Origin of the sequence: Blautia massiliensis (ex Durand et al. 2017), assembly GCF_051861785.1 — a bacterium.
GTDB lineage: Bacteria > Bacillota > Clostridia > Lachnospirales > Lachnospiraceae > Blautia_A > Blautia_A luti_A.
Window position 1 is genome coordinate 57672 of sequence record NZ_CP146725.1, and the last position, 115343, is coordinate 173014.

The 115343-nt window shown below is 44.0% G+C and carries 112 protein-coding genes and 4 pseudogenes; 40 read left to right on the forward strand and 76 right to left on the reverse strand.

The window, feature by feature from the left end; genetic code table 11:
* The first annotated feature begins 443 nt into the window (after nt 1-443).
* From V9W66_RS00360 to V9W66_RS00440, 17 genes are all read left to right on the forward strand, one after another.
* The gene (locus V9W66_RS00360; RefSeq protein ID WP_005422911.1) at nt 444-641 is read left to right on the forward strand and encodes a helix-turn-helix domain-containing protein; all 198 of its coding nucleotides are present in this window, start codon (nt 444-446) and stop codon (nt 639-641) included.
* Nucleotides 642-711: 70 nt separating this feature from the next.
* Nucleotides 712-1989, forward strand: a complete 1278-nt coding sequence (locus tag V9W66_RS00365; RefSeq protein ID WP_144094333.1) for a tyrosine-type recombinase/integrase — start codon at nt 712-714, stop codon at nt 1987-1989.
* A 168-nt stretch (nt 1990-2157) separates the two neighbouring features.
* On the forward strand, nt 2158-4776 hold the full coding sequence (mutS, locus tag V9W66_RS00370) for a DNA mismatch repair protein MutS (protein WP_144094336.1): 2619 nt from the start codon (nt 2158-2160) through the stop codon (nt 4774-4776).
* A gap of 5 nt (nt 4777-4781) precedes the next feature.
* Entirely contained in the window at nt 4782-6896 is a 2115-nt protein-coding gene (gene mutL, locus V9W66_RS00375; protein WP_144100651.1) for a DNA mismatch repair endonuclease MutL, read from the forward strand.
* Nucleotides 6897-6923: 27 nt separating this feature from the next.
* Complete coding sequence (miaA, locus tag V9W66_RS00380; RefSeq protein WP_144094332.1) at nt 6924-7877, forward strand: tRNA (adenosine(37)-N6)-dimethylallyltransferase MiaA; 954 nt, start codon at nt 6924-6926, stop codon at nt 7875-7877.
* Between the two features lie 21 nt (nt 7878-7898).
* Nucleotides 7899-9173 carry an aminotransferase class I/II-fold pyridoxal phosphate-dependent enzyme gene (locus tag V9W66_RS00385; RefSeq protein WP_015525116.1) on the forward strand — a complete coding sequence of 425 codons (1275 nt, stop codon included), beginning with the start codon at nt 7899-7901 and terminating at the stop codon, nt 9171-9173.
* Nucleotides 9170-10375, forward strand: coding sequence for an NAD(P)/FAD-dependent oxidoreductase (locus V9W66_RS00390; protein WP_144094331.1), 1206 nt, complete (start codon nt 9170-9172; stop codon nt 10373-10375). Before V9W66_RS00385 ends, V9W66_RS00390 begins: the two co-directional genes overlap by 4 nt.
* Nucleotides 10372-11973 (forward strand): NAD(P)/FAD-dependent oxidoreductase, encoded by a 1602-nt coding sequence (locus tag V9W66_RS00395; protein WP_144094330.1) that lies wholly within the window; start codon nt 10372-10374, stop codon nt 11971-11973. Before V9W66_RS00390 ends, V9W66_RS00395 begins: the two co-directional genes overlap by 4 nt.
* A 105-nt stretch (nt 11974-12078) precedes the next feature.
* Nucleotides 12079-12786 carry a RadC family protein gene (radC, locus tag V9W66_RS00400; RefSeq protein WP_144094329.1) on the forward strand — a complete coding sequence of 236 codons (708 nt, stop codon included), beginning with the start codon at nt 12079-12081 and terminating at the stop codon, nt 12784-12786.
* A 16-nt stretch (nt 12787-12802) separates the two neighbouring features.
* Nucleotides 12803-13816 carry a rod shape-determining protein gene (locus V9W66_RS00405; RefSeq protein ID WP_144094328.1) on the forward strand — a complete coding sequence of 338 codons (1014 nt, stop codon included), beginning with the start codon at nt 12803-12805 and terminating at the stop codon, nt 13814-13816.
* Nucleotides 13817-13829: 13 nt separating this feature from the next.
* Nucleotides 13830-14726 (forward strand): rod shape-determining protein MreC, encoded by an 897-nt coding sequence (mreC, locus tag V9W66_RS00410; RefSeq protein WP_144094327.1) that lies wholly within the window; start codon nt 13830-13832, stop codon nt 14724-14726.
* Nucleotides 14716-15243, forward strand: a complete 528-nt coding sequence (mreD, locus tag V9W66_RS00415) for a rod shape-determining protein MreD (protein ID WP_021652034.1) — start codon at nt 14716-14718, stop codon at nt 15241-15243. Before mreC ends, mreD begins: the two co-directional genes overlap by 11 nt.
* Complete coding sequence (locus tag V9W66_RS00420; RefSeq protein ID WP_144100653.1) at nt 15228-18125, forward strand: penicillin-binding transpeptidase domain-containing protein; 2898 nt, start codon at nt 15228-15230, stop codon at nt 18123-18125. The genes mreD and V9W66_RS00420 overlap by 16 nt, the downstream gene beginning before the upstream one ends.
* Nucleotides 18126-18182: 57 nt before the next feature.
* Nucleotides 18183-18971 (forward strand): septum site-determining protein MinD, encoded by a 789-nt coding sequence (gene minD / locus V9W66_RS00425; protein WP_015525126.1) that lies wholly within the window; start codon nt 18183-18185, stop codon nt 18969-18971.
* 45 nt (nt 18972-19016) lie between these two features.
* The gene (minE, locus tag V9W66_RS00430) at nt 19017-19256 is read left to right on the forward strand and encodes a cell division topological specificity factor MinE (RefSeq protein WP_144094325.1); all 240 of its coding nucleotides are present in this window, start codon (nt 19017-19019) and stop codon (nt 19254-19256) included.
* Between the two features lie 3 nt (nt 19257-19259).
* Nucleotides 19260-20435, forward strand: a complete 1176-nt coding sequence (locus tag V9W66_RS00435; RefSeq protein WP_144094324.1) for an FtsW/RodA/SpoVE family cell cycle protein — start codon at nt 19260-19262, stop codon at nt 20433-20435.
* Complete coding sequence (locus V9W66_RS00440) at nt 20432-21598, forward strand: D-alanyl-D-alanine carboxypeptidase family protein (RefSeq protein WP_144094323.1); 1167 nt, start codon at nt 20432-20434, stop codon at nt 21596-21598. The genes V9W66_RS00435 and V9W66_RS00440 overlap by 4 nt, the downstream gene beginning before the upstream one ends.
* Nucleotides 21599-21680: 82 nt before the next feature.
* On the opposite strand, the gene V9W66_RS00445 is transcribed toward V9W66_RS00440, so the two are convergent.
* Nucleotides 21681-22169, reverse strand: coding sequence for a hypothetical protein (locus tag V9W66_RS00445; protein WP_144094322.1), 489 nt, complete (start codon nt 22167-22169; stop codon nt 21681-21683).
* Nucleotides 22170-22364: 195 nt separating this feature from the next.
* On the opposite strand from V9W66_RS00445, the gene V9W66_RS00450 reads away from it, so the two are divergent.
* The 6 genes from V9W66_RS00450 to V9W66_RS00475 all read left to right on the forward strand — a co-directional run bounded on the left by V9W66_RS00450 (nt 22365) and on the right by V9W66_RS00475 (nt 28380).
* Nucleotides 22365-22913, forward strand: coding sequence for a hypothetical protein (locus V9W66_RS00450; RefSeq protein ID WP_021652040.1), 549 nt, complete (start codon nt 22365-22367; stop codon nt 22911-22913).
* 42 nt (nt 22914-22955) lie between these two features.
* Nucleotides 22956-24197 carry a DNA polymerase Y family protein gene (locus V9W66_RS00455; protein WP_144094321.1) on the forward strand — a complete coding sequence of 414 codons (1242 nt, stop codon included), beginning with the start codon at nt 22956-22958 and terminating at the stop codon, nt 24195-24197.
* A 128-nt stretch (nt 24198-24325) separates the two neighbouring features.
* Nucleotides 24326-24745: a twitching motility protein PilT gene (locus tag V9W66_RS00460; RefSeq protein WP_144094320.1), complete on the forward strand. Its 420-nt coding sequence runs from the start codon at nt 24326-24328 to the stop codon at nt 24743-24745.
* A gap of 167 nt (nt 24746-24912) precedes the next feature.
* Complete coding sequence (locus V9W66_RS00465) at nt 24913-26145, forward strand: MYG1 family protein (RefSeq protein ID WP_144094319.1); 1233 nt, start codon at nt 24913-24915, stop codon at nt 26143-26145.
* 75 nt (nt 26146-26220) lie between these two features.
* Entirely contained in the window at nt 26221-26451 is a 231-nt protein-coding gene (locus tag V9W66_RS00470) for a hypothetical protein (protein WP_015525138.1), read from the forward strand.
* Nucleotides 26452-26625: 174 nt separating this feature from the next.
* On the forward strand, nt 26626-28380 hold the full coding sequence (locus V9W66_RS00475; RefSeq protein ID WP_144100655.1) for an alpha-amylase family glycosyl hydrolase: 1755 nt from the start codon (nt 26626-26628) through the stop codon (nt 28378-28380).
* A gap of 219 nt (nt 28381-28599) precedes the next feature.
* On the opposite strand, the gene V9W66_RS00480 is transcribed toward V9W66_RS00475, so the two are convergent.
* The gene (locus tag V9W66_RS00480) at nt 28600-29982 is read right to left on the reverse strand and encodes a citrate/2-methylcitrate synthase (protein WP_243121754.1); all 1383 of its coding nucleotides are present in this window, start codon (nt 29980-29982) and stop codon (nt 28600-28602) included.
* A 273-nt stretch (nt 29983-30255) separates the two neighbouring features.
* On the opposite strand from V9W66_RS00480, the pseudogene V9W66_RS00485 reads away from it, so the two are divergent.
* From V9W66_RS00485 to V9W66_RS00495, 3 genes and pseudogenes are all read left to right on the forward strand, one after another.
* Nucleotides 30256-30474, forward strand: a pseudogene (locus tag V9W66_RS00485) (winged helix-turn-helix domain-containing protein); the annotation flags it as partial.
* A gap of 369 nt (nt 30475-30843) precedes the next feature.
* Nucleotides 30844-31674: a rhamnulose-1-phosphate aldolase gene (rhaD, locus tag V9W66_RS00490; RefSeq protein WP_144094317.1), complete on the forward strand. Its 831-nt coding sequence runs from the start codon at nt 30844-30846 to the stop codon at nt 31672-31674.
* Nucleotides 31675-31830: 156 nt separating this feature from the next.
* Nucleotides 31831-32088: a hypothetical protein gene (locus V9W66_RS00495; protein ID WP_144094316.1), complete on the forward strand. Its 258-nt coding sequence runs from the start codon at nt 31831-31833 to the stop codon at nt 32086-32088.
* Nucleotides 32089-32309: 221 nt separating this feature from the next.
* On the opposite strand, the gene V9W66_RS00500 is transcribed toward V9W66_RS00495, so the two are convergent.
* The 11 genes from V9W66_RS00500 to V9W66_RS00550 all read right to left on the reverse strand — a co-directional run bounded on the left by V9W66_RS00500 (nt 32310) and on the right by V9W66_RS00550 (nt 42481).
* Nucleotides 32310-33371: a tyrosine-type recombinase/integrase gene (locus V9W66_RS00500; protein ID WP_144100658.1), complete on the reverse strand. Its 1062-nt coding sequence runs from the start codon at nt 33369-33371 to the stop codon at nt 32310-32312.
* A gap of 135 nt (nt 33372-33506) precedes the next feature.
* Nucleotides 33507-33956 (reverse strand): D-aminoacyl-tRNA deacylase, encoded by a 450-nt coding sequence (dtd, locus tag V9W66_RS00505; RefSeq protein WP_092069999.1) that lies wholly within the window; start codon nt 33954-33956, stop codon nt 33507-33509.
* The gene (locus V9W66_RS00510; protein ID WP_144094314.1) at nt 33953-35380 is read right to left on the reverse strand and encodes an AI-2E family transporter; all 1428 of its coding nucleotides are present in this window, start codon (nt 35378-35380) and stop codon (nt 33953-33955) included. The genes dtd and V9W66_RS00510 overlap by 4 nt, the downstream gene beginning before the upstream one ends.
* 169 nt (nt 35381-35549) lie before the next feature.
* On the reverse strand, nt 35550-36191 hold the full coding sequence (locus V9W66_RS00515; RefSeq protein WP_022427272.1) for an AAA family ATPase: 642 nt from the start codon (nt 36189-36191) through the stop codon (nt 35550-35552).
* 102 nt (nt 36192-36293) lie between these two features.
* Nucleotides 36294-37208: an RluA family pseudouridine synthase gene (locus V9W66_RS00520; protein ID WP_021652059.1), complete on the reverse strand. Its 915-nt coding sequence runs from the start codon at nt 37206-37208 to the stop codon at nt 36294-36296.
* Nucleotides 37209-37258: 50 nt separating this feature from the next.
* The gene (gene lspA / locus V9W66_RS00525) at nt 37259-37729 is read right to left on the reverse strand and encodes a signal peptidase II (RefSeq protein ID WP_330575379.1); all 471 of its coding nucleotides are present in this window, start codon (nt 37727-37729) and stop codon (nt 37259-37261) included.
* 62 nt (nt 37730-37791) lie between these two features.
* Nucleotides 37792-38883, reverse strand: a complete 1092-nt coding sequence (aroB, locus tag V9W66_RS00530) for a 3-dehydroquinate synthase (RefSeq protein ID WP_144094362.1) — start codon at nt 38881-38883, stop codon at nt 37792-37794.
* Between the two features lie 20 nt (nt 38884-38903).
* Complete coding sequence (locus tag V9W66_RS00535) at nt 38904-39656, reverse strand: YlmH/Sll1252 family protein (RefSeq protein ID WP_144094361.1); 753 nt, start codon at nt 39654-39656, stop codon at nt 38904-38906.
* Between the two features lie 4 nt (nt 39657-39660).
* A complete protein-coding gene (locus tag V9W66_RS00540; protein WP_144094360.1) occupies nt 39661-40302 on the reverse strand; it encodes a cell division protein SepF in 642 nt (213 codons plus the stop codon).
* 24 nt (nt 40303-40326) lie between these two features.
* A complete protein-coding gene (locus tag V9W66_RS00545; protein WP_144094359.1) occupies nt 40327-41019 on the reverse strand; it encodes a YggS family pyridoxal phosphate-dependent enzyme in 693 nt (230 codons plus the stop codon).
* A 19-nt stretch (nt 41020-41038) separates the two neighbouring features.
* Nucleotides 41039-42481, reverse strand: a complete 1443-nt coding sequence (locus V9W66_RS00550) for an HlyD family efflux transporter periplasmic adaptor subunit (protein ID WP_144100660.1) — start codon at nt 42479-42481, stop codon at nt 41039-41041.
* Between the two features lie 213 nt (nt 42482-42694).
* On the opposite strand from V9W66_RS00550, the gene lexA reads away from it, so the two are divergent.
* Nucleotides 42695-43315: a transcriptional repressor LexA gene (lexA, locus tag V9W66_RS00555; RefSeq protein WP_015525162.1), complete on the forward strand. Its 621-nt coding sequence runs from the start codon at nt 42695-42697 to the stop codon at nt 43313-43315.
* Nucleotides 43316-43490: 175 nt separating this feature from the next.
* On the opposite strand, the gene rsfS is transcribed toward lexA, so the two are convergent.
* The 17 genes from rsfS to V9W66_RS00640 form a co-directional block, all read right to left on the reverse strand.
* Complete coding sequence (rsfS, locus tag V9W66_RS00560) at nt 43491-43856, reverse strand: ribosome silencing factor (RefSeq protein ID WP_015525163.1); 366 nt, start codon at nt 43854-43856, stop codon at nt 43491-43493.
* Between the two features lie 6 nt (nt 43857-43862).
* On the reverse strand, nt 43863-44477 hold the full coding sequence (gene yqeK, locus V9W66_RS00565) for a bis(5'-nucleosyl)-tetraphosphatase (symmetrical) YqeK (protein ID WP_144094357.1): 615 nt from the start codon (nt 44475-44477) through the stop codon (nt 43863-43865).
* A complete protein-coding gene (nadD, locus tag V9W66_RS00570; RefSeq protein ID WP_144094356.1) occupies nt 44464-45105 on the reverse strand; it encodes a nicotinate-nucleotide adenylyltransferase in 642 nt (213 codons plus the stop codon). The genes yqeK and nadD overlap by 14 nt, the downstream gene beginning before the upstream one ends.
* 16 nt (nt 45106-45121) lie before the next feature.
* Complete coding sequence (yhbY, locus tag V9W66_RS00575; protein WP_144094355.1) at nt 45122-45412, reverse strand: ribosome assembly RNA-binding protein YhbY; 291 nt, start codon at nt 45410-45412, stop codon at nt 45122-45124.
* Nucleotides 45413-45423: 11 nt separating this feature from the next.
* Complete coding sequence (gene obgE / locus V9W66_RS00580; RefSeq protein WP_114001606.1) at nt 45424-46716, reverse strand: GTPase ObgE; 1293 nt, start codon at nt 46714-46716, stop codon at nt 45424-45426.
* A 64-nt stretch (nt 46717-46780) separates the two neighbouring features.
* Nucleotides 46781-47068, reverse strand: a complete 288-nt coding sequence (rpmA, locus tag V9W66_RS00585) for a 50S ribosomal protein L27 (RefSeq protein ID WP_015525168.1) — start codon at nt 47066-47068, stop codon at nt 46781-46783.
* A gap of 5 nt (nt 47069-47073) precedes the next feature.
* The gene (locus V9W66_RS00590) at nt 47074-47394 is read right to left on the reverse strand and encodes a ribosomal-processing cysteine protease Prp (protein WP_015525169.1); all 321 of its coding nucleotides are present in this window, start codon (nt 47392-47394) and stop codon (nt 47074-47076) included.
* Nucleotides 47395-47406: 12 nt separating this feature from the next.
* Nucleotides 47407-47712 carry a 50S ribosomal protein L21 gene (rplU, locus tag V9W66_RS00595; RefSeq protein ID WP_015525170.1) on the reverse strand — a complete coding sequence of 102 codons (306 nt, stop codon included), beginning with the start codon at nt 47710-47712 and terminating at the stop codon, nt 47407-47409.
* A 141-nt stretch (nt 47713-47853) separates the two neighbouring features.
* Nucleotides 47854-49077, reverse strand: a complete 1224-nt coding sequence (locus V9W66_RS00600; RefSeq protein WP_059085871.1) for a ribonuclease E/G — start codon at nt 49075-49077, stop codon at nt 47854-47856.
* Nucleotides 49061-49777, reverse strand: a complete 717-nt coding sequence (locus V9W66_RS00605) for a TIGR03936 family radical SAM-associated protein (protein WP_334292737.1) — start codon at nt 49775-49777, stop codon at nt 49061-49063. Before V9W66_RS00605 ends, V9W66_RS00600 begins: the two co-directional genes overlap by 17 nt.
* Complete coding sequence (locus V9W66_RS00610) at nt 49752-51623, reverse strand: TIGR03960 family B12-binding radical SAM protein (RefSeq protein ID WP_144094354.1); 1872 nt, start codon at nt 51621-51623, stop codon at nt 49752-49754. The genes V9W66_RS00605 and V9W66_RS00610 overlap by 26 nt, the downstream gene beginning before the upstream one ends.
* A gap of 434 nt (nt 51624-52057) precedes the next feature.
* Nucleotides 52058-52948 carry an alpha/beta hydrolase gene (locus V9W66_RS00615; RefSeq protein WP_144094353.1) on the reverse strand — a complete coding sequence of 297 codons (891 nt, stop codon included), beginning with the start codon at nt 52946-52948 and terminating at the stop codon, nt 52058-52060.
* A 32-nt stretch (nt 52949-52980) separates the two neighbouring features.
* Entirely contained in the window at nt 52981-53442 is a 462-nt protein-coding gene (locus V9W66_RS00620) for an NUDIX hydrolase (RefSeq protein ID WP_022427260.1), read from the reverse strand.
* 22 nt (nt 53443-53464) lie between these two features.
* On the reverse strand, nt 53465-54391 hold the full coding sequence (locus V9W66_RS00625) for an AEC family transporter (RefSeq protein ID WP_144094352.1): 927 nt from the start codon (nt 54389-54391) through the stop codon (nt 53465-53467).
* Between the two features lie 39 nt (nt 54392-54430).
* On the reverse strand, nt 54431-55879 hold the full coding sequence (locus V9W66_RS00630; RefSeq protein ID WP_144094351.1) for an ATP-binding protein: 1449 nt from the start codon (nt 55877-55879) through the stop codon (nt 54431-54433).
* Between the two features lie 21 nt (nt 55880-55900).
* Nucleotides 55901-56602 carry a DNA alkylation repair protein gene (locus tag V9W66_RS00635; protein WP_144094350.1) on the reverse strand — a complete coding sequence of 234 codons (702 nt, stop codon included), beginning with the start codon at nt 56600-56602 and terminating at the stop codon, nt 55901-55903.
* On the reverse strand, nt 56599-57915 hold the full coding sequence (locus V9W66_RS00640) for a Na+/H+ antiporter NhaC family protein (protein ID WP_330575378.1): 1317 nt from the start codon (nt 57913-57915) through the stop codon (nt 56599-56601). The genes V9W66_RS00635 and V9W66_RS00640 overlap by 4 nt, the downstream gene beginning before the upstream one ends.
* Before the next feature lie 314 nt (nt 57916-58229).
* On the opposite strand from V9W66_RS00640, the gene V9W66_RS00645 reads away from it, so the two are divergent.
* Entirely contained in the window at nt 58230-59813 is a 1584-nt protein-coding gene (locus V9W66_RS00645) for a glucose-6-phosphate isomerase (RefSeq protein WP_022427255.1), read from the forward strand.
* Between the two features lie 87 nt (nt 59814-59900).
* The gene (locus V9W66_RS00650) at nt 59901-60731 is read left to right on the forward strand and encodes a Cof-type HAD-IIB family hydrolase (protein WP_144094348.1); all 831 of its coding nucleotides are present in this window, start codon (nt 59901-59903) and stop codon (nt 60729-60731) included.
* 96 nt (nt 60732-60827) lie between these two features.
* Here the strand turns inward: V9W66_RS00650 and V9W66_RS00655 are convergent, their stop codons facing one another.
* The 8 genes and pseudogenes from V9W66_RS00655 to V9W66_RS00690 form a co-directional block, all read right to left on the reverse strand.
* A complete protein-coding gene (locus tag V9W66_RS00655) occupies nt 60828-61190 on the reverse strand; it encodes a DUF6935 domain-containing protein (RefSeq protein WP_144094347.1) in 363 nt (120 codons plus the stop codon).
* A gap of 316 nt (nt 61191-61506) precedes the next feature.
* Nucleotides 61507-62763, reverse strand: a complete 1257-nt coding sequence (locus V9W66_RS00660; RefSeq protein WP_144094346.1) for a competence/damage-inducible protein A — start codon at nt 62761-62763, stop codon at nt 61507-61509.
* A 31-nt stretch (nt 62764-62794) separates the two neighbouring features.
* Nucleotides 62795-63334, reverse strand: a complete 540-nt coding sequence (gene pgsA / locus V9W66_RS00665; protein ID WP_015525184.1) for a CDP-diacylglycerol--glycerol-3-phosphate 3-phosphatidyltransferase — start codon at nt 63332-63334, stop codon at nt 62795-62797.
* Nucleotides 63318-64655 carry a 30S ribosomal protein S12 methylthiotransferase RimO gene (gene rimO, locus V9W66_RS00670; RefSeq protein WP_144094345.1) on the reverse strand — a complete coding sequence of 446 codons (1338 nt, stop codon included), beginning with the start codon at nt 64653-64655 and terminating at the stop codon, nt 63318-63320. Before rimO ends, pgsA begins: the two co-directional genes overlap by 17 nt.
* A 100-nt stretch (nt 64656-64755) precedes the next feature.
* Nucleotides 64756-65010: pseudogene (gene rpoZ, locus V9W66_RS00675) on the reverse strand (DNA-directed RNA polymerase subunit omega); the annotation flags it as partial.
* A 53-nt stretch (nt 65011-65063) separates the two neighbouring features.
* Complete coding sequence (gmk, locus tag V9W66_RS00680) at nt 65064-65684, reverse strand: guanylate kinase (RefSeq protein ID WP_144094343.1); 621 nt, start codon at nt 65682-65684, stop codon at nt 65064-65066.
* On the reverse strand, nt 65677-65949 hold the full coding sequence (locus tag V9W66_RS00685; RefSeq protein WP_015525189.1) for a DUF370 domain-containing protein: 273 nt from the start codon (nt 65947-65949) through the stop codon (nt 65677-65679). The genes gmk and V9W66_RS00685 overlap by 8 nt, the downstream gene beginning before the upstream one ends.
* Nucleotides 65950-65993: 44 nt before the next feature.
* Nucleotides 65994-66872 carry a YicC/YloC family endoribonuclease gene (locus V9W66_RS00690; protein WP_144094342.1) on the reverse strand — a complete coding sequence of 293 codons (879 nt, stop codon included), beginning with the start codon at nt 66870-66872 and terminating at the stop codon, nt 65994-65996.
* 149 nt (nt 66873-67021) lie between these two features.
* On the opposite strand from V9W66_RS00690, the gene V9W66_RS00695 reads away from it, so the two are divergent.
* The gene (locus V9W66_RS00695; protein ID WP_144094341.1) at nt 67022-68773 is read left to right on the forward strand and encodes an Rqc2 family fibronectin-binding protein; all 1752 of its coding nucleotides are present in this window, start codon (nt 67022-67024) and stop codon (nt 68771-68773) included.
* Nucleotides 68774-68950: 177 nt separating this feature from the next.
* Here the strand turns inward: V9W66_RS00695 and V9W66_RS00700 are convergent, their stop codons facing one another.
* The 6 genes from V9W66_RS00700 to leuS all read right to left on the reverse strand — a co-directional run bounded on the left by V9W66_RS00700 (nt 68951) and on the right by leuS (nt 76946).
* Nucleotides 68951-70189, reverse strand: coding sequence for an AGE family epimerase/isomerase (locus V9W66_RS00700; protein ID WP_144094340.1), 1239 nt, complete (start codon nt 70187-70189; stop codon nt 68951-68953).
* 169 nt (nt 70190-70358) lie between these two features.
* On the reverse strand, nt 70359-70562 hold the full coding sequence (locus tag V9W66_RS00705) for a hypothetical protein (RefSeq protein WP_144094339.1): 204 nt from the start codon (nt 70560-70562) through the stop codon (nt 70359-70361).
* Between the two features lie 149 nt (nt 70563-70711).
* Nucleotides 70712-71998, reverse strand: a complete 1287-nt coding sequence (locus V9W66_RS00710; protein WP_144094338.1) for a chloride channel protein — start codon at nt 71996-71998, stop codon at nt 70712-70714.
* Nucleotides 71999-72076: 78 nt separating this feature from the next.
* Nucleotides 72077-72733 carry a TVP38/TMEM64 family protein gene (locus tag V9W66_RS00715; RefSeq protein WP_144095730.1) on the reverse strand — a complete coding sequence of 219 codons (657 nt, stop codon included), beginning with the start codon at nt 72731-72733 and terminating at the stop codon, nt 72077-72079.
* A 91-nt stretch (nt 72734-72824) separates the two neighbouring features.
* Nucleotides 72825-74186, reverse strand: coding sequence for a radical SAM protein (locus V9W66_RS00720; RefSeq protein ID WP_144095727.1), 1362 nt, complete (start codon nt 74184-74186; stop codon nt 72825-72827).
* Between the two features lie 342 nt (nt 74187-74528).
* Nucleotides 74529-76946 (reverse strand): leucine--tRNA ligase, encoded by a 2418-nt coding sequence (gene leuS, locus V9W66_RS00725; protein ID WP_144095725.1) that lies wholly within the window; start codon nt 76944-76946, stop codon nt 74529-74531.
* A 249-nt stretch (nt 76947-77195) separates the two neighbouring features.
* On the opposite strand from leuS, the gene V9W66_RS00730 reads away from it, so the two are divergent.
* Nucleotides 77196-78425, forward strand: a complete 1230-nt coding sequence (locus V9W66_RS00730) for a dicarboxylate/amino acid:cation symporter (protein WP_144095724.1) — start codon at nt 77196-77198, stop codon at nt 78423-78425.
* Between the two features lie 217 nt (nt 78426-78642).
* Here V9W66_RS00730 and V9W66_RS00735 read toward each other — a convergent pair whose 3' ends face one another.
* The 6 genes from V9W66_RS00735 to V9W66_RS00760 all read right to left on the reverse strand — a co-directional run bounded on the left by V9W66_RS00735 (nt 78643) and on the right by V9W66_RS00760 (nt 86840).
* Nucleotides 78643-80634, reverse strand: a complete 1992-nt coding sequence (locus tag V9W66_RS00735) for a glycoside hydrolase family 31 protein (RefSeq protein WP_144100662.1) — start codon at nt 80632-80634, stop codon at nt 78643-78645.
* 14 nt (nt 80635-80648) lie between these two features.
* A complete protein-coding gene (locus tag V9W66_RS00740) occupies nt 80649-82325 on the reverse strand; it encodes a glycoside hydrolase family 13 protein (protein WP_144095720.1) in 1677 nt (558 codons plus the stop codon).
* 218 nt (nt 82326-82543) lie between these two features.
* On the reverse strand, nt 82544-83551 hold the full coding sequence (locus V9W66_RS00745; protein ID WP_144095718.1) for a LacI family DNA-binding transcriptional regulator: 1008 nt from the start codon (nt 83549-83551) through the stop codon (nt 82544-82546).
* On the reverse strand, nt 83548-83718 hold the full coding sequence (locus V9W66_RS00750) for a hypothetical protein (protein ID WP_015525206.1): 171 nt from the start codon (nt 83716-83718) through the stop codon (nt 83548-83550). The genes V9W66_RS00745 and V9W66_RS00750 overlap by 4 nt, the downstream gene beginning before the upstream one ends.
* Nucleotides 83719-83877: 159 nt before the next feature.
* Nucleotides 83878-85968: an elongation factor G gene (locus V9W66_RS00755; RefSeq protein WP_144095716.1), complete on the reverse strand. Its 2091-nt coding sequence runs from the start codon at nt 85966-85968 to the stop codon at nt 83878-83880.
* Nucleotides 85969-86117: 149 nt separating this feature from the next.
* The gene (locus V9W66_RS00760; protein WP_144095714.1) at nt 86118-86840 is read right to left on the reverse strand and encodes a phosphatase; all 723 of its coding nucleotides are present in this window, start codon (nt 86838-86840) and stop codon (nt 86118-86120) included.
* A gap of 331 nt (nt 86841-87171) precedes the next feature.
* Between V9W66_RS00760 and V9W66_RS00765 the strand changes: the two genes are divergently transcribed.
* The 3 genes from V9W66_RS00765 to V9W66_RS00775 all read left to right on the forward strand — a co-directional run bounded on the left by V9W66_RS00765 (nt 87172) and on the right by V9W66_RS00775 (nt 90834).
* Nucleotides 87172-88263, forward strand: coding sequence for a prephenate dehydrogenase (locus V9W66_RS00765; RefSeq protein WP_015525209.1), 1092 nt, complete (start codon nt 87172-87174; stop codon nt 88261-88263).
* 71 nt (nt 88264-88334) lie between these two features.
* Nucleotides 88335-89609, forward strand: coding sequence for a 3-phosphoshikimate 1-carboxyvinyltransferase (aroA, locus tag V9W66_RS00770; protein ID WP_144095712.1), 1275 nt, complete (start codon nt 88335-88337; stop codon nt 89607-89609).
* A gap of 238 nt (nt 89610-89847) precedes the next feature.
* Nucleotides 89848-90834 carry a 2-hydroxyacid dehydrogenase gene (locus tag V9W66_RS00775; RefSeq protein WP_144095711.1) on the forward strand — a complete coding sequence of 329 codons (987 nt, stop codon included), beginning with the start codon at nt 89848-89850 and terminating at the stop codon, nt 90832-90834.
* Between the two features lie 82 nt (nt 90835-90916).
* Here the strand turns inward: V9W66_RS00775 and V9W66_RS00780 are convergent, their stop codons facing one another.
* Together V9W66_RS00780 and V9W66_RS00785 are read right to left on the reverse strand one after the other, a co-directional pair.
* Complete coding sequence (locus V9W66_RS00780) at nt 90917-91453, reverse strand: ribonuclease domain-containing protein (RefSeq protein ID WP_144095709.1); 537 nt, start codon at nt 91451-91453, stop codon at nt 90917-90919.
* Between the two features lie 3 nt (nt 91454-91456).
* On the reverse strand, nt 91457-92302 hold the full coding sequence (locus V9W66_RS00785) for a deoxyribonuclease IV (protein WP_144095706.1): 846 nt from the start codon (nt 92300-92302) through the stop codon (nt 91457-91459).
* Between the two features lie 153 nt (nt 92303-92455).
* Between V9W66_RS00785 and V9W66_RS00790 the strand changes: the two genes are divergently transcribed.
* Entirely contained in the window at nt 92456-93772 is a 1317-nt protein-coding gene (locus tag V9W66_RS00790) for a CapA family protein (RefSeq protein WP_144095704.1), read from the forward strand.
* 99 nt (nt 93773-93871) lie between these two features.
* Here V9W66_RS00790 and queA read toward each other — a convergent pair whose 3' ends face one another.
* The 8 genes from queA to V9W66_RS00830 form a co-directional block, all read right to left on the reverse strand.
* On the reverse strand, nt 93872-94897 hold the full coding sequence (gene queA / locus V9W66_RS00795; RefSeq protein WP_144095701.1) for a tRNA preQ1(34) S-adenosylmethionine ribosyltransferase-isomerase QueA: 1026 nt from the start codon (nt 94895-94897) through the stop codon (nt 93872-93874).
* 2 nt (nt 94898-94899) lie between these two features.
* Nucleotides 94900-95652 carry a tRNA (guanosine(37)-N1)-methyltransferase TrmD gene (gene trmD, locus V9W66_RS00800; RefSeq protein WP_015525216.1) on the reverse strand — a complete coding sequence of 251 codons (753 nt, stop codon included), beginning with the start codon at nt 95650-95652 and terminating at the stop codon, nt 94900-94902.
* A complete protein-coding gene (rimM, locus tag V9W66_RS00805; protein WP_059085894.1) occupies nt 95653-96159 on the reverse strand; it encodes a ribosome maturation factor RimM in 507 nt (168 codons plus the stop codon). It abuts the gene before it with no gap.
* A 59-nt stretch (nt 96160-96218) separates the two neighbouring features.
* Nucleotides 96219-96449: a KH domain-containing protein gene (locus tag V9W66_RS00810; RefSeq protein ID WP_015525219.1), complete on the reverse strand. Its 231-nt coding sequence runs from the start codon at nt 96447-96449 to the stop codon at nt 96219-96221.
* 55 nt (nt 96450-96504) lie between these two features.
* Nucleotides 96505-96750: a 30S ribosomal protein S16 gene (rpsP, locus tag V9W66_RS00815; RefSeq protein WP_015525220.1), complete on the reverse strand. Its 246-nt coding sequence runs from the start codon at nt 96748-96750 to the stop codon at nt 96505-96507.
* Nucleotides 96751-96795: 45 nt separating this feature from the next.
* Nucleotides 96796-98148: a signal recognition particle protein gene (gene ffh / locus V9W66_RS00820; RefSeq protein ID WP_144095699.1), complete on the reverse strand. Its 1353-nt coding sequence runs from the start codon at nt 98146-98148 to the stop codon at nt 96796-96798.
* Between the two features lie 3 nt (nt 98149-98151).
* Nucleotides 98152-98475: a YlxM family DNA-binding protein gene (gene ylxM / locus V9W66_RS00825; protein ID WP_015525222.1), complete on the reverse strand. Its 324-nt coding sequence runs from the start codon at nt 98473-98475 to the stop codon at nt 98152-98154.
* A 183-nt stretch (nt 98476-98658) separates the two neighbouring features.
* Complete coding sequence (locus V9W66_RS00830) at nt 98659-99654, reverse strand: uroporphyrinogen decarboxylase family protein (RefSeq protein WP_144095697.1); 996 nt, start codon at nt 99652-99654, stop codon at nt 98659-98661.
* Nucleotides 99655-99853: 199 nt separating this feature from the next.
* Here V9W66_RS00830 and V9W66_RS00835 point away from each other — a divergent pair, with 199 nt between their 5' ends.
* Complete coding sequence (locus V9W66_RS00835; RefSeq protein ID WP_144095695.1) at nt 99854-101392, forward strand: PucR family transcriptional regulator; 1539 nt, start codon at nt 99854-99856, stop codon at nt 101390-101392.
* 23 nt (nt 101393-101415) lie between these two features.
* On the opposite strand, the gene V9W66_RS00840 is transcribed toward V9W66_RS00835, so the two are convergent.
* The gene (locus tag V9W66_RS00840; RefSeq protein ID WP_144095693.1) at nt 101416-102240 is read right to left on the reverse strand and encodes a TrmH family RNA methyltransferase; all 825 of its coding nucleotides are present in this window, start codon (nt 102238-102240) and stop codon (nt 101416-101418) included.
* A 220-nt stretch (nt 102241-102460) separates the two neighbouring features.
* Here V9W66_RS00840 and V9W66_RS00845 point away from each other — a divergent pair, with 220 nt between their 5' ends.
* Nucleotides 102461-102940 (forward strand): helix-turn-helix domain-containing protein, encoded by a 480-nt coding sequence (locus V9W66_RS00845; RefSeq protein WP_144095691.1) that lies wholly within the window; start codon nt 102461-102463, stop codon nt 102938-102940.
* Between the two features lie 49 nt (nt 102941-102989).
* On the opposite strand, the gene V9W66_RS00850 is transcribed toward V9W66_RS00845, so the two are convergent.
* The 14 genes and pseudogenes from V9W66_RS00850 to V9W66_RS00915 form a co-directional block, all read right to left on the reverse strand.
* Nucleotides 102990-104798 carry a Na/Pi cotransporter family protein gene (locus tag V9W66_RS00850; protein WP_144095689.1) on the reverse strand — a complete coding sequence of 603 codons (1809 nt, stop codon included), beginning with the start codon at nt 104796-104798 and terminating at the stop codon, nt 102990-102992.
* A gap of 270 nt (nt 104799-105068) precedes the next feature.
* A complete protein-coding gene (locus V9W66_RS00855) occupies nt 105069-105365 on the reverse strand; it encodes a hypothetical protein (protein ID WP_118514568.1) in 297 nt (98 codons plus the stop codon).
* A gap of 25 nt (nt 105366-105390) precedes the next feature.
* Entirely contained in the window at nt 105391-106500 is a 1110-nt protein-coding gene (locus V9W66_RS00860; protein WP_144095687.1) for a hypothetical protein, read from the reverse strand.
* 34 nt (nt 106501-106534) lie between these two features.
* Nucleotides 106535-107644 (reverse strand): LCP family glycopolymer transferase, encoded by a 1110-nt coding sequence (locus V9W66_RS00865; RefSeq protein ID WP_144095685.1) that lies wholly within the window; start codon nt 107642-107644, stop codon nt 106535-106537.
* Nucleotides 107556-108353, reverse strand: coding sequence for a CpsD/CapB family tyrosine-protein kinase (locus tag V9W66_RS00870; RefSeq protein ID WP_144095683.1), 798 nt, complete (start codon nt 108351-108353; stop codon nt 107556-107558). Before V9W66_RS00870 ends, V9W66_RS00865 begins: the two co-directional genes overlap by 89 nt.
* Nucleotides 108354-108356: 3 nt before the next feature.
* Entirely contained in the window at nt 108357-109103 is a 747-nt protein-coding gene (locus V9W66_RS00875) for a YveK family protein (RefSeq protein WP_144095681.1), read from the reverse strand.
* Between the two features lie 139 nt (nt 109104-109242).
* On the reverse strand, nt 109243-109620 hold the full coding sequence (locus tag V9W66_RS00880; protein WP_144095679.1) for a hypothetical protein: 378 nt from the start codon (nt 109618-109620) through the stop codon (nt 109243-109245).
* A gap of 270 nt (nt 109621-109890) precedes the next feature.
* Entirely contained in the window at nt 109891-110100 is a 210-nt protein-coding gene (locus V9W66_RS00885; protein WP_330575439.1) for a hypothetical protein, read from the reverse strand.
* 25 nt (nt 110101-110125) lie between these two features.
* Nucleotides 110126-110725 (reverse strand): annotated as a pseudogene (locus tag V9W66_RS00890) (5'-nucleotidase C-terminal domain-containing protein); the annotation flags it as partial.
* Between the two features lie 244 nt (nt 110726-110969).
* Nucleotides 110970-111194, reverse strand: a complete 225-nt coding sequence (locus V9W66_RS00895) for a hypothetical protein (protein WP_144095677.1) — start codon at nt 111192-111194, stop codon at nt 110970-110972.
* Between the two features lie 4 nt (nt 111195-111198).
* Nucleotides 111199-111450: a type II toxin-antitoxin system RelE family toxin gene (locus V9W66_RS00900; protein ID WP_144095673.1), complete on the reverse strand. Its 252-nt coding sequence runs from the start codon at nt 111448-111450 to the stop codon at nt 111199-111201.
* 489 nt (nt 111451-111939) lie between these two features.
* Nucleotides 111940-112779, reverse strand: a complete 840-nt coding sequence (locus tag V9W66_RS00905) for a nucleotidyl transferase AbiEii/AbiGii toxin family protein (RefSeq protein ID WP_144095671.1) — start codon at nt 112777-112779, stop codon at nt 111940-111942.
* Between the two features lies 1 nt (nt 112780).
* A complete protein-coding gene (locus V9W66_RS00910) occupies nt 112781-113365 on the reverse strand; it encodes a type IV toxin-antitoxin system AbiEi family antitoxin domain-containing protein (RefSeq protein WP_144095669.1) in 585 nt (194 codons plus the stop codon).
* Between the two features lie 118 nt (nt 113366-113483).
* Entirely contained in the window at nt 113484-113648 is a 165-nt protein-coding gene (locus V9W66_RS00915) for a hypothetical protein (protein WP_173769484.1), read from the reverse strand.
* Nucleotides 113649-113728: 80 nt separating this feature from the next.
* Between V9W66_RS00915 and V9W66_RS00920 the strand changes: the two are divergent.
* From V9W66_RS00920 to V9W66_RS00930, 3 genes and pseudogenes are all read left to right on the forward strand, one after another.
* Nucleotides 113729-113863: pseudogene (locus V9W66_RS00920) on the forward strand (HK97 gp10 family phage protein); the annotation flags it as partial.
* A 9-nt stretch (nt 113864-113872) separates the two neighbouring features.
* The gene (locus V9W66_RS00925; RefSeq protein WP_144095667.1) at nt 113873-114190 is read left to right on the forward strand and encodes a hypothetical protein; all 318 of its coding nucleotides are present in this window, start codon (nt 113873-113875) and stop codon (nt 114188-114190) included.
* Between the two features lie 24 nt (nt 114191-114214).
* Nucleotides 114215-114781 (forward strand): major tail protein, encoded by a 567-nt coding sequence (locus tag V9W66_RS00930; RefSeq protein WP_144095665.1) that lies wholly within the window; start codon nt 114215-114217, stop codon nt 114779-114781.
* Nucleotides 114782-114926: 145 nt separating this feature from the next.
* On the opposite strand, the gene V9W66_RS00935 is transcribed toward V9W66_RS00930, so the two are convergent.
* Nucleotides 114927-115211, reverse strand: a complete 285-nt coding sequence (locus tag V9W66_RS00935) for a hypothetical protein (protein WP_144095663.1) — start codon at nt 115209-115211, stop codon at nt 114927-114929.
* Nucleotides 115212-115343: the final 132 nt, after the last annotated feature.

Here is a 115343-nt window from a genome sequence, read left to right on the forward strand (position 1 = left end):
TTGAGAGATGCAGGGTAAGCGTCCGCGGGAAACCGCACCTTGCAGAATCATAAGGTCAGTAAGAATCAAACGACAAACAAGAGCTGTAGCTTGCGGTAGTTCACTCCATAGGGCACGACCCTGTTAGAAAGCTTGGCAAGCACTCGGTGTATGAACAGGTGGGACGAAGGAAGTTGGGACAGGATCCCATTAGACACGGAAGGTTCACCCTCATAGCTAACAGAGGATTATAGCCTTAAAAAGCCCCATTACCAGGACGCTTTATAAGCTATACCCTTTTATGGCTGTTCAGTACAGGATACGATGACTGTCGTACACCTTTAGCTCTGTTTTGAGAGGTAATATTTAAAGAAAAAGCCCGTAAAATCAATACTTTAGGGCTTGACATTATAGGAAGGAGGAACGGTCAATATCATCTGCCTGCAGATATTGACCGGTTATATATGTTGCGAAAAAAAACACAGCCGGAAGCAAACAACGATAAAATTCTTATATCCGTTAAAGAAGCCTGTGAGCTTACAGGACTTTCTGAGAAAACAATGAGATCATTGATGAATGAAAACTGTTTCATGGTACGGATTGGGCGCAGAACACTGATTGATAAGAAAAAATTTCAAAAATGGATAGATCGGCAGTCTTGAAAGCTTTTTTTTGTTGTGCTAAAATATATATCCAGTGCCATGAATTATCATCAGAAAGGATGGTGGTGTTATGGGCAAAAACTTAAAGGGTAAAGAATTAGGAAAAGGATTATATCAAAGAAAAGATGGACGATATGAGGCCAGAATTTTCGTTCGCGGTACAGGAAAAACGTTTTCAATTTATGGTACAAATTTACAACATCTAAAAAAAGAAAGAAATGCCTACCTTGCTAATGTTTCCCCCGGAATTGCAGGATATGATCCTAGAATTTCTGTTTCAAAGTGGTATGAAAAATGGATGCTTATTTATGTGGTGCATTCTGTTAAAGCAACCACTTTAAGTAACTATGTAAATGGTTTTGAGCGAGTAAGAGAATATATTGGTTACATGAGGTTAATAGAGGTCCGTCCAACACATATTCTTGACATGATAAAGGGACTCGAAGAAGAAGGATATGCACGTACAACGGTAATACAATCATTAAGTGTAGTCCGTCAGCTTTTCAAAAAGGCATATGGTGGGAAAATGATACCCATAGATCCCGTAGCCGATATTAAACTGCCTAAAGAAGAACCGGGTGAAATACCTGATGAGAAGATAATGCAGGAACAAGAAGATGAAAAATGTCTTAGTATATATGACACTCATCGTTTCCTTGAGAGCTGCAAGAATACCCGGTATTATGAACTCTTTTTTATTCTTCTTCATACAGGATTACGTATAGGGGAAGCACTTGCCCTAGAATGGTGTGATCTTGACTTTAAGCATGAAAAGCTTCGTGTATATAAAACCTTAAACAGAGTTACAAAATATTATGATTCGAAAGGAAATGAACTTCCTGAAAGGTATTCTACTATTCAGATTACAACACCAAAGAAAAGTGCCAGCAATAGAAAGGTTCCATTAACGGATGCAGTGATTGCTGCTTTTATGAGCTGGAAGGAAAAACAGGATTGTGATAAAGAAAAACTGGGGAAAAACTGGGGAAAAACAAATATACTTTTAAAAAAATATCCCGGTCTGATTTTTACAACATCTTCAGGAAGAAGTTATCTTCCATCATCAGCTCAAACAGAATGCAGGCGGATTGTTGGGATTGTTAATAAACATGAAATTGCTCTGGCAAAAAAAGAGAACAGAGATCCGAATTTAATGGATGTTCATCCTCATATTTTCCGTCATACTTTTGTAACAAGATGCATTCAATCGGGAATGGATGCCGCTACAGTAAAGAAAATAGCCGGACACTCTGATGAAAAAATGACTAATTATTATACACACATTGAAGAAGAACATATAGATGACGAATACGAACTGTATATTCAAAAATACGGAACAGAAACCTGATTTTGCAAATGGAGATAAAATTTTAAAGAGAGGTTTAAATACTTGAGTATAGACAAAAACACTAACGAGGGAAAAAACTATCGTAATAATGTGGTCAAATCAACATCTGGGACTTCTAAAAGCCGCATAAACACTGGGTTTCCGGAGGATATTAGTGTATTATCACCGATGATGAAAGAATACGTAAAGACCAAAGAAGAGTACAGCGACTGTATCCTCTTTTACCGTCTGGGCGATTTTTATGAAATGTTCTTTGAGGATGCACTGACTGCATCCAGGGAACTGGAAATTACACTTACAGGAAAAGACTGCGGACTGGAAGAGAGAGCGCCCATGTGTGGCGTTCCTTTTCATGCTGCGGAAACTTATATCAACCGGCTGATCGAAAAGGGCTATAAGGTTGCCATCTGCGAACAGGTAGAAGATCCGAAAAAAGCCAAGGGTCTTGTTAAACGAGAGGTTGTCCGCATTGTCACACCGGGAACTACTCTGGATACCATGTCACTGGACGAGTCAAAAAACAATTATCTGATGTCCATTGTCTCCATTGGAGAGCATTTTGGCTGTGCAATTGCAGATATCACAACCGGTGACTGTTTTCTCACAGAACTGGATAAACCACAGAAACTTCTGGATGAGATCAATAAATTCACACCTGCCGAGATCATCTGCAACGACGCCTTTCTTTTAAGCGGTGTGGATGTAGCGGATCTGAAGGGGCGTCTTGGGATCTGTGTATTTGCTCTGGATCCCTGGTACTTTGACGACCAGCTGTGCCAGAAAACCCTGAAAGAGCATTTTCACGTCGGAAATCTGGAAGGTCTCGGGATCGGAGATTATGACAGCGGGATCATTGCTTCCGGTGCACTGTTCCTGTATCTGAAGGAAACACAGAAAACAGCACTTTCCCATATGGCAAGCATCCGCCCTTACTCTGCTGAAAAATATATGCTCATCGACAGCTCCAGCCGTCGTAACCTGGAGCTTGTGGAAACCATGCGCGAAAAGCAGAAAAGAGGTTCTCTTCTCTGGGTTCTGGATAAAACCAAAACTGCCATGGGTGCAAGAACCCTTCGTTCTTATGTGGAGCAGCCTCTGATCGATGCAGAGGAAATCGAAAAGAGACTTGGCGCCCTGGAAGAACTGAACGCAAAACCTATGGATCGTGATGAGATCCGGGAGTACTTAAATCCGATCTACGATCTGGAACGTCTGATAAGCCGTATCAGCTACAAATCTGCCAACCCAAGAGATCTGGTTTCCTTTGCCTCTTCCCTGGAAATGCTGCCTTATATAAAGCAGATCCTTGCAGAATTTAACTCTCCGCTGCTTACGCAGATCAATGAAGACATGGATCCACTTTCAGACATTACCGCTCTGATCCGTAATTCCATTGCTGATGATCCGCCCCTTGCCCAGAAGGACGGCGGTATCATTCGGGAAGGTTATAATGAAGATGTGGATAAATTCCGCCGCTCCCGGACAGATGGAAAGAAGTGGTTATCTGAGCTGGAAGCAAGAGAGCGGGACCGCACCGGTATTAAGAGCCTGAAGATCAAATATAACCGTGTATTCGGCTATTCCCTGGAAGTTACCAACACCTTCAGGGATCTCGTGCCGGAGGACTATATCCGCAAACAGACCCTTACCAACGCAGAGCGTTACATCACCCAGGAGCTGAAGGATCTGGAGGATCTGATCCTTGGAGCGGAAGATAAGCTTTATGCATTGGAATTTGAACTGTTTTCAGATATCCGTGATCAGGTTGGAGCTGAGGTTGTCCGTATCCAGCGTACTGCAAAGGCAGTAGCTGCTCTGGATGTTTTTGCTTCCCTTGCACTGGTTGCACAGAGGAATAACTTTGTCCGGCCCAAGATCAATGAAACCGGCCTCATTGATATCCGAAATGGTCGCCACCCGGTTGTGGAACAGATGATCGAAAACGATATGTTCATTCCAAATGATACGTATCTTGACAACCACAAAAAACGTATCTCCATTATCACAGGACCGAACATGGCCGGAAAATCCACATACATGCGCCAGACAGCATTGATCGTACTGATGGCACAGATCGGAAGCTTTGTTCCTGCGGACAGTGCGAATATCGGTGTGGTTGACCGGATCTTCACCCGTGTGGGAGCATCCGATGACCTTGCAAGCGGACAGAGTACCTTTATGGTGGAGATGACAGAGGTTGCCAACATTCTTCGTAATGCCACTTCCCGAAGTCTTCTGATTCTGGATGAGATCGGACGTGGAACCAGTACCTTTGACGGCCTTTCCATTGCCTGGGCAGTGATCGAACACATCAGCAACACCAAACTCTGCGGCGCCAAGACCTTATTTGCGACCCATTATCATGAGCTTACCGAACTGGAAGGCAAGCTTTCCGGTGTCAACAACTACTGTATCGCTGTCAAGGAAAAAGGCGACGATATCGTATTCCTGCGTAAGATCGTAAAAGGCGGAGCAGATAAAAGCTATGGTATCCAGGTAGCCAAGCTTGCCGGTGTTCCGGATTCCGTGATCCAGCGTGCCAAGGAACTGGTAGAGGAGCTCAGTGATGCAGATATCACTGCAGCTGTAAAAGATCTGACTGCTCCAAAGAAAAAACAGAAGATCACCTATGATCAGTTAGATATGGCACAGATGTCACTGTTTGACACGGTACAGGACAATGATATCATTGAAGAGATCAAAAATCTGGAGATCGGGAATCTGACACCAATGGAAGCTTTGAATATTCTCTATAACCTGCAGAACAAAATTAAGAACCGGTGGTGATACCCTTGAAAAAAATTGCAGTTTTAGACCAGAATACCATTGATAAGATCGCAGCAGGAGAGGTCGTAGAGCGCCCCTCCTCTGTTGTAAAAGAGCTTGTGGAAAATGCCATTGACGCAGGTGCTACCGCTATTACTGTAGAGATCACAGACGGCGGAAAAAAGCTGATCCGTATCACGGACAATGGCTCCGGAATGGATGCAGAGCAGGTTCCGCTTGCTTTTCTCCGCCATGCCACAAGTAAAATTGAAAAAGTAGAAGACCTGACCCACATTGCCTCTCTTGGCTTCCGTGGTGAAGCACTTTCCAGTATTGCCGCCGTCTCCCAGGTGGAGCTGATCACAAAGACTCCTTCCGGGATCAGTGGTACCCGTTATGTGATCGAAGGCGGAAAAGAACAGTCTCTGGAGGAAATGGGGGCACCGGAGGGAACAACATTTCTGATCCGAAACCTCTTTTACAATACACCTGCAAGGAGCAAATTCCTGAAATCCGATATGACAGAAGCCGGTTACATCAATACTCTGATGGAGCAGCTGGCGCTTTCCCATCCGGAAATCTCCTTTAAATATATCCAGAACCGTCAGGTGAAACTTTCCAGTTCCGGAAACTACAGCGTAAAAGATGTGATCTACAGTGTCTACGGCCGGGAGATTGCCAAGGCGCTTCTGGATGTTTCCTACGAAAATGATTTCATGAAGATCGAGGGCTTTGTGGGGAAACCGGAGATTTCCAGAGGAAACCGTACTTTTGAGAATTATTATATCAATGGCCGATATGTAAAAAACAAGATCATTACCAAGGCCATTGAGGACGGATATAAAGGACTTGTCATGCAGCATAAATTTCCGTTTGTCTCACTTCGGATCGAAATGGACGGCAATGACCTGGATGTTAATGTGCATCCCGCAAAGAGAGAAGTGCGTTTTGCCAGAGAAACCGAAGTTTATACGGCCATTTATGAAACTGTCCGCAAGGTATTGACCCACAGAGAACTGATCCCGCAGGTATCTGTTGGAAAAGACGAACCGACATCCCGCACAGAACAGATAAAGCCAGGAAATATTCCGGAGCCTTTTGAAGTAAAACGGCGGCAGGAGATGTACGGTCACCCGAATCGGACGGCAAATATAGCTTCCCATGCTGCACCGACAGCTTCTGAAGTACGTAGTACAGCGCCGGTTCCATCGATACCTTATAATAAGCCAACAAATGGTACCACCTCCTATGGTTCAGATGAAACAGCTCACAATTCTTCAGCTTCTTCTGCAGATAAATACAAACGTGTGGATTCTCTGCGGGAAAATCCCGTATATGGATCGCAGCCTTTCACAAAAGAAGAAGAGGAAATGTTTTCCGGAACATTAAAAGACGGAAGAAATGAAAAATCCGCTGCAGAAACAGCAGATTATGAAGTGATTTCTGAAAAACCTGCTGAATCGGCACTTCCTGATGTAGACAACGAGCCAATCAAATCGCAGGAACAGGAACCGCCAAAACAGCTGGAACTGTTCGAAGAACGGCTTCTTGCTCCTGAATCCAGAAGCCGCCACAGACTGATCGGACAGCTGTTTGATACCTACTGGCTGGTACAGTTTGAGGATAATTTTTATATCATTGATCAGCATGCTGCCCATGAAAAAGTATATTATGAGCGATTTGTAAAGCTGTTTCAGTCCCAGAACATCCAGTCCCAGTATGTAAGTCCCCCACTGATCGTTTCACTCAGCCTTGAGGAGGAGAATCTGCTGAAGGCAAACAAAAAGTATTTCCGGGATTTCGGCTTTGAGATCGAACCCTTTGGCGGAAGGGAGTACAGTATCAGTGCGGTTCCCTCCAGCCTTCTGGGAATGACAGAAGAAGAGCTGTTTCTGGAAATGCTGGACCATCTTACTGCAGACGGTTCCAAGGATGCCTTTGAAATTTTTGCCTCAAGGCTTGCGACCATGGCCTGTAAGGCTGCTGTAAAAGGCAATCATTCCATGTCACCTCAGGAAGCTGACAAGCTGATCGATGAATTATTGACACTGGAAAATCCTTATAACTGTCCTCATGGAAGACCAACGATCATTGCCATGAGTAAGACAGAAATCGAAAAAAAATTCAAACGTATCGTGTAAGATACTTAACATAAACGGAGGAAATATATGAAAAAACCTCTTATCGTGCTTACCGGGCCTACTGCCGTGGGAAAAACAAAGCTTTCCATTGCCCTTGCAAAAGCAGTAAACGGAGAGATCATTTCCGCGGATTCCATGCAGGTTTACCGCCATATAGATATCGGTTCCGCCAAGATCACGCCGGAAGAAATGGATGGCGTCCCACATCATCTGGTGGATGTACTGGAGCCAACAGAAGATTTTAACATTGTCCTTTTTCAGCAGATGGCAAAAGATGCCATGGACAAAATTTATGACAAAGGCCGGATTCCGATCCTGGTAGGCGGCACAGGATTTTATATTCAGTCTGTGACCAGAGATATTGATTTTACCAGTTCCGACCAGGATGAACATTACCGCAGGGAGCTGGAAGAGCTGGCAGAGCAGAAGGGGCCTGCATTTCTCCATGACATGCTTGCCAAGGTCGATCCCAAGTCAGCCGAAGATATCCATGAGAACAATGTCAAGCGGGTGATACGTGCCCTGGAATTTTATAAACAGAACGGTACCAGGATCTCCGAACATAATGAAGAACAGAAGGAGCATACCAGTCCCTATGCACTGGCTTATTTCGTCCTGAACGCACCACGCCCACTTCTCTATGAACGCATTGACACAAGAGTGGACGAAATGCTGAAAAACGGTCTGACAGAAGAAGTTAAAAAGCTTCGGGAGATGGGCTGCCACAGGGGAATGGTTTCCATGCAGGGGCTTGGCTATAAAGAAATCCTGGACTGGATGGACGGAAACTATTCTTATGAGGAAGCCGTAAGGATCCTGAAACGTGACACCAGACGCTTTGCCAAACGTCAGCTTACCTGGTTCCGCAGAGAAGGCGAAGTAACCTGGGTAGATAAACATAACTTTGATTACGATGACGGCAGGATCCTTTCCTACATGCTTTCTGTATGCAGGGAAAAGGGAATCCTCCCTGCCAAATAAAATAAAAAAGGAAAAATGATCATGAAAGAATTATATGCACAGCTTGGAATCTCTTCTGCAGTTTACGATTTCGGTAAATCCGTGGAAGATTCCCTGAAAGAACGTTTTGAGAAATTTGATAAGACTGCAGAATACAACCAGATGAAGGTTATCCGCGCCATGCAGAAGAACCGTGTCAGTGAGGCTTGTTTCGGAGCTTCCTCCGGTTATGGCTACAACGACCTTGGCCGCGAAACTCTGGAGCAGGTCTATGCCGATACCTTCCACACAGAAGCCTGCCTGGTACGCCCGCAGATCACCTGTGGAACTCATGCACTTGCCATTGCTCTCTTCGGAAACCTGCGCCCCGGTGACGAGCTTCTTTCCCCTGTAGGGAAGCCTTACGATACCCTGGAAGAAGTGATCGGTATCCGCCCGTCCAATGGTTCCCTTGCGGAATATGGCGTAAAATATCGTCAGGTGGATCTTCTCGAGGATGGTACCTTTGATTATGAAAACATCAGAAAAGCAGTCAATGAAAAAACAAAGCTGGTAACCATCCAGCGTTCCAAAGGCTATCAGACCCGTCCTTCTTTCTCCGTAAAACAGATCGGTGAGCTGATCTCTTTTGTAAAAAAGATCAAGCCGGATGTGATCTGCATGGTAGATAACTGCTACGGAGAATTCGTAGATACCATCGAGCCCAGTGATGTAGGTGCAGATATCATGGTCGGCTCCCTGATCAAAAATCCAGGTGGCGGCCTTGCTCCTATCGGTGGTTATATCGCAGGAAGAAAAGACTGTGTGGAAAATGCCTCCTACCGTATGACCTGCCCGGGACTGGGCATGGAAGTCGGTGCAACTCTTGGTGTAAACCGTTCTCTGTATCAGGGATTTTTCCTTGCACCGATGATCACCAAAGGAGCTTTAAAGGGCGCTGTTTTTGCAGCGAACATTTACGAAAAGCTTGGTTTCCCGGTAGTTCCCAACAGCACAGAGCCACGTCAGGATATCATCCAGGCGGTCACTCTCGGAACACCGGAGGGTCTTGTAGCATTCTGCCAGGGTATCCAGGCTGCTGCACCGGTAGACAGCTTTGTAACACCGGAGCCGTGGGATATGCCGGGATATGACAGCCAGGTGATCATGGCAGCAGGTGCTTTCATCCAGGGTTCTTCCATCGAGCTTTCTGCCGATGGTCCTATGAAACCGCCTTATGCAGTTTATTTCCAGGGTGGTCTCACCTGGGAGCATGCAAAGCTGGGAATCCTGAAATCTCTTCAGTATATGGTTGATAAGGAACTTGTGAGATTATGAAAAAATCCGAAGGACCGGACTTAAAAAAACAGATCTTTGTCATAGGAGCCGGTGCTTCCGGTCTTATGGCAGCTATTCAGGCTGCTGTATACGGAGCTGCAGTTACGGTTCTGGAACAAAATGACCGTCCCGGCAGAAAAATCTGTGCTACGGGAAACGGCCGTTGTAATATGACGAACCTGAATCAGGATGAAAACGCTTACCGGGGATCTCATCCTGAATTTGCCAAAGATGCCCTGGCACAGTTTCCTGTGGAAAAAACTCTGAAATTCTTTCAGGAACTGGGAATCTGTACCACAGACCGCAGCGGATGGATCTATCCCCGAAGCAACCAGGCACAGAGTGTGGTAGATGTTCTTGTCATGAAGGCACGCAGCCTGAAGGTAAAGCTGAAAACCAATCAGACAGTTACCGGCGTGTCTTTTGCAGACGGACAGTGGAAGATCCATACGGACGGATGGACCTACAGTGGTGATGCCGTGATCCTTGCAAATGGTTCCCGTGCGTCTTCCGTTGCAGGTTCCTGCGAAAGCGGATATGAAATTGCAAAAAGTCTCGGACATCATCTGATCGAACCCCTTCCAGCTTTGACAGCTCTGAAATGTAAGGGAAATTCTTTTTCCGGCTGGAGTGGTGTACGGACAGAAGGGAAGATAACACTTTATATAGACGGCACACCGACAGTCTCCCAGCAGGGAGAGCTGCAGCTTACCGATTACGGTGTATCCGGGATCCCGGTATTCCAGATTTCCCGCTATGCTATCCGTGCCGTCCATGAAAACAAAAATGTGGAGCTTTCCATAAATTTTTTTCCGGAACTGAACCGGAAAGAGCTGGAAGAATACCTGGAGCACAGAAAAGCAGCCTGTCCTTACAAAACAGAAAAGGAACTTCTCATCGGACTTTTTCCTGAAAAACTGATCCGTATTTTATGTGCACAGAAGGATCTTATCCGCGGGATCACCGATTTTCGTCTCCCGGTAAAAAACGGCCTTTCCTTTGAACAGGCACAGGTTTGTTCCGGTGGAGTGGATACGTCTGAAGTTCACAGCAAAACCATGGAGTCCAGACTTCATAAAGGTCTTTATTTTGCCGGAGAGCTCCTTGACATTGACGGTACCTGCGGAGGTTATAACCTGCAGTGGGCGTGGTCAAGCGGAGCTGCCGCCGGTATCTGGGCAGCAAAGGAGGAAGAAAAATGATCCGGATCACACAGCTGAAGCTTCCCATCACTCATACAGAAGAGCAGCTTCACCGAAAAATAGCAAAAATGCTTCGTCTTGGAAATCAGCCGTTCACCTATGAGATCCGAAAACAATCTCTGGATGCCCGGCACAAAGAGGACAAAAAATTTGTCTACACTGTAGATATTAAACTGGATAACGAATCCCGCGTTCTCAAAAAGGTTCACGATAAAAATATTATGTTAACATCTGAGAAAAAATATCATTTTCCCTCATCTGGCTCTGAAACTCTGTCCCATCGTCCTGTAGTGATCGGAAGCGGACCTGCAGGATTATTCTGTGCCTGGTACCTGGCCAAAGCCGGGTACTGTCCACTGGTACTGGAACGGGGAGAAGAAGCAGACAAACGCCAGGAAACCGTGGGAAATTTCTGGAAAAACGGCATCCTGGATCCGGATTCCAATGTACAGTTCGGAGAGGGCGGTGCAGGGACTTTTTCCGATGGAAAGCTGAATACTCTGGTAAAAGATACTTTTGGAAGAGGAAAGGAAGTTCTTTCCCGCTTTGTGGAGGCAGGAGCTCCCTCTGAGATCCTTTACCAGCAAAAGCCTCATCTTGGCACAGATCAGCTTGTAGGTATCGTTCAGTTTATGCGTCATCAGATTGAAGAAATGGGCGGGGAATTCCGTTTTCGTTCCACAGTAACTGATCTGATGATCCGTGACCGGAAGCTTAATGCAGTCATTGTCAATGCAAAAGAGGAAATACCGGCAGAAATCTGCATTCTTGCTCCCGGCCACAGCGCCAGAGATACGTTTGCCATGCTGGAAAAACACAAGATTAACATGGAGCCGAAATCTTTTGCAGTGGGGGTACGTGTGGAACATCCGCAGACCATGATCAACCAGGATCTTTACGGGGAACCGGAAAACGACCGTCTGGGTGCATCCAGCTACAAGGTTACCCATACACTGGAAAACGGACGTGGCGTTTATTCTTTCTGTATGTGTCCCGGCGGATATGTTGTAAATGCATCTTCTGAAGAAGGTATGCTTGCAGTGAATGGTATGAGCTATCAGGCACGTGACAGCCATAATGCCAACAGTGCTATCATCGTTACGGTAAACCCTTCTGATTTTCCTGAAGAGGGAGTTCTCGGCGGAATCGCTCTGCAGCGAAAACTGGAGCGCGCTGCCTGGGAAGCCGGAAACGGAAAAATTCCGGTACAGCTTTTCAAAGATTACTGTACCCATCAGAAAAGTACCAGGCTTGGAGATGTGATCCCCTGTATCAAAGGAGCTTATACACTTACCGATGTCCGCAGTATTTTCCCAAAAGAGATCGGCGATTCCATTGAAGCAGGAATCCATGCTTTTGGAAAAAAGCTTTCCGGTTTTGACCGACCGGATGCATTGCTGGAAGGAGTAGAAAGCCGTACCTCTTCTCCTGTACGGATCGTTCGGGAACCGAAAAAGCTCACTTCCAATATAGAAGGGATCTACCCCTGCGGAGAGGGCGCCGGTTACGCCGGAGGCATTACATCCGCAGCAATGGACGGGATCAAAGTGGCAGAAGCAGTCGCTTCTGTTTATGCCCTGCCTGTAAAAAAAATGTGAAAAAAGTGGAAATTTCCGGGATAGAGTGTACATCCCTGCTTTTTTATGCTAAAATAACTTCTGCAATTTTGCATCCCCTTCTTCGAGAGCGAAAAGGGAAATCATATGAAAGATACTATAATGGAAATGCCAGATTATCAGCGTCCGTATGAAAAATGTCTGCGGGAAGGAGAACAGTCCTTAAGCGATCGAGAGCTTCTTGCCGTGATCCTTCGCTGTGGCGTACAGGGATCCAGTTCCCTGACTCTGGCAGATAAAATCCTGAATTTATCGAAACAGACCGGATACAGTGGCCTGCTTGGACTGTTTCATATTTCCATGCAGGAACTGATGAAGATCCATGGGATCGGTAAAGTAAAAGCCATACAGCTGAAATGTATCGGGGAACTTTCCAAGCGTATGGCAACCGCAGCTGCAAAACCGGAATTGTCTTTTCACCATCCGGTAACCATTGCGAAGTATTATATGGAGCGGCTCCGGCATGAAGAGCAGGAATTGCTTTACTGCATGATGCTGGACGGACATAACCATTTGTCGGGGGAACAGCTTTTAAGCCGCGGTACTGTTAATGCCACACTGATCACACCAAGAGAAGTCTTTGTAGAAGCTGTAAAGTATCGGGCGGTGAACCTGATCCTGGTCCACAATCATCCAGGAGGCGATCCCTCCCCCAGCCAGGCTGATCTGGATGTCACAGAACGGGTTTATCATTGTGGTGAACTCCTCGGCATCCATCTTCTGGATCATATCATCATCGGTGATCACAGGTATGTCAGTTTCCGCGAAAAAGGGATTTTTGATGAATATACTTAAGTGAAGGGACAGATTTATGCTTTTTAGAAATAATTACGGAGTAGACCTTGGAAGCAGCTCTGTAAAAGTCTATTCATTTTTCAGAAACAAAAGTTACATAGAAAAGAACATGGTAGCCTACAGAGGACGCCGGATCCTTGCCATAGGGAACGAAGCTTATGAAATGTTTGAAAAATCACCTGCAGATATTTCCGTAAATTCTCCTATGGCTTTCGGTATGCTGGCAAATCTGGAATTGCAGGAGATCGTCCTTTACAGCATGATAAAAAAAATCGATCATGCATCCGGTCTCGGAGCAGACATGTACTTCTCCGTACCACTTGATATGACTGCTATCGAAAAGAGGGCATACTATCATCTGGTCAATGGTCACTGGCTGCGGAAAAACCGTGTTTTTATGGTGGAGTCCCCTATTGCAGATGCCATTGCCATGGGAATCGACCCTGAAAAGAATCAGGGCAGCATGATCGTAAACATCGGTGCACAGAGTACAGCGTTTTCCATCATAACCGACGGTAAGATCATCATCAGCCGTAAGATCCCCATCGGAGGCAGACAGATGAACGAATCTATCTGCAGCGAGATCCGAAAACATTATAATCTTCAGATTGGAACACGAACTGCAAAACGTCTGAAAGTAGTTATGGGAAGACTGAATGATCAGAAAAAAGAAGCCCGGAAAGTAGTCGGGATCGACAGTATTTCCGGACTTCCACGAGAAGAAGTTATTTCTGCCTACGTTGTTAATGAAGGGATCGCCAACTGTGTGAACCAGATCGCAGCAGAGATGAAATCTTTTCTGGAACGTACCCCGCCACAGATCGCTTATCATATCGCAAAAGAGGGCATTTATCTGACCGGCGGCAGTACACGGCTTCCTTATATAGATAACTATCTGGCTAGCTATACAGGATTTGCCTTTAATCTTTCTGATCTGTATGAAACTTCTGCAGCATATGGCCTTGAAAAGATCATCCGCGACAGAAACCTGCGCAAATGGGCCCAGCCGGTAAAGCAGAAAAAACTGTAAAGGGGCATATATAATGAAAAACATCCGAAAAAAAGTGCGTTTTCATTTTAATTTAAAAAGTAAACATCTTCTGGTAATCATGACACTTTTCTGTGGAAGCTGCATTGTAGCTACAGCAGCCTCCGGAACCTCTTCCGCACCACTTCAGGAGGCAGCCGGTTTTCTTATCGTTCCCTTTGAAAAGGGGATCGCCGGTGTCAGCGATATATTTGGAAATGTAAAAAACAATCTTCGTGATAAACAGGACGTGCTTCAGGAAAACGAAGAGCTGAAAAGTCAGATCAACAGTCTTACGGAACAGAATAACATCCTGATCCAGGACCAGACAGAGCTCACACGCCTGAAGGAACTTTACGATCTTGATCAGGAATATAAAGACTATCCCAAGGTTGCCGCAAGGATAATCTCCAAAGATCCCGGAAACTGGTATGATACCTTTATGATCAACAAAGGCAGTAATAACGGAATCCGGGTTGATAACAACGTGATCGCCGGAAAGGGTCTTGTGGGTATCGTTACAGAAGTGGGACCTTCCTGGGCTACTGTCCGTTCCATCATCGATGACAGCAGCAATGTCAGTGCCATGGCAGTCAGTACTTCCGACAACTGCGTTGTCACCGGAGATCTGAAACTGATCGATGAAGGCAAATTAAGCTTTGAGCAGCTTTACGATCAGGATAACAAGGTAACAGTCGGAGAACGTATTGTCACCTCGAACATCAGTGAAAAATATGTGGAAGGACTGTTTATTGGTTATGTCAGTGAGATCCAGCAGGATCCCAATAACCTGACAAAAACAGGTACGATCGTTACACCGGTTGATTTCGGTCATCTGAAAGATGTATTTGTGATCACCACCAATAAACAGGACGCGATAGACAAATCGGAGGATGCGTCCAATGAAAAATAGGATTATATTATTTATCACTATCATTGTCTGTTTTCTCCTTCAGTGCACAGTAATGGACCGTATTTCCATTGGATCCATCACTCCAAATCTGCTTTTGATCCTGTGTGTATCCATGGGACTTATGCGGGGAAGAAAAGTCGGTCTGTGGACTGGATTTTTTTCCGGGCTTTTTGTCGATCTCTTTTATGGATCATTGTTTGGATTTTATGCACTGATCTATATGTATATAGGTTTTATCAGCGGCTATGCATTCCGCAGTTTTTATGATGATGATCTGAAAGTTCCGCTTTTTCTTGTAGCAGGAACAGATCTTCTTTATAATCTGGCTGTGTATGGCCTCCAGTTTCTGCTCAGAGGCCGTCTTGGATTCTGGACCTACATATACAGGATCATTATCCCCGAGATTGTATATACGGTTTTTCTCACCATCATCGTATACCGGGTATTTTACTGGATCAACTACCACTTAATGGATACTGTAAGGAAAGAAAGTGAGTCTATTTGGGAATTAAAATAAAAAAAATCATTAAAAAAATCCGTCTGAAACGTACTACAGTTCTTGTGATCGTATTTATTTTTCTGTCATCTGTCCTGGTCCGGCAGCTTTTCAGTCTGCAGATCATACAGGGAGAGGATTACATCAGTAAATTTCAGACACGTACCACCAAAACACGCGTGATCAAAAGCACCCGTGGCAATATTTATGACCGTAACGGCACAGTTGTCGCCTCCAATGTACTTGCATATTCTGTCACATTCGAAGATAGCGGTACATACAACAGCACCAGAGAAAAGAATCTGACTCTGAACGGTATCGCCTACCAGATATTACAGATCCTTTCCAAAAACGGGGACAGCTTATCTGATAATTTTCATATTACCGTCAATGATCATGGCGACTATGCTTTTGATGTAGATGAAGGATTTACTCTTAACCGTTTCCGTGCGGATATTTACGGAGAAGCACAGATTGATGATCTCAGTGATGAGCAGAAAAACGCAACCGCAGCCCAGATCATGGATCATCTTACCGGAAGCAGCGGATTTTCTATCGTTCTTTACGGAAAAGATGCCTACACCCCGGAAGAACTTGCCGCACATTCTCTTCCGGAAGAGCTTACCAAACAGGAAATCCTCGAAATTGCGATCATGCGCTATCAGCTGAACACCAACAGTTTCAAGAAATATATGCCGGTGACCATTGCAACAAATGTCAGTGAAAAATCTGTGGCAGCCATAAAAGAAAATCAGGCCGCTCTCCAGGGTATTGACATTGTAGAAGATTCCACCAGAAAATATGTGGACGATGAGAGTATGGCGCCGATCCTCGGTTACACAGGCCAGGCCTCTTCTGAAGAACTGGAAACCCTTCGTAAGGATAATCCTGATTATTCCAATGATGCGGTTGTTGGAAAAGCCGGGATCGAACAGTATATGGAGCTTGAACTTCAGGGAAAAGATGGAGAAGAAACGGTCACCGTTGATAATCTTGGTAAAGTCCTTGATATCGACAATTCCAAAACTGTTGATCCTGTGGCCGGAAACGATGTTTATCTGACCATTGATTCCGACTGGCAGAAGAGTATTTACCAGATCCTGGAACAGCGTGTTGCCGGTATTGTTCTCTCTAAACTGACACCAAATAAAAGCTTTGATTATGAAGCAGAGAAAGATGCAAGTAAGATCACCATCCCAATCTATGATGTATACAATGCACTGATTGCAAACAGTGTGATCGATATCAATAAATTCAGCGATGCAGATGCTTCCGATACAGAAAAAAATTTATACGCCAAATTTCAGCAAAAACAGCAACAGGTTTTTGATACAATAAGTAACAGGCTGACAGGTGACAATCCTCCAGCCTATAAGGATGAAGATACGCAGATGCAGGAATATCTTACCTATATCTGTGATGATCTTCTTACCAATACCCTGAAGGTACTGAAAAGTGATTCCATTGATACCTCAGATGAAACATACAAAGCCTGGAAAAATGACCAGAGTATCAGTCTGAAGGATTATCTGAACTATGCTGCCAGTCAGAACTGGATCGATATTTCCCAGATCTCAACCTCCGGAGAATATCTGGATTCTGAAGAGATCTATCAGGCTCTTACCGCCTATATCATTGATTACCTGAAGACAGATACAGGCTTTTCAAAGCTTCTGTATAAATATATGCTTCAGGAAGACACCATCAGTGGAGAAGATCTGTGTCTTGTTCTCTATGAACAGGGCGTTCTTTCAAAAGAAGACGAACTGTATCAGACAATGGCCTCCGGTGGTCTTGATGCCTACACCTTCATGTATCGCAAGATCGCAAATCTTGAGATCACACCGGCCCAGCTTGCGTTGGCTCCGTGCTCTGCATCTGCGGTGATCACAGATACTACAACCGGAAATGTTCTCGCATGTGTTTCCTATCCGGGATATGATAATAATCGTCTGACCAACAATATGGACACCGATTATTATGCAAAGCTTTCCACAGATCTTTCCAGCCCGTTCTTCAACAAGGCAACACAGCAGAAGACGGCTCCAGGATCTACCTTAAAGATCTTATCTACTGTTGCCGGCATGTCCGAGGGCGTAATAGATGATGGCACATATATTGAATGTACAGGAAGCTTTGACCTTGTAACACCTCCGATCAACTGCTGGAATAAACAGGGCCACGGTTCTCTTGATATCCGTGAGGCCATTGAGCAGTCCTGTAACGTATTTTTCACTACGATCGGTTTCGAACTTGGTAAAGATTCCGAAGGTAATTTTTCTGAAGCCAGAAGTCTTGGAATGCTTCAGAAATATGCTTCCCTCATGGGATTGGATCAGAAAACCGGCATTGAAATTTCCGAGGCTTCTCCGCAGGTTTCTGACAAAAACGCGGTTCCTTCCTATATTGGACAGGGTACCAATACGTTTACGACCAGCCAGCTTGCACGCTATGCGTCAACGATCGCCACTTCCGGTACGATCTACAAGCTTTCCCTTCTGGACCGTGTGACGGATTCCAAAGGAAAACTTGTAAAGGAATATCCTTCCAAAACAGCTGGACAGTTGGATCTTTCCAGCAATATCTGGGATGCCATCCATGACGGTATGTATCGTGTAGTGCAGACTCATGATCAGTTTAACGGACTTGGAGTTGAAGTAGCAGGAAAAACCGGTACTGCCGAGATTGACTATTATCATCCGAACAATGCACTTTTTATCGGATATGCGCCTGTTTCTGATCCCAAGTACGCAATATCTGTACGAATCGCAAACGGATATGCATCCGGTAATGCCTGCCTTGCAGCTAATGATATCTTTAAATACATTTACGGACTTGCAGATGAAAGCACCATTCTCACTGGCTATGCAGCAAGCGATACCAGTAATGTATCGAATGACTAAACAAACTTTATGAGGATACCAGAAGTGTGGAACATTTTATAGGAGGAATCAGAAAACATGAGTGAAGTCATTGTCATTACATCTGGAAAAGGCGGTGTTGGAAAAACCACCACCGTGGCAAATATCGGGACCGGACTGGCTGCCATGGGAAAAAGGGTTGCAGTTGTAGATACCGATATCGGACTCCGAAATCTGGATGTTGTCATGGGACTGGAGAACCGTATTGTTTATAATCTGGTTGATGTGATCAATGGGAGCTGCCGCCTGAAACAGGCACTGATCCGGGATCGTCGGCATTCAGAGCTGTATCTTCTTCCGTCTGCCCAGACCAAGGACAAAACTGCCGTATCTCCGGAACAGATGATCAAGCTTACCGATGATCTCCGGGAAGAATTCGATTATGTCCTTCTGGATTGTCCGGCAGGAATTGAACAGGGATTCAAAAATGCAGTAGCCGGAGCGGACCGTGCACTGGTCGTGACCACACCGGAAGTTTCCGCGATCCGGGATGCAGACCGTATCATCGGGTTGCTGGAGTCCGGAGGACTCCGGGATATCCGGCTGATCATCAACCGGCTTCGACCGGAAATGATCGCCAGAGGTGATATGATGTCCGTAGAAGATGTGTTGGAAATCCTGGCTGTAGATCTGATCGGTGCGATCCTGGATGATGAACAGATCGTGATCTCCACAAATCAGGGAGAACCTTTATCCGGAAAAAATTCCCAGGCAGAAGAAGAGTATCGCAATATCTGCCGGAGGCTTATGGGCGAAGAGGTTCCTTATGTTACTGTGCGTCGAAAAAATGGTGTATTCCACCGTCTTGGCAGCATTTTTCGAAAATAACAGACGCTTTGCTGTCTGACATTTTTCATCACAGGAGGACTGATTATGGGATTTTTCTCCGGGAAAAACCACTCTGCAGGCTATGCACGCGACAGGATGAAGATTCTTCTTGTATCGGAACGCATAGACTGTTCTCCACAGATGATGAAGCTTTTACGGAACGATCTGATACATGCCGTAAAAAAATACGTTGTAATTGATGAACCAGGGGTGACCATACAGATCACACAGGAACCACCTGTTCTGCATGCAGTCATACCCGTACTTAAGAAAAGAGATGCATAATTTATGATTAAACAGTATAAGCTGCGGTTTTACAATTTTCGACTGGTGATCTTTCTCCTAGCAATCAGCTTTATTGGAATTCAGCTTGTAGGAACAGCTGCCGACTACCTTCGCACACGTCAGCTTCTGGGTGTGATCATCGGTATGGTCTTTATGCTGATCCTTTCACTGATGGATTATTCCTGGCTGCTGAATTTTCAATGGATCATGTATGGATTTAATATCGTTATGCTTCTGGCTGTCCGGTTCTTCGGATCCAGCGCCAATGGTGCTGCCAGATGGGTGGATTTAGGTTTTATCCGTTTCCAGCCTACCGAGCTTTCAAAGATCATCATTATCCTGTTTTTTGCCAAATTTTTTATGGATCATGAGGAAGATCTGAATACCTTAAAGACTCTGATACAATCAGCTGTCCTTCTGGTCATCCCACTGATGCTGATCTATGTACAGCCGGATATGAAAAACACCATCACCGTAACAGTCCTGTTCTGTATTCTGATCTACATCGCAGGACTTAGTTATAAGATCATCGGAGGTGTAGCCTTGATCGCGATTCCTCTGGCCATCATCTTTCTGTCCATTATCGTGCAGCCGGATCAGAAACTGATACAGGATTACCAGAGAAACCGTATCATGTCATTCCTGTATCCGGAGAACGAAGAATACGCAGATGATATTGAACAGCAGAACAACTCTAAAACAGCCATCGCCTCCGGAGAGCTTGTGGGACGTGCTTTCAGTAATGACACCAGTGTTACATCCGTAAATGATGGAAACTTTGTTTCTGAGAATCAGACCGACTTTATTTTTGCGGTGGCTGGAGAGCAGTACGGATTTATCGGCTGTACTCTGATCGTACTGCTGCTGTTTCTGATCACCTTTGAATGTATCCGTATGAGCCTGCGGGCCAAGGATCTTGCCGGTAAGATCATATGCTGCGGTGTTGGAAGCATTGTTTCCATACAGAGCTTCATCAACATCTGTGTTGCTACCGGCCTTGCACCAAACACAGGTACTCCGCTTCCTTTTGTAAGCTATGGTCTTACTTCTCTGATCAGTCTGTTTATGGGTATGGGACTTGTTCTCAATGTAGGACTGCAGAGCAGTGCATATAATAAAGAATTACAGAAAAAAGGTCAGAAATCGGATACCTACTTTCGGAAAGAGGAATACTTATGACACGTAAAGAACCTGTAAAAAATCATATGCGTTCTGGCAATCCTTCCAGAGGTCAGGCTTCCCGGGCTGCACATACAGCTTCCAAGGGGACAAAAACAGCTTCCATGCCGTCTGACAGAACTGTTTCTGCCAGACGTAAAGCTCAAAATACCCGGATGAAACGGATGCGTCGTCAAAGGATCCGCAACACCATTTTTCTCCTTCTTCTGCTGATCGTACTATGCACAGCTGGCGGTTTTGGTGTTTACATGCTGAAGGGCGGAGATTTTTCCACTCCTGCAAATTCTTTCAATGCATTCTCCGAATTTGATAATACTCTGACTTCCAAAGAAGAACAGCGCGCGGCAGGTTTCGCCCATGATCTCTGTGTTGTTACAAAAGATGTTGCTCTGGATTCCGTCAGTCTGGATGACAGCCAGTCCGGTGTGCTTCTGAATCTCAGTGATAAAAAGGTACTCTATGCAAAAGGTGCATACAACAAGGTTTATCCTGCCAGCATCACAAAGATCATGACAGCTATGCTTGCACTGAAATATGGAAACATGGACGATACAGTGACGATCTCACAGGAGAATGTTACCCTGGAATCCGGTTCTCAGGTAGCTGGTTTCCAGGCGGGAGATCAGGTTACCATGGATCAGCTTCTTCATTGTCTTCTTGTTTATTCTGCCAATGATGCAGCATCTGCCATTGCGGAACATATAGGTGGATCAACAGATAAATTTGTAGAGATGATGAACAGCTTTGCTGCAGAACTTGGCTGTACAGGAACTCACTTTACCAATCCCCATGGTCTCCAGGACGAAAATCATTATACAACGCCTTATGACATTTATCTGATGCTGAAAGAAGCCTTGAATTATCCGGAGTTTACAGACATCACACAAATGGCATCTTATACAGTTAGCTATAAGCATTCCGATGGCTCCGATGCAAGTGCTACCTTACCCGCTACAGATCATTATCTTACCGGAGAGGCAGCAACTCCTAAGGATGTCACTATCCTTGGAGGAAAAACAGGAACAACCGATAAAGCCGGTAACTGTCTGGCACTTTTAAGCCAGAATGCTTATGGGAAGCCATTTATTTCCATCGTCATGGGTGCGTCCTCAAAGGATGTTCTTTATCAGGAAATGACATCCTTGCTCCAGAACATCAACTGACAGGATTCCATACAAAAAACAAAAAAGCAGATCTGTTTGAATTTCATTTCGCAGATCTGCTTTTTTATTCTTTTTTTTACATTCAGTTAATTTCTACTGTATCATCGGTCTCACTGCTGTCAAGATCCGTATCCGAAGTACCACTGGAATCATTGTCATCGACCACTTCACCGGAGCCACTGTCCGGATCTTCATAATTGCCTGCGTCTTCACCGGTTCCATCTGAAGATGTATCTGAAGTATCTGCTCCATTGGCTTCACTATCCGTATTGCCGTCGTAAGAATTATCACCTGGATCATAAGTCGGCTCTTCCGTGTAGGAATCTCCGTCCCCAGTATCGTCAGAACTCTCGGGCTCACTGCTGTAGCTGTCCTCTGTATAGATTGGAACATCCGCATCAGCAGTTCCCTCTGATGTAGAATCTGTAACAGGCTCCGCCGCATTATTATCCGGAATAGCAGTAAGATGAGAAACCGTTCCATCCTTTGGGACGACGATATAGATTCCCAGCATCACGATACATAATGCCATGGCTATTCCGGCAATCTTCATTTCTTCCATATGTTTCATCGCTGATGATCTCCCTGTCGTTTTTTTGTATTATAGCACAGAATCACTCATATTTGTAAAACAGCCATGTATTTCTTTTGTTTTTCTGTAACAGTTCCCGAAATTTATTTCGCGATCATATAGACACACTTTCTCTGGGTGTTTATAATAAATAATCATATTTATTCATAAGCTTAAAGAAAGGCGTAACATTTTATGGGCGACTGCATTACCACATACACTGGAAAACATTTTGATCCGACACATCCGGACGAAGAGCTGATCTGCATTGAGGACATTGCACACGCACTTTCTCTTCTATGCCGCGGAAATGGTCATGTAAGGACTTTTTTCTCTGTAGGGCAGCACTGCATCCTTTGTGCCAAAGAAGCCGAAGCACGTGGCTATTCCGGCCGTCTTATACTGGCGTCCCTTCTTCACGATGCCAGCGAATGTTATATGTCCGATGTTCCAAGACCATTTAAGAAAAGTCTTCCTGCGTATCGGAAACAGGAGGAAGCTCTTTTAAACATTATCTATCAGAAATATCTGGGATCCGGACTTTCTGCCATAGAAGAGCAGAAACTGAAGGAGATCGACAATGACCTGCTCTGGTATGACCTGAAATATCTTCTGAATGAAACACCGGACACTCCAAAACCGGTTGTCCATGTTCCGATCCAATACCGGCAATACCCTTTTTCACAGGTGGAAGAGGAATATCGGAACCTTTTTGATCAGCTGTCTGCAAAAATCTGTAAATAGATATAACAGACACACTTTATACAATTGAAAGAAGAACCCTATATGGAACGATTGATTTTTCATGTTGATGTAAACAGTGCTTTTCTTTCCTGGGAAGCAGCAAAAAGAGTAAAGATGGGACTTCCAGATCTGAGAGACATCCCTTCCTGTATTGGCGGAGACCCCAGTAAACGTACCGGCATCGTTGTCGCCAAGTCCATTCCTGCAAAAAAATACGGGATCCAGACAGGAGAGCCTATGGCTATGGCTTTTCGCAAATGTCCGAATCTTGTGGCCGTTCCATCTGACTTTGAATTATACGATAAATGTTCCAGAGCCTTCAAAAAAATCTGTGGGTCCTATGCACCGGTAATGGAATCCTTTTCCATTGATGAGGTTTTTCTGGATATGACCGGAACCTCCTATATTTACCCGGATCCGGTGGCAACTGCCCATGAGCTGAAGGATAAGATCCGTACAGAACTCGGCTTTACCGTAAATATCGGCATCTCCACCAATAAACTTCTTGCAAAAATGGCCTCTGATTTCGAAAAGCCAGATAAGGTGCATACTTTATTTCCGGAAGAAATCCCTGTAAAAATGTGGCCTCTTCCAGTGAGAGAGCTTCTTTTTCTTGGCAGATCCTCTGAAAAAAAACTGCAGGACGCAGGGATCAGAACCATCGGAGATCTGGCTCATGAAAAAAAAGCAAAGATGCAGGCACTTCTCGGTGAAAAAGCAGGACAGCAGTTATATCAGTATGCCCGTGGCCTTGATGACTCCCCTGTGAAAGCAAAACCTGATGAAGCAAAAGGATTCAGTCTGGAAACTACATTTAACGATGATCTGGTCTCACTGGAGCAGGCACTTCCGATCCTGCTGGAACAATGCGATATTCTGGCCGCCCGCATGCGCCGCAAAAAGAAAAAATGCACCTGCATTTCTGTAACCTTCCGTACCCTGGATTTTCGAAACAAATCTCATCAGACTAAACTGCCAAATGCCACCGATATCACAGAAGAGATTTACAGAAATGCCCAAAACCTCTTTCAGGAGTCCTGGATGAGACAGCCACTCCGGCTTCTGGGAGTATCACTGACCGGTCTTACGGATGATTCCTTTGAACAGCTGTCCTTTTTTGAGGATACTCACAAGAGGGAACGCCAGCAGAAACTGGATACAGCACTGGATTCCATCCGTCTGAAGTACGGAAACGACAAGGTTACCCGGGCCAGTATCATGAACAGCACTGCCCGGATCGGAAGGAAAGCAAAAGCACAAATGGAAAATGAAAGAGAGCAGTAAAGCTTGATTAAAATTACCAGTTTTTTTTTAAAAGCCCTTGCAATTTTATTCAAAATACACTATAATTTGAATCATATCAACAGCAATTTTATTCAAAATTATTATATGTGTCTAAGGAGGAAAACAGGATGGTTGAACTGATCGTAGGAAAGAAAGGCAAAGGAAAAACAAAAGTACTGTTAGACAAAGTAAACGGAGTTGTTAAGGACGCCAACGGCAGTATTGTTTACTTAGACAAGAGCACCAAGCACATGTATGAGCTGAACAACAAGGTCCGCCTTATCGATGTTTCCGGATTTCCGGTTAAAAATGCGGACGAATTTGTAGGATTTATCTGTGGTATCCTCTCTCAGGATCATGATCTGGAGCAGGTATATCTGGACAGCTTCCTTACAACAGCCAAGCTTGAAGGAAAGGATGCAACCGAAACACTGAATCAGTTAAGTGCCATCGGTGAAACCTTCAAAGTTTCCTTTATTATCAGTATGTCTCTGGATAAAGAAGAAGTTCCGGAAGCATATCAGGATAAAATTATCTGCGCATTATAATAAAATTGAATATGAACGTCCTATTTTGTACATAAAGCATAAAAGAACGTAAATTTTTAAAGGGATCTGTCTTCAGGACGGATTCCTTTTTAACTGTAGGAAATTTTGTTTATTCTTCATTTCTGTGGTATACTGAAGAGCAGAATAAACACACAGGAGCGTTTCATATGAATCATTTACTGGAAAAAATCAAACAAAAAAATGCATCCGCATTCACCCACAGCGGGAAATTTCACGCAGACGATGTTTTTTCTGCCGCTCTGCTTTTATATCTGAATCCCGAGATCACCATCACACGTGGAAACCAGGTTCCTGAAAACTATGAAGGTCTTGTTTTTGATATTGGCAGAGGACAGTATGATCATCATCAGAAAGACAGCCGTATCCGCGATAATGGCGTCCCATATGCGGCCTTCGGCCTTCTCTGGGAGAAGCTTGGACCGGAAATCCTAGGTGAGGAACTGGCACTAAAATTCGATGAATCCTTTGTCCAGCCTCTGGATATCAATGATAATACCGGTGAAAAAAATGAACTTGCCACACTGATCGGCAATTTTAATCCGGGATGGGATTCCAAAAGCAGTAATGACGAAGCCTTTTTCCAGGCAGTCCGTGTGGCAGGCATGATCCTGGAAAATAAATTCGAGCGTTACCTTGGAAATGAACGTGCAGACAGACGGGTGGAAGAAGTTCTTACAGAACATGCTGCTTCCCTCGCTTCGGGCGATACCCCGGCAGAAAATACCAATATCCTTATACTTCCGGAATTTATTCCCTGCCAAAAACGCCTTTCGGAAACCAACATTGCTTTTGTGATCTTTCCGTCCAACCGGGGCGGTTACTGTATCCAGCCACAGAAAAAAGAATATTCCATGAATTACAAATGCAGTTTTCCTTCTTCCTGGCTTGGCCTGGAAGGCGAGGAGTTATCTTTGGTAACCGGTCTTAAAAGTGCAGCCTTTTGTCATAAAGGAGGATTTCTCATGACCTGCGGAACCCTTGAGGATTCTGTTCTTGCCTGCAGGAGCAGTCTTGCCGCCTTCCATGAAGAAGCTGTGATCGTAAGCCTTGGCGGAAATAAAGAAACAGACATGCTGCTTCAAAAGCTTCCGGAGCTTTCTTCTGCCAGGATCGTACATCTGCCGGTTCCCCAATTACCGGAGCTGACTCTGAACGGAATCTACGGAGAACTCTCCATGGAAAAGACAGAATGGAAAAGCTTTATAAAAGACAGGATTAAAGAAATCCTCCGCTGCAAACCGGAAGCAGTTTTTGCAGATAATGCCATGTTTTCCCTGTATCCCATCGTTCATGCTCTGCGAAAAAAACATATTCCCGTTCTTACAGCAGTAGAAAAAGACGGACAGAAGCTTCTGGTACGGATCCCATCCGGCTCTTAAAGATCTTAAACGTGTAATTAATTGTATTTACAGATATATTCACATTGCGTATTTATACAGAAAGAAGGCATGTTTATGCGAGAAGAAAAATTTAAAATGGAAAGACAGGGGCTAATCCAGGTAGGAGATAAAGTAAAGATCTCCGAATTTCTCTCTGCCACGAACTACAGCTATATCATTGAGCCTGCAGTAGCCATGTCCGGCTGCTACAGAAACGCAGACCGCATCAGATCCAAAGAAGGCATCATCAAAAGCATTGAGCATACGCCACGCGGCTTTATAGTTACTGCAGAATTTGACGAATAAACATATGTCCATCAGGTAAGATCCGGCAATTAGCAATATGCCAGATTTTTCGCTGAAAAACTGGCTGATTTATTCTGGATTATATTATAGGAATCTGGTATTATAGAGAAGATATTTGTGTAATTTCTCTAATTATCAGGAAATTGCAAATTTTTAGAACAGAGGTGTAATATTATGAGCTGGTACAACGAAGCAATCTTCTACCATATTTATCCACTTGGACTTACAGGCGCTCCAAAAGAAAATGATTACGGAACTCCTGTACATCGACTGAACACGCTGCTGCCGTGGATCAACCACATCAAAGAGATCGGATGTACTGCCTTATATATAGGGCCACTTTTTGAAAGTGTCGGACATGGCTATGAGACAACCGATTACAAAAAACTGGATTCCCGTCTTGGAACCAATAAAGATCTCACCAATTTTGTAAAAGCCTGCCATGAAAAAGGCATCCGCGTGATCTTTGATGGTGTATTCAACCATACAGGCCGTGATTTCTTCGCTTTTAAGGATATCCAGAAAAACCGTGAGCATTCCCCTTACGTTAACTGGTACTGTAATGTAAATTTCGGCGGAAATACCGAATATAATGACGGCTTTTCCTATGAAAACTGGGGTGGATACAATCTTCTTGTAAAGCTGAATCAACGCAATCCGGAAGTACAGAACTATATCTGTGATGTGATCCGTTTCTGGGTTTCCGAATTTGATATTGATGGAATCCGCCTGGATGCCGCTGATGTTCTGGATTTTGATTTCATGCGTATTCTACGTCATACCGCAGATGAGGTTAAGAAAGACTTCTGGCTTATGGGAGAGGTCATTCACGGAGATTACAGTCGCTGGGTAAACGGACAGACTCTTCACAGTGTAACTAACTATGCCCTTCACAAGGCACTTTACAGCGGACATAATGACCACAACTATTTTGAAATCGCTCATACAGTAAAATATCTTCAGAATATGGGAGATCTGGACCTCTACAATTTCGTGGACAACCATGACGTAGAGCGAATTCATACCAAATTGCAGAACAAAGCACATTTTGCTCCTGTACATGTACTTCTTTATACTTTACCTGGCGTTCCAAGCATTTATTACGGCTCAGAATTCGGTATTGACGGAAAAAAAGAAAAATATTCCGATGCCAGCTTACGTCCGGCACTTGATCTTAACGATTATGCAGATGCTGCAACAAAGAACCCATGTACTGCACTGATCGCAGCCCTCGGAAAGGTCCGCCAGGGAACTCCTGCATTAAGCTACGGTTCCTACGCAGAACTGGCTCTTACAAACCGTCAGTTTGCCTTTGCAAGAGATCTGGAAGGCATACGAGTGATCGTTACTGTGAATAATGATGACAGTGATTCAGAGATGAACCTTCCAACAGGAAGTGCTCCGGAATACGTAGGCGCCCTCACAGGTCAGAAAGTTTCCGCACAGGGCGGACGGATCCATGTCCGTGTTGCAGCAAACAGCGGTGAGATCTGGCTTCCTGCAGGAGATATGCCGGAATATAAGCCGGTTCAGACGAATGTTCCGGAAACTGCCGCAGCAAAAGAGAACGAAAACGCTGCATCTGAGGCAGAAGAGGAGCAGGCGGCTGAAAACAGCACTGTAACAGAAGCTGCCCCGGAAAAAGAAGCTTCAAACGCTGAAAATACAGATAAAGCTTCTGACAATACAGCAAACTCAGCGGATGTTCCGTCAACTCCTGAAGCAGAATCCTCCAATCCACAGGAAACGGAAACGGTCACTGCGCCAAATCCGCACAAAACACCAGAAGAAATGACCGTAGGCGAACTTCAGGCTGCTATCCTTGCAAAAATGGCAGGAAACGGCCCTGTAGACGACCAGATGAAAAAGACCGTATACGACAACATCTGGCATGATTCTCTTGTAAACTGGCTGAAGAGCTTCCGATAGGAAAAGAATAATAAAGTAAGATTCCATAAAAAACAAGGCAATCCGATCATATCTTATGCGGTGAGCCTTGTTTTTTGTGAAAACAGATATTTATTTTACATAATATATATTATGTATAGTTATGATCCTGTTCTTCTGTAATTTAGGAGAACAAAAAAACAGCAGAGATTTCCAACTTAAATAGGTCAGAAATCCCCACTGCTTTTATCATTCTGTTTATTATCTCTCATCAAAAGGTACAAAATCTGCATGATGCCCCACATACTTATAAGCAGGACGGATGATCTTATTGGCACTGATCAGCTCTTCCAGACGATGTGCACTCCAGCCAGGCATACGTGCGATGGCAAAGATCGGAGTAAAAAGTTCTTCCGGAATACCAAGCATTGAGTAAACGAAGCCACTGTAGAAGTCAACATTTGCGCAAACATTTTTGAACAGCTTTCTGTGTTCCATGACCAGTTTTCCGGCAATACCCTCAACCTTATCATAGAGCTTAAATTCATCTGTCATTCCTTTTTCCTCTGCAAGAGCCTGTGCAAAACGCTTCAGGATCACTTCTCGCGGATCGGAGAGTGTATAAACTGCATGTCCCATACCATAGATCAGACCTGCATGATCAAAAGCTTCTTTATTCAGTATTTTCTGCAGATATGCTGTGATCTCCTCATCACTTTCCCAGTCCTTTACATTGGCCTTCAGATCTGTAAACATGTTCTGGACCTTCAGGTTGGCGCCACCATGACGCGGTCCCTTCAGTGAACCGATGGATGCAGAGGTAGAAGAGTAGCTGTCTGTTCCAGAAGATGTTACTACATGTGTGGTAAAAGTAGAGTTATTACCACCGCCGTGCTCTGCATGAAGTACAAGTGCGATATCAAGGACCTTGGCCTCAAGCTCTGTATAATTGCCGTCCGGACGAAGCATCAGAAGGATATTCTCGGCAAGTGAAAGCCCCTTCTGCGGATTGCGGATAAAAAGTGTCTCGTCTTTACGGAAATGACGGTATGCGTGATAGGAGTAAACCGCGATTTCAGGAAGCTTAGCGATCAGTTCCAGAGACTGGCGGAGTACATTCTCCACAGAAATATCTTCCGGGTTATCATCATATGTATAGAGAGCAAGTACGCAGCGCTCCATAGCATTCATAATATTGGCATTGGTTCCCTTCATGACAACATCACGGACAAAACGTCCTCCCAGATCCTCCATGTCAGAAAGAAGCTCAAGAAATCTGGAAAGCTCTTCCCTGCTGGGAAGCTTACCGAAAATCAGAAGATAGATCGTCTCTTCAAAACCAAAACGTCTGTCCTTCAGTCCGTTTACGATATCCTGCACATTGATTCCCCGGTAATACAGTGCACCGTCTGCAGGAATACGTCTGCCATTGACCAGCTTATAGCCGGTAACATCGGAAATCTCAGTAAGCCCTGTGAGAACACCTTTACCTGCGGAATCACGAAGTCCTCTTTTTACATCGTATTCCACATAAAGGTTGGGATCGATGTGATGATTCTCTACCAGTTCCTTTTCAAAGAATTTCATTCTGCCTTTCAGCTGTTCGGAGTCCTCCAGACTCATCATTTCATGCTTTTTTTCCATAATTTTTTCCTCGTTTCCCCATTGTATATTAAAAAACACTGATACAGTTAAGATTGGTTACATCTTTGTAATCAGTGTTCGGGTATGGCATACATCTGTGTTTACCTGGTTAATAATTCTACAGTAAAAGTTCCGAAAATGCAAGAGGGTATTTCTTTTTTTCGTGTATAAATATTCATAATATGACCTATTTCATCTATTATTACATTTATTCATCAAAATCCGTCTGGTTTCCACAACGAATCTATGTTGTGATTATTCCGTAATTTTTCTTCTATCGGAGATACCATTTTGGAGTGCGATTCCCTGACGGTCTCCACCTCCTCGGAAAGTATGGTACTTCCTCAGAAAGAATTCATGCTCTTATATAAGATGGTTTCTTTTCCGGGAAAAATCTTTACCCGGCAACAGCTTATGGATGATATCTGGGGATATGATTCCGCAAGCGATGCCCACACAGTAGACGTCCACATCGGAAGGCTTCGGGAACGGTGATGATCTTTCCCTTGGACTTTCCTGCCATATTGGCCCGGACGGACCGGGAATCGGATGTTCCTGCATGCCTTTATAAAAAAGACTACATTATAAGGCAACATTAAACCACATTTAAATCACATGATATTACCATTGCTCGCTTGTGTTCTCTGTTTTTTATATCTTTTTTATATCTGTTATGCGTGTGGTTTGTTGAATATTTACATGGTTTTTTATACTTTACATGTGGATTTGTTGATATTTTTTTCAAAATCCTCTTTACAATCCACATCATCAGTCATATAATAAAGTCATAAACAACAAGAAACCATATCAAAGCAATTACAATTCAACAACAAACCACATAGAACACGGAGGGAATATATTATGAAAATTCTTGAGTCTAAATTCGTACAGGGCTTTATCAAAATGGCAGATGATGGATATAAGCAGGGATGGCATGAAAGAAACGGCGGAAACTTAAGCTATCGTCTGAAAGCAGAAGAAGTGGAAATGATCCGCCCACGACTGAACGCCCCCGGAGAATGGACCCCCATCGGTGTTGAGGTTCCGGGACTGGCAGGCGAATTTTTTCTGGTAACAGGAAGCGGTAAATATTTCCGTAATATCATCGTTGACCCGGAAGTATGTCTTGCGATCATTGAGCTTGACGAGACAGGAACAAATTACCGTATCCGCTGGGGTCTTGTAGAGGGAGGAAGACCGACCAGCGAGCTCCCGACACATCTTATGAACCATGAAGTAAAGAAAAAGCTTACCAACGGTAAACATCGTGTTATTTACCATGCACATACTACCAATACCATTGCACTTACCTTTGTTCTTCCTCTGGATGACAAAGTATTCACCCGTGAACTCTGGGAATCTGCAACAGAGTGTCCGGTAGTATTTCCGGATGGTGTGGGAGTTATCGGATGGATGGTTCCAGGCGGAAGAGATATCGCTGTCAAAACTGCTGAACTGATGAAAAAATATGATGTGGTTATCTGGGCGCATCATGGTATGTTCTGCTCAGGCGAAGATTTCGACCTGACCTTCGGACTTCTTCATACCGTTGAAAAATCCGCAGAAATCCTGGTTAAGATCTTATCTATGGCTCCACAGAAGCTGCAGACTATCACACCGAATGACTTCCGCGCTCTTGCAAAAGATTTCAAAGTAACTCTGCCGGAAGAATTCCTTTACGAAAAGAAATAAAATCCTTCATATGCAGCAAATCCTATAATCGGTATCTCTATCTGAAACTTTATCGGAAACAACCAAATATTTGCTGATTTTTGCTGATAAATCTGGTATGATAAAAACATATCTGGTTTATCAGCAAATTAATATCAGAAAGGATATGGATAAGATATGGAAGAATTATATAAAGCGATCGAAGAGAAGATCAAGGCAAGCGGATACCCGCGAAAGATTTCCGGAGAGGAAGTTTACGACGACATCTGCGATCAGATCGATGGGAAAGAGAAGGGAAGCTATGTGCTGCTTTCCAAATTTGATGATGATGTGATCTTTGAATATCATATCACAATTATGGACAGTGAATTTAATCTGGGTGTTCTTACCATGCGTACTCCGGAGGGTGTATTTGAGACAGATTTTGATAAATAAGTTAAGTACGGATTTTGATTTTGGGTCATGGATATAATACAGATGTCCACAACCACTGCTTAAAGTTTTTTGAACCCTGCAGGGAATTTGAGGTTTTCCTGATCTGATTAAATATGTAGAGGCAGTTGATTTACATAATTTATATTATGTGAACTAACTACCTCTATATTTATATGCAATGTATGCCAGACGAATCCGTTGCTCCGTAGTCCAATTATTCATCAGTCCTCGCGAAGACGTACTGCCTTGGCCGCCTGACGCCGTCTGGCATCATCCAGAGCCGCATAATGCTTCTTGGTAGTGTTGACATCCTTATGTCCCAAAACATCTGCTACAAGATAAATATCACCGGTTTCCTGGTACAGGGCAGTACCATAGGTGCTGCGAAGCTTATGCGGAGTGATCTTTTTTGTAGTTGTGATCTCCCTGGCATATTTTTTAACCAGATTCTCAATAGCCTGAACACCGATCCGGCGACGTTGGGTAGAATAGAAGAGAGCGTGCTCATGGCCTGCCAGAGGTGTAATATTCTCCCTGACTTCCAGATATTTCTTCAATGCTTTTTCTACTTCAGGCCCAAAGTATACAACCATTTCATTTCCGCCTTTCCGGGTAACTTTGATTCCATTGTTCTTAAAGTCTACATCCTCAACATCCAGTCCGACACATTCCGATACTCGGATCCCGGTACCAAGAAGGAGAGTAACAATAGCAAGGTCTCTGTCCTTCGTTTTTTCATGGTACATCCGTTTCTGCCCGGTCAGCGTATCTCCGCAGTGCTCAATATAATCCAGCAGCATGGCAACCTCATCTGTATCCAGACGAATAATATTCTTTTCATGGATCTTGGGCACATCGATCAGAACAGACGGGTTGGTGGTGATCATTTCATGTTTATAATAATAAGCATAAAAACTTCTTAAAGCAGAAATTTTTCGTTTGACGCCACGTTCACCATTTGTTTCCGTTTTGGAAGAGTCGGCGGATTTATAAACTTTGAGAAATTCTTCATATTCCTCAAGATCAACAGCTTTGATCTGATCCAGAACATCAGTTGTAAAATCCGACATATTTTTGTCTTTAAACATTGGATTCTGATCTAACAGAAACTGAAAAAATATACGAATATCATATGCATAGGAAATTCTGGTCTTGGTTGTAGTCGTTGCATCGATAGCCCGGAAATAATCCCTGCAAAACGGCGGAAGCGTTTTTAAAACCTCACGGAGTTTTAAAGTATTGTCAATGTCATTTTGTTCATGGTAAGTAATTTTGTTATCCATAAAAACTCCTTAATATATAAATTTTACATAATTTGCAGGAAATACCTGAAACACTTGTTAAAAGAAGTGGTTTTACACCCATCTATATCTATACGACAAACCCGAGTTTTTCAAATAGATTGGTAGTGCAAACGGCTACTTCCGTAGATTTTCATCAAAAATAACGGTAAACGGCCCGTCATTTTCCAGAGATACTTTCATATCTGCACCAAAAATTCCATGTTCTACAACCGGAACCTGTTTACTGGCTTCCGAAATAATATATTCATATAATTTATTTGCTTCATCCGGTGCACCGGCTTCTATAAAGCTTGGACGGTTTCCCTTACGGCAGTTTGCATATAAGGTAAACTGTGAAACCAAAAGCAATTCCCCGTTTACATCTGCCAGAGACAAATTGGTCTTTCCATTTTCATCCTCAAAAATACGAAGTCCCAGAAGCTTTTTCAGATACCAGTCTGCATCCTCTTTGGTGTCCTCACGGCCAACGCCGATCAGAACAAGAAACCCTTTTCCGATTTTTCCGACAATTTCTCCGTCTACTTTGACTTCTGCATGATTTACACGCTGAATTACAAATTTCATAACCTGTTCTTCCTCCGTCTCCGTCTGTTTTTCTGCTTCAGTCGAAAGCCTATATATTTCGCCTGAATAAATTTAACTAAAAATGTAAACATTCGTTTAATTTCATCCCAAGCCCCGGACCAGATTCTGTTTTTTTCCGCTTTTACTGTAACTTCCTGTGCTTTTGATACGGATTTTTTCACCGACATTGGCAGGACCTTTCCGGAAACGGGGTCTACACAGTCAATATCTCTATAAAACTCAGCATCTGCAGACATATCTTTTTCATCAAGACTACGTCCGATCAGCTTCCATACGGCAGCATTCAGCACAGCAAATACCGGAACTCCAACGATCATTCCCGGAACTCCAAATAAACCGCCACCGACCATGATTGCAACAATAACCATAAAGCTGGACAGTCCGGTCGAATCACCCAGGATCTTTGGTCCAAGGATATTTCCGTCAAACTGCTGAAGGATCAGAATAAAGATCAGGAAATACAAACTCTGAATGGGATCTACCAGCAAAATAAGAAGAATACATGGAACTGCTCCCAGATATGGCCCGAAAAACGGAATAACATTTGTAACACCGACGATCACACTGACCAGAATCGCATATGGAGTTCCGATGATCGATGTTCCAACATAACACAATACACCGATAATTGCAGAATCCAGGATCTTTCCGCTGATAAATCCACCAAAGGTTTTATGCGTAAAACGCATGGAATGAACAAGAAAGGTTGCCCATTTGGTTGGAAGAACTGCATAAACGGCCATTTTTGCCTTGGCAACAAATCCCTCTTTATCCGCCAGTATATAAAGAGATACGATTGCTCCAATAAGGAAATTCTTCAGAAAAACAAGAAGATCCAGAAAGCTTGCGGATATATTTTTCATCATAAACTGCATCTGGGGAAGGATCGTATTTGTCAGATACTCCTGTAATCTGCTGGAATACTGATTGATCTGGCTGATCATATCCGGATTCAATTTCCATCCCTTTTCCACGACGGAGTTTAACCAGTTTTCCACTACACTTACGTAATGAGGAAAACTGTAGATAATATTCATGATGCTTCGAATCAATTGGGGAAGGATCATCATGACAAGGGCATAAATGACCAGAAACATAAGAAATACAGAAAGGATCACGCAGATCCAGCGTACTACTTTCCTCCCCTTTTTCTGAAGTGCTTTATTCCTTTTTTCAAAAATCGGAAAAATGATCTTCCTCTCCAGAAAATTAACAATGGGGGTTAGCAGATATGCTATGGCAGCTCCGTAAATGATCGGCGCCATAATACCGAAAAATGTTTTAATTCCGGTGATCAGAGATTTCATATGGAAAATCCCGTAATAAAATAAAATACTGGCAGCAATAACCAGAAATACAGTCACACCTAACTGCACATAACGATGGTTCCAACGAATTTTCATAGTAATTTCCTCCACCATGTGATTATAACATAGCAGCTCTGGTTTGTGTCTAAAAAAAGCATAAACATTACTTTTAATAACATATCGGATAAATTCTGCCTGCAGAATTCTCCATTAATACGGAAAACACCCTGCCATAAAAAATGGCAGGGTGTCTGAAATCTGATATTTATTTTTTCAGGCTGTCATAAATGTGAATGGCTTCGATAATTGCCTTCGCAGTTCCATCAATGCCAAGCTTGCTGCTATCCAGACAAAGATTATAGCTGTCCGCAGATCCCCATTTCTTGTTGGTATAATAATTATAGTAGCTGGAACGGCTTTTGTCTGTTTTGTTGATCATGTCCTTGGCCTCTTTGGCATTTTTATTGTATTTCTGAGCAATACGGTTGATACGCCAGTCAAGGTTTGCATGAACAAATACACTGAAACAATCCGGATTATCTGCAAGTGCATAATCCGCACATCTGCCGACCATTACACAGGGACCTTCCGAAGCCAGCTTCTTGATTGCCTCAAACTGTGCAAGAAAAATCTTATGGTTCATAGGCATGTCTGTAAATCCGGCTGAGGAATACCCAAATGAATAAGTATCCATTACAAGAGAATAAAGAAAACTGTTTGTTGGCTTCTCATCATGATGCTCAAACAGCTCCTTGCAGATCCCACTGTCATTGGCTGCGTGCTCCAGCAGCTCTTTATCATAGCATTTGATTCCAAAATATTTAGCAACTTCCTGGCCGATCTGCCTTCCGGCGCTGCCATATTTACGACCGATAGTAATAATAGAACTTGTTGTATTGTTACTCATAACAGCCACATCCTTTCTGCTCAGATTCAGCGAATTTGCAAATATTATCTCCGCTTCCTCTTTAATATAGATATTATACACTATATTTCACAAGTTTTCCAGCTATTTTCGCAATTTTGTCAGCAATTTAACAAAATATTCCGGAAGTGGGGCTGTAAATTCCATATATTCCCCGGTACGTGGATGAACAAATCCAAGGATCATTGCATGAAGTGCCTGTCCCTCCAGATGATAGGGATTTCTGGATGAACCATACACCGTGTCCCCAAGAAGCGGATGTCCGATACTGGCCATGTGCACACGGATCTGGTGGGTACGTCCTGTTTCAAGACGGCATTCCACATACGTGGCCTCGCCAAAACGTTCCAGCACTTTGTAATGTGTTATTGCATCTTTACCATTTTTATGATTGATGGCCATTTTTTTACGATCTGTCGGATGCCGTCCAATAGGTCCCTCTATGGTTCCCTCATCCTCTTTCAGATTTCCCTGCACAACTGCCCGGTAGCGTCTGCGGATACTGTGACATTTCAGCTGTTCTGCCAGATCCCGGTGAGCAATATCATTTTTGCATATCAACAGTGCCCCGGTGGTATCCTTATCAATTCTGTGGACAATTCCAGGCCGCATCACTCCGTTAATACCGGAAAGGCTGTCACCACAATGTGCCATAACTGCATTGACCAGTGTTCCCTGATAATGCCCGGCTGCAGGATGTACAACCATCCCTTTGGGCTTATTAACGATCAGTACATCTTCATCCTCGTAAAGAATATCCAGCGGAATATCCTCCGGAACGATATCCGGCTCACTGGAATCCGGGATCTCCAGATGGATCCTGTCATTTTCACGGACCTTATAATTAGATTTGGCAGCCTTCTCTCCCACGGTAATCTGTCCTTCTTTCAGAAGTTTCTGAAGGAAAGACCTGGAAAGACCGCTGTCTTTCTCAGCAAGATAGCGGTCGATTCGTATACCTGATTCTTCTTTTTCTACTGTATAGTCATATATTTCCATTTATATCTCCTACAAGAACAGACAGATACATGATATATCTCTCTGCCGGATCACTGTTTGATATTCAGAAACGCAAAATCATCATCTCTGTATTTCGTGCATACAAACAGGATCAGAAAAATTCCACTTACAACCACATAAACATCCGCAAGATTAAATACCGGAAAATCGATCAGGGAGAAATAGATAAAATCGATCACATATCCTCTGAAAAAACGATCAATAAAATTTCCCAGTGCACCAGCTGCAAGTACTGTAGCAATGGTGAGCAACGGCAGATAAAACCGCTCTTTTGGAATACGGATCCATGCATAGAGGATCACTCCCAGAAACAGTACACTCACAATGGCAAAAAAGAGTACACTTCCCTGAAATATTCCAAACGCAATTCCCCTGTTTTCCGGATAGAGATAATGAAGTTCAAGTACACCGGGGATCAGCGAAACCGATGGCTGTCCTTTCAGATACAGATATGACAGCCATTTTGCTCCCTGATCTGCAGCCACGAGTAAGATCAGCAAAAAAATGTCCCCCGACATACACTTACTAAAAGACATTTTCTGATGATGGTTAACACGACTGATCATAGAGTTATCTCCTGAATACAGGAAAGCAGTTCTTCATCGGTAACGGTTTTGTCGATAAAGCTTTTTCCGATACCATCCATCAGGATAAACCTGATATGTCCCTGTTCCATTTTTTTGTCTTTCTTTGTTGCGGAAAGAACTTCTTCCGGGATAAGACCATCTACATGCACCGGAAGATCGTAATCCGAACATCCCTGGCAGATTTCCTGATATTCGTCTTTGGTCAGAAGTCCTCGTTTCATGGAAAGATATGCCGCAGCTACCAGTCCGACTCCCACACACTGTCCGTGGAGCAGGGTGAAATTCTTAAGTTTTTCTACTGCATGCCCCACAGTATGTCCCAGGTTAAGAAGCGCACGCTCTCCCTGTTCCTTGGGATCACGCTCCACAACGCCTGCTTTGATCTCGCAGCATCTGCGTACCATTCTGGAAATCTGTTCCATATCCAGCTTTTTGATCTCTTTCTGCTCACAGCATACATAGCGGAAAAAATCCCCATCACAGATCAATCCTGTTTTTAAGATCTCACCCATTCCGCAGGCAAACTGTTCTGCCGGAAGCGAAGAAAGAGTGCTTAGATTCATATATACAAGGCGTGGCTGGTGAAAAGCTCCTACCATGTTTTTGTACTGCTGAAAATCTACGCCGGTTTTTCCGCCAACGCTGCTGTCTACCTGTGCAAGCAGTGTTGTCGGTACCTGAATGAAGTCAATCCCCCTGAGATAAGTTGCCGCGCCAAATCCGGTAAGGTCCCCTACCACACCACCGCCTAATGCAACAAGCAGACTTTTTCGGTCAAGACCATTTTGGATCAGGGCCTGATACAATGCCGAAGCGGTATTAAGGTTTTTGTTTTTTTCTCCTGCCTCAAAGGTGAACACAGAAATATCGGAACTTACCTCACTTAAAACCTGTTTTACAGATTCTTCATACAGTGGTCCCACATTAGAATCTGTTACAATGCAGATTTTTCTGTCAACAAGTCCTTCATCCTTCATAACCTGTGCCAGATTAGAAAAATCTTCTTCAAAACAGATGGGATAATGAAAATCACCTTCTCGTTTTACAAGTAATTTTGATGCTGTCATTGCGTTTTCCTCCTAGCTGTTCAGATATAAAGCAGAATCCGTACCCCAAGACGTCCTTTTTTTGTCTGACGGGATACTCCATCATAAATAAAACGTCCCTTTTTCCGAACGGATATAATGTCTCCCTCTTTGGGCTCATAACCATTGGATGTGATCAGTTTTCCATTTACAAAAACAAGCCCTTCTTCAATACAATGCACAATACTGCTTCTGGAAGTCCCAAAAGCCAGTGCGATCAGAGAATCCAGGCGTACGGACGCACAGGTTCCACTAACTGGTTTCAGTTCCGGCCTCGGAAGATCACCCGGATCTTCTATCTTCGACGCCACAACTGTGGTATGTCTTACACGACACAGATTCTCCAGAAAAAAATCTGTCATCTGACGCAGACAAAAAAAACTCGCAGTATGATCTTCTGTAAGAATATCCCCAACAACACTCCTGTCAACCCCAAGATTCAGGATCGCTCCCAGATAATCCCGATGTGTCAGATCTTCTGAAAATTTCACTGCTTTTGGCTCAAGCCGGATACAATCAATGGGATAATCCCATGTAAAAGCAAGAGCATCAGGGTGAAAGGCTACCATCTGACGCTCTGCATTCTCATATCCGCCAAAACCTTCCGCTGTAACACCCAGCTTATGAAAATTCTGACTGTTTAAAATATTCCGTTCATTTAAATTAAGAAAATCCGTAAATGTGGTAATATCTCTCTGATAGGCCAGATTTGCCAGTTCACGGATTCTCTTAACAAAAAGTTCTTCTTTATCCATGAGGTTAATAACCCACTCTAACAGACGGCACAGAACCGCCAAGGATATTCTGAAGATCACCTGTAATATCTACATTATATGGTCCAAGTACAAAAATATAGCTGGATACCTGCTGAAGGCTTCCTCCAAGTGAATAACATGCACCAGAAGTAAAATCGATGATCCTCTGTGCAAGCTCCACATCGATTCCTTCAAGATTCAGGATCACGGTAGAATTATCGACCAGTGTATCCGCAATTTCTCTTGCTTCCTCCATGGTTGTAGGCTTGATCACACAAACTTCCATATTTGCAGCCTGGGAAGAACGCTTGCTTGTACGCATTGGGGTAATCTTGGAAGAAGGTGCCGGTCTGGAAATACGTTCCTGCCTTACCGGGGCCTTGGCTGCAGCTGTCTTTGCAGATGACTTGGCAACAGGTACCTTAACCGTTTCATCTTCCGGCTCATCCTCCAGAAAATCCTCTTCCTCGTCATTTTTTTTCTTGGAAAATTTCTCAAAAAATTTCTTCTTTGGTTTCTCTTCCATATCATCATCTTCATCGAGGAAATCGTCCTCATCCTCAAGAAGGCTATCATCTAACAATTCGTCATCGTCATAATCGTCGTTCAGTTTGATGGCATCTAAAAACTTGTCTAAAACGCCCATTTTAAATCTCCAATCTTATTAGTCTTATAATGCGTAATTTCTTGCACCAAAAATACCAGTGCCTACACGCACCATCGTAGCGCCCTCCTGCACAGCAACCATGTAATCTCCGGTCATTCCCATACTCAGAACACTCATAGTAACATTATTAATGTTTTTAGCAGCAATGTCAACACTTAATTTCTTAAGTTCACGGAAAATTTCGCGATTTTCCTCTGCATTATCAACATAGGGAGCAATTGTCATGAGCCCCTTTATCTGAATGTGTGAAAAATCTGAGATCTGTTCTATAAGCGGTACAACTTCTTCCGGTTTCAGACCAAATTTACTTTCTTCCTGCGCTACATTTACTTCTATAAGGATCGGAACAATAACCGCTTTTTTCGCTGCTTCTTTTTCAATCGTCTCGGCCAGGCGGAGCGAATCTACAGAATGGATCATTGCAACTTTATCCACAATATATTTTACTTTATTACGCTGAAGATGTCCGATCATATGCCATTTGACATCTGAAGGCATCTGATCATATTTATCCACGATCTCCTGCACTTTGTTCTCTCCAAAGACACGTGCTCCGGCATCATAAGCCTCCTTCAGCATCTCCACCGGTTTGGTTTTGCTTACTGCGATCAGTGTGACTTCCTTCGGATCTCTGTTAATTTTATTGCAGGATTCATTAATATTTTTCTGCACCTGTGCCAAATTTTCCGCTACCATGATATAAATCCTCCTTTAATTAGTAAAGTATATCCTGTTCACTTACTTTATCTGCATTTTTCACAATACGGTCATATCGGACAAGCCCATTATAGGTTTCCTTTGATACAACCGCATATTCCTCATTTTCATCCAGGATCTCGATCCGGCGGAATACCGCATATCCCTGATTGACACAGAAAACTCCCTCCAGAACTTCTGTATCTCCGATGATAAATTTTTCTCCACTATCCGGCTCAACAAGAGCATCGCCTTCTTTAAATTTATTCTTGTCTACGTAATAAATATAGCTTGTTTCCTGTGTTTTTTTGTCTGTGATCTCATCACGGCCATAGATACCGGCACTGACAAAGGTTGTCGTACTGTCGCCTTTTTTATTTCTGCCGGAAAGCATAAATCCGGATTGCTGTGTTTCATCATCCATTGTAAGATATTTGGAAGGTATTGCATAAAACTCCTTCGTTACGATAGAAGATAACGGGATCTTTAAACCTGTCACATTGTTCGTGACAAGTTCTATTTCCAGAAACCGGTCTGACGCATATCGGATCAGTCCCTTATTAAAATCAATCTTACCGTATTTAGCCCCATCGATCTCCATGATCGAAAAGTCTCCTGTCTGCGTCAGATCATCTTTCAGGAACTTGACGCGGATCGATGTACGCTCCTTCAGATTAGCAGCCTGCTTCTCACTTAAAGGGATCAAAAGACTCCAGCGTTCATCTGTAATGATCGTATAAATATCATCTCCGGCCTTTATCTGTCCATCTGTTTTCAGATCCGTTTCCTGATAGGAATTCTGATCAAAATCAGCAGCTGTGACATTATCAACGGTTTTGGTTTCATAGCCATCTGTAGAATACAGGATGATCCCGTCTGTCTGCGCACGGCGGATATTCGGATCACTGGAAACTATTGTTGTAACTGTGGCTTCCTCTCCATCTTCAGACGTCGTGCTTGCAGAAGAAGCTCCCGAACTGTCTGAAGCATACTGAAGGATGCTTCCATTGAGCTGATATTTAAAACTATAAGCACTGTTGAATTTGCTGGGATCAAATCCTTTGGAAAAGCTTTGCATATTACTGCGTATATCCGCCAGCTCCTCTCTGCTCAGAGAGGTTACATTGTCTGCAGATCTTGAACTGTTCAGGCTGTAGACAGCACCGTTGGCATTGATCTTGGTACCTTCCCTTGCGTAATATGTAACGTAACCGCCCGCATCTGCCTGCACTACGTTCTCTGTCATGATCGCCAGCCCTGTGTATGTCTCATTCATGGATAACGGACCGGAGAGAACCTGATAAGATTCCATATGAGAAGCTGTAAGATAAAGAATCACACTAAAGATCATATAGATAAAAATTGCTCCGAACATTACAGTTCCAATGTTCAGACCAAAAATTTTACGAAGCTTTGCTAAGAATCCCGGAGTTTTTCCGGAATGTACTTTATTATCCGGCAAATGAATGCCTCCTTTACATCGTTCATCTCTTAAAGTTCGTTTTATTGTAACATTTTATTTAAATGAATACAAGCTTTAAAACGTGCGAACATACTTTCCGAATATCCGTTTGCCATTTTTTCAAAAGTATGTTATACTATTCAAAATATAATTTCGTGATGCTGTCATATTATGGTCGACAGCAGATAAAACAACCCAGGGAGGTAAGTACACATGACATATGGCAGAATCAGTAAAAAGCAGCAGGAAATACTGGATTATATGAAAAATGAGATCCTTAACAGAGGTTTTCCGCCCTCCGTCCGTGAAATCTGTGAAGCAGTAAACCTGAAATCCACATCTTCCGTTCACTCCCATCTGGAAGCTCTGGAAAAAAACGGATATATCCGCAGAGATGCCACCAAACCCCGTGCGATCGAGATCATTGATGATAATTTCAATCTGGTCCGCCGCGAGGTTGTCAATGTTCCTCTTGTAGGCACTGTTGCTGCCGGACAGCCGATCCTGGCAGTGGAAAATATCGATGCTTACTTTCCGATCCCGGCTGAATATATGCCCAATGAACAAAGTTTCATGCTGACTGTCAAAGGCGACAGTATGATCAATGCAGGTATTTTTGATGGAGATCAGGTTCTTGTAAAGCAGCAGGCAACAGCAGAAAACGGCGACATGGTAGTTGCTCTGATCGATGATTCTGCAACAGTTAAGACTTTCTACAAAGAAAATGGTTATTATCGACTTCAGCCGGAGAACGACAATATGGAACCGATCATCATCACCGGTAATCTGCAGATCCTCGGCAAAGTATTTGGTGTATTTCGTTTCTTTTCATGAAAATATAAACAACAGATCCCAATGTAATGGGATCTAAAAAGAGAGATATCTTTAAGGTAGCTGTACAGCCCCACAAAGATATCTCTCTTTTCTTTTTCAGCAGAAAACTTCTGCTTTTTGATTTCTCCTTATTTAGTTCACATAATATTTTTACAGTAAACCAATATAACAAATTTTACTCATTCTCACCAAGAAATTCTTCCGCATCAAGAATCTTGCCGTCTCTCCAGATCCTCTCAAGATCGTAGAAAAGTCTGTTTTCCTCATCAAAGATATGGATGATCATATCACCGTAATCCATGAGGACCCAGCTGGAGTTTCTGGTTCCCTCGATCTGTTTTGCTTCATATCCGGCACGGCCAAGCATTTCATCTGCATTGTCAACCATTGCCTGTACCTGATTCTGGTTGGAAGCACTCGCGATCACAAAATAATCAGCGATCACGGAAACCTCATGGATATCAATGATCTTGATATCCTTTGCTTTTTTATCATCCAGTGCCTTGCAGGCGATCCGGACCATCTCTTTTTCGATACTCATAGAATTTTAATCCTCCTGTCTGTTGGCTGCATCCTGCATTTTTCTGTCATGGAGTTCTTTATAATAAACATAAGCATCCCTGGTCGTACTGTCGATTTCCTTGGGATTTTCCTCCAGATATTCCAGTGTATCCTTTAAAATCTCATACATACATTCATCCAGATCTTCAAAAGCAATCTTTCGCACCTTCGCAAGATTCGGAGCTTTGTCACGCATTGGTTCAATATAATCTGAAATATATACGATCTTCTCAAGAAGGCTCATTTCCGGTCTTCCTGTTGTATGATAAGTGATCGCTGTCAGGATCTCTTCGTCTTTGATATCATATTTACTGCTGGCCACATAAGCCCCCAGTTTGGCATGAAGAAGAAACGGATAATCCCTTTCAAAATCTGATACCGGAATATCATGCTGGCTGCACAGCTTCAGTTTCTTTTTATTAGGAATACACTTTGCACTGTCATGAAGAAGTCCTGCAGCCTGTGCATCCTCCAGATCATAATCATAAACCATAGCAAGCGCAGCACAAGTGTACATAACCCCCATTGTATGCTCAAATCTGGCCTCATCCAGATATTTGGAAAGTTTCTTTTTTATCTTGATAAAATCATATTTTCCCATCTGAATCATTTCCTTTATAGATATCGTTTTTCTCAATATAGGAAATCACAGGCTGGGGAACATAATAGCGGAGACTCTGCCCGCTTTCATGCCAGGAACGGAGCAGCTCACTGGAAACATCAATATTCATGGTATCCAGTCGAATAAAATTCCCGTTATACTTCTGTGACAGAAGTTGCATCTGCTGATCAAGTTCCTTCAATGGAGTATGATCTCTGGTTGCCACTACCAGTACTGCTTCCTGACAAATGCGTTCCGGTTCCATCCAGGTATCAAAATTAAAAAGCGAATCTGCACCGATGATAAAATAATACTCTGTGTCCGGATTCGCTTTATTCAGCTGTTCCAGAGTCCGGTAAGTATACGTATAGCCTTCCTCATGCATCTCGATCAGAGACAGCTCAAAGTGAGGATTATCCTCTATGGCAAGACGGACCATTTCCGCACGCTGTTCATCTGTCGCTCTGCCCTTCCGGTTCCGTTTATGAGGTGGATTTCCGCAGGGCATGAACAAAACTTTATCAAGCTCAAGCTGTTCATAGGCTTTTTCTCCCAGAATCAAATGCCCCATATGAATGGGATCAAAAGTACCACCCATGATTCCTATTTTTTTTGTTGCTTTGCTCATTTATAACCTCCCGAGATTACGGAAGAATGATTTTTTTCTTGTCCTTTTTACCTTCTCTGTAGAGAACGATCTTTTTACCGATCACCTGTACTACCTGAGATCTTGTTCTCTCTGCAAGAACCTGTGCCATTTCACGTGGATCCTCCAGACAGTTCTGAAGAACGCTGATCTTGATCAGCTCTCTTGCTGCAAGAGTTTCCTCAACAGCAGCGGTATTTTCAGGAGTAAGACCACCCTTGCCAAGCTGAAGGATCGGATCCATTGTCATGGCAAGGCCTTTTAAATATGCTCTCTGCTTACTTGTCATTGTCATACCTCTTATTTATAATAATCAAAATCAAAGCCATACATACGAACCGTATCGCCTTCCTGGATACCGGCTTTTTCCAGTTCCTCCAGGATACCGCCCTCTTTCAGGAATTTCTGGAAGAAGGCAAATCCCTTCTCAGAATCCAGATTTGTATAGCCAAGCATTTTTTCAATCTTAGGACCTTCCACAAGGAATACTTCCGGATCTTCCTCGCTGCGCTCCACAGTAAACGGAAGATTTTCATTTACAAGAACATCTTCCGGGAAGAATTCCTGTTCAAACACTACCGGTTTCATCGGGCTCTTATCCAGAAGCTCTTTCACATGGAAAAGGAGTTCTCTGACACCCTGCCCGGTAACGGCTGAGATTGGATAAACCGAAATACCCTGTGGCTCAAACTCTGCTTTCAGTTGATCAATAGGGCTTTCTTCGCCATCATCAAAAATACAGTCAATCTTGTTGGCTGCGATCACCTGCGGTCTTGCTGCAATTTCCGGATTGTAGGCCTCCAGTTCTTTATTGATCTTGTGGATATCCTCCACTGGATCACGACCTTCTACGGAAGCGGCATCTACAATGTGGATGATAACTCGTGTACGCTCAATATGACGGAGGAATTCATGTCCAAGCCCCACACCTTCCGATGCACCTTCGATCAGTCCCGGGATATCAGCGATAACAAAGCCGCCGTTATCAGTATCTACAACTCCAAGATTCGGACTCAACGTTGTGAAATGATAGTTGGCGATCTTCGGCTGTGCATTTGTCACACGGGAAAGGAAGGTAGATTTACCAACATTCGGAAATCCTACCAGACCAACATCTGCGATTACTTTAAGCTCAAGGAGAACCTCAAGTTCCTGAGCCGGCTGTCCAGGCTGGGCATATTTCGGTACCTGCATGGTAGCTGTTGCATAGTGCTGATTGCCTTTTCCACCACGACCGCCTTTTAATACGATCTGTCTGCGATTCTCACCGGACATATCCGCGATGACCTTGCCGGATTCCGCATCCATGATCACCGTACCTTCCGGAACCTTCAGGACCACATCCTTACCGTCTGCACCATGGCAGCGTTTTTTACCGCCTTCCTGGCCATCCTCAGCTTTATATTTTCTTCTGTGTCTGTAGTCTCCGAGAGTATTCTGGCCCTCGTCGATCTCAAAAATCACATCACCGCCACGGCCACCATCGCCGCCATCCGGCCCGCCATTGGGTACATACAGCTCACGTCGGAAGCTTACATGTCCGTCGCCGCCTTTACCGGAGCGGATAATGATCCTTGCTCTATCTGCAAACATATTACACCTCTATTCCAAAAAAAGGCTCCAAACCGGATCGATTTGAAGCCTTTTACCTATTTCATTACTCTGCGTCTACAGGAACGATAGAAACCTGTTTCTTATCGCGACCTTTTCTTGTGAATCTTACGACTCCGTCTGTAAGTGCAAATAAAGTATAGTCTTTACCGCAGCCTACGTTTTCACCTGGGTGAATCTTGGTTCCGCGCTGTCTGTAAAGAATGTTTCCGGCTTTTACAAACTGTCCGTCTGCTCTTTTCGCACCTAATCTCTTTGACTCGGAATCACGACCGTTCTTTGTAGAACCAACTCCCTTTTTATGTGCGAATAACTGAAGGTTCATCTTCATCATTGTTGTTACACCTCCTTGACTTTTACTGTCAAATATCGATTGTTATAACTACCAGCAATTTCCGTCAGACCGAGAAGTAAGGAATCCATAAGGAGCATCCCCCGTTCAGAAAGATCATTTCTGAAATGAATGGAAACAAATCCATCCTTTTCCTGCACATCAAATTTATCATCTGTGAATTTCTCAAGAGAATTCACCGTGGTAATGATCAGTGCAGATACCGCAGCACAGACAATATCCTGTCCGGCTTCTGCATAACCGGCATGTCCCTTCGAAATAAATTCTTCGTAAGATCCGTTTTTCTTTCTGACTTTAATTGTAATCATGATGACACCAGATTAACCGTTAATCTTTTCGATCTTAACCTTGGTGTACTGCTGTCTGTGTCCGTTTTTCTTGTGATATCCAGTTTTGCGTTTGTATTTGTAAACGATGACCTTGCGATTTTTACCGTTTTCAACTACAGAAGCGGTAACACTGGCATCTTTTACATCCTCGCCAACCTTTAATCCGTCATTGCTGACTGCGATCACGTTGTCAAATGTTACGGTTTCACCAGCTTCTACACCGAGCTTTTCAACTTTAATTACGTCACCCTCGGCAACCTTGTACTGTTTACCACCTGTTGCAATAATTGCGTACATCTGTGGCACCTCCTAATTATTTACTCGCCAAATTCGGTGGCTTCTGTTCTGAAACCGAAGCTCTTTAACCTCTTTGTGCGGCATACTCGATTATCATAACAGTGACATACTGTTATGTCAATAGTTTTTTTGACATTTTTATTATTTTTTTGTAAGCTCCCGAATGTCCTCGATCACCGGACGTCTTACTTTCTTTCTGGTCATTTCCAGGATATGCAATGGTGTGATATCAATAGCCCTGCTCTTTATCGGATCCTTTCTGAGAAGCTTCTGTAAAACATGAAAGAGTTCATCTCTGTGATCCGGATTTTCCATGTTGATAAAATCGATCAGAATAATACCGGAGAGATTACGAAGCCTCAGCTGCCGGCCGATCTCCGCAGCCGCTTCCAGATTGATCTTGCGGAAGGTTTCTTCCATTTTCTTCTTTCCGGTATATTTTCCACTGTTTACATCAATGGACACAAAAGCCTCCGTCTGCTGGATCACCAGAAATCCGCCGCTGTTCAGCCATACTTTTTCTTTCTGGATCGCATCCAGTGCAGTTTCCACTCGATACAGCTTATAAAGCGGAAGAAGTTTGTCCTGATAAAAACGAAGCTTTTCTTTAAGCTCCGGGCTGATCTCTTCCAGATATCCCAGGATCATTTCTCTGATTTCCGGCACATCGGTAATGATCTCATCCAGATCACGACCATAAGCATCCCTTACAGCAGCCACATAAAATGGTTCTGTCTCCAGTACAAGGCTGAAACAGGTACGGTTCCGTCCCTGAACTACGGCTTTATGGTAGCGGCCCTTCAGCCACTCCAGTTCCTTCAGGATCTCTTCTTTGGAAGCGTCTGCGGCATTGGTCCGGACAATGATACCGAATTCCTTATCCGGACGCTCTGCTTCCTCTTTCAGCCATCCGCTGAGGCGATGGCGATCTTCCAGTGCCAGCTTGGAAGACAGACCAAACTTTTTATCGCCTGTAGTGAGAACAAGATATCTTCCCGTAAAATTCAGATTGGATGTCAGTGCCGGAAGTTTTCCCTTCATGGCATCCCTGCTTACCTGAACCAGAAGCTCATCCCCAGGCCGCAACGGTCCGTTTCCTTTTCTTCCTGCGGAAAAAACAGCTCTCTGTGCCTCCGCAAGAGAATAGTAGCATCTCTTTCCAGGCTCGATCTGCACAAAAGCCGCCTGGATATTGGATGCGATATTTTCGACCTGTCCGGTGTATATATTTCCAAGAATGGATTTTTCCTGATCGGATTCCAGTCGGATCTCAACGATCCGTTCCTCCTCCGAAAGAGCCGCTACTGTACAGGGCACACCATGGATCTCCATTCTTGTTATGATCAGTTTACTCAATTTCCTCACCTAATGATTCCAGAGTCACAAAACGTGGGCTTGCATTTTCTCCTTTATCGGCATACATTTCCAGACGTTTCACTGTGAAGGCAAATTCCGGAAGTTCTTCTCCAATCCAGTGGAAAAAGGTGTTTGTTACCATCTCCGGCTTCGTATAATTAGAGCTTGCAGATGCCAGCATATAAAAGAACCCATTCTCTCTTACTTCCATTTTATAGATATTCGGACGAAGATCGATCTCCTTTTCGCTGCGCTTGGTCTGCTTGGTCACTTTGATCTCCGGCTGTGCCAGAAATTCTTTCACACGGCTTTTCCAGTCAATAGAAGGCTCTTTGCCCGGACGGAACTCCACAAGATAATCTGCTGCTGCCACCAGTGCCATCGCTTTACCCGCTTTTCCATCCTCTACCTTGCGGACGCTAACGATATGCATCCCCTCTGCCATCTGTTCCTCCAGACGGGCTGCGATCTCTGCAGTCGGCATATCTTCTGCCATTTCCAGGTCAAAATAATCTCCGAGACTCTCCATCCCCACTCCAAGTGGAACCGCAAAAGACATGATCATATGCGGGCTGTATCCACCGGAAAAAGCTACCGGAAGCTCTGCCCGACGAAGTGCTTTCTGGAAATAACGCATGGTATCCAGATGTCCCACAAACTTCATAGGACCCTCTTTGCTGAATTTAATTCTTACCTTCAAGGCAGACACCTCCCTTAAATTTCATAGCTCCACATGCGGAACATTTCTGACGGCAGTTTTCCGTCACAACACCCTCTTTTGCACGCTGCCATTCACGCTCCAGGAATCTGCGGCTGACACCGGTATCAATGAAATCCCATGGAAGGATCTCATCCAGGCTTCTTTCACGAAGTGTGTAGAATGTCATATCCACTCCGCATTCAGCCATAGCTTCCTTCCAGATATCATAATCAAAATTTTCTGTCCAGGCATCGTAAAGGGCACCTTTTTCATAAGCCTTCAGGATCACATCCGCGCATCGTCTGTCCCCGCGTGCGAGAAATCCTTCCAGAGCTGTTACATCCGGTTCATGCCAGTTATAACGGATACTTCTCTGATTCAGCTGGGCGCGGACTTCATTTTTAACCACCTTGGCTTTTTCCACAAAATCCTGCTCTGTATACATTGGTGCCCACTGAAATGGGGTAAACGGCTTCGGCACAAAGAAAGATGTGCTGACGTTGATCTGAACCTTACCTTTACGCTGTTCTTTCGGAACTACCTCATAATAGGTCTCTGCGATCTTCTGTGCCAGATGAGCAATTCCCTTCATATCGTCTTCTGTTTCTGTGGGAAGACCGAGCATAAAGTAAAGCTTCACCTGATTCCAGCCACCCTTGAATGCTTCGCCCGCACCATGGAGGATCACTTCCTCTGTCAGACCTTTGTTGATAACGTCACGAAGTCGCTGAGAACCGGCCTCCGGAGCAAAAGTCAGGCTGCTTTTCTTTACATCCTGCACTTTACTCATAACATCCAGTGCAAACGCATCGATCCTGAGAGATGGTAAGGAAATATTAACAGCCTTTCCATGAAACTCTTCGATCAGGAAGTTCACCAGTTCTTTCAGCTGGGAATAGTCACTGGAGCTTAAGGAACTAAGGGAAATCTCTTCGTGTCCTGTATTTTTCAGCATGATACGCGCCGATTCCTTCAAAGTCTCCACATCACGTTCACGGGTCGGACGATAGATCATACCTGCCTGGCAGAAACGACAGCCTCGAATGCATCCTCTCTGGATCTCAAGAGTTACACGATCCTGTGTTGCCTTAATGTGAGGAACGACCGGTGCCTCCACAGCACGATATTCCTTTTCCATATCAATGATCAGCTGTTTCTGGACCTTCTCAGGAACATCATCCGCCGTCGGTGCAAAGGATGCGATCGTACCATCTTCTTTATAGGTAACTTCATAGAGAGACGGAACATAAATTCCAGGAATCTTAGCTGCTGCCAGAAGGAAATCTCTCCTGATGCCTCCAGCCTTTTTATTGGCCTTGTATGCATCAAAAAGTGCATCATAAACCGTTTCCCCTTCTCCGATATAAAACATATCAAAAAAAGGTGCCAGCGGCTCCGGATTATACGCACAGGCACCGCCACCGATCACAATAGGGAAATCCTCACCACGGTTTGCGCTTTTCAGCGGAATACCACTGAGATCCAGTACCTGGAGGATATTGGTATAACACATTTCATAACCAAGAGTAATTCCAAGAAAATCAAAATCACGGATCGGCTCCTGGGACTCCAGTGCAAATAACGGGATATTCTGTTCCCTCATCACTTTATCCAGATCCGGCCACGGAGAAAAAAGGCGCTCACACCAAACATCCTCACGCTGGTTGAACATGTTGTAGAGGATCATCATACCGAGGTTGGACATGCCGATTTCGTAGACATCCGGGAAGCACATTGCAAAACGAATTTCTACCTCATTTTTATCTTTCATTACAGAGTTGACTTCGCCGCCAATATAGCGGGCAGCTTTATCAACTTTGAGCAAAATTTCATCACTTAATGCTAATTTTCTCATTCTATTCCTTTCCAAAATTAGTAATATTTCACAAAGAATTTAAAGATATAAAATTCAGTGAAACATCAAAAATGTTTATATTTGTAAGCCAATTCTTGTGTAAAAAGTTGCTATAAAATGGTGCCCAAAACCCCGTTTGGTCAAAAATGGACATTTTTTCAGCTTGCCAACAACAGTTATCATTACCCTCAAACAGTTAATATCCTGCGGATTTTCGCGAACTTATCGTAAAGAAAAATGGCATTTTGTATATTAAAATACAATGCAATGCCAAATATCACTAATAGCACAAAATTGACATACCTTCTCCCTATTATAATCATCTATGGTTAGGATTTCAAGAAAATTGTGTTTTTAACTGTATATAGCGATTGCATCCTTGTGCAGGGAGAATAATCCGGATCCGGACTCCAGTAAGGTTTCCTAGCATTTCATCAGTATTTAAAAAGAAATTCCACCATCTGCGTATTTGCACGTTTACTTTCCTCCATTTCAGGAAAAGTTGTACTAAAAGCATGCGGAAGTTTTTTGTCCACCTCATAATCTTCAAGATGACAGATCACACCGGCTTTTTTTATCGCTTTTGCATACTGTCTGCTGTAATTTCGAAGAGTATCTCCATAAGCTGTGACCAGAAATGACGGTGGCAGGTTTCGGATAATTTCTTTGTTTTCCGGATTTATATATGGATAAAACGAACTCTTTTTCCAGTGTTTCCCGTAAATATAGGAGGGAAGAAAAATCCCTATACTGTCCGGTTTGGTTGTATAATACATTCCACTTGCCAGACCCAGCGCCCGAATTTTCAGATCATTTGGAACAACCTGAAAAGCCTTTGCCAATTCAGGACTTTTTAACATAGTGGCCAGATATACGCACAGGCTCGCCCCTGCACTGGTTCCTGTCATATAAATATGTTCTCCGTCACCATCATAGGTTTCAAAATATCTCTTTGCATTTCTCATTCCTGTCATCAGATCCTTAAGAATCTGCGGAAACAACACTTCCGGTGCAAGCGGATATTCAAATGAGAACACCAAAAAACCTCTCTGACTCATTTCTGCACAGAACAAATGGCCCTCTTCTTTTTTTCCAAGGAGAAAACCGCCTCCGTGCAGGTTAAACATGACTGGAAGTTTTCCTTCATAATTTCGGGGACGGTAAATATCCATGAAATGACAGGGCTTTCCATCTCCCATATAGTCAATGTCACAAATGAGTTCCACATCTTCCGGAAACGGATATTCCGCTTCATGTTTTTTCAGAAAATTATCAAGAAGTTTTTCTTTTTTTGCGGTTTGCTGTGCAATCATTTTATTAAACATGATTTCCCCTCCAGCTATGAAACAATCTACTATTAATACAAATGAATTTTCTTCTCTACAAGTCTGTCACCTTCATACTGCAATTTTACAGAAAAAAAGCGTTTTTCTCCTGAAAGGAGCAAATCAAGAAATACCTGATCCCCCTCCCATGCCGGAAGATTCGGCACCATGGCTTTGTCAACCCAGCAAAGTTCTCCCTCATCACATTCAATCAGTTCTCCTGTATATTCATCGGCCGTGAACACACACATAAGTTCTGATTCGCATTCACTGTTTATAAATGTCACCAGGCCACGGAACTTATAGGAGGTAAGTGTCAGCCCTGTTTCCTCTTTCACCTCACGAACAAGGCATTCTTCCGGAGTTTCCTGACTTTCCACATGCCCGCCAACGCCGATCCATTTGCCCTCATTCATATCATCCTGTTTTTTTACTCTGTGAAGCATCAGGAATTTATCATCGTTTTCTATATAACATAATGTCGTTGTCGTCATTTGATCCCTTCTTTCAGTTCCATCATCCTGCCACTGCCAGTGTGATATAAACCAGGATTGAGACCACACAATACAGAGAATTTGTTGTGGATGCATAGGCACTGCTCTCTTTCTTTCTCAGAAAAGTCTGCATACTGAATGTAGCAGGCGAGGACATATATGTAATAACCGCCAGGTTCAGAAGCCTGGAACCTCCTACCAAATATTTTACTGCCATGAGAACTCCCGCAATCATCACTGCCTGCAAAAGGACTCTCAGCAATATGGTTTTGAGGCAGGGGCTGATAAGTTCCGGCGCAAGTTCCATACTGTACCCAACTACAATAAGAATAATCGGCGTAATGGCCGTTGTCAGAATATTCTCCACACTGAGATAACAATTGCCAAAAGGACTGTCCAGAAGCCGGGTGATCATTCGTGTCAGTCCCACAATAATTCCAAGAACCGTTCCTATAAAAGCAGGGGTTCGCAATGCACTGTAAAACAGGCTTTTTGCATTGATCTTTTCCCCGTTTTCCGTCTGTCCCAACATTCCCATATACACACTGAATCCAAAAAGAAGTCCCGCAATATCCAGCACTGCAATCTGTGAAAGATTTTCGCTGCCACAAAGACTTGTATACAACGGGTAAGCCATCATTCCACCTTCATAGATACAGATCAGAAACGGAAGATATTTCTTATATGGCTCGTCCATAAATCTTTTCATCCAGAATCCTGCCCCAAATGAAATCAAGAGCATCACAAACATGATCAGAACCAGAGTTCCGATCTTTCCACTGTACTCTGCTGTTGCCAGTGCATGAAAAATTGCCACAGGAAGCATAATATTTGTTACCAGTGTTTTCATGTTATTGACACCACTCTGATCTAAAAGTTTCCATTTTCTGCACAGGATTCCAAGAATGATCATCGCCAGTACAGGCAAAACAATCTCCAAAACTTCCATCTCTCTGTCTTCCTCTCCATTGTCTTTAATCTTTTGTTTTTATCTGTTTCTGTGCATCTGCAAAATCTCCATCATCACTTCATATACCGCCATATTCTCTCTCACCACCAGAGCCAGGCTCTCTTTCGCCTGATTCAAAAGATGAAAAAGTTTTCGTACACTGGAATATTTTTCCGCAGAGCACCTGGATCTTAAATATCCTTTTTCGTCGTAATAATACTGTTCATCCAGCAATACAACGATCTTCTCCGCATCTCTCACTGCCTGGATACCAAGCTGTCCAGAACCCTCTGGCATCCGCTGCTGATATCCCTGTCTCGCAAAATCATTCAGAAAATTTTCCACCTCGCGGTCATTATTGGCATACACCACTGCAATATGCGGATACCCTCTGGGGCTTCTTTTTTCCGGCAGGTGCATCATGTTCTGGATAAAAGAGGAAAGTTCCGCATTGGTACGGATCCGGTTTGTCAGATGGAATTTCTGAATTTCCGGCAGCTTTCCCAGTCTCTCCACAATGCTTCGATCCAACTCCTCCGGTGATATCACATCTTCGGAATCACTGGAAAAGATCACAGGCCGGCGCTCACTCCAGGTAAGCAGAACAGACAATTTTTCCGGGGAAAGAAGATGTGATTCATCTACCAGAATACTGCTGTAGCAGCCAAGATCTGTTGACTCTCCCAGCTGATCATCTGCCAGAAAATGTATCCGCCGCAGACGTTCATGAAGAAGCCTCCATTCTTTTCCGCCTTCGCCGCAGTGAACGATACAGACTTTCTGACGCACAGACAGCCTCATTGCAATATCGTAGAGCAGCAGGGTTTTTCCTGTTCCGGGAAGACCACTGAACCAGAAATATCCATTTCTCTCTCCCCGGATCCTCTTCAGGATCTGCCGTTCGATATCCCTCTGCTGAGAAGTAAGGAAATACTCCTTTTTGAGAAAGCGTTCCGGTTCTGTCAAGGGAGAGATCAGGTACAGCTCTGCCTGAAACAGATCTTCAATATCACCACCATAATCCTGACCTTCTTTCTCCAGCGCAGTACAAAGCTTTTCCCAGTCTCCATCCACGATGTGATCATGATTGGTCAGCCTTACCAGACGGTCTTCGCTGCTGATATAGGTATAGGACAGGATCGGTTTCCCAAAAACAGACAGATAATACCGGTTCTGGATCAGCTGTCTTCGAATGGCCTCATCCGATACACTGCCACTTTTCAGTTCAATATTTACGATCTGATCATCCTTGATCTGTAGAAGATCAAACTCCTTTCCAAGCTTCGGGATCTGGAACGAATAAAAAAGCCGGAGCTTATATACCTCTTCCATATGCAGTTCCAGCTGCTTCACCAGTGCTTTCATACTTTCCAGTTCCCACTCTTTGATCCTGAGAAAAAAATCTCTGCCGGAAAGCTGACGTTCCAGCTTCTGGACACATTCCATATTCTGATTTCTTGTAAGTGCATAGATCGATATTGCCTTCATATTTTAACCCTTACCTGCTGTTTATTTCTTTATCCGCAGTGTCCTGAGATGATCCTTCTGCTCCTGTGTGATCCGGTAGCTTTCAATGGATTTCTGGATCGTCTTGTTATGAGTCCAGATATCCATTCTCTGCTCTTCCAGGAATGGAAGGATCTTCTCATACTGTTTTGCCAGCGCTGTAGCAAAATACCAGGCTCGCATCATATTTACATAATATTCTTCCGAGCGGATCGCTGCCACTTTCTCCGGATATTCCGGTTTAAATTCTTCATCCAGATAATGGCGCATCAGCATACTGATCCCGAACCGGATGGTATAAGGCTTATCCGACTCCATCCAGCGATAAATCTCCCGGATAAATATATCACGGTGTTTTTTCATCATATGGAGCGCCAGCAGATCACAGGTCGCCCAGTTATCAATATGCGGAAGAAAACGCTCCAGTTCTCCCAGACATTTATCATAATCTCTGATCTGCTCGATCAGCAGGCCATGGAGATTATTTTCCTCATAATACTGATGAGGAAGAACCTTCAGGAACATTTCGGATCTTTCTGTTTTTCCAAATTCTTTTGCAAATTTCCGGAGTATCGGTGTCCGGATACCGATGATCTTTTCTTTCTCCACAGTCGGAACCAGTCTTGCTTGAAAATCCCGATATCCTGTATCCTGCATTTCAAACAGTCTTTTCCGGACATCCCGGATCATCTCTTCCTGATTCATTTATCATCCCCGCCTTTTACACCAAAGATCGCGATCAGAGAACTCGCAAGCAGAAGCATGGGGTAAAACAGTTTCGGCATGATCTGAAAAGCCGAAAGCTCAAATCCCAGTTCCTTTGCCGCAGAAATGGCAACCAGCATCTGGGCTCCATATGGGATCACCCCCTGGAAAATACAGGAAAATGTATCCAGGATAGAAGCTGTCTTTCTGGAAGTGATCTTATATTCCAGTGCCATTTCCTTTGCAATGGGGTTGGCCATAACAATGGCCACCGTATTATTGGCTGTTGCGATATCCATAGCTCCAACCAGAAGTCCCATACCAAGAAGTCCACCTTTTTTCCCTTTAAAAACTCTCTGTATTCCGGAAAGCAGTGCTTCAAAACCTCCATGCTCCCGGATCAGCGCACACATGGCTGCTACAAGGATAGCCACCATACAGGTCTCGAACATTCCGGAAACACCGGATCCGATATTGGTCAGAAGCTCCACCGGTGTGATATGTCCTCCAAGAAGCATGATAAATGCGCCGGAGATAATTCCGATCAGAAGTACCACAAATACATTGATGCCGATGATCCCGCCGATCAGCACCAGAACATATGGAAAGATCTGTATAAGATGATAATCCTGTACCACTCTTCCCTGGATCTCTGTCTGAAAAGACAGGATAAGGATCAGGATCAGTGTAACAACAGCTGCCGGAAATGCGATCCAGAAATTTTCCCGGAATTTATCTTTCATCTGACAGCCCTGACCGTTGCAGGCTGCGATCGTGGTATCAGAAATAAAAGAAAGGTTGTCACCAAACATGGCTCCTCCCATCACCGATGCCACACAAAATGCCATATCAAAACCGGAAGCTTTGGAAACCGCTACCGCAATAGGGGTAAGAAGCGTGATCGTCCCAACGGAAGTTCCCATAGCCACAGATACGAAGCAGGCAACTACAAACAATACCGCAACAGAAAAACGTGCCGGTATCAGAGAAAGCATACAGTAGGCCACACTTTCTGCACTGCTGCGCCCCACAACACCCACAAAAGAGCCTGCGGTCAGAAAGATCAGAAGCATGGTGATGATATTTTTATCTCCTACTCCTTTTGCCATAAGCTCCAGCTTTCTGTCAAAGCTGATCGTTCTGTTCTGAACACATGCCACCAGGATCGCAGACAGAAAAGCCACAACGATCGGTACATTATAAAATCCCATAGGGATCTTCATCACATACTCAAACAAAATCCCCAGTCCCAGATACAGGACCAGAAAAACACCGATAGGCATCAGTGCGATCACATTTCCTTTTTTCTTCATTTCCTCCATAAAACAATTCCCTTCATCACTTATTATTTTCCCGGCTTTTTTCTCCGGGTGATCTGTTTTCTATCATATCATATTTCCCCATTCCTGTCCTGCTGCTGACGGAAACTTCTTCATATTTCCGTCACGATCCTGTTATCTCTGATATTTTTTACCTTATTTAACAAGATTTTCACCAATTAAATCGTTCCTTCCGTTGAAATCCAGAGCTTTTTTCAGTATAATTGGCTGTAGACAATTGTGAAAAAGATATCCGAAGGATTTATGGTGATATCTCTGATCACAGTCATTAAAGGAGGAATATGATTATGGCAACATGGAAAAATCTGGACACTCTTGCTTCTTACAGCAAACTTAACGGTCTGAAAGATCACGTGAACATTGCAGAGGCAATGTCCGGCGAGCAGGGTGCAGAACGTGTAAAGAAGTACAGCGTACCGATGGCAGCAGGTCTGGCTTACAATTACGCAGCCAAGGAAGTGGACGAGACCGTTCTTGACGCACTTTCCAAACTGGCTGATGAGGCAGAACTGATCGAAAAATTCCAGGAATTATATAACGGCGCAGTGATCAACACAGGCGAGAAACGTATGGTCCTTCATCATCTTGCACGTACACAGCTTGGCGAGCCTGTTGTTGTTGACGGTGTGGACAAGCGAGAATTCTATGTAGCTCAGCAGAAGAAAGCTGCAGATTTTGCAAACAAAGTACATGCAGGTGAGATCACAAATGAAGCCGGTGAGAAATTCACTACGGTTGTACAGATCGGTATCGGCGGAAGTGACCTGGGACCGCGTGCATTATATATCGCACTTGAGAACTGGGCAAAGGCAAACAACACCTTCAAGATGGAAGCAAAATTCATCAGCAACGTTGACCCGGATGATGCAGCTGCTGTTCTTGCATCTGTAGATCTTGCTCACTCTCTTTTCATCGTTGTATCCAAATCCGGTACAACACTTGAAACTCTGACAAATGAGGCATTCGTAAAAGACGCCCTTACAAAAGCGGGCCTGAACCCGTCCAGACATATGCTTGCTGTAACCAGTGAGACCTCTCCTCTTGCAAAGAGTGATGAGTACCTTACCGCTATTTTCATGGACGACTATATCGGCGGACGTTACTCTTCCGTTTCCGGCGTAGGCGGAGCGATCCTTTCCCTTGCATTCGGACCGGAAGTATTCGCAGACATCCTTGACGGAGCTGCCGAGGAGGATAAGCTTGCAACAAATAAGAACATTCTTGAGAACCCGGATATGCTGGATGCCCTGATCGGCGTTTATGAGAGAAATGTACAGGGATATCCTTCTACTGCAGTTTTACCATACTCACAGGCATTAAGCCGCTTCCCTGCTCATCTTCAGCAGTGTGATATGGAGTCTAACGGTAAATCTGTAAACCGCTTTGGTGAGCCGGTGGATTATGTGACCGGACCGGTGATCTTCGGTGAGCCAGGAACCAACGGACAGCACTCCTTCTACCAGCTTCTGCATCAGGGAACCAATATTGTTCCGCTTCAGTTCATCGGCTTTAAGAAGAGCCAGCTTGGTGTTGATGTTGATATCGAGAACAGCACAAGCCAGCAGAAGCTCTGTGCAAACGTTGCAGCACAGATCGTTGCTTTTGCATGCGGAAAAGAAGATGAGAACCTGAACAAAAACTTCAAGGGCGGACGTCCTTCCAGTATCATTGTTGGTGAGGAACTTACACCGAAGTCCCTGGGTGCGCTTCTTGCACACTTTGAGAACAAGATCATGTTCCAGGGCTTTGTATGGAACCTGAACAGCTTTGACCAGGAGGGTGTACAGCTTGGTAAGGTTCTTGCAAAACGTGTTCTCGCTCATGATACAGACGGAGCACTGAAAGTTTACAGTGATCTTCTTGATATCTGATAAACAGATAGGTACCGTCCCGGAAAATGTTTTTTCGGGACGGTTTTTCTGTATATGTGACCTTAACCGGGAAAGGAAATCTTAAATATGCAGCAGATAAAAATGATCGGTCTTGATCTGGACGGAACTCTTCTGAATACAAAAAAAGAACTCACAGAAAATACCAGGCGCATTCTCAGGGAAGCTATTGATGCAGGTATCCTTGTTCTGATGGCTACCGGCCGGCCATATACCGGCATTCCCGCGGAACTGAGAAATTTTCCGGGAATTCACTACGCTCTCACCTCCAACGGAGCCAGAGTCCTTGATACAGACCATAATAAACTTCTTATCGAGCAGCTTCTTCCTATGGAGAGTGCAAAAAAAGCTCTTCGTATCTTTGAAAAATATGATACTTTAAGTGAGATCTATTTTGACGGCCAGGGATATGCAGACGCTGCCAAGCTTGATAATGTAGGAAAATACCATCACGACCCTAATATGTGGAATTATGTCCGTACTACCCGTATCGCGGTTCCGGACATCCAGGATGTCATTACAAAAGAAAACAGAAGCATGGATAAAGTCCAGGCGCTTTTTGCAGACATGGAGGAACGTGCCGCCGCCTGGAGGGAATTAAGCGAACTTAAGGAGCTGGAGCTTGTAGGCTCCTTAAGCTACAATATTGAGATCAACGCCGCCGGTGTCAACAAAGGAACCGCTCTTGTTGCTCTTGGCGAAATGCTGGGAATCTCAAGGGAATCCATTATGGCATGCGGAGACGGTGACAACGATGTCCATCTTCTCCGGGAAGTCGGTTTTGGCGTAGCCATGGCCAATGCACAGCCCCAGGTAAAAGAAGCAGCCGATTATATTACTGTTTCCAATGACGAAGACGGTGTAGCACGCGCCATTGAAAAGTTTGCACTACACCGATGAGATATTCTATTATGTATGCCAAAAAGGAACCGACAGTTTTTACGCTGTCGGTTCCTTTTTTAGAATGGGATTGAATAGCGGTACATTCACATTCGATCAATATTCATAGTTTCCTGCCGGCTGTTTGATCCTGGTAAGAAGATCATGCCAGGACTGATCCCAGATATACCATTTTCCGTTTTTGGAGTGCTTATATGTACAGATCCATCTGGAACTGTCGCTGCCTGCAAAATCAGTAAATGATCTGTAGATCGCAGGAGTGGTCTGAGTCGGTTCAAAATACGGGATATCTTCACTGATGGAATTTCCCTTACCCGGAAGTGTGTCCTGTCTTAACGCAATGGAAATCGGTTTAGACGGAGTATAATTGTTGGCCGGAGTTGCTCTTTTGGTGCGGCGCTGACCGTCACACTTCCAGATGCCATCGTAAAAATAAGGCTGATCAGCAGCACAAAACACAACAGATTTTTTTCTTTTTCATTCTGATTTCCCCCTTTCCGGTAAAACGTATATTTACGTCATATATTGCTTTAATCACATTTTAAAGGAAATCCCTTATAAAAACACTGGCACTTATGATAGTACCCTGGTAAACATGATCGTTTATATTCTTTCATCGCCCATACCGGGGCTTATTGTCAGGAAACAAAAATAAAACAGGACTGATTTTTGATACAGATACTTGAAATCAAAAGTTTCATCTGTTTAAAAATCAGTCCTGTTATATAAAAAATATTATGGTTGATCCGTAATAGCCGGCAGATCAAGGCATTCGCTATCTGCCCATAATGATACAGTCACGTAACATCGCCAGTGCATGCGCTGTAGTCTGCTCGCGGATCCGCATGCGGTTTCCTGTAAAGTGGAACTCTTTGGCAATAGCCTTGCCCTTATAGCAGCAGCCTATAAATACAGTACCAACCGGAGTTTCCTTTGTTCCGCCTCCCGGTCCTGCCAGACCCGTCACGGAAATACTGATGTCTGCTCCGGATGCTTTGCAGGCGCCCTTTGCCATTTCTCTGGCACATTTGGCGGAAACTGCCCCCTGCTCCTTCAGAGTACGCTTCTTCACTCCCAGACATTTATGCTTGGCCTTGTTACTGTAAGTCACAAAGCCATAGCCAAACACCTCAGACGCACCGGATACATTGACAATGCGCTGGGCGATCATACCGCCGGTAAGCGATTCCGCCAGGGAAAGCTTCAGATCTTTCTCTTTCAGAAGATCGATCACCGCTTCCTCCAGTGTCTTGCTCTCATCTGTGGCGAAAACATTCTCTCCAAAACGCTTCTTTAGCTCCTTGACAACCGGTTTGATCAGCTTTCTGCAGGCCTTTTCATTCTCTGCGCTTGCTGTCACACGAAGATGCACTTCACCGGTTTTTGCATAAGGTGCAATGGTAGGATTGGTCTGGCTTTCGATCAGATCCTGGATTTCCTCTGCTACCTGACTCTCACCGATCCCGCTGATCTTTACCATCTGGGACACAATGATCTCCGGCTGGTTTTTCTGCAGATACGGGACAACGTACTCCTCGAACATGGGCTTCAGCTCATTGGGAGGTCCAGGAAGAAGGATCGCGGTTTTTCCTTTTTTCTCAAGGATCAGTCCCGGAGCAGTTCCGTTATGATTGTCAAGAACAATGGCTCCCTCAGGAACCATGGCCTGTTTATAGTTGTTCTTCGTGATACGTCTCTGAGAATTGTTTTTCTCATATTCCTTCAGATATTTATCGATCAGTTTCCTTGAGTGGGAATCTTCCTTAAGAGGCATTCCCATCAGATCCGCAGTTACTTCCTTGGTGATATCATCCTCTGTTGGACCAAGACCTCCGGTAAGGATCACAACATCGGAACGATCCAGTGCAGTACGGATCACGTCACGCATACGGCCTTCATTATCACCTACTACATCCTGATAGTAAACACTTAACCCAAGCAGGGCGCATTTTTCAGAAAGATAGGCGCTGTTGGTATTTACGATATTTCCTAAAAGGATCTCGGTTCCTACGGATATCAGTTCTGTGATCATGAAAAGAAACTCCTTTCGTATACTCTGATCCCTACTCCTGCATGGAAAGGACCTTTCTGTTCTGCATGATATAAGTCAGCAGGGAGATAATGGTCAGTGCAACGGACAGCCAGATAAATATCTGTGTCAGCACTGCAAAAACACCTCCGAAATCCAGCATCAGAAGTATGATCATGATCATCTGGGAAACGGTTTTGAATTTTCCCCAGTAGTTTGCGGCAATGACAATTCCGTTCTCCGCTGCGATCAGACGGAAACCGCTGATGATAAATTCCCGTCCGATGATAATGATCACAACCCATGCCGGAAGCTTGTCAACCTCGATCATGCAGATCATGGCAGAGCATACCAGAAGCTTGTCTGCCAGCGGATCCATAAATTTTCCAAAATTGGTTATCAGGTTATATTTTCTGGCAAGATGACCGTCAAACCAGTCTGTCACACTTGCTGCGACAAAAATCGCAAGACAGATCCAGCGGTTTGCTTCTCCTCCCCAGCCTGTCAGTAAGAAAACTACAAGAAATGGTACAAGTATCATTCTTGCAACTGTAAGTTTATTCGGTGTATTCATCGCTCAGCACTCCTATCAAATCATACTCAAGCGCACCTGTCACACGTACCTTTGCAAAATCACCTGTCATAAGCAGTTCGCCTGTCTGAACGAAAATGTATCCGTCAACCTTCGGTGCATCCCCGTAGGTACGTCCGATATAGGCACTTTCATCTGCAACTTTTCCTTCGATCATAACAAGAAGCTCCTGTCCGATACGGTCCTGGCCTCTGTCATAAGAAATCTCCTGCTGAAGCTCCATCAGCTCGTCTCTGCGTTCTTCCTTCACTTCTTCCGGAACCTGGTCTGCCATCTCTGCTGCCGGGGTATTCTCCTCCGGAGAGTAAGTGAAGACACCGAGACGGTCAAATTCCATCTCATCTACGAACTCCTTCAGTTCTTCATGGTCTTCCTCCGTCTCACCCGGAAATCCGGTGATCAGAGTTGTACGCAGTACGATATCCGGAATCTCCTTACGGAGCTTTCCGACAATATCGATCAGTTCCTGTTTGGAAGTACGGCGGCCCATTCTCTTAAGAATTCGGTCCGATGCGTGCTGGATCGGAATATCCAGATAATGACAGATCTTCTTCTCATCACGAATGGTTTCGATCAGTTCATCGTAAATCTCCTCCGGATAACAGTAAAGGATGCGGATCCAGCGGATACCTCTGATCTCACAGAGCTTCTTTAAAAGAATGTGAAGAGATTTTTTGCCGTAAAGATCTTTTCCGTAAACGGTGGTCTCCTGTGCTACCAGGATCAGCTCTTTCACTCCCTGTTCAGCCATATCCTCTGCCCGGGCAATGAGGCGCTCCATTGGGACGCTTCGAAATTTACCTCTGAGCTTCGGGATGATGCAGTAGGTACAGTGCTTGTCGCAGCCTTCCGCGATCTTCAGGTAGCCGAAATGTCCCCCTGTTGTGAGGACACGTTTGCTTCCTGTATCCGGCAGATAATCAATATCACGGAATTCTTCGAAATGATTTCCGGCTACTGCTTCCTCCAGAGCCTTTACGATGTCGCCGTAGGATGTGGTTCCAAGAACAGCATCGACCTCCGGAACTTCCTCAATGATCTCTTTCTGGTATCGCTGTGCCATACAGCCGGTAACGATCAGTGCATGACAGCTTCCTGTTTTTTTGTACTCTGCCATTTCAAGAATGGTTTCCACACTCTCTTCCTTGGCATCCTTGATAAAACAGCAGGTATTGATCACGATTGCATCTGCCTGTGTTTCATCGTCTGTGATCTCATGACCTCCGGCTGTAAGAAGTCCCAGCATTTCCTCAGAATCCGCCAGGTTCTTGTCACAGCCAAGAGAGATGAATAATATTTTCATAAAATTACTCCGCTTCTGTCTGAGCTGCTTCTGCAGTCTCTGTGCCTTCTGCGGTCTCGCCCTCTGCTGCCTCAAGAGCCTCCTTCTCAGCTTCAAGAGCCTCCAGCTCTTCCTCTTCCTCCTGTCCGGGAAGGATCTTTACTTTGCCCTTGTAAAGCTCATCAATGGCAACGGAAAGCGGTTTCTTTCCTGCTGCCCCCGATACAAGCGGCTCTGCTCCTGCGATCAGCTGGCGGGCACGTTTGCTTGCTGCAAGTACAAGAGAATAACGGCTGTTCAGCACGAGAGCCTCATCGTCGTCCTCGTTGTTTGTGTTGATAGCCTCAATTAATTCTGAATAAGATGGATGTATCATATCTTTTCTCCCTTCTGTAACGGCAGGGCCGTATTTAACTTGTTAATTGGTATTTATAAAAAAGCTTCCGCTTCTTTCTGGATCCTGGATACAAAATCATGATTCCTGGATGTACGCATGCGCTCACACCGGATGGTCTCATGAAGTGTATCAACACATTCCTCCAGATCATCATTGATCAGGAGATAATCATATTTATCCATTCCTCTGGATTCTTCAACCGCTCTTCTGAGACGCCCGTTGATCACATCCAGAGTCTCTGTTCCGCGACCTACCAGACGGTTCTTAAGCTCCTCCATAGACGGCGGACATACAAATACCAGCAGTGTATCCGGAAACTTCTCACGGATCTTCATGGCACCCTGGATCTCGATCTCAAGGAGCACATCTTTCCCTGCGGAAAGCTGCTCCTCTACATATTTGCGGGGTGTGCCATAATAATTCTCCACATACTGTGCATACTCGATCAGTCCGTCTTCCCGGATCAGCTGTTCAAATTCTTCTTTTGTGCGGAAGAAATAAGCCTCTCCGTCCTTCTCACCCGGTCTTGGATTTCTGGTAGTAACAGAAACAGATAATGCATAATTGTCATATTTTTCCATCAGCCGTTTCATGACAGTACCTTTTCCGGAACCGGAAAAGCCCGAAACAACAACTAAAATTCCCTTACTCATTTCCTTCCTCCCTCATTTCCTCTCCATACGCTTCCGAAAATCTCCTGGCAATAGTTTCCGGCTGCAGAGCGGAAAGGACAAGATAATCATCGGAAGTAACGATCACTGCTTTTGTTTTTCTTCCCTGTGTGGCATCGATCAGAGTTCGGGTCCCCTTGACACTCTGTATCATGCGCTTTACAGGAGCGGCATCCGGACTTACCACAGCCACGATCTTGCGTGAATTGACAACATTTCCAAAGCCTACATTAATAAGTTTCGCCATTTACGCTCTCCTTTCTGTCTGTGTACAGCCTGTTTCCTGTCCGGTTACTCGATATTCTGGATCTGCTCACGGATCTTCTCGATCTCTGTCTTCAGATCGATGGCCGCGTTGGATACAATAAGATCATTGGATTTAGACAGGATAGTGTTCGCCTCACGGTTCATCTCCTGTGCCATGAAATCCATCTTACGTCCCACGCCCTCGTTCTCATCCAGGATCTTTCTCATTCCGTGGATGTGGCTTCGAAGACGTACCGTCTCCTCATCATTGCAGATCTTATCTGAAAAAAGTATCACCTCTGCGGCGATCCTGGAATCATCGATCTGGTTATCTTCAAGTAGCTCGTGCATCTTGGCTTCCAGTTTCTCCCGATAAGCCTTCACTACTTCCGGAGAACGTTTTTCCACTACATCGACCTTTGCTTCCAGTCCGTCCAGCTTCCCAAGAAGATCCTGTTTCAGATTAGCACCCTCACGCTGACGGGTCTCCACAAATTTCCGGCAGGCCTCATGAAGCGGACTCTCCAGAAAATTCCAGAGCTCTTCCTCATCCGGAGCCTGCTCTTCCATTGTAAACACATCCGGATATCTGGAAAGTGTGGAAACACGGATATCATTCTCGATCCCCAGTTCCTCACTCATCTGGTTCAGATAGCCCAGATATTCCTTTGCCAGCTCTGCATTGTATTTCAGAGCCATTCCGCCCATTGTATAGTCTTCATAGGTGATGAACACATCGACTTTGCCGCGGCGGATATAAGTCTTCATCACATTTCGGGTCTCTCCCTCAAAATAGCTGAGTCTTTTCGGCATTTTGATGTTCAGATCCAGATATCTGTGATTGACAGATTTCAGTTCAACAGAAACCTTACGCTCTCTGGAAACTGCTTCTGCCCTGCCAAAGCCGGTCATACTTTTTATCATGTTATCCTCCAATACTGCCTCTTAAGTTTATCAGCTGCTGATAAATACAGTAACTGATTGCATACGGATTTATTATAGTTCATTCCAAAACCCTAGTCAAACTCTTTTTTTACTGTTATAATGATTGATGTTGAAATGGAGGTAAAATCATGGCATTTGACGGAATTACAGTTTCTGCTCTCGTGGCAGAGATCGATGATAATTTAAAAGGCGGACGTATCAACAAGATCGCCCAGCCGGAAAACGATGAACTTTTGATCACAGGAAAGGGCGCAAACGGACAGAAACGTCTTCTCTTAAGTGCAAGCGCATCCCTTCCTCTGATCTATTTTACAGATAAGAACCGTATCAGTCCTTTAACCGCGCCGAACTTCTGCATGCTTCTCAGAAAGCACATCGGAAGCGCCCGTATCCTTGATGTGAAGCAGCCTGGAATGGAGCGCGTGGTGGAATTTGAGCTGGAGCATCTTAATGAGCTGGGGGATCCCTGCAGAAAGCGTCTGATCATGGAGCTGATGGGCAAGCACAGCAACATCATCTTCTGTGATGAAAAAGGCATGATCCTGGACAGCATCAAGCATGTTTCTTCCCATATGAGTTCTGTCCGTGAGGTTCTTCCCGGAAGAGAATATTTCATTCCCAATACCAGGGATAAAGAAAATCCGCTGACTGTTTCCGAGGAGGAGTTCACACAGCACATCTGTAAAAAGCCTGTGAATATTTCCAGGGCGCTTTACACTTCACTCACAGGTATGAGCCCGGTAATGGCTGAGGAGATCTGCTACCGTGCATCCATTGACGGGAGCGATGCCGCGCAGTCCCTGGATGAGGCAGCCTGCACCCATCTTTATCATACCTTTCTCCGCCTTATGGAACAGATCCGGAACAGAGAGTTCACCCCGAATATTGTCTACCGCGGAGAGGAGCCTGTGGAATACGGTGTCTTTCCTTATCAGCAGTTTGGCAGTGAATACCGCAGCGAAATCTTTGACAGTGTCTCTGTTATGCTGGAGACCTATTATGCTACCAAAAGTCTGCTGACACGTATCCACCAGAAATCCTCCGATCTTCGCCGTGTAGTACAGACCGCTCTGGAACGTAACCGAAAAAAATACAACATCCAGAAAAAGCAGCTGAATGATACTGCAAAAAAAGATAAATTCAAGGTCTACGGTGAACTGATCAACACCTACGGATACGGGCTTGAGGAAGGCTGCAGATCCTTTAAGGCACTGAACTATTACACCAACGAGGAGATCACTATCCCTCTTGACCCGACACTGACTCCGGCACAGAATTCCAAGAAATATTTTGATAAATACGGAAAGCTGAAGCGTACAGAGGAAGCCGTCACAGAACAGATCACAGATACGAAAAGTGAGATCTCTCATCTGGAATCTATCTCCAATGCTCTGGATATCGCCAGATCTGAAAGTGACCTTTCCCAGATCAAGGAAGAGCTCACTGCGTACGGTTATATCAAACGTCACTACACAAACAAAAAAAGCCAGAAAGCCCAGCCGAAATCCAAACCGCTCCACTACATATCCAGTGACGGTTTTGATATCTATGTGGGAAAAAACAATTTCCAGAATGATGAGCTGACTTTCAAGTTCGCAACCGGAAATGACTGGTGGTTCCATGCAAAGAAAATGGCTGGTTCCCATGTGATCGTCCGCACCAAAGACGGTGAACTTCCGGACCGTACCTTCGAAGAAGCAGGCCGCCTGGCAGCCTGGTACTCCAAAGGACACTCTGCTCCCAAGGTAGAGATTGATTATATCCAGAAAAAGCATGTGAAAAAACCTGCCGGTGCGAAACCCGGTTTCGTTGTTTATTACACCAATTATTCTCTCATGGCTTCTCCGGATATTTCGGATCTGAAAGAGGTTACGGAGTAATAACTATTCAATAAAAAACCTTACTGTGTTCTCGTATTTCTTCAAGACCGGATACCTGTATCTCTGCAAGTATCTGTCCTGAGAAATTTTTCTGTAAACGCAGGAAGGTTTTTTTATTGAACATTCGCACTCCGCTTCGTTACATGCTCACGAACAAAAATCGCAAAACGATTTTGTTCAGATCTCCAGTTTTTTCTTTACTGCCGGTGCAATAGACGTATCTGCTTTATGATATGGGATCAGTGTAGACTGCAGTGCATGGTACAGATCAGATTTTCCGGGCCATACGGTTCCTTTCAGATGATTCTGCTCATCCAGCTGATGAAACCAGGAGCCGTTTTCGTGATCCATGACCACTTCATCCAGGTACTTCATAAACGCAGCATAATCTTTCGCATATTTCTCCTTACCGGTCACCTGATAAAGAACTGCAGAGGTATTGATCGCTTCCGCAAGAGTCCAGTGCATACGGTCATGTACCACCGGTTTGCCATTCCAGTCTGTCGTGTATACAATTCCCGGTACACCATCTGCGTTCCAGCCGTCTTTTATTGCTGTTGTGTAAAGGTTTTCTGCTGCCTGAAGATGTATTTCCAGTTTTTCTTTCTCTTCTCCACAGTTTGCAAGCGTCCACTGTGTGATCAGCCTTGCCCATTCGATTCCATGTCCCGGTGTTGCGCCGTATGGCTTGAACGGATCATCCGGACGGTCACGGTTGCAGTCAAGATCTGCCACCCATTCCCTCGTAAAATGTTCCGGGATCCTCCAGGAGTTATCTTCTGCCCACTGGATCACATGATCAATGATCCTGCCTGCACGAATGTGATATGTTTTATCCCCGGTGACATCTCCTGCTGCCAGAAAAGCCTCTACCGTATGCATATTGGCATTTAATCCCCGGTAATCATCCAGCACGGTAAATTCCGTATTCCAGGTATCGCAGGCCAGCCCCTCCTCTTCATTCCAGAAATGTCGGTCATAAACAGCCAATGCCTCTTCAAGGAGCTCTTTCGCCCCGGGCCTTCCGGCTGTCAGTGCGGAAGATGCAGCCAGGATCACAAATGCATGGGCATAACACTGTTTATTGGGCACAATATCTCCTTCCGGTGTTACACCTGCATACCAGCCACCGTTTTTTTCATCGTGAAGCTCTCCCTTCAGACCTTTCAATGCCATATCCGCAAGCTCTCCGCTTCCCTCATGGCCAAGCATCAGACCCAGACTGTATACATGAGCCATACGACAGGTGATCCAGGTTTCCCGGTTTCTGTCCTTCCATGGTGTTCCGTCGTCCCCCAGATAATAGGAACCTCCATTCGGTGAAGGAAATCGATGTCCGAAATTCAAAAGCTCCTCACAGGATGCTTTCAGGAATTCCCGGTTTTCTTTTGTGCTGATCTCATATTTGCTGTTCATTTCAACCACCCCATCTACTTTTTTCTTTAGGATACCATTCTTTTTTGGAGACTTCAATTCCTTTGGATTCTTTTGACAGATTGACGAAAAAAGGAGAATGCCCTATATGCATTCTCCTCATATCAGATTTCTTAATTCCATTACCGTAACGGTCACAGATAGCCCTGTATTAATCTTCAAAACAGGTGATCACATAACGCTCACTTTCTGTGATCACATCGGAAACATTATCCCTGTCCCAGATCGCATCACTGATGATATCTTTCAGCTTATCATCCATAACGATATTAAAATTCTCCTTGATCACCTGAAACGGGACTCCCTCATTCTCCTGTGCATACTCCATGATAAAATCAAGAATCTTCTCTTCCATACCTTAAACTCTGCCTTTCTGTAAATACTAACGTTTAATATATTACATCAGATTTCCGCAGATGTCCAGATATTTTCCAGCCATGTCCATGCGGTATTCCATAAGATATTATGCCGGTATACACACACCCCTTCACATTTCGTTCTATATCAGAATCTGGTATGTCGGTTCACATATTTTGCTTTATATTTGGAGTACACAATGGTCTGATCCCTGTAAAGGCCATAATATCCCGATGCTGCATAGCTGATAGATACTGCGATCAGATAGAAGGATACTCCCTTAAATCCAAACATTTCAAAAGCGATCAGGATCGAAGTGATCGGACAGTTGGTCACACCGCAGAAAACTGCTGCCATTCCGCAGGCTGCACAGATCGACGGAGAAATTCCCATAAGATTACCCATCACACAGCCAAAGGTAGCTCCAATGCAGAAAGAAGGTACGATCTCTCCCCCGCGGAATCCTGCGCGCATAGTCAGTGCTGTAAGCACCATTTTCCAGAAAAAGGCGAAAGTATCCGCCTGTCCGTTTTCCACCGCTTTTTCAATAAGCTCCGCACCAGCGCCCATATATTCATCTGTTCTCAGAATAAAGGTGACAACAATGACCAGGCAGGCGCCCACTGCAACCCTGACATATTTATTCTTAAACCATCTGCCATAAAGTCCTGCTGCACCATTCAGCGCAATACAGAACATAATGCTGACAACTGCACAGCCCAGAGCGATCACTCCCATTTTCAGGCCAGTTTCCACAGTCAGTGCCGGAATATCCGTCACATGAAAACTTTCCGGTGTGACTCCCATTCCGGCTGCAAATCCGGAAGCGACCAGTGACGCAATCATACACGGCATCAGTGCCGCATAATACATCACGCCCACACTGACCACTTCCAGCGCAAAAACTGCCGCTGACATCGGTGTTCCAAACAGTGCGGAAAACGCCGCGCTCATGCCGCACATGACAATTACATGACGGTCCTCCTCGTCCAGATGGATCCATCTTCCAAGCTGGTTGGCAATACTTCCTCCAAGCTGGATCGCTGCTCCCTCACGTCCCGCAGAACCACCGGTAAGATGAGTCAGCGCCGTTGTGATAAAGATCAGAGGCGCAGATAGGATCGGCACATCATCTCTGGAACGCACGGTAGAAAGAACCTGATTGGTCCCTCCATCCTCTTTTCCAAGCTTCTCATACAAAAATACAATGACAAGTCCGGATAATGGCAGCAAAAGGAAAATCCATTCATGAGCCCTCCGGTAATTGGTCACTGCCTTTAACGTAAAAGAAAACAGTGTGCTGGCAGCTCCTACGATACATCCAGTAATGACAGCAAGAACCAGCCACTTGATCAGATTTGACATATCCAGGCTGATTCTTGCACTGTAATAATATAAATGTTCCTTTAATCTTTTGTTATGATCGATCCCCATGTTCCTTCCCTTCTTTTCTTTACTGTCTGCATTATACTACATTTTTCCTCTCAGTAAAAGCAGGAAGAGAAAGCCCTGTTATTTTTTCTTCCGGGAAATATGCATGTGTATCAGGATCGAGAATACACTGATCATCACAAGAAACACTGCGGAGAGCCAGAATGCCGGAGACTTCGGATTTTTAATATTTGCTCCAAATATTGTAGCGAGAATAACTCCCGGCAACGTTCCAAGCACGCCACCTGCCATATAGGTTCCAAATGGGATCTTTTCAGCTCCGAGAAACAGACTCACAGCATCTCCCGGTAAAAAGTTCAATGTCCGCATAAAAAATGAAATATACAGGGAATTTCCGTTCTGGTAATCTACTACTGTTTTCAGTTTCGGATATTTAGCTGTAAGACTTTCCACCATGGATGCACCTGAGAAACGTCCCATCCAATATGGAAGTGCCAATGTGACTGCTCTTCCCAGAAAGTTCACCAGAAGTGCTGTTCCTGTAGAAAACAGATGCCCTACAGCAAGCTGCAGGATCGCAATTGGAAATATAAAAGAGACACTTTTCACTGCATAAAGCCCAAGCATAAGTAATGCAGCCTTAACAGGTTCCTCCGGTGTATAGCTTAAGATCCTTTCCACAGACAGATCCTCTCTATAACGGATACAGAAAAGGAGAAGCACAAGAAGGAGCACCGCCGGCAGATATTTTCTGATGTTATCAATCATTTTTTTCATGGTCTGATCCCTCCGTTTTCAAAAAAAGAGCACCGGCACCTGTTTCCGGTACCGTGCTCTTTCATAAGTTCTGCTTTTTTAAGTTTCAGGATCAGCAGCCTTTCTTCGCTGCCTTTCGCTCCTGGTCTTCCTTCCACATTTCCTCTGCTACCGGCTTCCAGTTTTCAGCATACCGGTCACATTTCGCACAGAGATGCTCTGCACTCTCCGGTGACTGAAGATCTGTGGAATGTGCTCCGGATTTTTCTACCATTTCTCTCAGCTTCTGCGGATTTTCAAGCATCGGGCATGGACGGTACATATTGTCATTAAACGGCTGTCCGTCATGATATGCCATCATCATCGGAGACTGCAGTGCTTCCAGAAGTGTTTTCTCGCGGATATTGGAATCAGAATAATGGATAAACACACATGGATCGATATCGCCGTTTGCATTGATATGCAGATAGCGACGGCCGCCTGCAATACATCCTCCCACAAACTCTGCATCATTCTGGAAATCCATGGCAAACAACGGCTTTGTTGCACGGTATTTACGGATACGCTCATAGGTTTCTCTTCTCTGCGCAGGAGTAGGAAGCAGCTCCGGTGCTGCATCATTTCCAACCGGCATATAATGGAAATACCAGATAAAGTACGCTCCAAGATCAATCAGGCTGTCGTAAAATGCCTCGGATGTGATAGACTCGAAATTTGCACTCGTATAACATGCAGAGATACCAAATACAAGCTTCTTCTCTCTGAGAAGATTGATGGCCTTGATAACCTTCTGGTATACACCATTTCCTCTTCTGCCATCTGTTGCAGTCTCAAATCCCTCCAGTGAAATTGCAGGAACAAAGTTTCCTACCCGAAGCATATCATTTGCAAAATCCTCATCGATCAGTGTTGCATTTGTGAAGGAAAGGAAGATACAGTCATTATGTTTCTCGCAAAGACGGATCAGATCCTTTTTTCTTACAAGTGGCTCTCCGCCTGTGTAAATATACATATAAACGCCAAGCTCCTTACCCTGGCGGATGATGTCATCGATCTCATCGTAGGTGAGGTTCAGCTTGTTTCCATACTCTGCTGCCCAGCATCCTGTACAGTGCAGGTTACATGCACTTGTTGGGTCAAGAAGGATTGCCCACGGGATATTACAGCCATATTTCTCACGGCATTCATCCTGTTTCTTCCAGCCTGCAAGATTTGCATTGATAAAGAAGTTTGCAACCAGAGTTTTCATAACATGCGGATCAATATCAGTTACCAATCTATGAATAAACGAATAATACGGATGTTCCGGATTGGAAATGACTTCGCGGATCATTGCTCTCTGTGTAGTAAATCCACCGCCGGAAAATTTATCTGCCCAGTCCATGATCTTGATAAAATTCTTATCCGGATCTTTATAAACATAATTGAATGCCTGTTCAAGTCCGAATTTCTTAAGTGTGTTCATTGCGCTCATACTATCTCTCCTTATTTCTCTCAATGTAAATATGCAATCTAGCTAAACGGACATCTTCATTCCGTCACACTGCATTTCGAGTACCAAAGCTTTCTTACTATCTTTGCCTGACTCATGGTGTTACTGTACGTTTTTTCCATTTGAATAACAATAGACAATATAATTGGTATGACCAAAAACTAGGCAAATCTGTTAAAATGCCTAAATATTATTGGTATTTATTCTAAATAACATTAGTTATTTTTGTGCATACTTACTTCACGATGTTTATCCATGTAAAAAACGCCCTGGCAAAGGCAGAAATATCTTCCGCCCTGCTTCGGGTGTTTTTGATTTATCTTATTACTTTACTACGATATTGATGATCTTCTTCGGTACGTAAATCTCTTTGATGATATTTCCGGAAATCTTATCTGCAACTGCCTTCTTTCCTTCGGCAATCGCATCTTCTTTGGAGATTTCTGCCGGAATACTGATAACAGCCTTGGTCTTGCCGTTGATCTGAACCGGAACCTCGATCTCATCATCCTTCATAAGCTCCTCATCGTGAGCCGGCCACTGTGCATGGAAAATGGAATCCTCATGACCAAGCTTCTCCCAGATCTCCTCTGCAATATGAGGAACAAATGGCGCAAGAAGAATGGTAACTGTCTCGATGGTTTCTTTGTCAACAGCGCCGTCGTTCTGCTTTGCGATAGCGATCAGCTTGTTTGTGTATTCCATAAATCCGGACACTACGGTATTCAGGCTGAAGGCCTCAAGTCTGCTGGTGATATCGTATACCATCTTATGACGGGTCTTCTCCATCTCTTTGGTAGCCGGGATATCTTTCTCAATGCTGTCAAGAGCCAGATTCCAGAAACGTTTCAGGAATCTGGATACACCATCGATTCCTCTGTCATCCCATTCTGCATCCAGTTCCGGCGGTCCTACGAACAGCTCATACATACGTAAGGAATCACATCCGTAATCATTTACAAGATCATCCGGTGAAATAACATTTCCTTTGGATTTACTCATCTTGATTCCGTTTTTACCTGTGATCATACCCTGGTTGAACAGCTTGACAAACGGCTCATCGAAATCAATAGCTCCGATATCATACAGGAACTTGGTGTAGAATCTGGAGTACAGAAGATGAAGAACAGCATGCTCTACACCACCGATATACATATCTACCGGCAGATATTTATCAGCTTTCTCTTTGGAAACCAGTTCTTTATTATTCTTATTATCTACATAACGGAGGAAATACCAGGAAGATCCTGCCCACTGAGGCATGGTGTTTGTCTCACGTTTTGCAGGAGCACCACAGCATGGGCATGTGGTATTTACCCACTCGTCAATAGCTGCAAGCGGTGACTCTCCGGTTCCTGTCGGCTGGTAGCTTTCTACCTCCGGAAGTCTTAACGGAAGCTGATCCTCCGGTACCGGTACCGCACCGCATTTCGGGCAGTGTACGATCGGGATCGGCTCACCCCAGTAACGCTGGCGGGAAAATACCCAGTCTCTCAGTTTGTAGTTGACAGTTTTACGTCCGATACCCAGCTTCTCGATGATATGCGGTGCTTCCTTCTTCAGTACGGAAGATTCCATTCCGTTCCACTCACCGGAGTTGATCATGGTTCCGGAAGCCTCTGTGTAAGCTTCTGTCATATTCTGAATTTCTTTACCATCTTTTGCGATAACCTGGATGATCGGAATATCGAATTTCTTTGCGAACTCAAAGTCACGGTCATCATGAGCAGGTACACACATGATAGCACCTGTACCATAATCAGCAAGTACATAGTCAGAAAGCCAGATTGGAAGCTTCTCGCCGTTCAGCGGATTGATCGCATAAGTACCTGTGAACACACCGGTCTTCTCTTTATCCTGAAGACGGTCTACATTGGATTTCATGGAAGCATCAAAGATATATTTCTCTACAGCCTCTCTTGTCTCGTCTGTTGCAAGAGATTTTGCAAGAGCATGCTCCGGTGCAAGTACCATGAATGTTGCTCCATGAAGAGTATCCGGTCTTGTTGTATAGACCGTGATCTTCTCTTCTCTTCCCTCAACCGGGAAATCGACCTCTGCGCCGTAGGATTTGCCGATCCAGTCTGTCTGCATCTTTTTAACCTTCTCCGGCCAGTCCAGTTTATCCAGATCACTTAAAAGTCTGTCTGCATATTTTGTGATGCGGAGCATCCACTGACGGAGGTTCTTTTTGGTAACCGGAGTGCCACAACGCTCGCAGCATCCGTTTACAACCTCTTCATTTGCAAGACCTGTCTTACAGGAAGGGCACCAGTTGATCGGGAACTCCTTCTCATATGCAAGCCCCTCTTTGAACATTTTTACAAAGATCCACTGTGTCCATTTATAGAATTCCGGATCTGTTGTGTTAACCTCCATATCCCAGTCATAGATCGCTGCGATATCGTTGATCTGACGTTTGATATTTTTGATGTTTGCTGCTGTAGATACTGCCGGATGAACCCCCATCTTGATGGCATAGTTCTCAGCCGGGAGACCAAAAGCGTCCCATCCCATGGGATGGATCAGGTAATAACCCTGGAGCATTTTATAACGGCTCCATACATCGGAGATCACATAGCCTCTCCAGTGTCCTACATGAAGACCGTTTCCGGACGGATACGGGAACATATCCAGACAGTAGTATTTCAGTTTCTTGCCATCATTGACATTTACCGGCTTTTTCTCCCAGTTTGTGCGCCATTTCGCTTCGATGGCTCTATGGTTATAAGGTGCAGCCATTTTTTTTATTCCTCCTGACAAATTACTCAGTATTAATACTTTAATGCTTTCACACACTGCTATTAATTTTAACTACTTATGATGTATTTGTCAAACAAAAATCCAAAAACAGCCCTTTTCCATCAAAATATACATGAACCTGCAATCCTGGCCTGGTTTAGTTGACGCCTCTTTTTTCACATGATATAATTTCCTGCATGTATTTTCCTATATTATACATACATATTTATCTTAGGAGGGAACGCATAAATGAAATCTTTTTATTCCTGGTACCGGAAACATATTACCGGTGCGATCTTTACAGGACTGATCCTGGGTATCCTCACAGGACTTTTCCTGGCCGGACGGTTTGAACCTGTCCTCACTGTGACCAGTCTGATCGGAAGTATCTACATGAACGCCCTGAACATGATGATCTTTCCCATGGTCTTCTGCTCCATTGTCATTGGAATCTGTTCCATCGGAAACGCACGTACTACCGGCAAGATCACTGCAGCATCCATGATCTATTTTCTCTGCACAACGGCACTTGCCAGCCTGTGCGGACTGATCATCCCGAGACTGATCCATCTCGGAAAGGGAGTCAAATTTGAGATGGCAACGGCAGACATCCAGGCTACAGAAATGAGCAGTATCCTTGACACCCTGAAAAACCTGATCCCTTCCAACCCAATCGCCGCATTTGCTGACGGAAACATGCTCCAGGTTCTGGTGTTTGCCCTGATCATCGGTTTCACACTGATCGCAGTCGGTGAAAAGGGAACTCCATTCCTGAATCTGATTGATTCCGTCAATGAAGTATGCCTGAAGATCATCACAACCATCATGTACTTTACACCCATCGGTGTTTTCTGTACCATCGTACCGGTTGTGGAAGCCAACGGAACTGAAACGATCATTTCCCTTGCAACACAGCTTGTCATTCTGTATGTGGCATTCTTTGGCTTCGCTATTGTAGTGTACGGTCTCTCTGTAAAGCTGATCGGCAAACAGAGTCCGCTGAAATTCCTGAAAGCGATCCTGCCAGCAGCACTGAACGCCTTCGGAACCTGCTCAAGCTCCGCAACCATTCCATTAAGCAAGCAGTGTATGGAAGAAGAAATGGACGTATCCAACCAGATCACCAGCATCGCCATTCCTCTTGGTGCTACCGTTAATATGGATGCTGTATCTATCCTGATGTCCTTTATGATCATGTTCTTTGCAAACGCCTGCGGGATCCATGTAAGTATTCCTCTTATGATCATTATCCTTCTTGCAAACGTACTGCTTTCCGTTGGTACTCCAGGTGTTCCCGGTGGTGCTATCGCATCTTTCGCAGCACTGGCAACTATGGCCGGACTTCCTGCCGGAGTTCTTGGTGTTTATATCAGCATCAATACCCTCTGTGATATGGGCGCCACCTGTGTCAATGTTATCGGTGACATGGCATGCTGCTCTGTACTGAAAAATGTTATCCAGATTGAGGAAGAAGCATAAACAAATCTTTCTGAAGTGTTATTTAAACAGAATGCGAATTACTTTACATAAAATATTTTATGTAAAGCAACAGCAGTAAAAGCCGTAAGATATATGTTTAAGAAACTTTCACATATACTTACGGCTTTTCTGTTTATCAACTGTTCACATCCTGTATTCTTTATACTGTTTAACGTAAATGATGTAACACAGAAATTTATATTTCATTTTGCTGACTTTATTTTTTCAGAACACGGTAATTTTCTTCTCTGTCGTAATCCTTATGAACCCCATCGTCCTCATATAAGGTATACTCCGCACCTTCATATCCGAGAAGCTGCATATTTTTTGTATCCAGAGCTGCCACACATTCCGCTGCTTCTGCAACCGGAATACATTTTCCCTTCCGGATAAACAACGGAACCTCATTCAGTGCCACCTCCGCATAATGAACACCCTTTTCAAGGATCTCCTCTGCAATGGTTCCATCCGGAAGGAATTTCACAAACTTCATCTCCTCCGGAAGATATACATAACGGCCTCTTGCGTTCTGTTCATAAACCGGAGCGATCATGATCTCATTTCCAAGAAGCAGCTGGTCTTCCACATGTACAGCAATCTTATCCTCCGGATAAACAAAGCCCAACGGCCGGAAATACATATCATCGTTCAGAGCCGCCTTCATATATTCACTGTAAAGATATGGAATAAGACGATATCTTACACCGATCACATGACGGAAATCTTCCACATTTTCAAACTGGTAACATTCCTGCTCTCTGGTACCGATCGCTGTATGATCACGCATCAGCGGTGTGAATACTCCAAGTGCCAGGAAACGAAGCAGCAGTTCTCTTGTTGTATCAGCGCCAAATCCGCCCAGATCTGCTCCCGCATACAGGAAACCACACATATTCAGAGAGGGCATCATCTTCAGGTTCAGAAGGATATGAGCCCACCAGGATTTATTATCGCCGGTCCAGATCCCACCATAACGATGCATACCAATATAGGATGATCTGGAGAACATCAGAAAACGTTTTTCCGGATCGATCCGTTCAAAAGCCTCCCCTGCTGCTCTGGTCATATTGTAGCCGAACAGGTTATGGACTTTGTCATGGCGGATCTTTCTACCATCCACATTATGGTAAAATCTCCGATAATCTTCCGGATTGTTTGCAACATTGCGAAGTGCACTCTGCATCTTCCAGATATGGATCTTTCCTTCCGTATCTTTTGCAAATTCTCCTGCAAACTCTTTGACCTCTTTCATTCCCTCTGTGGAATAGAAGATCGCCGGCTCATTCATATCGTTCCAGAAACCGTCGATTCCCTTCTCGATCAGGAAACGGTATTTGTCACCGAACCATTTTCTGGCATCTTTGTTCAATACGTCCGGAAAATGAGTATCCCCCGGCCATACAGCAGCTACAAAATCACTGCCGTCCTCTCTCTGGCAGAAGTAGCGGTTTTTGACACCCTCCTCATAAACATCGTATCCCGGCTCTACCTTGACGCCGGCATCGATGATCGGGATCAGACGGATATCCTGATCCTTCAGTTCCTTTACGAATTCCGGAAAATCCTGAAAATTCTCTTCACTTAATGTAAAGTCCTTATAAGACTGCATATAATCAATATCCATATAGATCATATCAATAGGAATATGATTTTCACGATATCCAGCTGCAACCTTCCGGAAATCCTCTTTTGTAGTATAGCCCCATCTGCTCTGGCCAAATCCAAAGGCAAATTTCGGCGGGATATAGCTTCTTCCGATCACATGACGGAACTGCTTTACAATATCATAGGGACTCTCCCCTTCGATCACATAAAGCTTCAGGTCTGCATTTTCGCAGGTTACCTTCATGGTATCCATTCTGGTATATCCAATGTCAAAGGTGATCGCTGCCGGATAGTCAAAAAACATTCCAAAGGTTTCTTTTCCGGACACAATGATAAGATTATGTGCACCGTACAGGGAATGTTTATCCTCTGTATGCTCCGGATCATCGGTACAGTTACTGGTGTAAATGAATCCTCTCTTGTTGATACCGCGGTTGGATTCTCCCAATCCGTAGACGATATCCTCTTCATCCATGATATAAGTAAAAGAAAATCCATCTTCTGCACAGATTTCTCCATATCCTGGCTTTCCTTCTGCTGTCTCAATGTTTTCTGTCAGTGCCTCAGTCTCAAAGGGCTCTCCATATACATATTTTTTTATCATTTTTCCCTCTCCTGTTACAGATTTCTGTAAAGAACAAATGCCTCATAAGGTTTCAGGATCACTTTCTTTCCAAAATCCTTTCTTCCAAGATTTGTGATCAGACATTCTGCATTTTTCTGAAATTCTTCCGGAATTTCCATTTCTGCCACATGCTCACTGAAATTGCAGACTGTGAGAAGCTTCTCTCCCTCAAGGGTTCTGGTATATGCAAAAATCTGATCATGATCTCTGTAAAGTGCCTCAAAAACACCGTAAACGATCACCGGTTTTTCTTTTCTTAAACGGATCAGCTTCTGATAATAATGGAAAATAGAATCCGGATCTGAAAGCTGCTGCTTCGCATTGATCTCCTTATAATTGGAGTTTACCCTGATCCATGGCGTTCCCTCCGTAAAGCCGGCCTGATAAGAATCCTCCCACTGCATTGGTGTTCTGGCATTGTCACGTCCTCTCAGCATCAGGCACTTCATCATATATTCCGGTGTATAAATACCTGCTTCTGTATATTCATGGAAATACTGAATACTCTCGATATCACGATAATCCTTAAGCTCTGTAAAATAAGCATTGGTCATTCCAAGCTCTTCTCCCTGATAAACATAAGGAGTTCCCTGCATCATATGAAGACAGGTTGCCAGCATCTTGGCTGAAGTTTCCCTGTATGCCGGATTATCATTTCCAAATCTGGAAACACTTCTTGGCTGGTCATGATTTCCAAGAAACAGACTGTTCCATGCTTTTCCCGCAAGCTCTTCCTGCCATTTGATCATAACCTTTTTAAATTCCTGGAAATCGTATTTCTCGGTAGTCCATTTACCATGGTCTGATCCCTGGTCCTCTACATGCTCAAACTGAAACACCATGTTCAGCTCATTCCTGTCCTCACCTGCATATTTCTGTGCATCTTCGATAGTCACACCGGAGGTTTCTCCAACTGTCATCACATCATATCGGGATAAAACCTCTCTGTTCATTTCCTGGAGAAACTCATGGATCCTCGGGCCATGGACGCAGTAAGGGCCAAAATCACCATATAATCCTCCGTTCATTTTTCCATCCGGATATGACTGATCCTTGGAGATCATGCTGATCACGTCCATTCGGAAACCGTCGATTCCTTTTTCACACCAGAAATTCATCATATCGTAAACTTCCTGACGGACCTTTTCATTTTCCCAGTTCAGATCCGGCTGTTTTCTTGAAAACAGGTGAAGATAATACATCTCTGTCTGAGGATCATACTCCCATGCAGGTCCTCCGAACACACTTCCCCAGTTATTCGGTTCTTTTCCATTCACCGGCTCTCTCCAGATATAGTAATCCCTGTAAGGATTATCTTTGGATTTCCTGCTTTCAATAAACCAGTTATGTTCATCGGAAGTATGGTTTACGACCAGATCCATGAGGATCTTAATGCCCCGTTTATGCGCTTCTTCAAGAAGTTTTTCATAATCCTCCATGGTTCCATATTCTTTATAGACCCTGCGGTAATCGGAAATATCATAGCCATTGTCATCCTGCGGAGATTCCAGCATGGGTGAGATCCAGAGAACATTTACTCCCAGTTCTTTCAGATAGTCCAGTTTTTCTATGATCCCGGGAATATCACCAATTCCGTCTCCGTTGCTGTCCTTAAAACTTCTCGGGTAAATCTGATATACCACGCTTTCTTTCCACCAGTTTTTTTTCATGGTAAATGGCCTCCTTTTTCTGTTGATTCTGAAATCAGCATATCCTATCCACCCTTTAAAATCAACAGGTTTCTCGTGAAACTTAAATTACTGCCAAACTTTTCTGTTTTTTTTATGCAGTTTTAACAATAAAGCACTACGGTCCGGCGAAAGAATTCCCACCACATTCCGGAGAGGCGCCAGGAAAAGTCATCACAACATAAAAAAAAGAGATCCTGCTACTCTTTTACAGAATCTCTCTTTACAAGCCAGACAGGGCTTTTTACATTTTTTTCGGCAGGTTCCTTTCCCTCTGCCATAAGAAGCAGCTTCCGCAAGGCCAGAACTGCTTTCTGATGAACATCCTGATGAATGGTGGTCAGCTTTGGCCTGACGATCCGCGCATAAAAATTATCATCAAAGCCGGTAATGGAAATCTGATCCGGAATCCGGATTCCCCTGTCTGTAAAAAAATTGATGGCCTCCACAGCTGTATAATCCGAAGAAAATGCCAGAGCCTTTGTCTCCAGAAAATGAGGCAGCAGCTCTTCATATTTTTTCAGTCTGCGCCGGGGTTCCTGGGGAACCACCACATAGCGGGAGCGGCTGCAGAAGCCGCCATTTTTTTCCATGGCCTGTTTGAATCCAAGCCATCTGGCATAATCACTGTCCTGCTCTGTTTCCGCAACAAAAAGTGCCCGGTGGTATCCACAGGAATGCAGATATTCCCCGATCTGATATCCGCCGGAATAATCATCCACTCCTACATTCTGAAAGCTATATCCACCCTTCGGATAGGCATCGATCAATACCATTTTTTTATTCAGCTTTCTGGAAAGCTGATGATACTGTTCTTCATTATACCCTATAATGATAAGACCCTCTACATTCCAACGGGATGCCATATCTACCACATTATCGATCCGTTCACCGCCAATGAGCATAATATAATAGCCTCTGTTTTCTGCTTCGACCTGCAGCGTTCCGGTAATCTCTCCCACAAAAGAATCCTGCAGAGACTGCATACCATGAATGAAGGAAAAACCAAGAACCACTCCAATGATCCTTGAGCCGTGTCCGGATAGCATCACAGATCCCATGTGGGGAACATAATTCTGCTCCTTCAGGATCGCCGTGATCCGGTCAATGGTGCTCTGTGAAACCCGTTTTGTATTTCCATTGATCACATTGGATACGGTTGTACGACTGACACCTGCCATATCCGCGATATCCTGCAGCCTTATCATTTCATTGAATACTGCATCAGCTCATAATGAAGCTCACAGCCCTCATAGATTTCTGCCGGAAGTAATGCTCTGGCAACCACTTTCAGTTCCTCCTCCGGCTGATCCACACGCTTCAGATGTGCATAATCTCCGTCAATCTGTTCCACGATATAATCACATACTAACATTTTTTGTCCTCTCTCTTTTCTTTTTTGCTCATACTTCAATAACCTGTATGAGCGCAATTTGTTTCTCTGACTGCTTATTCACGAATGCATCTAAAAACAGGCTACAGCAAATGCTGCAGCCTGTCAACTCTTTATTCTGCCCTCAAAAAATATCTCTGTTTATTCGTCAGCACTGTCAACCTTGCTTGCGCGTGCCGCGATCTCTTTCTCCTGGATATCATTAGGAGCCTGCTCATAGCGTGCAAATTCATAGGAGAAATCTCCGCTTCCACCGGTCATGGAACGAAGGACAGTGGAATAACCATAGATTTCAAGAAGCGGAACATCTGCCTCAATGATGGTATTTCCTTCGTGGTCCGGATTCATTCCGAGAACACGACCACGTCTCTTGTTCAGATCTCCCATAACATCACCGGTATATTTATCCGGAACTGTAACCTTCATGGAGATGATCGGCTCAAGAAGTACAGGAGACGCTTCCATAAAGCCCTTCTTGAAGGCAAGGATAGTTGCCATCTTAAATGCCATCTCAGAAGAATCTACCGGATGATAAGATCCATCGTAAAGGGTTGCCTTCACACCAACAACCGGATATGCAGCCAGAGGTCCCTTGAGAACACATTCCTGAAGTCCCTTCTCAACAGCCGGGAAGTAGTTCTTCGGAACTGCACCACCTACAACTACCTGCTCAAATACATAAGGTGTCTCCAGATCGCCAGATGGCTCAAAGCGCATCTTAACGTGGCCATACTGTCCGTGTCCGCCGGACTGTTTCTTATGTTTGCCTTCTACATCTGAATTCTTACGGAGTGTTTCACGGAACGGAACCTTCGGTTTGGAAAGCTCCACATCCACTTTATAGCGCTCCTTCAGCTTGCTGACAACGATATCAAGATGCTGATCACCCATACCGTAGATCAGGCTCTGACGGTTTGCACTGTCATTGACAACCTTCAGTGTTCTGTCCTCTGTCATCATCTTGGCAAGGGACTGTGCGATCTTATCCTCGTCGCCCTTCTTCACTGCCTTAAATCTCTTATATGTATATGGTGTGGAAAGTATAGCCTTTGGATAAAGGATCGGATTCGCCTTGGTTGCAAGGCTGTCACCGGTCTGTACACTGCCAAGCTTGGCAATGGCACCGATATCCCCTGCAAAAAGCTCCGGAACTTCGATCGGTTTGGAACCTTCCATGACATAAAGCTTGTTTACACGCTCCTCTGTTCCTTTCTCTACATTAAGAAGTGTATCATCGGATTTCAGCACACCGGAGCATACCTTGATCAGAGAATATTTACCAAGGAACGGATCCGCGATGGTCTTAAATACATAGGCGGATTTTGCCTTGGCAAAGTCATAATCGGCCTCAAAGATCTCGTTAGTCTTCTGTGCGATACCATTGCAGGAACGTCCGCTTGGGCTTGGAAAGTAACCGCAGATATCATCCAGAAGGTTAGATACACCGCGAAGGTTCACCGGTGATCCCATGCATACCGGAACAATACTTCCATCCTGTACATTGGTTGCAATAGCGGCGGAAACCTCCGCTACGGAGAAGGTATCTCCCTCGAAATAACGGTCCATAAATTCTTCGCTTGTCTCTGCAACAGACTCCATCAGAGTTTCATGATATTTCTCAAGATATTCTGTCAGATAATCCGGAACCGGGCATTCTTCCTTGCCGGCCTTATCAATATATCTTCTTCCTGCCTGCTTCACAACATTGACATAACCTACAAACTTACCATCCTCACGGATCGGGAAATGAAGGGGAGCGATCCTCTTGCCGTACAGCTCTGTCAGCTCTTCCACGACCTCACGATAGCTGACATCATCCACGTCCATATCTGTAACAAAGATCATTCGCGGAAGCTTGTATTTCTCGCAGAGATTCCATGCTTTCTGTGTTCCTACCTGAACACCGGCCTTACCGGAAACAACGATGATCGCTGCATCTGCGGCACTGACTGCCTCCTCAACTTCTCCCACAAAATCGAAGTATCCGGGAGTATCCAGTACATTTACCTTCACCTTGTCCCATGGTACCGGGATCAGAGAAGTTGTGATGGAAAAATGTCTCTTTATTTCTTCCTTGTCATAATCGCTGACAGTATTGCCATCCTCAACACGTCCGAGTCTGCTTGTCATACCTGCCAGATAAGCCATTGCCTCAGCCAGTGTTGTTTTGCCTGCGCCACCATGACCTAATAGGACTACATTTCTGATTCGGTCTGTTCTGAAAACGTCCATATGTAATACCTCCCTGTTTGTCTTACTTAATATGTTCACATTTTACTAAATTTCCATGCAAATTTCAAGTATTTTATTCAATTTTGACAACTTTTTTTCAGAAAGTTTTTCGTATTACCGTCAATTAATACAGAACAGTCGCCTATCTTTCAGAATTTCCGGTTTACATACTTTTTCACGGCATCCACAGACCGGTTCAGTACCAGCTCTTCCGGAAAATCCAGTTTGGTCAGAAGTTCTCTGGCAAGATCAAATTCCCCGATCAGAAGGTCAAAATGGGCATCACTGTCCATAACCACAGGTACCCGATATTTTTTGCAGTATTCCAGCATGATGGTATCATTCTCCACTGCATTCTCACGGTTACAGTCAGGGTCCATGGAGTGGTTGTTCAGCTCCAGGACTTTACCGTATTCTCTGGCTCCCTGTACAAGCGCCTCATAATCGATATTGTATCTTCCGTCATCCGGATGTCCGATGATATTGACACACGGATTCTTCATAGCATTAAGATAGGCCTCCGTATTCTCCTGTCTGCTGCCTGGTCTGATGCATGGAACATGAAGACTTGCAATGACCACGTCCAGCTTCTCCAGGGTTTTCTGCTCAAGATCTACCGTTCCCGCCGCATCCAGGATATTTACCTCCGAACCCAGAAGCAGCTGGATCCCGTACATTTCACGGGGTACTACCTTTATATTCTGGAAATAAAACTTATGACAGGTTCCGGGCATTTTCGGTGCATGCTCTGTGATTCCCAGGAGTTCAAGGCCTTTATCGGAAGCAGCCCTGGCCATCTCGCGAAGTGTGCAGTATGCATGGCCGCTGGCTACGGTATGTGTGTGAAGATCCATTACTGACTGATATTTCATGATAAATTCTCCTCTGTATCTTATATTGTTTTTTTCTTATTATATTATACTTATATTATACGTCCGAAATCTCCGATTTCTCAAGCCTTTTTCTATTGTTACTGTTCACTCCGTTTTCAGCAACACGCTTCGCGGAATATTACCAATGAACAGTAACTTTCTATTACTCTTCCCTGTTCGCAAAACATTACCGTTAAACAGCTACAAAAATGGCCTTCCTGTTTCCGCTAACATTTGTTGACATTTTTCACACTTTCTTTTACAATATAGTCGTGATTTACACTATTAAAGAATAAAAGTAAAAAGTAACCTGAAAGGACTCTGAAGTACTATGAAAACCATAGGTTTTATCGGCCTTGGACTGATCGGCGGCTCCATTGCCAGAACCATACGCAAATTTCACCCGGATTATCGCCTGCTTGCCTTTGACAAAGACAGAAGTGCTCTGGCAGAGGCAGTCAGTTTAAACGTGATCAACGGGATCTGTGATATTGACGATGAGCAGTTATATAACTGTGATTATCTTTTTCTCTGTGCACCTGTAGAATTTAATGTGGAATACATGGAAAAGATCAAAGATTCTCTTGGAAAGAACTGTATCCTCACAGATGTAGGCAGTGTAAAAAGCGTTATCCACGAAAAAGTAACTGAGCTCGGACTTGAAGGACGCTTCATCGGCGGTCATCCTATGGCAGGCTCCGAACGCAGCGGTTTTTCCAATTCCAGTGATCATCTTCTGGAAAATGCTTATTATATCATCACTCCGGGAGGAGAAGTTGCTTTGGAAAAGATTTCTGATTTCACAGAACTGATCTCCTCTCTTGGTGCGATCCCCCTTGTTATCACTGCAGAAGAACATGATTTCATCACGGCAGGAGTCAGCCACCTTCCTCATATCGTAGCCTCCGCTCTTGTAAATCTTGTAAATCTTCTGGATAACGACGCCCAGTATATGAAAATGATCGCAGCCGGCGGTTTCCGTGATATCACACGTATTGCCTCTTCTTCACCGGTTATGTGGGAACAGATCTGTCTGGAAAATCAGAAAAACATTTCCACGGTTCTGGATGAATTTATCCGTATGCTGATCCAGATCCGCTGTTCCATTGACAACAAAGAAGCTGACAACATCTTTGACATGTTTGCAAGCTCCAAGGATTACCGTGACTCCATTGACATTGTAGACAACAGCCTGATCCCCCGCTCCTATGTCCTTTATATCGATGTGGCAGATGAGGCCGGTGCCATTGCAACCATCGCAACCATCCTTGCAACCGAAAAGGTCAGCATCAAAAATATCGGTATTATCCACAACCGAGAATTTGAAGATGGCGTTCTGAAGATCGAATTTTATACTGACGCAGCTCTGGAGCAGGCTAAAGTGCTTCTTACAAAACGTAATTACAAGATCTGCGAACGCTGATATATAAACGGCAGCAGATATCCGATCTGCTGCCATGTATTTCAAAAATAACAATACAGGCAGGTACTAATATGGAAATCAAAAAAGCAAAAAAATTATCCGGCTCTCTTGCCATTCCCGGAGATAAATCCATTTCTCACAGAGCTGTCATGTTCGGCTCTCTTGCAGAAGGCACTACCAAAATCACAAATTTTCTGGAGGGTGCAGACTGTCTCTCTACTATTTCCTGTTTCCGGAAAATGGGTATTAACATTGAAAATACAGAAGGAGAGATCCTGGTCCACGGAAAAGGTCTCCATGGTCTCTGTGCTCCGTCAGAGACTCTTGACGTCGGCAACAGCGGTACTACCACCCGCCTCATCTCCGGGATCCTTGCAGGGCAGGACTTTGTATCAGAGCTTACCGGCGATGCTTCCATCCAGAAACGCCCTATGAAACGGATCATGACTCCGCTTTCCCAAATGGGTGCCGATATCATAAGTCTCAACGGAAACGGATGTGCACCGCTTAAGATCTCCGGAAAAAAGCTCCATGCCATCCACTACAATTCTCCGGTAGCATCTGCCCAGGTAAAATCCTGCGTACTTCTTGCCGGAATGTACGCTGACGGCATTACCCGGGTAACAGAGCCGGTCCTTTCCAGAAATCACACGGAGATCATGCTGAATTACTTTGGTGCCAATGTAACCGCAGAGGGAACAACCGCATCCATCAAACCGGACCCATCTCTTTACGGACGTGAGATCCTGGTTCCGGGAGATATCTCTTCTGCAGCTTATTTTATCGCAGCAGGTCTTCTTGTTCCCAACAGTGAGATCCTTCTGAAAAATGTGGGGATCAACCCGACCCGTGACGGCATCCTCCGTGTATGCAGGGACATGGGAGCAGATATCACTCTTCTCAATGAAACCACAGAGGGCGAACCTACTGCCGATCTTCTGATCCGCTCCTCTGCGCTTCACGGGACCACAATAGAAGGCGCGATCATTCCTACTCTGATCGATGAACTTCCGATGATCGCCGTTATGGCAGCTTTTGCAGAAGGAACCACTGTTATCCGGGATGCACAGGAGCTTCGTGTCAAAGAGTCCGACCGCATCCAGGTAATGACGGAAAATCTTCGGAAAATGGGCGCAGATATCCAGGAAACCGAAGATGGCATGATCATTCATGGTGGAAAAGCCCTTCATGGCGCAGAGATCGATCCTCATCTGGATCACCGTGTAGCCATGTCTTTTGCAGTAGCAGGACTGCTTTGTGAGGGAACACTTTCCATCAAAAACGGAGAATGTGTCAACATCTCCTATCCGGAATTCTATTCCGATCTTTATAGTCTGGCAGAATAATTATCTTATATCCAGACAGAGAGCATTTTCATGCATCACAGCGTCTGTTCCATCAGATGACAGTGCATAAAATGCTCTCTTTTTTGTATTTCGTATAATTTTTATTTATCATGGATATCATAATTCCAAAATAACACCATTTTTTGATAAATTTTATCGTTTTTCCCACTTTCCAAATTCCTACTATTATGGTATTATTTTTTCGGAAAATAATTATTTCCAGAGAGGAGCAACGATTATGAAAATTTTGTTTTATGACACCAAGAGCTACGATAGGGAATTTTTTGAGAAGCTGCTTCCATCTTATCCAGGCATTGAAATTAAATTCATTGAAGCAAATATCCATGAAGAAACCGCAGCTCTTGCCCACGGCTACGATGCCATCTGTGCATTTGTAAATGCAGATCTCGGCGCACCGGTCATTGAGGAGCTTCACCGCCAGGGTGTAAAACTGATCCTGATGCGCTGTGCCGGATACAATAATGTTGATCTGAAAACTACAGCAAAATGCGGGATCCAGGTGGCACGTGTTCCCGGTTATTCTCCGGAAGCAGTTGCCGAACACGCCATGGCACTGGCTCTTACCGCTAACCGGCACACCCACAAGGCATATATCAAATGCCGTGAAAATAACTTTGCACTGAACGGTCTCATGGGCGTTAACTTTTATCAGAAAACAGCCGGAATCATCGGCACCGGAAAAATCGGTCAGGCAATGGCAAAAATCTGCCGCGGCTTTGGCATGAAGGTAATTGCTTATGATCTTTTCCCTAATAAAAATCTTGACTTTCTGGAGTATGTTTCACTGGACGAACTCCTTTCCACCAGTGATCTGATCAGTCTGCACTGTCCGATGACTCCGGAAACAGAGCATCTGATCAACTCCGAAACGATTGCAAAAATGAAAGATGGTGTGATCCTTGTAAATACCTCCAGAGGCGGACTGATCAAAACCGATGACCTGATCGCAGGTATCCGTGATCACAAATTCTTCGCCGTTGGTCTGGATGTTTACGAAGAAGAATCTGCATATGTATATGAAGACATGTCAAGCAGCATTCTTCCTACTTCCACGATACAGCGTCTTCTGTCCTTCCCAAATGTGACCATGACCTCACATCAGGGATTCTTTACGGTAGAAGCACTGACCAATATTGCGGAGACAACCCTGGAAAACGCAAAAGCTTTTATGGATGGAGCTGAAATGAAAAATCTGGTCCACTGATCAGTCTCAGCCCTGACATGCAAAATCCCCCGGATACTGATCGTTTATCTGTATCCGGGGGTTTTATTTTGTTCTTTTGATTTTAATAGATCTCGTCAAAAGACTGTCCGTCATCGTCTGTGTAATAAATGCGCTTTGCATCCTGAGTGAAGATCAGCTTCTGTTTCCCTGCATCATCAAGGCTGCACTGCTGATAGGTTACGCCATCCTCTACCGGAAGCATACTGTCTGCATTATCATAGTCTGCAGCAGTCAGATTGGAGGGTACATGGCCATACTCATAAATATACTGGGCCACTTCATCTTTATCTGTATAAGTGCCATTTTCATCCAGTTTCTTTTCGCTCTGCGAGTCTGCTGCATCCGATGAATCGGACCCATCTGTATCTCCTGCTCCTGCAGCATTTTCAGAATCCTGCTGCTGCTCCAGGTCGCTTTCATCAGCTACTGCCATCTCATCGTCACCATTCTGGTCCATGGCCTCCACTTCATCCTCACTCAGAGGTTCCAGGTCATCCTGAAAAGCGGATTCGTCGTATTTTTCCTTATCTTTGCAGCCTCCCAGCATCACTGCCGCCACCCCCGTAACCACCAGGATAAAATATCTGAACTTTTTCATGGATCAATCTCCTTTCATGGAATATCGTTCTCGTAAAAGTGAAATTTCTCTTTTCCATCCTTCATCATCATTTGGTGTCTCCAGAATAAAGGGAATTCCCTCAAGAGCCGGATGGCACACCACATTCACAAGTGCATCCAGGCCGATCTGGCCTTCGCCGATCTTTGCATGACGATCCTTATGACTGCCCAGTCCGTTTATACTGTCGTTAAGATGAACAGCCTTCAATCTGGAAAGGCCGATCACCCGGTCAAACTCATCAAGAACACCATCCAGATCATGGACAATATCATAACCGCCATCCCATACATGACAGGTATCCAGGCAGACACCCAGTTTATTATTTTTTTCCACCCTGTCAATGATATCACGAAGCTCCTGAAACGTTGCTCCTACTTCTGAACCCTTGCCGGACATAGTTTCCAGAAGGACGGTCGTACTCTGTTCTTCTGTAAGGACATCATTGAGGATTTCCGCAATTTTGGTAATTCCCGTCTCGGTTCCCTGCCCTACATGACTGCCCGGGTGAAAATTATAATAATTTCCCGGTGTATATTCCATACGTTTCAGATCATCTGCCATGATCTCTCTTGCAAAATCTCTCAGATTTTCTTTTGCGGCACAGGCATTCATGGTATACGGTGCATGTGCCACCAGCTTTCCAAAATGATTTTCCCTGGAAAGCTCCAGAAATCTTTCCACATCTGCAGGATCAATCTCTTTTGCCTTGCCTCCTCTGGGATTGCGGGTAAAAAAAGCGAACGTGTTTCCACCGTTTTTCAGCATCTGACGCCCCATGGCAACATAGCCTTTGGACGAACTTGTATGATTTCCGATATATAATATCATATCAGCACCATCTCCCTGTAGTTTATATTTCTGCCTTTTGGCCTAATTATTATATCAAAAACTTCTTTTTCTGAAAAGTCCTCGATTCTTTCTTTACAATACTTACCATTCTTTTTATAATAAAGATATCTTTACATACGAAGGAGAAATAGAATGGCAAACGACAATCGAAGGCGGCCGCCTCATGGCCATGATCCGGAGCAGGCACGCAGAGAATCCGCCAGAGCACGGGAAACACGGCGGAAGCATTCTGGTTCTGCATCCCGTAATTCCCGTTCACATTCCACTGGGACTCGCAGGAATGACATCAGCAAAAAATCCAGATATTACCAGGTACGCCGTCAGAAAATGTTTCTTGCAGCTGGCGGGATCCTGATCATACTTGTTCTTGTGATCATTTTTTCCGCACGTGCATGCATTTCTTCCCGGAAAGCTGCAGAAGCCGCCGCTTTGCAGAAGGCCCAGGAAGAGGAGGCCGCAAAAAAGGCAAAAGAAGATGCTGCTGTGAAAGATCCCGTTTCACTGACGCTCAGCGTAGTCGGGGACTGCACGTTGGGTACCGATGAGACCTTTGATTATGACACAAGTCTGAACGCATACTACGATAACAACGGCAAAGATTATTTCTTTAAAAATGTAAAAAGCATCTTTGAGGCAGATGACCTGACAATTGCCAATTTTGAAGGAACCCTCACCGATTCCGATGCCAGAGAAGATAAAACCTTTGCATTTAAAGGACCTGCCGAATATGCTCAGATACTCACCAGCGGTTCCGTTGAAGCCGTAAACACTGCAAACAATCACAGCCATGATTACGGAGAGCAAGGCTACACGGATACTCTGACTGCTCTGGATAATGCAGGCATTACTCACTTCGGTTATGATGATACTGCAGTTATGGACATCAAGGGAATCAAAGTTGGTCTTGTCGGAATTTATGAGCTGAAGGATCATCTTGGGCGCGAACAGCAGCTGAAAGATAATATCGCAAAGGTCAAAGCAGATGGAGCAGAGCTTATAGTTGTGATCTTCCACTGGGGCAATGAGACCGAAACAGTTCCCGATACCAATCAGATGACCCTTGGCCGTCTTGCTATCGATGAAGGTGCAGATCTGGTATGTGGCCATCATCCGCATGTACTCCAGGGAATCGAAACCTATAAAGGAAAAAACATCGTCTACAGTCTTGGCAATTTCTGTTTTGGAGGAAACAGTTCTCCAAGTGATATGGACACCATGATCTTCCAGCAGACCTTCACTGTCACCTCAGAAGGCGTACAGGCTGATAACGTGACCAATATCATTCCCTGCTCTATTTCTTCTGCAGATGGCTACAACAATTATCAGCCAACTCCTGCATCCGGAGATGAGGCATCCAGGATCAAATCCAAGATAGAGGAATGCAGTGCTGCGATTCCTTCCGCGGATTCTTCATCCGCTACATCGGAAGGCTCTGACAGTGAAGAATAAATAGCATAACAAAAAATAATATCCCAACAGATCCTGCGCTGCATGTTTCCATGCTGCGATCCGTTGGGATATTATTTATATAAAAAGTAATTTTAAATCTTATTCGATCATCATGGCATCCCCGAAACTGAAGAAACGATATCTTTCCTTCACAGCTTCTTCATAAGCAGCCATAATATGTTCTTTTCCGGCAAGGGCTGAAACTAACATCAGAAGCGTTGACTCCGGCAGATGGAAATTGGTGATCAGTCCATCGATAGCTTTGAATTTATATCCAGGATAGATAAAGATCTCTGTCCATCCGCTTCCGGCCTTCACGATTCCATCTTCTCCGGCTGCGGACTCCAGGGTACGGCAGCTGGTAGTTCCCACAGAAATCACTCTTCCACCGTTTTTCTTTGTATCATTGATCAGTTTTGCCTGATCTTCTTCCACAATATAAAACTCCGAGTGCATGTGGTGCTTTTCTACATCATCTACCTTTACCGGGCGGAAGGTTCCGAGACCTACATGTAAAGTTACATGTGCAATATTCACACCCTTCTCCTTTACTTTCTCAAGAAGCTCCGGCGTGAAGTGAAGTCCTGCGGTAGGTGCAGCAGCAGATCCCTCATTCTTTGCATATACAGTCTGATAACGGTTCTTATCCTTCAGCTTGTGGGTAATATACGGCGGCAGCGGCATTTCTCCCAGCTGATCCAGGATCTCTTCGAAAATCCCCTCATAATGGAACTGGATCAGACGGTTTCCCTCATCTACAATATCAAGGATCTCACCCTTCAGGATACCGTCACCAAAAGTGATCTTTGCACCGGGACGTGCTTTTTTTCCCGGCTTTACAAGACACTCCCAGATATCATTTTCGCGGCGTTTCAGAAGCAGGATCTCGATCAGCGCTCCAGTTTCTTCCTTGTGACCATAAAGACGTGCCGGGATAACCTTGGTATCATTGATCACAAGACAGTCTCCCTTATGCAGGTAATCCAGTATATCGGTAAAATGACGATGTTCGATACTTCCATCTTTCAGGGACAGATGCATCAGTCTGGAAGAACTTCTGTCCTCCAGCGGATCCTGAGCGATCAGTTCCTGCGGCAGATCATAATAAAAATCTGATGTTTTCATAATTATTTTTCCACTTCCTCTTTCCACTGTTTGCGAAGCCTGCGGACCTCGTTCCACTCTTTGTTGGTCAGATCAGCCTTTGGTAAAAGATCCGGCCTCCATTTGGCTGTACGGATGATAGACTGCTCTCTTCTCCATTTATCCACATTGGCATGGTGTCCGGAAAGCAGCACCTCCGGAACCTTTTTGCCATGCCATTCCTCCGGGCGGCTGTACTGGGGATACTCCAGAAGATTCCCGGAAAAGGATTCCGTCTCACCGGATTCCTGATTATTCAGAACACCTGGTACCATTCTGGAAATAGAATCCATCATGACCATAGCCGGAAGTTCTCCACCGGTAAGTACATAATCACCAATGGAAACATAGTCTGTTACGATTTCTTCCAGAACACGCTCATCAATTCCCTCATAATGACCACAGAGGAAAACCAGGTCTTCTTCCAGGGCAAACTCTTTTGCCATATCCTGATTGAAGGTTTTTCCCTGAGGAGTCAGAAAGATCACGCGGGGTTTCCTTCCAATACGTTCTGCAATGGATTCATAAGACAGATATACCGGCTCCGCCTGCATCAGCATTCCGGCTCCGCCGCCATAAGGATAATCATCTACCTTCTGGTGCTTATTGAATGCAAAATCCCGTATATTGATCGCTTCCAGTGATAACAGTCCCTTTGTAATGGCACGGCCTGTAATACTTGTGTTCATTCCGTTCTCGATCATTTCCGGAAATAATGTAAGTACATGATAATTCATTTAGACAAGCCCTTTCATCAAATGTACAGTCATGGTATTTTTTTCAACATCCACATCAAGAACACAGTCATGGATCGCAGGAAGCAGGATTTCCTCGCCATCCACACGATCTACAATATAAACATCATTGGCGCCGGTCTCCATCACATCACGGAGCACTCCGAATTTCTCCCCATTCTCCAGAAGTACCTCCATTCCGATGAGATCCGCCACATAATATTCGTCCTCGCCAAGCTCCTGTGCCTCTTCACGTGGGATCCAAAGCTCACGGCCCTTATACATTTCAATATCATTGATGTTGTCAATGCCTTCAAACTTCAGGATCGCAAGATTTTTAAAAAACTTTACATTCTGAATATTCAGTCTGCGAAGCTCTTTTCCTGTATCCAGAAGCACATATTCAATATCAAGAAAACGCTCTGCGTCATCCGTTGTGGGAAAAACTTTTACTTCACCACGGACGCCATGGGTCGTTGTAATAACTCCTACCTTTAATAAATCTTCCATTTTTGCTCCCTTTCAGAGTAAAAACAGGAGCCATGGAATCCACAGCTCCTGTCTCTTTTTCATTGCAGAATATCTACAATCACTTTTTTGCTGCTTTTTGAAGAAGCCGCTTTCACAACAGTACGGATTGCCTTGGCAATTCTGCCCTGTCTTCCGATAACCTTACCCATATCGGCCGGTCCGACCTTCAGTTCAACAACAATCGCGTCGTCTTTTTCAGTCTCAGTAACGACTACTTCATCCGGATTTTCAACAAGAGATTTTGCAATTACTTCTACAAGTTGTTTCATTACATACCTCCTTGCTCCTGCCTCATTGAGGCCACAGATCCAAATCTGTCAGGTATTATTTCTCGATTCCGGCAAGTTTAAGAAGCTTAGCAACTACCTCTGTAGGCTGAGCACCAGCTGCAAGCCATTTTTTTGCTGCCTCTTCATCGATTTTGTATACGCTTGGGTCAAGATTCGGATCATATGTTCCGATCTCTGCGATGCATCTTCCGTCACGTTTGCAGCGGGAATCTGCTACTACGATTCTATAGAAAGGTGCTTTCTTCTGTCCCATTCTTCTTAATCTGATCTTAACTGCCATTTTTGTTTTCCTCCAATTATCTTTCTGAAAATTTATTGTTATTTATTAAAAGGGAAGCTTAAAGCCGCCTCTTTTTCCCATATTCATCTTGCCGCCTGTTAATCCCGGCATCTGTTTCATCATCTTCTTGCTCTGCTCAAACTGCTTCACAAGACGATTTACTTCTGTAATATCCACTCCGGCGCCTCTGGCGATACGGTTCTTGCGTGAGATGTTCAAAATGTTGGGGTTACTTCTCTCCTGAGGTGTCATGGAAAGAATGATGGACTTGGTACGGTCCATAGCCTTCTCATCGATCATACCCTCGATATCCTTCATCTTACCGCCCATTCCGGGAAGCATGTTCAGGATACTGGAAATACCACCCATCTTGTTCATCTGCTCCATGCTGGTAAGATAATCATTGAAGTCGAAGTCCATTTTCTTCAGCTTCTTTTGCATCTCCTGAGCCTGTTCCTGATCCACAGATGCTTCCACCTTCTCGATCAGACTCATTACATCGCCCATTCCAAGGATCCTGGAAGCCATACGTTCCGGATAAAACTGTTCCAGATCAGAAAGCTTCTCTCCCATACCAACATAGAAGATCGGTTTGCCGGTCACAGCTTTAATAGAAAGCGCAGCGCCGCCTCGTGTATCACCGTCCATCTTAGTCAGGATCACACCATCAATGCCGACTTTATCAGAAAAGTTCTGCGCCACATTTACTGCATCCTGTCCTGTCATGGCATCAACTACAAGCACTGTAGCATCTACATTCACATTCGCTTTGATATTCTCAAGCTCCTGCATCATATCCTCATCAATGTGAAGACGTCCTGCTGTATCGATGAGCACGACATTCTGCTGATTGGATTTCGCATGCTCGATAGCTGCTTTTGCAATATCCACAGGATTCTGCTTATCTCCCATGGAAAAGACCTCGACGCCCTGTTTCTCACCGTTTACCTGCAGCTGTGTGATCGCTGCCGGACGGTAAACATCACAGGCCGCAAGCAATGGGCTCTTTCCCTTGGATTTCAGTTTGCCTGCCAGCTTGGCAACCGTCGTTGTCTTACCTGCACCCTGAAGACCAACCATCATAAGAACGGTAAGATCCATTCCCGGTTTGATCGGAAGCTCTGTTGTCTCACTTCCCATCAGGTTGACCAGCTCATCATTTACGATCTTGATCACCATCTGTCCCGGATTCAGACCATTCATAACATCCTGTCCGATAGCCTTTTCCTGAACGGATTTCGTAAACTGCTTAACGACCTTAAAGTTAACATCCGCTTCCAGAAGCGCCATCTTAACTTCCTTCAGTGCCACCTTGACATCAGCCTCTGTGAGACGGCCCTTGCCCTTCAGCTTCTTAAATACATTCTGCAGTTTATCTGTTAAACTCTCAAATGCCATTGATCATAACTCCTCTAATATCACATTGGAAATCGCCGCAATATCTTCGGCGTGGTACTTGTCAGCCAGTTCATGGATCTTTATGACCTGACTGCGGATGTTCAGGAATTTCTCGACCAGATGAAGCTTCTCTTCATATTCTTCCAACGTCCGATTGCACCGTCTGATCATATCATGCACACCCTGTCTGCTGATGCCAAGTTCCTCAGCAACCTCACTTAAGGAATAATCCTCAAATACCACACTGGTGTACACCTGCCGCTGCCTCTCTGTCAGAAGCTCTCCATAAAAATCAAATAAAAATGTCTGCTCTACAAATTTCTCCATCTGTAATCACCTTGGCTATCATACACGATTCCGCCACACCTGTCAAGGGTTTTTGCTTTACAAATTTATTTTTTCCTGAATTTCACAAAAAAAGGCCGGAAAAGCACTTTTCTGCTGGGTTTTGCAGGCTTTTCCGACCTTTGTTATTCTATTTACTTCTTATTAATAAGTCTTATGCTTCGATCAAAACATTTCCTTTGTCATTTTATCGATTTCCTTATCCACTGCCTCATATACACCTGGGATACATGAGAAATTCAGGCCATGAGTGGTGCACGGAATAAAATAAAGCTTACCACAGTCTCTGCAAAGCTGATCTGTTGACTCTTCGATCATTTCCTGATTCCAGTCAAAGCGATCTACTTTACCGTTATCGATACCACCCATAAATGTGATATCTTTTCCATATTCTTTGATCAGCTTCGGAAGATCATTAACAGACATACAGCCCTGCCATACATCAATTCCCATCTCGATCATTGTCGGAACCAGTGTTGCACTGTAGCTGTCATTATGGTGGATGATCAGTTCAACACCATGATCATGGTAATATCCGTAAATACGTTTGTAAGAATCCATAAAGAACTCACGGAACATATCCACACTGATAAATGTAGACTTCTGTGTTCCCCAGTCATCATGATGGAAGACAACATCCGGTTTCATATAGGTGCAGACCTGCTCTGCCCATTTCAATTCCCACTCTGTAATATATTCGATCAGTTCATGCATAGCTTCCGGCTCTTCGTAGAAATTGATCATGGTATTCTGGATCTCACAGAGATAATGGCACATCTCAAAAACTCCAGGTGCGACCATTGCAGTAACCATGGTTTCATTCCGGTCAATTCCGGCAACTGTCTCCTGGCATTCTTTCCAGTCCTCTGCCGTGTAATTGATGTCCGGTGCCTTTACATATTTTTTCCATTCTGAGACATCCGGGCATACCAGATGCTCCGGATCATGAAGTGGAAACGCTCCCGGTGTTCCTGCAGGCCAGGAATTATAATATCCCCATCCGCATTTTACTGTCGGTGCACCAGGTCCTTCCGGCATCATCGGATACTTCGTCTGATACGGAGTATTCAGAACAAATGTCAGTCCCTCATACTGTTTTACAAAACGATCTGGCTTTCCTCCACGGATCACTTCCAGCATATTTTGTCTTTTTGTTAACATAAACGCACCTCCTCTACGTTATTATGCAGGAAAGCCTTTTTCCGCACTTGTTTCGCTACACCCCAATATAAAAGGCTTGTTTCTGCACTTGTTTTTTCCTTATGATTCTATTATACTGTAAATCAAAAGAATCACAATTCCACATAATATGGCTATTATTCCTGTTTTTTCCTACAAAATATAGGAGGGAGGATTTTCCTTGAAACTCAGTGCAAAACTCATATGCTATCACCTACAGAAATCATTTTCCATGCATACATCCAGGCTGGATACATCCCCCACCCTTTCCTGCCCTTCCTGCTTTGAAAAGAACACCGCTCTTCAGGATGGACGTGTTTACCTTATCACAGATCCGGATTTTCAGCTCACTTTTCATCATCCCAAAAATATTCTGTTCCTGATGATTGGAAAAATCTATCAGAACTACGAATTAACTCAGCCAAACATGTGTATCATCCCTGAAGATATTCCGGTCGATATTGTCTTTAACAGGATTCAGGATATTTTTATCCTCTATGATCAGTGGAATCAGTCCCTGATGGATTCCCGTCTCCGGAACGCATCTATCCATGAGCTTCTGGATCTTACAGCTTCCGTTATTCCTAATCCAATAATGCTGATCGGTATGGATTTTACTATCATTGCCTCCAGAGACTGGAATCTAAGTGATCTTTCCAATTCTGTTTTGGGTTCCACTGAAAATTCCTGGGCTATTGTGGACAGCCTGAAGCAGGATCCTCATTACGAAGAGGCTTTTTATAAAACCGGATATTTTTATTATCCGGGAAATGGCCTTACTGCTCCTTCTCTTTGCGTAAATATCTCCAATAATGATAAAGCAGTATACAGGCTGATGTTTTCCGAAGGTGAGGTTCCCCTGGATGATACGTTTGGTTTTGTTCTGGAGTACCTTTCCCAGATGGTATCCCATGCACTTTCCACAGGTATCATGCACAGCCGGGATAAAGCTTTTCCTCTGCATCAGATTTTTATGTCCATTCTGACAGATCCTGGAGCTGATTATGTAAAAATCAGTCAGCAGCTGACAAATGTGGGATGGCTTTCTTCCCATATGTATCAATGCATCCTGATCCAGACCGGACTGATCGACCAGAAAAATCTGACCCTTAATGCCATCTGTAACTATCTGGAAAATACAATTCCCGCCACCTGTGCCACGGAACATAAAGGCAATGCTGTGCTTTTTATCAATCTGGATCTCTGCACTCTGACTATCCATGAGATTTCCGATAAGATCGAGGGCTTTATCAAAAGCAGCATGTTAAGCGCCGGATACAGCCGGAAGATGCTTGGACATTTCAATTTCCACCGGCAATACACGCAGGCTTCTGTTACCCTGCAGGTTGGAAAACGCAAAAATCCCGCAGAAAGTATCCACTATTTTGACTCCATCGCTCTGCCCTATATTCTGGAACAGGCAACCAGAAAGCTTCCTGCTTACATGATCTGTCACGAAAAGCTTCTGTCAATGAAATATAAGGATGAGGCAAAGCAATCTCATCTCTATGAAACACTGCGTTGTTTTCTGGAGCACAACCAGAACATTTCTCATACTGCCAGCGCTTTATTTATCCACAGAAGTACTCTTCTTTATCGTCTGGATAAGATCAAAGCTTTTCTGGATTCAGATCTTACAGACAGAAACGAGATCCTGTATCTGTTGCTTTCTTTTCATCTGATGGATATGGAAGAAGAAAACCGGAATGCAAGATCATAAAAAACGGGAACTCTCTTAAATATTTAGCGTTTTCCCAGCTGCCAAAATGCAACTGCACTGGCTGCCGCCACATTCAGTGAATCCACGCCGTGTGCCATTGGAATACATACTGTATAATCACAGTCCGCAATGGTCTCCGAAGCAAGGCCATCCCCCTCTGTTCCAAGAACTACTGCCAGTTTTTCTTCTGCCATCAGATGAGGATCCTCAATATCAAAGGAATCCTCCCTAAGAGCCATGGCTGCCGTCTTAAATCCCATCGCTTTCAGAGACCGGATTCCTTCCGTTTTCCACTCTGTTTTTTCATCAAAAAATGTCCATGGTATCTGGAATACGGTTCCCATGCTGACACGGATCGCACGGCGGTACAATGGATTGCTGCACCCCGGTGTCAGCAGCACCGCATCCATCCCAAGAGCCGCCGCAGAACGAAAGATCGCGCCTATATTAGTAGGATTTACCACATTTTCCAGAACTGCGATCCTGCGGGCATTTTTGCATACATCGACTATATCAGGAAGCGCCGGCCGGCGCATTGCACAGAGCATTCCTCTTGTCAGCTTGAATCCGGTCAGCTGCGTCAACACATCAAATTCTGCCGTATAAACCGGAATGTCTCCACAACGACGGATCAGTTCTTTTGCCTCACCCTCAACATGTTTATGTTCCACCAGAAAAGAAATCGGCTGGCACCCGGAATCCAAAGCTCTCTCAATAACCTTCGGGCTCTCCGCAATAAAGATCCCCTTCTCCGGTTCTGCCCGGTTCAAAAGCTGTATCTCCGAGATCCTGGCATATACATCCAGCTCCGAAGCGTTGAAATCTGTGATTTCTATGATATTTGACATGGTTATTTTTCTCCTGTTCTGTCTTCTTGTTTTCATCCTGCTATTGTAACAGAATCTCTTTGCAAAAGAAAGCCAGGTGTTATATGTTTCCACCTGGCTTGACATATTTTGTTCTTTGAACTATAATCATATCAGTACAACGAGGTACCTCTTAAAGGTATCTCGTTTTTTTTTGTTATATATAGTTTATTTAAGAATATTACCCAAGGAGGAATCTATTATGACACCAATGAATAACGCCGATTACCTTACCCGACTGGAACATGCTGACGAACTGGAAGCTTTAAAAGCAGCAAAAAAAGCTTCCGGCCTGACTTACGAACAACTCGCTGAACTCATAGGAGTCAATAAAGTATGGCTCGCTTCTGTATTTGAAGGGCAGCAATATGTGCCAGAAGAATATACTGTAAAACTTGCAGAAGCCCTTAAGATCAGTCCTTCTGCTACAGCATTTCTCAATAGTCATCCTTATAAAGGAAATACAGATCCTATCCTTTACAGACTTCACGAAGTCATCGATACCTACGGTCCTGCTATCAAAGACATCATTCACGAACAGGGCGGAAACGCAATCATGAGCGCAATCGATTTCGGACTGGATGTAGATGTAACCGAAGATGCAGAAGGAAATCATCGTGTCATCATCAAATTCGATGGTAAACTTCTACCTTATGCCAAAAAGGGAAAATACCCATGGTAGAAATAAAAAAGAAGAGGCTGTCAATAATCAGCCCCTTCTTTTTCATTTCTTATTCTACTTCTTCCGGCTCCATGCTGAGCATATGGCCTTCCTGGTTTCCAATATCATATTTCTGTCCGTATTCCCTGAAATACTGGTAGTAGTCCGCACTGTTTGTGGGATAGATCTTGGAATCGTGAATATGAAGATCAGATCCTGTCTCTCCGCTCTTCATAAGTGCCACCATAGCACTTGCACAGTGAGTTGCGATACGACAGAAACTGTTGAGGATATCACTAAATACCGTTCCCTCTTCCAGTCCGCATTTGCCCTGGCTCAGTCGCTCTGCATGACGCATCTTCAGTACATCACAAAGTCCTGTGATCACAGCTCCGAGAGGTGCTACTCTCTGTGCCATTTCTTTATCGTCTTTCATGAAAGCATTGCAGGTTATATTGATATCCTCACGAACTGCCTCCATAACAACATTCAGCTCATCCCAGGCTTCCTGTGAAAAATTCGTATGGTTATCATGCATTTCATTGGACATATGAGCAATATAAGAAGCATGATCACCGATACGCTCAAAGTCATTGATCGTATGCAGATACAGGGAAGCCTGTCTTGTCTGTGCAGTATTCATCTCACGCTTTGTAAGCTGGATCAGATACTCGCCAAGACGGCTCTCATATTTATCGATCAGATCTTCCTTACGCTGAACCTTATCATATTTATCCTGCTGATAATCATTCAGAAGATTCATCGCCCTGTTGACATTTTTGCGAAGCTTCTTGGACATACCGTTCATCACACGGTGACACTGCGCGATCGCAAGAGCAGGATAATTAAGAAGACGCTCCTCAAGAAGATCAAAATCAGCCTCATCCTCCAGATCTTCCTGGTTATCTTTAACAAGCCAGCATACCAGCTTCTCGACCTTCGGGATAAACGGAAACAGCACAATAACCGTAGCCACACGGAATACTGTATTTAAGAGAGCAATCGCTACCGGTGTCATGGTCATATCCATAAATGTAAAATGTACGATCGCATTAGCTGTATAAAAGACTACGGACCACAGAATCAATCCGAAAAGGTCATTGATCAGATATACAAGTGCTGTTCTTTTACCATTCTTATTAGCTCCGACCGCTGAGATCAGAACCGGACATGCAGCACCAACACCAATACCAAGAACAATCGGAAATGCACTGGCAAATGTCAGGATTCCTGTTACAGAAAGCGCCTGCAGCACACCGACTGTCGCAGAAGCACTCTGAAGTACAGCTGTAAAAGCAATACCAACAAGAATACCGGCGATCGGGTTGGAAAACATCGTAAGCATCTTGATAAATACAGGACTCTCACGCAGCGGAGAAACCGCACCGCTCATCATCTGCATTCCGGTCATCAGAATGGCAAAACCAAGCATGATATTTCCAATATTCTTATGTAAGGTTCGCTTACAGAACATGCGGAAAATAATACCAACTACAGCCACAACAGCTGAGATTGTTGCTGTGGAAAGAATACTTGCGATTCCATTGGATCCTTCAATATAAGAAAGACATAAGATCCAGCCTGTGATACTGGTTCCGATATTGGCTCCCATGATAATACCGATCGCCTGTTTCAGCTTCATCATACCGGAGTTTACGAAACCAATCACCATAACCGTCGTCGCAGAAGACGACTGGATCACACTGGTAACACCAGTACCAAGTGCGACACCCTTCAGCGGAGTATTGGTCATCTTATAAAGAAATGCTTCCAGCTTATTCCCTGCTGCCAGCTTCAGACCATCGCCCATTAGGGACATACCAAATAGAAATAATGATACTCCACACAACAAAGATAAGATCATTGAAAAAATTGCCATAATTTTCTCCTTTGTCATACTCGCTTCCTGTCATAATCTGTCAGGAGCCATGTTATCCTGAAAATGCAACTTTACATTTCCTTAATCTGGATTTTTCTTATTTTTAACATTTTCCCATTTATTATGCCACATCAATTTCCATATTACAACAAAATATTATTACAGAAATAAAAAAAATTCCAAAGACTGATTTATATATTCCAGACAAAAAGCAGTTTTGCAATACCTTGTTCAAAGTACTGCAAAACTGCCTTCATTTACATCTTATTCTCACTTTTCTGAATCTGATCCAGAATCTGCTGAATCAGTATTTGAAGACTTATCACTGGAAGAGGTCGTATCTTTTCCAGCTGCATTATCCGGCGCATCAGTCGGTATTGTTATGCTGATATCTCCAAGATCTTCTTCTGTTTCATTCTTGGAAAGTTCTTCTTTATATGCATCACGTTCTGCCTGCTGTGAACGATTATGCTTTACAATGAACACAAGGCAGACCACAATGGCAATTACTATGACATAGTAACCAAAGGTCGAAAAAAAGCTTCTTCTGTGTCTGTGATTTGACATCTAATATCCCATCCTTTAGTTTCTGTTATTCTGCTTTGGAAGCAAGTGCAACAGGTCCAAGGCCATTAAATGTACCTTTGATTACAAGAACAGGCCTGTCAGATCCTTCAACTTTCTCAAAGCCAAACTTGAGCCCTGTAGATACAGATGCTTCACCGCTTACTGCGTTCAGCTGTGCAAGTACATAATCTGGCGCTTCAAATTCTTCTACATTAAGAAGATCCTCATCCGATGTATTCTCATCAATACCTGCACTCTTCAGAAGTGCTTTATAATCTACCTGTTCAAGATCCATCTGAACAGTACCTTCAAACTGGCACTCTGCATTTGTAAAATACTCATCACCAAGTTTCATGGCAACTTCTGCCAGACTTCCGCATGTTTTATACTGAGAAATGTCTACATCCTCACCATTCTGATCTTTAACAGTTGTACCTTCAACACCGGCGGCTGCAAAAATGTCAGATACAGCAGTTCCCTCTTCTGCAGATTTAAACTGCTCAGCAGCTGCCTTAACCTTCTCATTTTCATACTTATCTGACTCTAAATTCTTTGATACAATCGGCGCTTTCTCAAGAATTATAACTGTACCAAGAGCAGTGAATGTTGCTGTAAGTTCGCCTGTTTCCGGATCAAGAGCATCAGGAGTAATATAATGAACTTTTCCATCAGCATCAGTAACCATGATCAGGATATTATCTTTGTCTTTGCCTTTCAGCGACTCAACTGTAAGAGTTGTTGTAATAGAACCAGTCAGCTCATACTTAAGTTTATCAGTTTCAGATATTGCAAGATTAAAAGCAGGTGTTGCAGGCTCATAGTAAACAGGAGAAGCAGTGCCTCCATTATCTGTTGGCACCGGTTTCGTTGTATCTACTCCAAGATCTACAAGAAGTTTTTCCAGTTTATTCTTCTCATTAGAGTTAGAAAATTCATCAATAGCTGCTTTCGCTGTTTCATTTTTAACAATACTGGTATCCAGATTCTCTACAACCAGTTTCTGGCTACCACTGAGACCTGTTGTATTTTTTGTTGTCTTCTCAACATACTGGCCGATACTTGGAGCTGCAAATACCGGAACAGACATGCTGACAGTCATTGCTGCAATCAGAGCCAATAACAATTTCCGTTTCATAATAATTCCTCCTCTTTTTTATACATAGGATTATTTATACTTTTTCATAAAAAAGCTGAATGATCAGCTTTTTTAATTCAGTTTCATCGGGATAAAACTCATCATGAATTTCTCCCTCCTTATCAGAACCTGAGAGCTGAATAATATCCTCATCCGAGAAATCAACTTTTCTGATCAGCTTGATAAATTTCAGATACTGATTTCTGGTGATATTCGTCTGAAGATAATCTTTCATGGAATCCAACGAATTCCATATATCCTCCAGCTTACTCTCGTCCAGAGATTTGATCTTATCAACATATGCAGACATATAGACTTTCTGACGTTCTATACGTCCCTCATTGCTGAACTCTGTGTCTGTATCTCGATGCTGAAGAAAATCACGGATATTACTGTCATCCAAAGTAACCTGATTTCCCTCGTAAAACTCCGGATACTGATCCGAAAGATCATTATTCGGAACAGTGACTGTCACACCATCTACAAGATTATTAATATACGGCATAGAATCCTGATTTGTTACAATATAACGGTTGACCGGAATCTCACCGAACAGAAGTGAAACCGCCTCGCATAAACTCTCACAGCTTACATCGCCACCATCTCCATATGTATAAGCATAGCCAAGATGTGTAGTGTATAATCCCTGATCATTTCCACTCATACTGTATCTTCGAATCTGTGTCATGGTATCTCTGTTTATGGAAACAATGGTCATTTTCTTTTTTTTCTCATCCATGACCACCAGATTAACGCTGTCTGCTCTTGCCTTATCACCATACTGTGATGTAGCTTCCATCTTTCCATCGGAATCAACACCGGCATACAGAATAGTCGTTATCCGGTTGTTATATTCATATTTCTCACCATTATATGTGATATTTCGAAATCCACTGCCTACATTGTGGGAATTACCTGCTGATATCTGCATAGCTTTCTGACTCTGCATTTCTTTATAAATAAAAATCCCTGCCACAGCTAATATGCAAACACATACCAGGATACTTACCACAACCTGATTCCTGCATGGTTTCCGTCTTCTTCCCTGATGATGCCTACTTCTTCTTTCCACGTTTTGCACTGCTTTCTGAATTACGTTTCTCGCCATAACCATATCCATAGTCATATCCGTAACCATAACCATAACGTCCTCTAGAAACCTGCGCCTTATTCAACACAGCTCCCAGAACCCGAATACCTGCATATTCCATCTGCCGTGCTGCCTTATCTGCCTGTGCCCGTTCTGTAAGCCCACTCTCAACAACAAGAACAGTTCCATCACAGTTTTTCGCAATCAGAAGTCCGTCAATTACAAGATTAAGCGGAGGTGTATCCACAATAATATAATCATAGACGCTTCTGGCAAATGCAATCAGTTCTTTAAACAGCGGACCCGAAACAAGAGCACTTGGGTTCGGAGCCACAGCTCCTGTAAACAAGATGTCCATCCAGGGATCATCTGTATGAAAGATAATCTTCTCTTTTGTAGCATTGCCGCAAAGGTACTCACTAAGTCCTACTTTTTCACCTGGAATATCGAACCTTATTAAAGTACTGGAATTACGGATATCCGCATCCAGATACAACACTCTTTTCTCCAGACTGGCCATGCTCTTCGCCAAACGAAATGCTATTGAAGATTTGCCCTCGTGAGCAAGAGCGCTGGTAATGGCAACAGTCTTAATATTGTTGCCACTGAGCTGTATGTTACCTCTGAGAATATTGACTGCTTCTTCCACAGCAAAAGGTACCTTGGGTATCTTCGGTTTAATAATCTCTTTCTGCTGTCCCATCGGTCTGTTCTCCCGAACCAGATCGTCGAACAGTTCTCTCATCCTGTCATCTGTATTCATTGCTTACTCTTTCTTCCCCTCGTAATAAGGAATTACAGAAAGCACCGGCATATGAAGGTTCTTTCTGATGTCATCCTCTGTTTTCAGTGTTGTATCTGTCAGGAATCTTACAATGATCAATCCGCCTGCAAGTACGATTCCAAACATTGCACCCATCATTACAGTCTTTCCAAGACCTTTGCTGACCTGCTCCACAGCCTGGGCTTCTGAATAATCAATTACAGTCGGTTCGCTGTTTCTGATCACCTGATAAATACGGTCGATTCCAATATTTAACAATGAATTCGCAATATCTCTGCACAATTCAATATCACCACAGGTTACCGTGATCGTAATAATATGGGAATCATCCGGATTTGTAATATTGACCAGTTCTCCAAGCTGTCTGTAATTCATATCCAGATCCAGATCTTTGATTACCTGCTTCAGAACATTACGGCTCTTTACAATTCTTGTATAATCAGCTGTCAGTTCCGAACTGACCTGAAGACCTGCCACTGATATTACAGACTCGTCACTTGTGATAAAAATGGATGCATCCGCCTGATAAGATGGCTTCACAAGAAAAGTATGATATAATCCTGCCAGCAACGCCCCGATGAGCATGGCCAGAAATATCATCTTCCATCTGCCAACCAAAACCCAGAATAATTCTTTCAGATCAATGACATCATTCGGATTCTGTGTCGGCTGGACCACGACATCTGATGACTTCTTATTATTCTGAAGGTTCTTCACTGCTTTTTCCATAACCTCTCTCCTCAAGTATTTTCTGACACAAAGGTAAATATAATCTTACGCTTTACCGTCATGAATTATTCAGGTCTTAGTATAGCACATATTTCACAATGCGTAAATGTAATTTTTGTCTACTTTCGCATAAAATCCGCTATTTTTGATACTTTTTCAACAAATCATCCGGGACATCTATCAACCCAAACTTATAAAATATTCCATACAGATAGGATACACCCCTGATATCTCCCAGCGCTTTGGGCCGGGACACCACGGGTTTGCCTTCCGTCTTTTCGAATGCTTTTAAAATGGAACTCCATGCCAGACTCTTGCTGTTTTTTCTGCGGTCGATCCATAGTTCTTTTGTTAATTCCCCGTTTCTTCCTCTTTTCAGCTGATAAGTAAACGGCAAACCGGAAATTGTCTCAAAATGATAATCCTGAAAAGCAATAATACATTCCCACAGATGTTCCGGATCCGGATTTCTCTGTAATGTAGCAAGTATTTCTTCTCTCTTCTCAGTTTCCGTCATTTCTTCTCATCCCCTTTATTCCACTTCTTAAACAGTATTAGCTTACATATATCCACCGGATTATCCTGAAACATATCTTTCAGTCGCAAGATATATAAATCTTATCACACTTTGTTATGGTTGTGAAGTCTTAACAAAACCCCTGAAAAAAGATGTCCGCAGACGGTTACTATTCAGAGGTTAGCTGGACAGTAACGCTGCCACAAATAAAAGCTGCCACTTTGCGATCTATCAACCGCTTAAGCGACAGCTTTCTGCACAGCCATATATTTATTTCGAATTTCTCTTTTCTTTTCTTACTCTGATCCTGCGGATCATCCTTCGGATCAGAAATACCACAAGCACAATGATCACAACAAAGATCAGACAAACACCTGCGATCATCGCTGAAAACTTATTCGGCTGCTTCACCAGATCAATGATATTTCTGCTGTCCTCCACAACCTTACGTCCATGTGTTGTCTCATAATATTCCGGCACATTGGCAATTCCGTCTCCATCTGTAAGAAGCGTCCACCTCTGCTGCCAGCTTTAGCTCCTTTCCGGTCAGATATGCACTGATCAGCGGATATCCGGCAACACCATCCTTTCCGATTCCCAGTGAGAAGGAATTAAAAACATCCTCTACTGTAATATCACCCTTTGTGTATGTATCCCTTACAGTTCCGCTTGGAACAACGGCTACATCAACCGGATCACCATCATAATACTCGGAATTCTCCACTGCATATATGTATGCATCGGACATGATATCACCAAGATTCAACTCTTCGTGCTTCGTGCCCATTTCTTCCAGACTGTTGAATTCAACATCATTTTCAGCAAGAACCTCTTCCCTTGTATAGCCGAAATCGGCAAGATAATTCTTATCCACCGTATCCATCAGGGCATCGATCTGTTCCTGTGTCGCCTGGTCCGGTTTTATCTTCTCAGAAACAGGGATCAGCGCATAGGATGTCAGCTCCCACCGTCCGTCCTGCTTCTGCGTCATGGAAAGTGATCCCAGATTGCTTCCGTATTCGCCACATGATACGATATATGTGTTCCCATGCTGAATTGCCTCTTTCAGCTCTGAGTGCGTGTGTCCACTGATGATCAGATCGATAAAACAACCTCCTCCTTTTTTCCAAAATATTTTATTTAACTGATTGCTTCGCTGATACTACTTTATAATCTTTTCACAGAACTTTTATCCCTGGTTTCGAGTACCTGTCCCCACTGTACCACTGTACTTCTAGAGATAGAGATCTGCACATGTTGGAGTACGCTCCTTTTTATGTCAAATCATAGAATTAGGAAGAACACTTTATCGAACATCTAGCTTAATGGCATTGCCACTGTTGATCTAATTATATTCCTAATTCTTTCATAACTCTATCTCTAGAAAGAGACGGCTCATATTCTGGATCTCCGGCGGCATATGCCTTCATTGCAGCAAGCTCTTCTTCATCTGGAACTACTTCCTCTGCATTACTAAGCGCAAATGCACTCTGAATTAAATTCCAGACTTTTTCTGCATCTTTTTCACTCATAATTGTAACCGCACCTAAAATTCGTTCTTTCACATTAGACATATAATCACACTCCTTTATAAATCTGCCCACGATTTCCAATGTCTATAATATCTATAATATCTATAATAATTCCATTCACATCAAATAATACTCTAAAAGTACCTACTCGAAGACGATATCCATTCACTCCTTGAAGCTTTTTTATATCTCCTTCAGCGGGGAGACGATCAATTGCAGCTACTATCCTTTTACGTGTAGGTATATCTTGTTTCTTTAAAAATTTTAATGCTTTTTTTGAATAGACTATTTGAAACACTGCGATCTCCCTTCTAACTCAACTATCTGACCTCTTTAAATCTTTGTCTCTATAATTATTACACATATTCTTTATTATGTCTATTCCTTACTCTATTTTTAAGTAAGTTATTATGATCCATTAAATCTTCCATTTTCCTGTAAAATAACGACTTTATCAATCTCCTGCTCTTTTCTCCTTATCTCAGGCCAGCAATTTTCTTTTTTAAATTAACTTTCTAAAGTATTTCATTATTTTTTTACTGACACCAATGAAGATGCCAGTTTATGTTTTGTTTATACATTCTTTAGAAATGTTTATTTTTTTCCAGTGCTTTGGAGAGCTTTGTGGTATCGCCGCCGATCTCAACGGTGATGCCCTGGATTCTGGATGCCATTTGAATAACCACCTCCTTTTGGGCATAAGAAAAGCCCATCTGCACAGGGCAGACAGGCTAAAAAATGGGTATAAAAATACCCCGTCAGATTTCTCCAACGGGGTTGCTACCGATTATTTAATTTTACTCCATAAGAGCATTGTGCTCTCCATAATATCCTCATAGCTGATATCAGCCGCATACGAATATTTCTTCTGGTAGGACTTCCAAAGTGTATGTAACTGTGCGTCATTACTGACGGCAGCCATAATTTTGGGTGCTTCCTCTTTCAGATTTTGGGTGCTTCTTTTCTTACAGGTTGCCTCAAATGCCTTTTTCAACACATCAGCATCGATGTCCTGCTCGTAAATAGAAAGCAGGGTCTTGATGTCATAGAAGTCTCTCATTCGGGTATTCAAAAGACCTCTTGCAAGGACCGTCTGAAGTTTTTCTGCCAGAATTGTTTCCAAATTATACGACCAAAGGCTGATGGAACGGTCATCCAAGAGCAATTTATAGTTGTACTCGATTGCTCTTGGCGTGATAACATCTCCTGTAGAAATATCAATTTTCATAGGTGTCACAAGTTTTCCCATCACGGCATTCATGGTAAAACGGATACCCGGATACTCCATCTCATCCATGATATTGGAAACTTCCTTAACCTCAAAGGTCACTCCATCGCCAAGGTCGATGTCCTTGATATCATCCACAATCCGTTTTGCATCTTCTGCCGACAGATTCTGATTTTTAATGCTCGTATCGATATCCATCGTGGACCGCAATGCTACGCCAACCATTGCTGTCACCAGCATTCCGCCTTTGATGATAAAATTATCTTTATACTGCGAATTGGCAACTCTCTCAAGAAAACGCTCCATCATGTAGATTCGCATGAGCGTTCTGGCATCTGCCTTGTTTTCCTTTGCCACATTCTTAATTCTTCCCTTAACCTGTTCAGGTGTCAGCTGCATTTTACAATAATACCCCCATATATCTGCGGATCACATTATCAACCCGAAACAACTTTGCATATTCCATAAGTCGATTCAGGTCCTTGTCTCTTCTGGAAACATATGTCTTCAGAACAGAATTGAAATCCTGTGCTTCAATACTGCTCCGGCTTCTCATCAGATCACAAATTGTTCGTTCCAGGTCATACATTGGAATCATATTCCCGTCATTGTCTTTCACAATAATCTTTCCGACATCCAGTAATTCCCGTTTTACCGTATATACTTTACAACTTCCATCCGCTGTAAGCCGGTGTGCATTGTAACCGCTGTATATGGTAAGTGTGTGGACAAACGGTTCTCTGTCTGTCAGACCATGATAATAAAAAGCCTCGTCATGTGAAAAAACAGCATTCGGGCATCTCTTATGAAGCACATACAACTCATCGACCCAATCCGCTCCCGTAGAATAAACACCACGGCTGACCGGCTCCAATCCGTTTTCTCGGACATATTTGTAAAACTTAAATTTTGAAATTCCAGATTTTCCCGCAATTCTCGGCGTAAGGTAATCATGATTTTGAACTAATCTTGTCATCTCATTCATAGAATCACCGTCCTTCCGTGCTTATATTGTAATCGAAATAAGCACGATAGTCAAGTAAAATCAAACGAGCGTGCTTATTTCATGTTTAATATATGCACGCTCGTCGAGTTTTATTCTGTCAAAATTTGTCAAAATCACTTTGCGAAGCCAGCTCTTTGTACGGATAGTCGTCGTTCTGCCGCTCCGTGAACATATCATTGACCAACCCGATGGTCAGCAGGTCGAGGTCGGCGATGCTGATACCGAGCTGTACACAGCGCAGCAGAAAGAGCGGGGTGGTCATTTCCCGCTCACTTTTGCGAGGTTTTTTCTGGATTCCACCTCGGTCTGCACATTCAGACCCCACAGTTCGATCAGCTGGGGCAGCTGGCACATTTGCTGGAAAAGGGACATGCCAAGCGCGGCGGCGGTCGTGTGGCAGGAAGACCCCATATTGCTCCGGCAGAACAGGCCGGTATCGAGCAGCTCCAGTCCCTCATCGAAAAGGCACTGAAATAGGAGAAACCAATGACCCACGAAGAAGTAAAAGCTCTGGTGGAGGAGATGGGACTTCCTTATGCGTATGACCATTTCGCAGAAGGGGAGAGCCCTGATCCACCGTTTATCTGCTTCCTGTATCCGAATGCCGAGAATTTCAGTGCAGATAACCTTGTGTATCACCATTTCAACCGGCTGGACATCGAGGTCTACACCGACTACAAAGACCCGGATATGGAAGCAAGCATTGAAGAAGTCCTGACCTCACATGAACTCTATTATGAGAAAAGTGAGGTCTGGATCGAAACCGAAAAGATGTATGAAGTCCTGTATGAGCTGACCGTATAAGCAGGGCGATAGGAGGAATAATCTATGTCGAAGCAAAGCAATAAGGTCAAATTTGGCCTGAAAAACTGCCATTACGCCAAGGCAACCTTTGACGAAGATGGCAGTGTCACCTATGCAAAGCCGGTCCGCATCCCCGGTGCCGTCAGTCTTTCTATGGATGCCAATGGCGAGATTGAACCGTTCTATGCGGACAACATCGCCTACTATGTCGTGAATAACAACTCCGGCTACGAGGGTGATCTGGAGATCGCGCTGATCCCGGAGAGCTTCCTCACGGACATCATGCACGAGGAGCTGGATGGCAACGGCGTGCTTGCGGAGAACGCCAATGTGGAACTGGAGCATTTCGCCTTCTTGTTCGAGTTCGATGGTGACCAGCGCCATATCCGCCATGTGCTGTACAACTGTGTGGCAAGCCGTCCGTCCATCGAGGGTGAGGGTCATGTCCTGCTTGAAGGCGTTCTCGATGCCGATCAGTTTCTTCTCGGTGTCGGCTTCCTGAATGTTCTTGAGGTAGGTTTTTGCTTTGTTCGTCATGGTCTGTATCCTCCGTGTGTTTTGTTTTCCGTAGGGCTTTTCCCTTCGTTGTGACTGTATATTACCGTCACCGCCCGGACATAGCAAGCGGCTATGCTGCACGATCATACGCACCTCTTTTTGTCGGATTTATGTGTATTTACACGCCGGAGAAATCCGCCACTACGAGCAAAAGCCCCCGAAGGAGCTCTGCCCTTTTTCAGTGTGCGTTCTTGATGCACCACTCGATTGCGTGACCGGCATCCGTGTAGGTCTCATCGGAAATCTTCAGAAGCTCCAGTCGGCACTCAATCGGTGACCTGCCTTCCTCTGGGTCTTCCACAAATCCGTATACCGCTCCCTCCAGCATGCCGTTCCAGTTCATCTGGGCAACCAAAACCCGATCACCGAACTGCATGATGCTGTCGTAGCAAGGTCTGAGTCGGTCGTAGAAACTCTCAATGCTGATGTTGTTTTCTGGAAAGTCGATCAAATGCTTTTTCATGGTGAATTCCTCCGTGTTTTCGTTTTTCCCTTGGGGCTTTCCCCTTTCGATATGTGCATATTACCGTCAGGTGCAAAGGATAGCAAGCGGCTAAAGTACACGATCTTCTGCCCGGAATACCAGGCAGAATGT

Bases quoted from the DNA above. Each gene is read 5' to 3' on its own strand.
- V9W66_RS00360 (WP_005422911.1), top strand. From the start codon at position 444: ATGTTGCGAAAAAAAACACAGCCGGAAGCAAACAACGATAAAATTCTT.
- V9W66_RS00365 (WP_144094333.1), top strand. From the start codon at position 712: ATGGGCAAAAACTTAAAGGGTAAAGAATTAGGAAAAGGATTATATCAA.
- mutS (WP_144094336.1), top strand. From the start codon at position 2,158: ATGATGAAAGAATACGTAAAGACCAAAGAAGAGTACAGCGACTGTATC.
- miaA (WP_144094332.1), top strand. From the start codon at position 6,924: ATGAAAAAACCTCTTATCGTGCTTACCGGGCCTACTGCCGTGGGAAAA.
- V9W66_RS00385 (WP_015525116.1), top strand. From the start codon at position 7,899: ATGAAAGAATTATATGCACAGCTTGGAATCTCTTCTGCAGTTTACGAT.
- V9W66_RS00390 (WP_144094331.1), top strand. From the start codon at position 9,170: ATGAAAAAATCCGAAGGACCGGACTTAAAAAAACAGATCTTTGTCATA.
- V9W66_RS00395 (WP_144094330.1), top strand. From the start codon at position 10,372: ATGATCCGGATCACACAGCTGAAGCTTCCCATCACTCATACAGAAGAG.
- radC (WP_144094329.1), top strand. From the start codon at position 12,079: ATGAAAGATACTATAATGGAAATGCCAGATTATCAGCGTCCGTATGAA.
- V9W66_RS00405 (WP_144094328.1), top strand. From the start codon at position 12,803: ATGCTTTTTAGAAATAATTACGGAGTAGACCTTGGAAGCAGCTCTGTA.
- mreC (WP_144094327.1), top strand. From the start codon at position 13,830: ATGAAAAACATCCGAAAAAAAGTGCGTTTTCATTTTAATTTAAAAAGT.
- mreD (WP_021652034.1), top strand. From the start codon at position 14,716: ATGAAAAATAGGATTATATTATTTATCACTATCATTGTCTGTTTTCTC.
- minD (WP_015525126.1), top strand. From the start codon at position 18,183: ATGAGTGAAGTCATTGTCATTACATCTGGAAAAGGCGGTGTTGGAAAA.
- minE (WP_144094325.1), top strand. From the start codon at position 19,017: ATGGGATTTTTCTCCGGGAAAAACCACTCTGCAGGCTATGCACGCGAC.
- V9W66_RS00435 (WP_144094324.1), top strand. From the start codon at position 19,260: ATGATTAAACAGTATAAGCTGCGGTTTTACAATTTTCGACTGGTGATC.
- V9W66_RS00440 (WP_144094323.1), top strand. From the start codon at position 20,432: ATGACACGTAAAGAACCTGTAAAAAATCATATGCGTTCTGGCAATCCT.
- V9W66_RS00445 (WP_144094322.1), bottom strand. From the start codon at position 22,169: ATGAAACATATGGAAGAAATGAAGATTGCCGGAATAGCCATGGCATTA.
- V9W66_RS00450 (WP_021652040.1), top strand. From the start codon at position 22,365: ATGGGCGACTGCATTACCACATACACTGGAAAACATTTTGATCCGACA.
- V9W66_RS00455 (WP_144094321.1), top strand. From the start codon at position 22,956: ATGGAACGATTGATTTTTCATGTTGATGTAAACAGTGCTTTTCTTTCC.
- V9W66_RS00460 (WP_144094320.1), top strand. From the start codon at position 24,326: ATGGTTGAACTGATCGTAGGAAAGAAAGGCAAAGGAAAAACAAAAGTA.
- V9W66_RS00465 (WP_144094319.1), top strand. From the start codon at position 24,913: ATGAATCATTTACTGGAAAAAATCAAACAAAAAAATGCATCCGCATTC.
- V9W66_RS00470 (WP_015525138.1), top strand. From the start codon at position 26,221: ATGCGAGAAGAAAAATTTAAAATGGAAAGACAGGGGCTAATCCAGGTA.
- V9W66_RS00475 (WP_144100655.1), top strand. From the start codon at position 26,626: ATGAGCTGGTACAACGAAGCAATCTTCTACCATATTTATCCACTTGGA.
- V9W66_RS00480 (WP_243121754.1), bottom strand. From the start codon at position 29,982: ATGGAAAAAAAGCATGAAATGATGAGTCTGGAGGACTCCGAACAGCTG.
- rhaD (WP_144094317.1), top strand. From the start codon at position 30,844: ATGAAAATTCTTGAGTCTAAATTCGTACAGGGCTTTATCAAAATGGCA.
- V9W66_RS00495 (WP_144094316.1), top strand. From the start codon at position 31,831: ATGGAAGAATTATATAAAGCGATCGAAGAGAAGATCAAGGCAAGCGGA.
- V9W66_RS00500 (WP_144100658.1), bottom strand. From the start codon at position 33,371: ATGGATAACAAAATTACTTACCATGAACAAAATGACATTGACAATACT.
- dtd (WP_092069999.1), bottom strand. From the start codon at position 33,956: ATGAAATTTGTAATTCAGCGTGTAAATCATGCAGAAGTCAAAGTAGAC.
- V9W66_RS00510 (WP_144094314.1), bottom strand. From the start codon at position 35,380: ATGAAAATTCGTTGGAACCATCGTTATGTGCAGTTAGGTGTGACTGTA.
- V9W66_RS00515 (WP_022427272.1), bottom strand. From the start codon at position 36,191: ATGAGTAACAATACAACAAGTTCTATTATTACTATCGGTCGTAAATAT.
- V9W66_RS00520 (WP_021652059.1), bottom strand. From the start codon at position 37,208: ATGGAAATATATGACTATACAGTAGAAAAAGAAGAATCAGGTATACGA.
- aroB (WP_144094362.1), bottom strand. From the start codon at position 38,883: ATGACAGCATCAAAATTACTTGTAAAACGAGAAGGTGATTTTCATTAT.
- V9W66_RS00535 (WP_144094361.1), bottom strand. From the start codon at position 39,656: ATGGATAAAGAAGAACTTTTTGTTAAGAGAATCCGTGAACTGGCAAAT.
- V9W66_RS00540 (WP_144094360.1), bottom strand. From the start codon at position 40,302: ATGGGCGTTTTAGACAAGTTTTTAGATGCCATCAAACTGAACGACGAT.
- V9W66_RS00545 (WP_144094359.1), bottom strand. From the start codon at position 41,019: ATGGTAGCGGAAAATTTGGCACAGGTGCAGAAAAATATTAATGAATCC.
- lexA (WP_015525162.1), top strand. From the start codon at position 42,695: ATGACATATGGCAGAATCAGTAAAAAGCAGCAGGAAATACTGGATTAT.
- rsfS (WP_015525163.1), bottom strand. From the start codon at position 43,856: ATGAGTATCGAAAAAGAGATGGTCCGGATCGCCTGCAAGGCACTGGAT.
- yqeK (WP_144094357.1), bottom strand. From the start codon at position 44,477: ATGGGAAAATATGATTTTATCAAGATAAAAAAGAAACTTTCCAAATAT.
- nadD (WP_144094356.1), bottom strand. From the start codon at position 45,105: ATGAGCAAAGCAACAAAAAAAATAGGAATCATGGGTGGTACTTTTGAT.
- yhbY (WP_144094355.1), bottom strand. From the start codon at position 45,412: ATGACAAGTAAGCAGAGAGCATATTTAAAAGGCCTTGCCATGACAATG.
- obgE (WP_114001606.1), bottom strand. From the start codon at position 46,716: ATGTTTGCAGATAGAGCAAGGATCATTATCCGCTCCGGTAAAGGCGGC.
- rpmA (WP_015525168.1), bottom strand. From the start codon at position 47,068: ATGATGAAGATGAACCTTCAGTTATTCGCACATAAAAAGGGAGTTGGT.
- V9W66_RS00590 (WP_015525169.1), bottom strand. From the start codon at position 47,394: ATGATTACAATTAAAGTCAGAAAGAAAAACGGATCTTACGAAGAATTT.
- rplU (WP_015525170.1), bottom strand. From the start codon at position 47,712: ATGTACGCAATTATTGCAACAGGTGGTAAACAGTACAAGGTTGCCGAG.
- V9W66_RS00610 (WP_144094354.1), bottom strand. From the start codon at position 51,623: ATGAGAAAATTAGCATTAAGTGATGAAATTTTGCTCAAAGTTGATAAA.
- V9W66_RS00615 (WP_144094353.1), bottom strand. From the start codon at position 52,948: ATGTTTAATAAAATGATTGCACAGCAAACCGCAAAAAAAGAAAAACTT.
- V9W66_RS00620 (WP_022427260.1), bottom strand. From the start codon at position 53,442: ATGACGACAACGACATTATGTTATATAGAAAACGATGATAAATTCCTG.
- V9W66_RS00625 (WP_144094352.1), bottom strand. From the start codon at position 54,391: ATGGAAGTTTTGGAGATTGTTTTGCCTGTACTGGCGATGATCATTCTT.
- V9W66_RS00630 (WP_144094351.1), bottom strand. From the start codon at position 55,879: ATGAAGGCAATATCGATCTATGCACTTACAAGAAATCAGAATATGGAA.
- V9W66_RS00635 (WP_144094350.1), bottom strand. From the start codon at position 56,602: ATGAATCAGGAAGAGATGATCCGGGATGTCCGGAAAAGACTGTTTGAA.
- V9W66_RS00640 (WP_330575378.1), bottom strand. From the start codon at position 57,915: ATGAAGAAAAAAGGAAATGTGATCGCACTGATGCCTATCGGTGTTTTT.
- V9W66_RS00645 (WP_022427255.1), top strand. From the start codon at position 58,230: ATGGCAACATGGAAAAATCTGGACACTCTTGCTTCTTACAGCAAACTT.
- V9W66_RS00650 (WP_144094348.1), top strand. From the start codon at position 59,901: ATGCAGCAGATAAAAATGATCGGTCTTGATCTGGACGGAACTCTTCTG.
- V9W66_RS00660 (WP_144094346.1), bottom strand. From the start codon at position 62,763: ATGATCACAGAACTGATATCCGTAGGAACCGAGATCCTTTTAGGAAAT.
- pgsA (WP_015525184.1), bottom strand. From the start codon at position 63,334: ATGAATACACCGAATAAACTTACAGTTGCAAGAATGATACTTGTACCA.
- rimO (WP_144094345.1), bottom strand. From the start codon at position 64,655: ATGAAAATATTATTCATCTCTCTTGGCTGTGACAAGAACCTGGCGGAT.
- gmk (WP_144094343.1), bottom strand. From the start codon at position 65,684: ATGAGTAAGGGAATTTTAGTTGTTGTTTCGGGCTTTTCCGGTTCCGGA.
- V9W66_RS00685 (WP_015525189.1), bottom strand. From the start codon at position 65,949: ATGGCGAAACTTATTAATGTAGGCTTTGGAAATGTTGTCAATTCACGC.
- V9W66_RS00690 (WP_144094342.1), bottom strand. From the start codon at position 66,872: ATGATAAAAAGTATGACCGGCTTTGGCAGGGCAGAAGCAGTTTCCAGA.
- V9W66_RS00695 (WP_144094341.1), top strand. From the start codon at position 67,022: ATGGCATTTGACGGAATTACAGTTTCTGCTCTCGTGGCAGAGATCGAT.
- V9W66_RS00700 (WP_144094340.1), bottom strand. From the start codon at position 70,189: ATGAACAGCAAATATGAGATCAGCACAAAAGAAAACCGGGAATTCCTG.
- V9W66_RS00705 (WP_144094339.1), bottom strand. From the start codon at position 70,562: ATGGAAGAGAAGATTCTTGATTTTATCATGGAGTATGCACAGGAGAAT.
- V9W66_RS00710 (WP_144094338.1), bottom strand. From the start codon at position 71,998: ATGGGGATCGATCATAACAAAAGATTAAAGGAACATTTATATTATTAC.
- V9W66_RS00715 (WP_144095730.1), bottom strand. From the start codon at position 72,733: ATGAAAAAAATGATTGATAACATCAGAAAATATCTGCCGGCGGTGCTC.
- V9W66_RS00720 (WP_144095727.1), bottom strand. From the start codon at position 74,186: ATGAGCGCAATGAACACACTTAAGAAATTCGGACTTGAACAGGCATTC.
- leuS (WP_144095725.1), bottom strand. From the start codon at position 76,946: ATGGCTGCACCTTATAACCATAGAGCCATCGAAGCGAAATGGCGCACA.
- V9W66_RS00730 (WP_144095724.1), top strand. From the start codon at position 77,196: ATGAAATCTTTTTATTCCTGGTACCGGAAACATATTACCGGTGCGATC.
- V9W66_RS00735 (WP_144100662.1), bottom strand. From the start codon at position 80,634: ATGATAAAAAAATATGTATATGGAGAGCCCTTTGAGACTGAGGCACTG.
- V9W66_RS00740 (WP_144095720.1), bottom strand. From the start codon at position 82,325: ATGAAAAAAAACTGGTGGAAAGAAAGCGTGGTATATCAGATTTACCCG.
- V9W66_RS00745 (WP_144095718.1), bottom strand. From the start codon at position 83,551: ATGATAAGGCTGCAGGATATCGCGGATATGGCAGGTGTCAGTCGTACA.
- V9W66_RS00750 (WP_015525206.1), bottom strand. From the start codon at position 83,718: ATGTTAGTATGTGATTATATCGTGGAACAGATTGACGGAGATTATGCA.
- V9W66_RS00755 (WP_144095716.1), bottom strand. From the start codon at position 85,968: ATGGACGTTTTCAGAACAGACCGAATCAGAAATGTAGTCCTATTAGGT.
- V9W66_RS00760 (WP_144095714.1), bottom strand. From the start codon at position 86,840: ATGAAATATCAGTCAGTAATGGATCTTCACACACATACCGTAGCCAGC.
- V9W66_RS00765 (WP_015525209.1), top strand. From the start codon at position 87,172: ATGAAAACCATAGGTTTTATCGGCCTTGGACTGATCGGCGGCTCCATT.
- aroA (WP_144095712.1), top strand. From the start codon at position 88,335: ATGGAAATCAAAAAAGCAAAAAAATTATCCGGCTCTCTTGCCATTCCC.
- V9W66_RS00775 (WP_144095711.1), top strand. From the start codon at position 89,848: ATGAAAATTTTGTTTTATGACACCAAGAGCTACGATAGGGAATTTTTT.
- V9W66_RS00780 (WP_144095709.1), bottom strand. From the start codon at position 91,453: ATGAAAAAGTTCAGATATTTTATCCTGGTGGTTACGGGGGTGGCGGCA.
- V9W66_RS00785 (WP_144095706.1), bottom strand. From the start codon at position 92,302: ATGATATTATATATCGGAAATCATACAAGTTCGTCCAAAGGCTATGTT.
- V9W66_RS00790 (WP_144095704.1), top strand. From the start codon at position 92,456: ATGGCAAACGACAATCGAAGGCGGCCGCCTCATGGCCATGATCCGGAG.
- queA (WP_144095701.1), bottom strand. From the start codon at position 94,897: ATGAAAACATCAGATTTTTATTATGATCTGCCGCAGGAACTGATCGCT.
- trmD (WP_015525216.1), bottom strand. From the start codon at position 95,652: ATGAATTATCATGTACTTACATTATTTCCGGAAATGATCGAGAACGGA.
- rimM (WP_059085894.1), bottom strand. From the start codon at position 96,159: ATGGAAGATTTATTAAAGGTAGGAGTTATTACAACGACCCATGGCGTC.
- V9W66_RS00810 (WP_015525219.1), bottom strand. From the start codon at position 96,449: ATGAAACAACTTGTAGAAGTAATTGCAAAATCTCTTGTTGAAAATCCG.
- rpsP (WP_015525220.1), bottom strand. From the start codon at position 96,750: ATGGCAGTTAAGATCAGATTAAGAAGAATGGGACAGAAGAAAGCACCT.
- ffh (WP_144095699.1), bottom strand. From the start codon at position 98,148: ATGGCATTTGAGAGTTTAACAGATAAACTGCAGAATGTATTTAAGAAG.
- ylxM (WP_015525222.1), bottom strand. From the start codon at position 98,475: ATGGAGAAATTTGTAGAGCAGACATTTTTATTTGATTTTTATGGAGAG.
- V9W66_RS00830 (WP_144095697.1), bottom strand. From the start codon at position 99,654: ATGTTAACAAAAAGACAAAATATGCTGGAAGTGATCCGTGGAGGAAAG.
- V9W66_RS00840 (WP_144095693.1), bottom strand. From the start codon at position 102,240: ATGTCAAATATCATAGAAATCACAGATTTCAACGCTTCGGAGCTGGAT.
- V9W66_RS00845 (WP_144095691.1), top strand. From the start codon at position 102,461: ATGACACCAATGAATAACGCCGATTACCTTACCCGACTGGAACATGCT.
- V9W66_RS00850 (WP_144095689.1), bottom strand. From the start codon at position 104,798: ATGGCAATTTTTTCAATGATCTTATCTTTGTTGTGTGGAGTATCATTA.
- V9W66_RS00855 (WP_118514568.1), bottom strand. From the start codon at position 105,365: ATGTCAAATCACAGACACAGAAGAAGCTTTTTTTCGACCTTTGGTTAC.
- V9W66_RS00860 (WP_144095687.1), bottom strand. From the start codon at position 106,500: ATGAAACGGAAATTGTTATTGGCTCTGATTGCAGCAATGACTGTCAGC.
- V9W66_RS00865 (WP_144095685.1), bottom strand. From the start codon at position 107,644: ATGGTTATGGTTACGGATATGACTATGGATATGGTTATGGCGAGAAAC.
- V9W66_RS00870 (WP_144095683.1), bottom strand. From the start codon at position 108,353: ATGAATACAGATGACAGGATGAGAGAACTGTTCGACGATCTGGTTCGG.
- V9W66_RS00875 (WP_144095681.1), bottom strand. From the start codon at position 109,103: ATGGAAAAAGCAGTGAAGAACCTTCAGAATAATAAGAAGTCATCAGAT.
- V9W66_RS00880 (WP_144095679.1), bottom strand. From the start codon at position 109,620: ATGACGGAAACTGAGAAGAGAGAAGAAATACTTGCTACATTACAGAGA.
- V9W66_RS00895 (WP_144095677.1), bottom strand. From the start codon at position 111,194: ATGTCTAATGTGAAAGAACGAATTTTAGGTGCGGTTACAATTATGAGT.
- V9W66_RS00905 (WP_144095671.1), bottom strand. From the start codon at position 112,779: ATGCAGCTGACACCTGAACAGGTTAAGGGAAGAATTAAGAATGTGGCA.
- V9W66_RS00910 (WP_144095669.1), bottom strand. From the start codon at position 113,365: ATGAATGAGATGACAAGATTAGTTCAAAATCATGATTACCTTACGCCG.
- V9W66_RS00915 (WP_173769484.1), bottom strand. From the start codon at position 113,648: ATGACCACCCCGCTCTTTCTGCTGCGCTGTGTACAGCTCGGTATCAGC.
- V9W66_RS00925 (WP_144095667.1), top strand. From the start codon at position 113,873: ATGACCCACGAAGAAGTAAAAGCTCTGGTGGAGGAGATGGGACTTCCT.
- V9W66_RS00930 (WP_144095665.1), top strand. From the start codon at position 114,215: ATGTCGAAGCAAAGCAATAAGGTCAAATTTGGCCTGAAAAACTGCCAT.
- V9W66_RS00935 (WP_144095663.1), bottom strand. From the start codon at position 115,211: ATGAAAAAGCATTTGATCGACTTTCCAGAAAACAACATCAGCATTGAG.